Source organism: Flavobacterium sp. HSC-61S13 (assembly GCF_024171535.1).
Classification (GTDB): domain Bacteria; phylum Bacteroidota; class Bacteroidia; order Flavobacteriales; family Flavobacteriaceae; genus Flavobacterium.
In genome coordinates, this window is sequence record NZ_JALJZV010000004.1 from 115,343 (window position 1) to 230,685 (window position 115,343).

Below are 115,343 nucleotides of genomic sequence, written 5' to 3' on the forward strand. Positions count from 1 at the left end.
TTGTTTAAGTAGGTGCAGATCTTCGACGCCAAACACTTCTGTAGAGACCTCACCCAGCCAGCCGGATTCTTGGTTGGTTCCCGTGTATATTTTAATAAAATCAACGCCCGGTAAGTCTACGCGGTTTCCGGATTTATCAACTGCCCAAGAGATGTCAATTGCGGACTCATCGTCTTTATTTGGCGCGTTGTCGGCATAGCCATAAGCGAAACTATATTGTACCCAATACGATCCGTTACCACTTTCGTCTATAGCGTTGTTCGGTAGTAAAGTTCCCTTAAAGGTAATTCGATCAGCGGTTATCCATTCCGGATAATAACTTTGATTGTGAAAGCTGTTTTTGGTTTTATATCCAGAATTACCTTGGTTGTCCTCCCACTTGATGTATTGAGTATCCGTAGCCCAGCTTGCTAGAGGATCTGGTACAGGACTTTTGTTGGTGTCGGGTTTGAAATAAGTGATTTCGTAGTTTTTAATCGTTTTAGGATTCTGATGTTCACTACCCGCTATTTCGTACCATTCGTCTGCATCTGGAACGCCATTTTTGTTAAAATCGTAGGCAACCATAATAACTCCAGGTTCACTGCTTCCGCCGCGTTCTTCCGCATTGCTGTTTGGATTGCTGTTTGCCCAAAAGGCATTGCCTAAAACTCGAAAGTCTCTTAAGCCCGCAACGTTGGCAATGGTGTGATCAAAACCCACTACGATATAACCTCCGAATCCACCAAGGCTTACACCGCTTCCTTTTGCTCCAACGACAGAGGATTGAGCTTTTTGAATCATGCGCTCACGACTATCTCCTGCTTCGTATTTCGGTAACATATTGGTGAATTGACCCACTGCAGGAGCGAAATCAAGAACTCGAGTTACATAAGGGGTGCCTTCGTTTTCCTTTTCTGGATTGGAATCATCACTGGATGAACAACTCGAAAGAAAGGCTAAGGCTATACAAGCTGTGACTGTTTTGTAATTAAAAAATGATTTCATAAGTTGATTGTTTTTGTTTTTCATTATTTTTTATCGCATCGTACTGTTGGCATGGTGCGATTTTATTTGTTTTTTTTATGGACAAAGGCAAAATGTGCCGGAATGTTTCCACCGGTGGTTTTCCATTTTAATATACCCTCAGGAGAATAGCAGTAAACAAAACCCGTTACGAGATAGTCTTGTGCATCGGTAATAAATATTTCTTTGGTTTCTGGATTAACAGCTATGCCATAGGGGATCAGTATGTTTTTCTCAGTGCCGTCTTTAATAATTCTGTCCGATATCACTTTTTTGGTCTTTGTATCCAATATACCGTAGTTGACGGTGTTCTTGCCAGAAGTATGTTTAAAGGACACGCTGTAATAGTATAAACTGTCGCCTTGAATGGTCATTTCACTAACGGGTATGTCGAGTTTTTGTTTGACCAGATCTGTTTTCGAATCGATTACATAGAGATTGGGCTCGGCAATGTAATAATCACCTCTAGAGCTGACATAGATATCGCCTCTTTTGTCGACTTGCAAACGATGCAGATTGATGGCTACTTCGATTTTTTTTAGTAAACTAAACGTATTTAGGTCAACGACAGCCACTGTGGTATCGTAATTGGGTACGCGGTAACCTCCTGAATTAGCGACATACAATTTGTTGTTTTGTACAACCATTTCCTCGGGTTGATAGCCTACCGAAACCTGACGTGTGACTTTAAGCGAGGTGGTGTCGATTTCCGCAACAAATCCAACTTCTGCATTGGGATTGATTTCAACCGGTCCGGAATAAGAGCTGACATAGGCCTTGCCGTTGTGAAAGGTCATATAACGACAATTTGGTATGTTGATTCTCTCTATATGAACACCCGTAGCTACATCAAATACTTCTATATAATTAGAAACATTAATAACGGCATAAGCTTTACTGCCGTAGATTTTGATGTCGTTACCCACATCGCCCAGTTCCTTAACTACATTCGGATTGCGTTCTGAATAAATATCTCGGGTATAAAGACCCGTAGCGTAGTCGAAATAATCAATCGTAGCTCGATTCATACCCATATTTCCCTCATTAAGTAGGTAAAAACCTTCTACGGTTCCGCCTAATCGGGGAGCAGCAACCTGATTGGAATCTGACAGGTAAATGGTCTCATCTTTTCTGCACGAACTCAAAAGTAGTACGCATAAAAGAAGGCTGTATAATATTTGCTTTGTCATGTATTTTTATTTTATAATCAGCCATTTCATGGCCGTATTCTTTTCGATGTTTTCTCTGTCTATTTCAGTGTCCAGTGTTTTAAAGTTCTAAGCTTAAAATAAAACGAAAGTTTCTTCCCGGCATAGGGTAGTTGGTGACTACCTCATACTGTTGGTTTAATATATTATTCGCTTCAGCACTTATTCTAAAGCGATAGGTGTTGATGGTCAGTTCTTTTTGAAGTGATAGATCGTGCGTGTACCACGGTTGTACTTCATTTCGAGCGATATTATTCATAGCACCGTCATATCGTTTTCCTACATATACAAAACTGTAGTTCAATCCCCAGTTTTTATAGTCTAATCCGACAATCGCTGAGCCGGAATGCCAAGGAGCATAGGGGATTTGATCGCCATAGGCAGACAGTTTTATGTCGTTGATAGTGGTGTGGTTTTTGGACTGAGTAAACTCATAATTGATGTTGGTTGTAAGCTGAAGTGTGCCTAGACTGATAGTGGTTCCAAAACCGGTTTCCAAACCGTACCCCTCAGTCTGTCCCAAATTGGTCATCATCCATCTAAACATACTTCCAGTTGGTGCGGCAATGATTTTATCTTTGACATTCATATAATAGGTTTCCAATTTAAGGTTCACCGATTTTAGATGTGGTCCATTAATTGGAATGTGATATTGAGCTCCGAGGTTAACCTGATTGGTAAATTCAGGTTTTAGATTGGCATCGCCTATTTGCGTATAATACAAATCGTTGAAAGTAGGCATTCGAAAGATGTTTTTATAGAAGGTGTGGATGATAAAGTCTCTTTTTTGCCAAGGTTTGTAACTCAAAAACAAGGCTGGCGAAAACACACTTCGATCTGGTGCCTGTAAGTTATTGCGAACCTTTTCTTTGGTGAAAGTGCCCAAAACACTAGCTTGAGCTTTGAAGGATCCCAAATTTAAGGATGTGGCCAAAGCACTGATAAAAGACATGCGTTCGGGGTAAGTAAATAAGGTTCCGATTCCCTCACGAGTAGCGTTGAGCTTGTTGTATTGTAGATCGGTGGCAAGCGATACTTCCCATTCTGGAGTTATTTTATAAAGGTTGACAGCAGATAGATAGAAATCTTGCTGGTAATAACTGTTGTCCACCTGTAGGTTTTTGGTGACTTGGTTTTCGAAAAACTCTATACTGTCTCGCGCCATATAACGCGTATAATCGTAGGCGAATTTTCCTTTGATCTGAAACTGATATCGATCGGTTACGAATTGTGTTAACTCCGCTTGAGCCATGACGTTTTTATCCCAACTGCGTTCTCCTGTTTGCCAATTGTTTTTGACGATGGCTCCAGGTAATCCCCTTTCCGAATCGTAATAATACAGTTGCCCTTTCCAACTTCCGTTAGTCGTTTTACCGTATAGACCAGCCTCTATTCTAAAGGCATCTATATCTCCATTGCGACGCGTTGCCGTAGTGTCGTAAGCAACGGTTTTGTCTAAATTTAGACGTTTATATCTAAACGAGTATTCGCCATTGGAATGCAGGTATTCTGCACTCAGACTAGCCGATATCTGATCGCTAACTCGTTGTTCTAAACGAAAAGAGGGATTGGTTAATTGGATGGAGGCGAATTTGTAACGAGCGGTTAAATTGGTTTTCTTACCTTCCTCAAAATGAGGGGTTTTGGAATTGATGTAAACCGCAGTAGCCGATGCAAATTCTTTAGCCGATTGAAAAATGGTACTGCGTTGTCCGTTGTAAAGTTGTAACATCTCAATGTCGTCCAACGAGAATTTCCCTAAATCGACGATGCCGTTTTGTGCATTTCCGACCGCAACTCCATTGTAGAATACACCAACGTGGTGGGTTCCCATATTTCGAACATCGATGGTTTTTAAACCTCCGATACCGCCATAATCTTTTATTTTTACTCCTGAAAAATACCGTAATGCATCTGCTACGGTGTGAGCATTTAAACGTTTTAACTCTTTGCCGCTTAACTGTTGTACGGGAATCAAATCTTTATATGGGGTGATCTCGATGACTACGGGACTCAATTCTTTTGATAATTCTTTAGTGTCTTGAGCAATTAGCGAAGACACAGAGAATAGGGCTAAGACAAATAGGTAAAAGATTCTATTAAAATGCATTTCTTTTTTTTGTTATTCATCAGTAAATTGCTTGGAGAGTAAAGAGTTATACATAGCAATTGCTTTTCTTGAAAAAAGAAATTCATGGTAACTAAGCCTTATTCCCGAAAGCTTGAAACGAGTTGTGCAATTGGCAGGTATTCTGACTTGTTCCTTTTTAAACGTCCTTCCCATCGGTTAAACAGTGGACCTAAATGTCTAAAAAACAATATGGAACTTACAGCAGCGGGTCTGTTCAGGATTTTCACCTGATTCCCTTTTTAATTACGAACTGATAGCCAGTTCTATAAACCAATATTTTTGCAAAGATAGTTAAATATTATATAACAAATTAAGTCGCTAAAAGTTGAGAATTTATATGAATGCTTGTTTTTCTAAATTTAGAGTATAAATCATGCTTAAAGTAGTTAATATTGATATAAATTTTTAGCTATTGGTGCTTAAATGGTTTATTTTCATATTTTTGCGCCAAAAATAAAATATGAATCAGCCACGTTTAGCCTTGCTTATAGGGATTATTTGTATCTCGATTTTTCCGGTATTGGTTCGGTTAAATCTAGTGCCGAGTCTGAGTTCTGCTTTTTACCGTATGGCTATAGCTAGTGTTGTTCTTGTACCTTATGCCATTTTTAGTGGTCATTTTAAGCGTTATAGTGCAAAGTTAATGGGCATGATGATCTTGGCGGGTGTGATATTCGGTTCAGATGTTGCTGTTTGGAATATAGCCATCGTCGGGTCGTCTGCTACTCAGGCTACGCTATTGACCAATTTGTCACCAGTATGGGTGGGAATAGGTAGTTATTTTATTTTAAAAATTAAACCGACGCCCAATTTTTGGTGGGGCACATTATTGGCTCTTATAGGCATGGTGGTTTTAGTGGGAGTTGAAGTGTTTGTTGAGTTTCGTTTTGATCAAGCATTTGTGTTTGGAGTATTGTCTGGTGTTTTCTATGCCAGTTATATGCTGCTGAGTAAACGCATATTGGAAGAAGTTCCGGTGGTTACTTTTATGACTTTTAGTTTGCTGTCATCGTCCGTGTATTTGGGTATTTGGTGCTTGGTTAGTGGTGAGCCGTTGACGGGTTTCTCTAATTTAGGTTGGGGAATTCTAGTGATTCAAGGTCTTGTTTGTCAATTGTTAGCCTGGCTCCTAATCAGTTTTGCTACCAAACACATGCGCGCTACTCGCGTTTCACTGAGCTTGTTGAGTCAAGCCTTGCTAGCGTCCCTATTGGCATGGGTGTTTTTGAATGAAGAAATTAATTTACAGATGATTTTTGGAGGTTTAATTGTTTTAGTAGGAATAGCGATTACGTTTTTTGATACGACTGGCAGTTCTTTTGAGCGCTTTAAAAAGCGCAAATTGAAGAGTTAAATCGAGTTGTAAATAGCGCATTTTCTAAAACAAGACATTCCAATGCTTGATAACAACATGAATATAGATACCCAAAAATACCACACCCACTACAAATTGGATAAACGTAGAGGTTAAAAATCCGATAAAAGAACCCGTTGCAGCTTTGAAAGCTCTGCGGATGTTTTTCGAATCGAAGAGAAGTTCGCCGAGTAAAGCACCTATAAAAGGGCCAATGATAAAGCCTAAGGGGATAGGAGCGATTAGACCAACGATTAGCCCGATATTGGTTCCCCAAATGCCGTATTTACTACCGCCAAAGCGTTTGGTGCCCTGTGCGGGAATTACATAGTCGAGAATCAATAAAACCAAAGTGACTAATAGGGAAATGCCGAGTACCCAGTAATTGATTTCAATTGAGGGGGTTAAGTATAAGATTAACAAACCAAACCAGCTTAGTGGAGCACCAGGTAATAGTGGAAGTATACTTCCCAACAAACCCGCTATGATTAAAATCAGGCTGAGGCTCAATAGTATATATTCCATCTCTTATTTTTTTGTATTTTTGAAGAATAAAAGTACGACTTTATTATTTATGAAGAAATTTTATCCCTTATACCTTCTTTTCTTATTAATGAGTGCATGTGGGTGGTCGGATAAAAAAGTCCCAGACGGCAAGGCGTTGTTAAAAGAAGAACTCGAAAAGATAGACTGGACTCAAGTCGATGCTTATCCCAGCGTAGAGCTTTGCGATTCCTTGTTGAATGAGTCGCAGCGCAAACAGTGTTTCTTTGATTATATGACGATACACTTACAAGAGAAATTAATGTTGGATTCCTTAACATCTAAACATCCGAAAATCGATACTATAGAAATTCGAATTACGGTGTTTCCAGATGCGCATGTTATATTCGAACCGGTATACGTCAGTGATAGCCTGAAGTTTAGATCACGCGAAATCGATAGTCTGTTACAAGTTAGATTGGTTGATTTTCCAGAAATTAGTCCAGCTATAAAACGTGGGATACCAGTGAAAACACAGTTTGTTTTACCGCTGATAATCAAAGAGGAATAATTATCTTTTTAGACGGAAACGCAATACAAAGTAGCTGCCGATTAAGACCGGAATTACAATATTTAAAAACCAGATTAGAGCGGCAACTAAAGCGACAATCCAAGCATTGACTCCCAGCAAACTGAATATATACAGTGCAATACTTCCCTTGATGGCAAATTCCAGAAATTGGAAGTTCGGTAGAGAGGAGGCTAGTAAATAAATAAAAGAGATACTGCATAGCAGTTCGTAATAAGGCAGGTCAACACCAAATAAGCGGTAAAGTATGATGTACTGATGCATCAAAGCCAAATATCTCAGAAAGGATAAAAACAAATTTTTCCGATGTATCTCCATGGGAATTTTACGAATCTCTGTCATTAACCAGCGCAGTGAATAACCTTTGATCGTGACGTTGCGTAAGGTATAAATTAAAAGCAAAACCATTGCGATCACGCCCATGATCATTCCAATGACTTGATTCGAGGTGATCTGATAGATAAAATGCAGGGAAAGGGCTCCAATGGCTCCAAATGTGATTCCGTAAATGACTTGAGTCCCGTTGCAAATCACGTTTAAAAACAATATTTGTCCGGCATCTTTTCTGGGGAAGTAAAGTACTTTTCCAGCATATTCACCAATTCCATTTGGAGTGAATAAGCCGAGGGTTAATGCGCTTAAAACCTGTTTAGTGGATTCCGCAAGACTGATTTTTTGCACAACAGCCGCTAAATTTTGCCATTTTAGAATTTCGATAAAGCGATTGGCGAAAGTTAATAGCAGTACACTGAGCAGGTACCAAATGTTTTTTGGGTCGTTGATCATGGGGATCAAAACCTTGAAATCGACTGCTTTATCATTGGATAGTTGATGATATATGAAATATAAGGCAAAACCAACCACTAATATTTTGATCAGAAGTACTAGGAATTGCTTAGTTTTGTCAGATACGAATTTCATCACCGCAAAGTAAACATAATTTTTTTGTGAAATAGAATTCTCCATTAAAAACTAATTAAATTGACAACAGAACGCATCATCTTAGGAATTGATCCAGGAACTACTATTATGGGGTTTGGATTGATAAAGATCGTCCAAAAGAAAATGGAGTTTATACAATTGAATGAGCTTCAGTTGTCTAAATACGACGACCATTATACCAAGTTGCGTCATATATTTGATCGAACCATAGAGTTAATCGAAACCCATCATCCGGATGAAATTGCTATCGAAGCACCTTTTTTTGGCAAAAATGTACAGTCGATGCTTAAATTAGGCCGCGCTCAAGGAGTGGCTATGGCGGCAGGACTGTCTAGAGACATTCCAATCACGGAATACGAACCCAAAAAGATTAAAATGGCGATTACTGGTAACGGAAATGCCAGTAAGGAACAGGTAGCTAAAATGTTGCAACAACTCTTAAATTTAAAGGAGTTGCCGAAAAATCTAGATAGTACAGATGGTCTGGCAGCAGCTGTTTGTCATTTCTTTAATTCCAGTAAAGTAACCGTGGGTAAAAATTATACCGGTTGGGACGCCTTTGTCAAACAAAATCAAGATCGAGTAAAAAAATAAATGGCAGGAATTTATATACACATTCCGTTTTGCAAGCAAGCTTGTTATTATTGTGATTTTCATTTTTCAACTTCTCTAAAGAAAAAAGATGAAATGATCGTGGCAATTTTAGATGAATTGTTAATGAGACGTTCTGAAGTGGGTGAAGAGCCAATCGAAACCATTTACTTCGGTGGTGGTACTCCAAGTCTTTTAGAGGCATCAGAACTCAATCGAATACTAGCTTTTATTGCAGATCATTTTGAAGTAATCGAGCATCCTGAAATTACCTTGGAGGCAAATCCAGATGATTTGAATGCCGATGCTTTACAGAAGTTGGCTCAAACTCGAATCAATCGTTTGAGTATTGGTATACAATCGTTTTATGAAGCGGATTTAAAAATGATGAATCGGGCACATAATGCGGATGAGGCATTAAATTGCTTGGTTGAAGCTACTAAATATTTTAAAAACATCTCTATTGATTTGATTTACGGAATTCCTGGTATGACGGAAGCACGTTGGTTACAGAATATAGAAACGGTATTGAGTTTGGGTATTCCGCATATTTCAAGTTACGCTTTAACGGTAGAGCCCAAAACAGCTTTGTATAAAATGATTCAAACGGGTAGTATACCAAAGCCCGATGACGGTGTGGCGCACCAACATTTTTTGTTGCTGATGGATCGTTTAAAAGAGGCGGGTTTTATTCATTATGAATTGTCTAACTTTGGGAAAGAGGGGTATTTTTCGCAAAATAATTCTGCCTATTGGTTGGGTAAGAAATATTTGGGTGTAGGTCCTTCTGCACACAGTTTTGACGGTCAGTCACGCAGTTGGAATATTGCGAACAACGCTTTGTATATCAAAAGTATCCTTGATAAGAAATTGCCTATCGAAAGAGAGGTGTTGTCAGAAGCAGATCGGTATAATGAGTATGTTATGACAGGGCTTCGAACAATCTGGGGCGTGGATCTTGCACGTGTAGAAAACGATTTTGGAGTTCGCTTTAGATCGTATGTTGTAGCCCAGTCCGAGCGTTTTATCGCTGATGGTTTAATGAGCAACGATGTGGGAATTTTAACCATAACAAATAAAGGAAAATTTTTAAGCGATGGAATTGCTGCTGATTTATTTTGGTTAAATTTGAAATAAAAAAATTGAAAGCAAGCATCACCTTTTTAGATAAAAATTACAACGTTGATTTTTCTCAGCCATTAGATATATCGATACCTTTGAGTGCTTCGGAGGATAATCCAATAGCCTGGTATCAAAATATGCCGGAAATCAAGCCTGTGCAAGATGGAGATTGGATTGGAAAGGTCAGTGAAGGGCAATCTTCGACAAATTTTAATAACATTTTTTTTAATCCTCATGCACACGGTACTCATACCGAATGTTTGGGACATATTACATTTGATTTTTACAGTGTCAACCAGCATTTAAAGCAGTTTATGTTTTTGGCGCAATTGATTTCGGTTTCCCCAGTAGTATTTGGTGAAGATCTGGTGATTGGTTTGGCGCAAATAAAAGAACAATGGGTCGATAACCAGCAAACAGCCTTGGTTATTCGAACGCTTCCCAATGAGGAGGTCAAGCTACACCAGAAATACTCCCATGCCAATCCTGCCTATCTAACTGAAGAAGCCGTGGTTTTTTTAAGAGAATCGGGTATTGAACATTTATTGATAGACTTACCCAGTGTGGACAAGGAAAAAGACGGAGGTAAATTAGTTTGCCATAAAGCCTTTTGGAATATTAAAGATGTGGTTAAATTGAATTCAGAAGCGCGATTGGGAGCTACGATTACAGAGATGATTTATGTACCCACTTCAGTGGAAGATGGTAGTTATTTACTCAATCTGCAAATCGCCGCTTTTGAAAATGATGCTTCACCAAGTAAACCGATACTGTATCGCCTCGAGTAGGTTCTCGAGCAGATTTTATCTATAATTTTAATATCAAGGAATCATGGACAGCATTCAATCATTTTACGAATACGCCCTTTCAAAAAAAGGAGCATCTGAACATTTCCCTTTTGATCAAAATACTTTGGTTTTTAAAGTTGGAGGCAAGATATTTGCCTTAACTGCTCTAAGTGATTGGGAAAAAGGCACGGGAATGATCAACCTCAAGTGTGATCCAGAGCGAGCTATGGAGCTTCGGGAAGAGTACGAAGAAATCATACCGGGTTATCACATGAATAAAAAACACTGGAATACCGTAAGTTGTACGGGTAGGTTATCTTTCATGTTGATCCGAGAATTAATCGATCATTCCTATGACTTAGTACTTGCGAGTTTGTCCAAAAAAATTAGAGACGATATCAGTTAATATCTATTTCGTTATAGAACTATCATCAACTTCTTCTTGGATTTTGATGGTAACAGGTATGGTGAATAAACTTCTTACCTTTTTGCCGCCATTTTCCGCTGGTATCCAAGGGATGCTGTTTTTCAGTATGTCAATAATATGTAAATCGGTTTTTTCATCTAAACCTCTTAATATTTTGACCTCGTCAATCTTTCCGTCTTCTTCTACCATAAATTGAAATATAAGTTTAGCTACACCGCCGTCGAAAGTTTCGGGAGTTCTAAATTTACTGATAAAGTATTTGTTGAATTCTGACATACCGCCTGGGTAAGTTGCTATTTTTTCTACTGTTTGAAACTCATTCATCGAGGGCTTTTCAGTTGTTGATGGCGCACTGTGGTTGATGGTTTGCGCTTGTACACTAAAGACGGCAATTGTGGCTAATAATAGCGAGGAAATGCCTTGTGCTAAGTTGTTTTTTCTTTTGTTAATGGTTTTTGTTGTCATCATAAAGCGTTTTTTAGTAGGTTGGTAATAGAAGGAACTGCCCAAGGTTTGAGCGTGTATTTGGGTTTGCTGTTGCATTAAAATTTGAAGATAAGCAACGGTGTTTTGCGTGGTTTTAATGACGCTTTCATCTGCTAAGAATTCGTGGTTTAACGAAATGGCTTTTTTATAGAGATAAAAAATGGGGTTAAACCAAAAGATAATTTTTAATATTTCAATAAAAATAATGTCCGCTGAGTGAAATTGTTTGATGTGAGCGGTTTCATGAAGAATGATTTCGTTGCTGAAATCAACGTTGTCAAATCGTTCTTTTGGTAGGTATATGCGGTTCCAAAAAGCAAAAGTATGTGACGTTTTCGAAGTGAAGACATATTCGATACCGTCTTTTACTTGCGTGATTTGGCCTTTTTGTAAGGTTTGAAATTTAACCAGATTCAAGATGAATTTACAACTCAATAATAAAACACCTAACCCGTAAATCAACCCGACGAATCCAGTAATATGATCTGTTGTAGTGACCAAGGCCGATTGAGATCCAATCAGTATCGGTTGTAAGTTGGTGTTTGTGAAATTGGCGTCCCAAGGCAAGGCCGTTTCAGAGAACTTTAGTAACGGAAAACACAACGAGCAGATCAAAGCGAGCAATAGATAAAAACGTTTAAACTGATGCATCTTTAAGTTTTCAAGAAAGAGTTTGTATACCCCAAAAAGGAGTATTAAACTCAGAGTCGTTTTTAAGAGGTAGATCATCATGGCTTTGATTTTTTGAGTTCTTCATCGATAATGGTTTTGAGCTCTTCAAGTTCACTGGCTGTCATGGGGGTTTCTTTAGCGAAAAAAGAGGCAAATTGTAAAGCCGAATTGCCAAAGAAGTTTTTGATTAAACCTTGTACTTGCTTAGAAAAATATTTTTCCTTGTCAATTAGGGCATAATATTGTCTGGATTTGCCGTATTCGATATAGCCTATAAACCCTTTTTCCGTCATGCGCTTTAACATGGTGGAAATGGTTGTACTGGCAGGTTTTGGTTCGGGAAGTTCATCGATGATCTCTTTCATAAAAGATTTTTTCAACTTCCATATCGATTCCATTAATTGTTCTTCTGCTGGGGATAATTTCATAGTCAAAAATTTTCGAGATATAATTTCTTGTAATCGTGTTTATTGCTGTTTGTTAATTAGGGTTTCTCTAATTAATTCTCCGTTTTTGTAGTTCCTTACCGTTTTAAGTTTTCCTTCTTCATCAAAGTAAAACCAATCTCCAGTATAGTACCAATGTATACGGGTACCTTTGAGGTCTAATTTTGTTTGTCCTATGGATTCCGTTGTGCCATCGGTATAATACGTAGTGACATAACAGATTCCTTCTTTAGAATAAGCTTCTCTTTTATATAGCTTTCCGCCTAATCTGTATTGCCAAATCCCTTTGCCAAATCCTTTTCGATTGTATTTTGCATGAATCGTTTGAATTTGATCTTCATAACGCATTTTAACTTTCCAACGACCAACTCTTTCGTGGTTTTTTGTTTGGTTACTTTTACAGGCTGCATTAATCATTAGTAATACTATTGCGAAAAAAAGTCCTACAACGGTTTTCATAGTCTATGATTGTGTATCACGAACTACAAATGTAGATTAAAAAATTAATAATGCAAATTAATGTGCTTATAATTGCTATATTTGATTTCTATTTGCTGTATTTTGCAGTAATTTATAGTATTACGGTGTTTTTTTTAATTATAAGCTAGGCTTAGTACACAGTAAAAAGTAAGGTATAATTGATAATATTAGAAATATGAAGCTGCTAAGAGTTGTGTTAGGTGTTTTGTTTGTTTTAACAGCAAGTCATACAGTCTACGGACAAGTGCCCTGTATGCTGACTGCACATTTGGATGATTTTATTCAAATGAAAGAGGAGGTTTTCGATGGCGAATCCGATTTAATTGCTAGAATTAAGGAAAGTCACAAAACCAATTGTGCCAGTTCTAGCATTGATCAGAATAAACAGATGCTCGATTATATATTGGTCAATTTTACGGCACGTTTGGATTATGAGAAGTTTAAATTGATATCGGATTCCGTGGTTTTACAACAGACCTATATAAAGACATTGGAAAAAGACAGTCTCTTTACTGCGGTATTAAATGACTTTTCGAGAAAAGTGATTGATAAAACGGAAGTAAAAGATACCGTGAGTATGAATCAGTTAATGAATTTAGCGGTTAAGTTTTTTTCAATAGCACAGATAAACGAGGACGATAATTATGTCGGTAGAGTTTGTGTCGGTTCTAACAGTATTAAAGATACAGAGCCAAATCGACACGCTTTTGCTGAGGCATTTTGTTTTGTGTCTATCTTCGAGAATTACGAGGGAGAACGTTATAATATGTCTAAGGAATTTATAGATGTATTATGGATTCTAAAAGATATGAATTTGGGGATTAATTGCGATGAGCGATTGCTTAGAGCTCAGGGGGCCATGTTTGTATTGATGAAAAAGAATCAAAATTTAAGTGATATGCTGGAGCAAAGTTTTGAAGAAAAGAAAGACTTTTTGCCGTTTATACTTAAGAAAGAAAGCTAATATATCAATCGGTTAGACAGCGGATCGCTGTTGTTCAGATATCAAAAAGTTCCTTTGATCCCTTTTGGGAAAGGAACTTTTTGTTCTTTCATTAGCCGTGGACGGTTTCTTGTTTACCGTAATTTTGAATCAATTGGCCTTCAAAGTCTAGCCATTCTTTCCATCGCTGATCCACATCGACTTTTTCAGTATATTTTTTGGCGAATTTCAGGAAAGTGGTGTAGTGACCTGCTTCACTAATCATCAAATCTCTATAAAAAACAGCTAATTCTTCATCTTTGATATTGTCCGATAAAACTCTAAAGCGTTCACAGCTTCGGGCTTCAATCATCGCAGCAAATAATAAACGATCGATAAATGCGTCGTTTCTGCTGCCGTCTTTTTTCATGAATTTAAACAGTTGATTGACATAATCGTCTTTGCGTTCTCTGCCTAGGGTATAACCGCGTTGTTTGATGATTTCATGAACCATTTTAAAATGCTCCATTTCTTCAATAGCGATATCGGTTAAGGCGGTCACCAGATCTTCGTGTTCGGAGTTGTATGCTATGATGGTAATCGCATTGGTAGCTGCTTTTTGCTCGCACCAAGCGTGATCGGTTAAAATCTCTTCTAAGTTAGATTCGGCAATATTTGCCCATCTGGGGTCGGTCAATAATTTTAATCCTAACATTTGATAATAGTTTAAATGCAAATTTAGCAATTATTATCGGCTTTAAAAATTGATGGTGCTCAGGCAAATATTCCGTTATTTTGTAGCATGGAAAATTTTTGGAGCGGAAAGCAGTTATTGGTTGTTGGATTGGTTTGGCCGGAGCCCGGATCATCAGCTGCGGGTTCACGTATGATTCAGTTAATTCGTTGGTTTCTAAGTCAGGGTATGCAGGTTCGTTTTGCCTGTGCAGCAGGAAAATCAGACTACAGTTTTGATCTGCCGAGTATCGGGGTTCAAGAGGAAGTAATACGATTAAATGACGATAGTTTTGATGTTCAATTGACTGTATGGAATCCAGATGTAGTATTGTTTGATCGGTTTATGATTGAAGAACAATACGGTTGGCGGGTGGCTCAAAGTTGTCCAGATGCGCTACGCATTTTGGATACCGAAGATTTACATTTTTTACGCTATGCGCGACAGGACTGTTATAAAAAAGGAATTGATTTCTCTGAAGAATTCCTATATACCGATCGAGCAAAAAGAGAGATAGCGAGTATTTACCGCTCTGATGCTACTTTAATTATTTCGGAATATGAAATGAACCTATTGACGACACGGTTTAAGGTGGATGCGGCTATGTTGTTTTATCTTCCTTTTCTTGAAGAGGAGATTACGACTTCTGTTCAATTGCAGTGGCCGTCTTTTGAGGAGCGTCGTGACTTTTTGTTTATAGGGAATTTTATTCACGAACCGAATTGGAATACCGTGCAGGTACTAAAAACTAGAATTTGGCCCGAGTTACGCAAAAACTTACCTGGAGTAAAACTACATATATATGGGGCATACGCCTCGGAAAAGGTGATGCAATTGCATCAGCCTAAAGAGGGTTTTCTCGTGCACGGAAGGGCAGAAGAGGTGCGGGATGTATTCCTGCCGAGTCGTATATTATTAGCTCCTATTCAATTTGGTGCAGGGGTTAAAGGTAAGTTTGTCGATGCGATGAAAATGGGTACACCCTGCGTTACTACTTCGGTGGGAGCAGAGGGAATGAAAGGAGACTTACCGTGGAACGGATATATCGCAGATACCGATGCAGATTTTATTGAGAGGGCTACACATTTATATAGTGATAAAGGCGATTGGGAACAGGCAACATGGCATGGAATCCAGATTCTAAATCAACGTTATGCTTCGGAATTGGTAGCAGGTGAATTTTTAGAATGGATTACGGATCGTTTCGTTAATTTACAGGGAAATCGACAGTTGAATTTTACGGGTCAAATGCTTTTACATCATAGTTTGCAGAGTACTAAGTATATGAGTTTGTGGATTCAAGCTAAAAATTCCTAGCTTAAATGTTAAAATTTAAAATTTATTGTTTTTTTGTCAGTGCTGATGTTGTAAGGGTTTTCGTGTAAAAACAGTGTTATTTTAAAGTTTTTGTTTTGTTAAAATTTGCGTCTTAAAATTGTGTTATTGGTTTTATGTTAAAATAATGCTTAAATTTATGAGGAAAATTAAAACAATACAGCTATGGATAATAATTTTATTAGTCAGGTTCGAAATTTTATTTCACCTGAATCGATTTCAGATTTGAGTAGTTCTACAGGTGAGTCTGCTGATAAGCTCGAAAAGGGTTTTAATATGTCAATTGCCTCTGTTCTTTTGGGATTGGCTAACCAAGGTAAAGGGGGTTTGTCTACCATTTTTAATCAAGCGAAAAGTCATTTTGTAGATTCTTTAGATGGAACTGGACAGGCACCGCCGCTTAAAGGCGTGTTTTCCTCGTTGTTTGGTAATTCTAGTACAGAAGTAGTTTCGTCGATTCAAACGCATAGCGGTTTGAGTGCGTCAGCTACAAATTCGGTGCTAGAGCAAGCGACCACTGCGGTTTTTGGCTTTTTGAAAAATCTAAGCCCGAACTTTGATCTCGATGCTATTTCGAATTTTTTAAGTAATAATAAGGCCGCTTTTGCCGCAGCGCTACCTATGGGGTTATCTTGGGCAGGTTTTGGGAAATCAAGTCATGCTGAGCCGGTACGACCTGTTGTTCACGAATACGTAAAACCGGTTGCTCCAGTAAAGAAAGAAAAGGGGAGTTCGATGTGGCTGTATATTATTTTGTTGCTTATCGCAGCAGCTTTAATCTATTTTTTCCTTCGTGGTAAAGATGTGCCAACAACAACTGTGGATACTACTCAAGGGGTTATAGATACCACAAATAATACCAATGCAGCTGTTGATTTAACCAGCAGAGAAATGCTTAAAGTAACTTTGCCAGATGGTGTTGTTATCGACGCTTATAAAGGTGGAATCGAAGATCGATTAGTCGTATTCTTAAAAACAGATTATAAAAAATTAGGGGATCAGAAGTTAAAAGACACTTGGTTTGATTTTGATAATTTGAATTTTCAAACCAACAGCGCCGTTATTACAGAAGAATCAAAACCTCAGCTGGCTAATATTGTAGCTATCTTAAAAGCTTTTCCCGATGCCAAATTAAAAATTGGAGGATATACCGATAAAACGGGAACAGAAGCGGTTAATATTAAGTTGTCTGGTGAACGAGCTAATGCGGTTAAGAAAAGTATTGAAGCAGCAGGTAAAGGCAGTCAAGTTGAAGGCGCCGAAGGTTATGGGTCAAAATTTGCCAAGTATGATGCTAGTGCACCTGAATCGGATCGCGTTTTAGATCGTCATATATCTGTGAGTGTACGTTAATAAGCAGATACGCTGATACGCTGATGCGCTGATACGCTGATGCGCTGATGCGATGATGCGCTGATGCGATGATGCGCCTATACTTGAGTGTGCGTATTCGCGTATGTGCGAATAGGCAAATAGGGCATAAAAAAAAAGCCACCCAAACGGGTGGCTTTCTTTTATTTAGACAATTCTGTAAAGTATTTGTAGAACAATGGAATGGTTTCAATTCCTTTTAAGTAGTTAAATACTCCGAAATGCTCATTAGGGGAGTGAATAGCGTCACTATCTAAACCAAAGCCCATCATGATAGATTTGGAGTTTAATTCTTCCTCAAATAGCGCTACAATCGGAATACTTCCTCCTGATCGAACAGGAATAGGTGTTTTTCCAAAAGTATCTGTATATGCTTTGGATGCGGCTTGGTAACCGATAGAATCTGTTGGAGTCACGTAGCCTTGTCCACCGTGGTGTGGTTTTACAACTACTTTAACCGATTTTGGAGCGATGCTCTCAAAATGTTTTTTAAACAATTCTGTTATTTCTTCCCAATCTTGATTTGGAACTAAACGCATGGAGATCTTAGCATAAGCCTTGCTCGCAATAACGGTCTTAGCGCCTTCGCCAGTATATCCTCCCCATATTCCATTAACGTCTAAGGTTGGTCGAATAGAGTTTCTTTCGTTGGTGTCATAACCAGTTTCTCCAGCTACTTCCTCGATGTCCAATGCTTTTTTATAAGCTTCGATCGAAAAAGGACGTTTAGCCATTTCGGCTCTTTCCTCTTTGGATAGCTCTTCTACTTTATCATAAAATCCTGGAATGGTAATGTGATTGTTTTCATCGTGAAGCGAAGCAATCATCTTTGCTAAAACGTTAATCGGATTGGCAACAGCACCTCCATATAATCCAGAGTGTAAATCGCGATTTGGACCAGTAACTTCAACTTCAACATAACTTAGTCCTCTTAACCCCGTAGTGATTGATGGTTGGTCGTTGGAAATCATTCCCGTGTCAGAAATCAAAATCACATCGTTCTTTAATTTCTCTTGGTTTCTTTTTACAAACCAACTTAAACTGGTAGATCCTACTTCTTCTTCTCCTTCAATCATAAATTTGACGTTACAAGGCAAAGCATCATTTTGAATCATATATTCTAATGCTTTGACATGCATAAACATTTGTCCTTTATCATCACAGGCTCCACGGGCGAATATGGCACCTTCTGGGTGAATTTCCGTTTTTTTAATCACCGGTTCGAATGGAGGAGAGGTCCAAAGTTCGATAGGATCGGCTGGTTGCACGTCATAATGACCATAAACAAGTACGGTCGGTAAATTTTTATCAATTATTTTTTCACCGTAAATAATAGGGTAGCCCGGAGTCTCGCACATCTCTACTAAGTCACAACCGGCTTTTTCTAAGCTGGCTTTTACGGCTTCCGCCGTATTTATAACATCTTGAGTATAGGCGCTATCAGCACTTACAGACGGTATTTTTAATAGTTCAATCAACTCGTTTATGAATCGATCTTTATTTTCTTGTACGTATTGTTTAGAGTCTTTCATTATTAAAACTGATGGGTTAACATTAATTATTACAAAGCTAATAATAAAAAAAAATTATTTTTTTCTTGGATATTAAATTTCAATACGTATATTTGCAACCGCTTAGTGAAACAAAAGCCGCGGGTATGGTGAAATTGGTAGACACGCCAGACTTAGGATCTGGTGCCTCACGGTGTGAAGGTTCGAGTCCTTTTACCCGCACAAAGACCTCTTCGAAAGAAGAGGTCTTTTTTTATATAGCTATTTTAATCCCAATGTTGCTTTGTTATTTAGAAAGAGTTGCTTAATTTTATAAGTATCGTTTAAAAGTCGATTTCTATGGGGGAAATATTATCTCAGTTATTGGAATACGAGATTTATGCCGGTAAGTCAATTACAGTTACTATAGGGACTATACTGTTTGTAGTCTTTACGTTGGTCCTGACTCGTTATGGGCTTAAATTTCTAAAAAAAACGGTACTAAAAATATCCTCGATTGAGGATAGTGGGCGTCTGACAAGTGCGTTCAATTTCGTAAACTACTTCGTTTATGTGATTATGTTCTTTTTTATCCTCAATGCTATTGGAGTCAATATCAATATGTTTCTAACGACTTCCGCAGCCCTTTTTGTGGGCTTGGGTTTAGCGCTTCAGAAAATATTTCAAGATTTGATCGCCGGAATTTACATCATGATGGATAAAACACTTACCGTAGGCGATGTGATTCATATCAATGATGAGGTAGCTCGGGTTAAATTGATTAAACTGAGGTCTACTATAGCTGAAACCCGTAATCGAAAGATTATCGTGATCCCCAATAGAAAGTTTATTGACGATATTATCAATAACTGGACACAAGATGATGAGGTGATTCGAGCACGTATAGATGTTGGTGTGTATATTGGTACTGATGTAGAAAAAGTGCGAGAAATTTTGTTAAACTGTGCTGCTGTGAATCCAGATGTGATGAAAGATCCCTTGCCTTTAGTATTTTTAGACCAATTTGGAGAATCTTCGATTCGATTCATTTTATATTATTTTATAGATAATTCCTTTGATAACGATCGTATCGCAAGCGCTATTCGCTTTGAAATCGATAAACAGTTTAAACTCCATGGAATTAAACTGCCTGTACCGGTTTTGCGTCTGCATCCCTTGGAAGTTCCGGTTGATTCCATCGCATAAAAAACACGCCTATATTTTATTGGCTCTTTAATTTCTTCAAGGTCTCCTCTATGGTGTTAATCCGGTTTTGAATCTTGCTAGCCGCAGCATCTAGGGTGTATCCCTCGTCTATCAATTCTTTGATTAAAAGTATTTTTTTGATGTTCTCGTAGTCATATCTACGGTTTTTTCCTTCTGCCTCTGTTAAACTTTTGATGATTCCTTTTTCCTCCCAATAGCGTATCTGTCTAGTTGGTAGACTCGTTATTTGCGAGACCTCTCCAATTCCTACTATAAGCTTGTCTAGAAATGCGTAATCGAACGATAGGGCTTTATCTTTTTCTTCCATTGTAGTTTATTTACAATTATTGTTGTAAAAGTAAAATATTTTTATTTCATTTGCAATTGTAGATTACTTACAATACATGTTTATTAATTACAAATATTGACAAAATGAAACAAACACTTTTTTTAGTTATGACGGTAATCAGTTGTAATTCGCAAGAATTGGTAGTAGATGAGGGACAGCTAAATGCTCAATTAGAATTTTTTGAAAGTAAGGTCGTGATTCCTGCGGGTTTTGAGCAAACCAAGGTGACCTTAGTTGAGGTAGATCAGAAGAAGGCCTATTTGTTTCGATATGAAAAGCCTGTAAATCGCGGTTTACTTCAAGAGCACTTTTCGTTTATCGTAACAGCGAATGCGCCTTTTCGTATTTTGGGTTTTACGCGAATGGATGTAAAATATCTGGATCGTGATATGTTGAGCGAAGCGCAGACCCGAGAGATTGCAACGAAATTTTTGCTGGGTATCGATGCTGATTTAGCCAATTCTCTTGAAAATTTATGGATTGATAAGCATGGGGAGTTGATGGTCATTGATCAACGAGAAAAGCCTATTTTTGGTATGAAATACAAATGTTATCGCAAGTCAAGTGGTGATTATGCGTGGGTCATCGTTGGATTTGATGGAAGTGTGATCACTTTTGAGCGTGACATTATTTGGGATAATGCTGCAAATAAGCGAATAACTCAAAAATGGTTGCACGATAATTGGATTTTGGAAAACGATAAAAAACGGCAAGATGTTAAGGGGTAAATATGTTGTAGTGACAGGTGGAAGCGATGGAATAGGTTATGCTATTGCAGCGCAATTTGCGCAAAATGGTGCCCACGTTTGTATCGTTGGGCGGAATAAGGATAAGCTGTCTAAAGCGGTAAATAATTTGATTGTACACGGAACTACAGTTGTCGGTTTAGAGGCAGATCTGGCTATTAGTTCAGAAATAAATAATTTAGCTCAGCGTATTTTAGTTGTTTTTCCTCAAATTGATGTTTTGGTAAATAATGCTGGAATGGGGGTTTTTGTTCCGTTTGCAGAAACGGGGGAGGATTTGTTGGACAAACATTGGAATCTCAATGTAAAAGCACCGTATTTGCTATCTCAAAGTTTGTTGGAGTCGTTGATAGAGAATAGCGGGAATATCATTAATATTTCCTCCTATTTTTCACATCGAATGTTGGTCGGACGTGATACTACGGCTTATTCCTTGACAAAGGGAGCTTTGGATTCGTTTACAAAAGCCTTAGCGTTTGAAATCGGGAAATGCGGTGTTCGTGTTAATGGTATCGCGCCGGGTAGTGTACAGACTCCTCAATTTCAGGCTAATCTTGAAAAACTGAGTATAGCGAATCAAGTCGCATTTCAAAATATGGTTCAGGCGATTTATCCCTTAGGTAAAATTGGTACTGTAGAAGATGTTGCAAATATGGCGGTTTTTTTAGCTTCTCCAAGGGCGAATTGGATTACGGGTACGGTGGTTGCAGTAGATGGAGGACTGACGACAAACTGATTAATGTCTGCCAGTTTTCGGATTAATTGAGTCTTGTTTTTTTCTAAAAGTCTGTTTAATAATGTATTTTTGTAGGCTTATAATTCCCGTATGGCTACACCGAGAAAAACCATTAGAAGAAATTCAACTCCCCGAAAACCGGTTAAGAAAAAAAACACTTTTACCATACACCATGTAAAATGGGTGGTTGTGGCTGTGGTTTTTGTTGGTTTGGGAATCTGGTTTGGGATAACCTTCAAAGACGGTATTAAATATTTTTTTAGTGAAGAGCGCAAAAATGCCGCTGAAACTACAGTCTTTGATATCAGAAACGTAGAGGTTTTAAAGCGCCATACCGATAAGGTATTTGGTTTTGATATTTCTCATTATCAAGGAAAGATATTGTGGGAACAGGTGGATATGATTAATAAGGAATTTCCGCTTGAATATGTGTTTATACGTGCGACTATGGGGAAAGATGGTATAGATACCGCTTTTTTGAGAAATTGGCGTAGCGCGCGCGCAAATAACTTTATTCGTGGTGCCTATCACTATTATCGTCCTAATGAGAACTCTGTGGAACAAGCAGAAAACTTTATTCGTAATGTCAAATTAGCGGAAGGTGATTTTCCGCCTGTACTCGACGTTGAAGAACTGCCGAAGAATCAACCGATGGATAGCTTGATCAAAGGTTTAAAACGATGGATTGATGTCGTGGAGCGTCATTATGGAGTAAAACCAATCCTGTATTCGGGAGAGCATTATTACAATAGAAATCTACAGCAAGCTTTTCCCGATCACATTATCTGGATTGCCAATTATAATTTTTTTGTTGAGAACATCAAACCGGAATGGCATTTCTGGCAATTTACAGAAAAGGGAATTGTCCCCGGTATTGAAACTAAGGTTGATGTAAATATCTATAATGGAAATCGGAATGAGCTTCGGAAAATATTAATTCAATAAACCGATCGCAATTTTTTAGTTGTTATTTTTTTACGTCCAAGGCATCTCTTAATGTGTTGCCGATTAACATAAAAGCCATAACCAATAAAAACATAGCAATTCCTGGTATTAAAGCCAGGTAGGGTTTTCCCAACAAGATGTAATTGTAGTTTTCTTTAATCATCGAACCCCAGCTCGGTACAGGAACTTGTGCACCAAGGCCTAAGAAACTCAAACCGCTTTCGACTAAAATGGCCGATGCAAAATTGGCTGCTGATATCACAATTACCGGAGCCATACAGTTGGGTAAAATGTGTTTGAGAATAATCCGAATATCGGAATATCCCAAAGCTCTTGCAGCGGTAATGTATTGTTGTTCTTTGACGCTGATCACTTGCCCTCTGACTACACGAGCGACTTCGACCCACATTGTAAGTCCTACGGCTACGAAAACCTGCCAAAAACCTTTTCCCAAAGCTAAAGTGATTGCAATAACTAGCAATAGTGTAGGTATGGACCAAACCATATTGACTAACCACATGATCAAAGCATCGGTTTTTCCGCCATAATACCCAGCTAGGGCTCCCAGAGAAACTCCGATAATCAATGATAAAGCTACCGCAACAAATCCAATGGATAAGGATACTCTAGATCCGATGATTAAACGACTCAGGAAATCACGCCCTTGACTATCTGTGCCCAAGATGTAATATTTCTGATTGATATAATCGTTGATAATGTTATGCGGCTTTTGCTCGTGAAAGCTGCTCAATGGCAGTGATTGGTTTTGTGCTGTAAGCGGGTTGTTGCTATATGTGGTGTAGTGAATGGAATCTTTGGTGAAATGATAATTGCTAATTGGTATTGCAGACTGTTGGTATTCTCGTCCTATAAACCAAGATTTCCAAGTGTTTACTAGGGGTGTCTCAGTCGGAAGTGTTAAGGTGGTTACGGTGAAACCCGGTTCTTTTGATCGCAGCGAGAGATCGCCAGCATTGGCATTTTGTGTTTTGTCGGGAACGATGACATAGGCCAAGATCGAAACAAAGCTCAGTACGACAACAAACCAGAAAGATAAAACGCCCCAAAAATCCGATTGGAATTTTTGGAGCGCTAATTGATTGTTAGAGATGGTTTTATCCGCCATTAAAATTAATGCTTCTCAGCTAATTTAATCTTTTTATTAGAAAAATCGGTAGCGTGGATCGGCGCTCCTTTGTGTAGATCCTTTAAGATGTATACAGCCTCTTCTACATATACATCACTAGCTAAAGATTCATGCCATCTGTTACGTTTGTTTTCTAATATAGTGTCGTTTTTAAAACGCTCCAATTCGTAAGGTAATGAATTGAATTTTAAATGATTATTGTATTTGGAAATCGCTTTGAATTTCTTAGCTTTTTCTTCTACTTGTTCTTGACGCAATTTATACTTGTCGTAATTTAAACTAAAAACTTTCTCATCTTTGCGTTCATTGATCCATTTTGCATTTTCTGTAATCAATTTAAACTGATCATTGGTAGCAATTCTCTTTTTACTGTTAAGAATAGCAGTGCTAAAATCATTTTTTAACGGCGTATAGTTGGCGCGGTCAATTTTGTCCCACGGCATGGCGTTAGGAATGTCGCGTTCTCCCATATCGATAAAGGAGAAACGGTCTGGTAAAACGACATCACTCAAAACCCCTTCACGTTGTGTTGATCCTCCATTAATTCTATAGAATTTTTGTAAGGTTAGTTTTAGAGCACCTAGGTCGCCAAATGGTTGTTGGGCTTTAAGTAGTTCATTTAAGTTGATCACGTTTTGAACGGTACCTTTACCATAAGTGTGCTTGCTTCCAATAACAACACCTCTTTTGTAGTCTTGTATTGCAGCAGCAAAAATTTCTGAGGCCGATGCTGAAAAGTTATTGACCATCACAACCAAAGGACCTTCCCATTGTATTTTTGAATCACGATCAAACAAGACGTCTTTTTTACCTTTCGAAGATTTTACTTGAACGATTGGGCCTTGTTCTATAAAAAGACCAGCCATATCCACAACAGTTTGTAATGAACCACCACCGTTGTTTCTAAGATCCATAATAATTCCGCTAACGTTTTGTGCTTTTAAACGTTCCACTTCTTTGGTAACATCCTTAAAGGCATCGCGATTGTCTTTGTTCTCAAAATTGATGTAAAATTTTGGCAATTGAATCAAACCGTAAGTTTGATCGCCTATATTGATCAGGCTCGATTTAGCATAGGTTTCCTCTAATTCAACAATCTCACGAATGATCGATATAACCACTACGGTACCATCAACTTTTTTTACGGTTAGGCGAACTTCAGTTCCCTTGTGACCTTTTATTTTTTTGACTACGTCCTCCAGGCGCATTCCCACAACATCTTCAGCCAATTCATCTCCCTGAGCGACTTTTAAGATAAGATCCCCAGCCTCTAATTCTTTTCCTCTCCATGCTGGTCCACCCGGAATCAGTTCCGAAATTTCCGTAACATCATTTTTCTTTTGTAGTTTGGCACCAATACCCTCAATAGTTCCACTCATGCTTGCATCAAATTTCTCTTTGTCCTCTGGAGCTAAATAGGAGCTATGTGGATCAAAACGTTCCACAATACTATTGACATAGATCGTAAACCAATCTTTGCGCTGCAATTCGTCTATAAAACCAAAATACTCATTTAAAGATTTTAACGTAGCTTCTCTAGCTTCTACCTCCAATTCGGCAAAAGTTTTCTTTTCTACGGGTTTTTCATCTTTTTTCTTCGTTTTTGGAGTATAGGTGTCTGAATCCATATCGTCTTCAAATTCATCGGTAGCGACTTCTTCACCATCTTGCAATTTTATTTTATCAGAAATCGTAGACAAAACGGAAAGTTTAAGTTGTTTTTCCCAACGCTTTTTTAAGGCCTCCTCATCGGCTGAAAATGCTTGTTTGTCGTAGTCCGCATCAAATGTTTCATTGGCATAAAGATTAAACGGTTTACTTAAGATATCTTTATAGATAACTTGAGCATCCGACATGCGTTGTACGATTCTATCGTGCGTTAAATTAAAGAACGACAAGTCCTTCAATTTAATCATATCATCGATTAAATACTCGTATTTTGAAAACTCATCTATATCTGCTTGTGTAAAAAAACGTTTCGTCGGGTCCAAGGATTTGATATATTCTTTATAAACATCTTTGGAAAATGTATCGTCGATTTTTACGGGGTCATAATGGCCTTTTTCAAGTAAATACGTAATCATTTCAATCAGTAATTGATCCTTTTCAGGATTCTCCTTCGGCTCCTTTGGCATAAAACTCCACAACAGAGTAGATACGCCTAAAATGAGTAGTATTATCTTATAGTTTCTTTTCATAAATGACCAAATAGTGTTCATCAATTAATTTTCATCTAAAGTAAGTAATTTATTAGAGACTTAATATGAGGCTCCAATAATATTTTGTTAAACCTTAGTGTTAAAATTCAAAGGATAGGTTAAGTTTTTTAGCGGTTGAGCCCAAGTGTAATTGCGTATACTTATATATTTATTACTTTAGCGAAAGTAAATAAAATAATGCAATGAAACAAAAACCCTTAATTTTAGTAACGAATGACGACAGTATAGTAGCACCTGGGATTCGCGCATTGATTCAGGTGATGAAGGAAATTGGTGAAGTGGTGGTAGTTGCTCCAGACAAAGCACAGTCAGCCATGGGACATGCCGTTACGATCAACAGTACCTTGTCTATCGAACGGGTGTCAATCGATCCCGATTTGGACGCGGAATATAGCTGTTCTGGAACACCGGTGGATTGCGTAAAAATCGCGTTGGACCAAATTCTAGATCGCAAACCGGATATCTGTGTTTCCGGTATCAACCACGGTTCCAATTCTTCGATTAATGTAATCTATTCTGGAACCATGAGTGCCGCTCTAGAAGCGGGAATGAGTGGAATTCCAGCTATTGGTTTTTCGCTTCAGGATTTTAGTTGGAACGCTAATTTTGATGAAGTCATGTCTTTTGTGAAACAGCTTACCTTGGAGACCTTGAAAAATGGACTTCCTGAAGGAATAGTACTGAATGTCAATTTTCCCAAATTAAAGAAAGAGGAAATACAAGGAATAAAAATATGTAGACAAGCTAAGGCTACTTGGCAAGAAAAGTTTGATAAACGCGTAAGTCCACACGGTAAAGAATATTATTGGTTAACAGGAGAATTTGTTAATCAAGATAAGGGAGAGGATACTGATGAATGGGCTTTAAAACACGGTTATATTTCTGTTGTTCCAGTTCAATTTGACTTAACGGCTTATCATGCCATACAGCAATTAAATCGTTGGGAATTGTAAGGGGGATTGCAAGGGGCGGTAGTTGTTTTTGCTAATTTTCAAGCTTAAAGGGATCGTTTTAAAGGGTTGATTTTAAGGCGTTGCTCGTTTTTCACACGGTTTGTAGTGCTACAATTGGCTTAAGTTTGTCTGCGTTTTTTAAAAAAATAGATGTTTTTAATACTTGCAGGCATTATCTTAGCGCTTGAAATGTAAGCCCGATGCTGTCCAACGGTCCGCACGGCAAGTTTAATCGCTCGCGATGTCACGAATTGGAAAAACATCGGCGTTGTGGGATTATTTATAAATATTTAGTAAGTAGGTATGAAATATTATATTATAGCCGGAGAGGCCTCGGGAGATTTACACGGTTCTAATCTTATGAAGTCGCTTTTTGAAGAAGATCCACAATCTGAAATTCGCTTTTGGGGTGGAGATTTGATGGAAAGAGTGGGGGGAACCTTAGTGAAACACTATCGCGAACTGGCATTTATGGGGTTTGCAGAGGTCATTCAAAACTTAGGGACTATTCTAAGAAATATTTCCATTTGCAAAAAAGATATCGAAGCATTTGCTCCCGATGCGATAATATTTATCGATTATCCCGGTTTTAATATGCGCATCGCCAAATGGGCTAAAAAGAAAGGCATACCAACTCATTACTATATATCTCCTCAAATTTGGGCATGGAAGGAAAACAGGATTAAAGCGATCAAACGCGATGTGGATCACATGTATGTCATTTTACCGTTTGAAAAGGATTTCTACGAGAAAAAACACGGTTTTCCCGTTCAGTTTGTAGGGCATCCTTTGATTGATGCCGTTGCGCAATATCGGGCAACAGCAGATCCGCAGTTTAGAGAGCGCCATCAACTTGATGATCGTCCCATTATTGCATTGCTGCCGGGGAGTAGAAAACAGGAAATCACGCGTTTGTTATCTGAGATGTTAACCGTGGTCCCGAATTTTGCAAATTTTCAGTTTGTTATCGCCGGAGCTCCAAGTCAGGATTTTGACTTTTATCGGCAGTTTCTCGTAAATAAAAATGTGGTATTTATTTCCAATGAAACTTATGGTCTGCTCAATGTTGCTTATGCGGCTTTGGTCACTTCGGGTACAGCGACTTTAGAAACGGCTTTGTTTAAGGTGCCTCAAGTGGTACTGTATAAAGCAAGTCCGATTTCTTATCAAATAGCAAAGAGAATAATTACACTTAAATTCATCTCTTTAGTCAACTTAATTATGGATCGAGAAGTGGTCAAAGAGCTGGTGCAGAATGATTGTAATAAAAAACGCATACATGAGGAGTTTACTAAGATTATTCAAGATCAAGGTAGAACTAAAATGTTGCAAAATTATGATATACTGATAGATAAGCTCGGCGGCGAAGGGGCAAGTAAATTAACCGCACAATTAATTAATAAAAATTTATGAGTTGTTTTTTAAAATAAAATTCTATATTTGTGAGATAACAACATCGATAATTATGAAAACGTACGCTTCCGCCTTCTTAATTGTACTGCTGTTATTGTCTGGACGAACGCATGCAAGTTCCTTGCAAAAAGTCACTTTAGATAATATCACGCCTGCAAATAATCCTCCCAAGAATAACAATAAAGGGAAAAAGAAACCAACCTCGAATACCAAAGGTAAAGATCTAGCCGCAAACGAAACTAAAGAAGTTAGTGTAGAGGAATTGGCAAAGATTTTAAATGAGATTGATGAAACTAGTCGTAAAGAAGATACGGGTAGTTACTTAACTGAGCAATTGTTGAACAATGCAGAGGATTATAAAGGAGTTCGCTACCGATTTGGAGGCACTTCAAGAGATGGGATGGATTGTTCCGGATTTGTTACCACGGCATTTAATGCTTTGGATATTTCCCTGCCGAGATCTTCAAGAGATATGGCATCCATCGGTGAAAAAATTAATTCTTCTGAAGCGCAGAAAGGGGATTTAATCTTTTTTAAAACCGGTAAAAAATCAAGAATTAGTCACGTTGGAATTATAGTTGAAGTTAAAGGAGAGGATATTAAATTTATACACTCTTCTACATCAAAGGGGGTGATTGTGTCTTCACTTAGTGAAGCTTATTACAACCGTACTTTTGCACAGATCAATAGAGTTTACGAAAAACAACTATTATAGTTAAATAGCAGTCTAACTGCTTGATTGACAAGGAAATTTCAATATCTTCAGTCCATGAAGATATTGAAATTTCCTTTTTTAAGCCTTTCCATATTCTTTGTTTTAGGCATTTTATCTCATCCCTTTTTGACCAAGAGCCGTGTAGTGGTGCTTTTATATCTCACTAGTTGCGTGCTCTTAGCACGAATTGGGAGCAAGACTTTTTTGCATCTTTATTATCGTTGCTTTTACTGGATTTGTTATGCGGCGATCTATTGGAGCCTCGGTTTGTTTATTGCTTCGATGCATTCGATACCCACTCAAAAACACCATTATCAGCAAGTGCTGAATAAGGAAACGAGGCAGTTTTTAAAATTGTTAGTTGTAGAAAAACTGAAACCGAATCAGTTTTCGAATCGCTATATCGCGCAGCTTGTTCAGGTTGATCAAAAGGTGACTTTCGGTAAAGTCTTGGTTATAGAGCCGATTAAATACGATAGTGTCTCACGGTTTATCGGCGAGGAGTTACATGTTTATCAATTGGTACAAGATATTAAAAAACCTCTAAATCCATATCAGTTTGACTACAATAGGTATATGGAACGTCAGGGCGTTGTGGGGCAAGTCTATCTAACCGATCAAAATGTTGTTCATGGCGGTCGTCAGTTTACATTTTTGTCGCGAATTGCCAATTGGCGCGACGGATTAATGGCAGGTTTTGAGATACATCAGTTTAATCCAGAGGTTTTAGCGATTATCAAAGCCTTGATGTTTGGGCAAAGGCAAGAACTTTCGACCGAGTTAAAAAGAGATTTTAGTCGTGTTGGAGTCATTCATGTTTTAGCGATATCAGGACTGCATATCGGGATACTGTATTTTTTTATCGTAAAATTTTTAAAGCTGTTTCGATTGGAAATCCGATTGATATATCTTTTTGCGCTAATGGTTTTGTGGTTGTTTGCGTTGATTTCCGGTTTTGCGCCACCAGTCGTGCGAGCAGTAACGATGTTTACCGTATTCGTAGTAATCAAGTTTTTAAGGCGCTCGCAAAGCAACGCAAACAGTTTGGCAATAAGTTTTTTTGTTATGTTGTGTTTTAATCCCGACTATATTTATGAGGTCGGGTTTCAGCTCAGTTTTTTAGCGGTTTTTTCAATCGTTTATTTTTATCCTATAATTCAGCCTTTCGCGAATTCCAAATGGCTGTTGCTAAAATATTTCAAAGAGATCATCGCGGTTTCCCTAGTCGTGCAAATCGGGATCTTACCGTTGAGTATCTATTATTTTTATGAAGTTCCGTTGTTATTTCTTGTGGGCAATGTGATAGTGATTCCGTTGGTAACACTGATTTTGGGAATGTTGTTGGTGTTATTGTTTTTAAATTATTTATCTGTTGAGGGAGCCCTAGTAGTTGGGAAGTTGGTCAGTAGGCTGATTGGCATTATGAATGAACTTATTCGCGTAGTGGGACAGTTGTCGATTTACAACGCACAGCAGCTGTCGTTAAATGGCTTTTTAGCTGTGTTTACAGTCTTTAGTTTGGTGTTTGTTGGATATGTGGTTAAAAGCCGTAAAATCGAATATTTGAGCCTTTTATTGGTGGTGATACTTGCAGGGCAGTTGTTGTATATGGATTTGATCTTTAAATCGCGATTACAATCAGAAGTTTTGTTGTTGTTTGATCGGGTTCATACCACTATACTGTTTAAACAACAGCACCTATTGGATGTATATTCGTCGAATCACAAGGTCTTGGATGCTCCTATTATAAAAGATTATTGCCGGGAACGGTTTATCAAGGTGGTAAGTAAAAATCCGGTTCAAGGATTGTTGGAAATAAATGGTCAAAGAGTATTATTGATTGATAGCACGGGGATTTATCAAACCGCTCTTAAAGCAGATGTATTAATCTTTGTTGGTAATGCCAAGGTCAACTACCATCGCATCATTGATTTTCATCAACCCGATTTGGTTTTGACAGCGGCTAATTTTTCATTGTGGGAAAGTGGCAGGCTTTCTGAGTTTTGTTTAAAAAAAAATATCCCTTTTCACAGTATATCGGAAAAGGGATATTATAAATTCTAATACAAATTTAGTTGGTTTCTTCCAAAAGTTGATCTGGAGTTTTGTAACCGACTATCGTTTTTCTAATGCTTCCGTCTTTTTCAAGAATGACCATAGAAGGATATCCTGGAATTTTTAAAAAATCGGTAAATTGATGCATCGCATTTCTTCCTGTTCTACTGGCATCATAATTAGGATTCGAGTATTTTTTGTTTAAAAATTCGATGTCCTCGTTACCTTCAGCATTAAATTTAACAGCATTGTATTTTTCGTTGATCATTTTTATTACTGCCGGGGCACTAAAAGTATTTTGATCCAACATTTTACACGGACCACACCAATGGGTGTATACATCCATAAAAATGGGTTTTGAGTTTTTTTTCTGAGCTTTAATCGCTTCTTGAAAACTAACCCATTTGATTTCTTGAGCCTGAGCGGTTACTCCTGCTATAGCGATTACAAAAAGCAATAAGAATTTCTTCATTTTATTTAATTTTTAATCGATTATTATTTAACTCCGTGCATTAATTTCTTCATGAATGGATTTAGTAACATAACTAGTAATCCAGCTACAATCGGCACCACCGTGAAAATAAGGAAAAAGGTAGAAAGTGAATACTGATTGGTAATGTTTTCAATCTGACCTCCAATAACAGCGGCTAATTTATTTCCTACAGCAATAGCTAGGTACCACATACCAAACATAAATGCAATCATACGAGCAGGAACCAATTTAGAAACATAAGAAAGTCCCACTGGTGATAAACAAAGTTCTCCTAAGGTATGGAATAAATAGGCTAATATTAACCAAATCATCGACACTTTAACGCCTTCAGCAACTCCATGAGAACCGTAAGCTAATAATCCAAATCCAATCGCCATAACGATTAATCCCAATCCGTATTTAACAGCGGCCGGTGGATTGTATTTACTATCCCACACTTTAGAAACAACTGAAGCGAAAGTAATGATAAAGAAAGAGTTTAAAATAGAGAACCAAGAAACGGTAATTTCTGATGATTCCGCTGTGTATTCTTTATATAACATCCAAATAGCTACAGCCCATACTCCTAAGAAACAGATCGCTAATACGATATTGGATCCCGGTATTTTAGCCCAAGTTTGTTTTCCTAATAGGAGTAAAACCCAAGAGATAATGATTAAGGGAACTATGGTTAATAAAGTATTGACGATATTGAATGCGGTCAATGCGGATCCTTCTAAAGCGCGATCAACATTGTCTCTTGCGAAAATAACTAAAGATGAGGCTCCTTGTTCAAAAGACATCCAGAAGAAAATCGTGAAGAAGGCAAAAATGATCACGGCAATCATACGATCTCTAATGATCTTGGTGTAGCGAGACAGACGACTTACAATTAAAAAGATAAAAGCTACTAGGGCAACTAATATTGCAATACTTGGTCCATCAAGGCTTCCGTAGCTAAACGGGAACAAATTGATCTGGGCAATTTTTGACAAAGGGTCATTAATAGCGTATAAAAGACCAATAGTAGTGGTAATAGCGATTAAGATATAATCAACAAGAGTAAACGGATTTGGTTTGTCGTCTTCGTTATTCGAAGCTGCATTAGCAGTAGCGACAGCCAATTTTTTCTCTTTTGTAGGAACTTCTCCGATATTTCCGAATAACGGTTTGGCCAACCAGAATTGTAAGGTACCCAACAACATAAACACACCAGCTAAACCAAATCCCCAATGCCATCCGATTTTTTCAGCTAGATATCCACAAAGCATCATTCCGAAGAAAGCACCTGCGTTTACTCCCATATAAAAAATAGTGTAGGCACCATCTTTTTTCTCTGGGAATTTTTTATACATTTCTGAAAGTATAGAAGTCATGTTGGGTTTAAAGAAACCGGTACCAGCCACTAAAAGGCCTAGACCAATATATAACATCATTGGCGTGTCTAAAGCCATAGCAGCATGCCCTAAGGTCATGATGATAGCTCCGACTACTACAGCCCAACGGTATCCGATGTATTTATCGGCAATAATACCTCCAAAAATAGGTGTGATATAAAGCAACATAGCATAAGTACCATAAAGAGCACCAGCATTTTCTGCCGACCAACCCCATCCAGGATTGTCACTCAAGATAGTCATGGTTAAGAATTGAATCAATAGAACTCTCATTCCATAAAAGGAAAAGCGTTCCCACATCTCTGTGAAAAACAAGACGAATAGCCCCGAGGGATGTCCTAGGACGGTAGATTTAAAAAAGTTTTGTTCTGTTGTTGTGTCTTCTGACATAATATAGTGATAAAAGTGAATGTTCTTATTTAACTTCTTGCATGAGTTTTCGAATAAAAGGCGAAATCAGTATTAGGAGAACTCCCGCTACTACGGCATATACGCCCAATTCTTTGTAACCATCTGTATAAGCGATCAAACTGTCTAAATTACTGGTTCCCGCTTTAGACGATGACATATTCGCTCCGATAATTCCCGCTGCATACTGACCATAGGCACTGGCTAAAAACCACATTCCCATCATCATTCCCTGTAAATTGGCTGTCGATAATTTGGTCATGATCGATAATCCAATAGGTGAGAGGCAAAGCTCTCCAAATGTAATGATCAACAAAGCAATGGTAAAGAAATCTAAGGAAGTTATACCAGCAGCATCAGCAAAAAGTCGTGTTGCAAACAAGGCGTAATACCCCAATCCTAGTAATAGGAATCCGAGTCCGAATTTAACTACAGTGTTCGGTTCCGCGCGTTTTTTGGACAACCAAATCCACAATAATCCTAACAAGGGTGCTAAGAGAATAATGAAAAAGGCACCGCCTGAATTATTCACTCCGTTCGGATCAAGTGGTATTCCCAGTACGGTATTGCTTAAGTTCTTAGCGGCAAATATACTTAGGGAACCTCCAGCTTGTTCGTATATTCCCCAAAATAGAATCGAGAATAAGATGAATATTAAGGCTGCAAATAATTTTTTTCTTTCGGCAGCTGTCACCTTGGTCATTTCATAGAATAAATACAAAAGGGTGGCAGGGCCAATAATAGCCATGAAATAGTCGGTATATTGTGTGTTGTCGATCATTTGAATGATCACAGGAACCATAGCCAAAGTAACGGCGTATACGACAATTTCTTTCCAAATCGGTTTGTCTATCTGAGTGCCATCTTTTAAAACGTCTTTAGGTTGAAGTCCAATTGGACCCAGTTGTCTTTTGGTAAAATGAAAGTTGATTAAACTGATAATCATTACAAAAGCAGCCAATCCAAAGGCTACATTCCAACGGTGTTCGTGCTCAATCAGTCCAGAGAATAGTTGCCCTTTTCCTATGGCGATACAAACATATCCCCCGATTAGAGCCCCCAAGTTAATACCGGCATAGAATAATGAAAAACCTGCGTCGGTACGACTATCTCCTTTTTTATACAAATAACCCACCATAGTGGAGATGTTTGGTTTAAAGAAACCCGTTCCAATTACGGTGAATGCTATACCTGTGAAAAAGAAGGTATGAGGCTCATAAGCCAAAATCATACTTCCAACGATCATTAAGGCTCCTCCCCAAAATAAGGATTTTCGAAAACCTAATATCTTATCAGCGAACAAACCTCCTACAAATGTAAAGGCATACACAAAGGCCTGCGTCGCACCGTATTGTAAGTTTGCTTTTCCCTCGTCAAAATTTAATTGGTCAATCATAAAGAAGACCAACATTCCCCGCATACCATAGAAACAAAAACGCTCCCACATTTCCGAGAAAAACAAACTCCAAATTTGCTTTGGATATTTGCCTTTAAAATTCTGGATATCTTCTAATGTTTGTACTTGACTCATTGGAGGGTTATTTTTATTGGATTAACGAATTCCGTGCATTAATTTTTTCAGTATCGGAGATAGAGCAATCAATACCAAACCAGCTGCGGCAGGCAATATGGCAAATATTCCGAAGAAATAAGATATGGAATGTTCGGCACTGATCTTATCGATAAGCGATCCCGACAATCCAGCTAGTCCATTGGCAATAGCCGATGCACAGAACCATAATCCGAAGATTAAACCCAATAAGTTCTTAGGCGAAAGTTTGCTTACATAAGACAAACCTACAGGAGACAAGCACAATTCACCAGTCGTGTGAAAGAAGTATGCCAGTACCAACCACAACATACTCACTGAAGCTGCAGCGGCACCTTGAGGAATATCTTGAGATCCGTAGGCCAATACCGCAAAACCAATACCTACTAAGATTAATCCTAAAGCGAATTTAATAGGTCCTGAAGGATTCCATACTTTTTCCCATACTTTACTGAAAGTAGAAGCTAAGGTTATAATAAAGAAGGAGTTTAATATTTGAAACCAAGAAGCGGTTATTTCCGTTTCTAAAGCGTTAAATTCTCTAGTGATTTTCCAAATTCCCAATGCCCATACCAAAATAAATGAAATCGCAGTGAAAATGATGGTAACCGGATATTTGGTATATATTTTTTTAGCTAATCCAACCAATACCCAAGTGATGATCACCAATGGGAATAAGGTTAAAAGTGCATCGACCCATTTGAAAATAGTTCCTGCAGACCCCTCTAAAACACGTTGGGTATAGTCTTTAGCGAAGATACTCATAGAACCCCCTGCTTGTTCAAAGGATAAGAAAAAGAAAATACTGAAAAACATTAAAACACCCACAACGATCAAACGATCTCTTTTGACGTTCGACGGAATAGCTTCTTCTTCTTTTTCAATACCTTTACTAATAGCTTCTCTCTTTTCTTTTGGCGACTCACCAATAGTTCCGAATAGTTTTGTAGCAAAATAGAATTGCAACATTCCAAAGAACATAAAGATTCCCGCTAAACCAAATCCATAATGCCAGCCTACTTTTTCACCGATATAACCACATAATAACATTCCTAAGAACGCCCCTGCATTAATACCCATATAAAAGATCGTATAACCCGCGTCTTTTTTAGCGCTGCTATCCGGATAAAGCTGACCGACCATAGAGGAGATATTCGGTTTAAATAAACCGTTTCCTAAAATCATAAATAGCAATCCTACATAAAAGAAATTCTGATTGATGCCTTCCAATGCCATGGCGGCATGTCCTAAAGTCATAATCAAAGCTCCTAATACAATGGCCTTCTTAAAACCCGTTAGCTTATCGGCAATAATTCCCCCTAATAAAGGCGTGAAATAAACCAACATCGTATAAAGTCCAAAAAGTTGCATAGCGTCTTCACGGGACCATTCCCAGCCGCCATCCAATACTTTACTAATCAAAAATATGGTTAGTAATGCGCGCATTCCATAGTAGCTAAAACGCTCCCACATTTCGGTAAAGAACAATACAAATAGTCCGGCTGGATGGCCCATTACCATTTGATCTCCAATACCTTGTTTGTTTAAATGTGCGATGAGCTTTTTATTTTCTTCCATGTTGTTGTTCTTAAGTTTGTAAGCTTATAAATTGTTTAGTAAAAAGTTGGTCATTTTCGTGTACAGTTGCAAACGTGTTGCTCCACCATAAATTCCGTGATTCTTGTCTGGATAAATCAGCCAATCAAATTCTTTGTTCTCTTGAACGAGTGCCTCAATCATCACCATCGTATTTTGCACGTGTACATTATCATCTGCGCTACCGTGAATCAAAAGGTATTTACCCTTGAGTTGATCGGCGAAGAAAATCGGAGAGTTCTGGTCATAACCCGCTTCATTTTCTTGTGGTGTTTTTAAATAACGTTCGGTATAGATGGTGTCGTAAAAACGCCAATTTGTAACCGGTGCTACTGCAATGGCAGTTTTAAAAACATCGGCACCTTTTAGAATACAATTTGTTGACATAAAGCCTCCAAAACTCCATCCCCAGATTCCAATTCTTGAGGGGTCAATATAGTTAAAATTTCCTAAATATTTAGCAGCTATTATTTGGTCTTCTACTTCTAGTTTACCAAGCTGATTTTGAGTGGATTTCTTGAATTTTGCCCCTTTGAATCCGGTACCTCTTCCGTCAACGGCAACCACGATATAGTCGTTTTGTGTTAACATAGCATGCCAAAAGTCGTTAGAATCCCACCATTTGTCTGCGACTTGTTGTGAGCCAGGACCGCTATATTGGTACATCAATACCGGGTACTTTTTATCCGATTTAAAGTTTTTAGGCTTTAAAATCCAAGCATTCATCATTTCTCCATTTTCAGTCGGGATTTCGATGAATTCTTTTTTGGGAAGTTGGTATTCTTTTAATTTATTATCTAAAGCTTCGTTGCTTACTATCGTCTTGATAGTTTTTCCTTGCTTTGAATCCTTTAATGTGTAAATCGGTGCTTGTACACTAGATGAAAAAGTATTGATAAAAAGCTCAAAATTAGGACTGAATAAGGCCGAATTGGTGCCGGAGTCCGTTGTCAGTTGCAATTTGTTTTTACCGTTGAGCTGTATCGAAAAAACATCCCTTTTTGTACTGCCTTTCTCGACCGATTGGAAATAAATGGATTTTGATTTTTCATCATATCCGTAGTATTCGGTTACCTCCCAAGCTCCTTTAGTGACTTGCTGTAATAACTGTCCTGTTTTGGAATAGTGATAAATGTGGTTAAAACCATCTTTTTCGCTGGTCCAGATAAAACTGTTGTCCTTTAAGAAGGTCAAATTATCAGTTACATCGATATAAGCAGGATCAATCTCGTTTAAAACCACTTTTTTTGACGCATCGTTCGCGTTGATAAAAAGTAAATCTAAATTGTTTTGATGTCTGTTGATGATTTGAGCACTTAAATAGGACGAGTCATTGGTCCATTTAATTCTAGGGATATAAAAATCTTTATAATTGGAAAGATCTACGCTGGAGGTTGCTTTTGTTTTTACATCGTATAGATGTAAGGAAACCACTGCGTTTTTCTCTCCTGCCTTAGGGTATTTAAAGGCACTTTGAGTCGGATACAGTCCGGTTCCATAAATGTCCATCGAGTATTCCGGTACTGCTGTTTCGTCAAATTTGACATAAGCAATTTTAGTTCCGTCGTTATTCCAAGAGAACATACTAACTACGGCAAATTCCTCTTCATAAACCCAATCAGAAATACCGTTGATGATATGATTCTTTTGACCGTCTGTAGTTATAGTAGTTACCGCTTTAGTAGCGATGGTATAGTGATAAAGGTTGTTGTTGTGAGCAAATGCAATTTGTTTTCCATCATTTGAAAAAGCGGGTTCCTGAATGGGGAAATCTGCAACTCTTTGTATTTTCGAACTAGCGATATCAAATAGGTAATAGTCTGCCGTAAATGACCTTCTAAAGATGGCCGTGGAATTGGTTGCTATTAAAATTTGTTTTTCGTCTGCACTGAAATTATAAGAATCAATGCTCTTGATCTCAGGAAACAGTGCTGTGTCAAACAGCGTACTTACTTTTTTTAAAGTCGCGAAGTCATAAAGATTGATTTGGGAACTGCCAGATTGGGCGTTGCGTTCTACCAAAGAATACTGATTGGTATTCTTCATAGAATTCACCGAGACCATTCTCTGAGCTTGAAAAGATCCATTCCAAATTTCATTTAAGGAAATTTGTTTTTGGCCAAAAGCGACATTTAAGGCGATCAGACAAAATAAAAGCGTAGTATGTATTTTATTCATTATAATTTACTGTCAAAAAAACTTCCAATTTTAGTGAAAAAATATGAGCCCTGCCAACTTTTTTTTTGAATTAACCAAAAATAGTGTAAAACTGCCGCTTCTTCATCGCTTTTCTTCGATTAAAATTATATTAAATGTTTTTTTTGAGAGTATTCTAAGGTATTTAGATGTTCGTTCCAATTTTTAATGCCGAGGTAAACGCTTATATTTGCAGTAACTAATAAGAAGAAGATGGCTTCAAGTATCAAGGGATTTTCAAAATGGACTAAAGAAGAGAAATTGCAATGGCTTGCGAAAACGTATTTCTCTGAATCAGAGGAGGTCATTCAGTTGATTAAAACATATTGGAATTCCGATGAGGATTTGCAGAAATTGCACGATGAATTTATTGAGAATACCCTAACCAATTTTTATTTGCCTTTTGGTGTGGCTCCAAATTTTTTGATAAATGGGCAGTCCTATACACTGCCGATGGTTATCGAAGAAAGTTCGGTAGTGGCAGCAGCGGCAAAAGCCGCAAAATTCTGGTCAGAACGCGGTGGATTTACCGCAGAAGTTCTCAATACAGAGAAAATTGGGCAAGTACACTTTACTTATAAAGGTAATGCTGAAAAATTGGAACGATTTATTGATGCAATTCAAGATCAATTTTATTCCGATACAGAAGCGCTTACTCAGAATATGAGAAAGCGTGGGGGTGGAATTTTAAAAATTGAGTTGAGGAATAAGACGCAACTACTCGAAAATTATTACCAACTGCATGTTACTTTTGATACGAAAGACAGCATGGGGGCCAACTTCATCAACAGTTGTTTGGAGCAAATCGCATCTACACTTAAACTTGCCGTTTTGCAGTATGAGCCTTTTACAGCAGAAGAAAAGGAATTGGAGGTGGTGATGAGTATACTGTCTAATTATGTGCCGAATTGTGTTGTTCGCGCAAGTGTAAGCTGTGCGGTTGCCGATTTGGCTTCAGCTGAGATTACCAATCCGCAGGAGTTTGTAGACAAATTTGTTCAAGCCGTTCGCATTGCTGAAGTCGAACCCTTTAGAGCGGTAACGCATAATAAGGGAATTATGAACGGTGTTGATGCCTTGGTATTGGCGACGGGTAATGATTTTAGAGCTGTGGAAGCCGGGGTGCATGCTTACGCTTCGAAAGAGGGGACTTATTCGAGTTTGTCACATGCTAAAGTAGAGAACGGAATTTTTACTTTTTGGGTTGACTTGCCTTTGGCATTAGGAACAGTAGGTGGATTAACCTCTTTACATCCAATGGTTAAAGTGGCTTTGAAATTATTGGGTAATCCCAATGCAGAAACCCTGATGCAAATTGTAGCAGTGGCCGGATTGGCGCAAAATTTTGGTGCTTTGAAATCATTGACTACAACGGGTATTCAACAGGGACATATGAAAATGCATTTAAAAAACATCCTCAATCAGTTTGAGGCTACCGATGATGAAAGGAAAAATGCGATTTTACATTTTGAAAAAAACATCGTTTCTCATAGTGCAGTAGTAGAATTGCTGGAAAGCCTTAGAAAGTAATTGATGGAAAATCGACGTTTTTATAGCCATGGAAAACTGCTGATTACAGGAGAATATTTGGTGTTAGATGGCGCTCAAGCCTTGGCTTTACCGACTAAGTATGGTCAGGATATGCAGGTGTCTCTTTGTGAAAAACCGGCGATTATTTGGCGGTCCATGGAAGTTGATGGTACGGTGTGGATGGAAGAACGTTTTTCTGTTAATCGGATTGTTGATGGTGGTATCGAAAATAGCGACTCGGATTATTTAAAAACCCTATTGCGTATACTGGGTGCTGCTGCAAAAGCAAATCCCCATTTCTTTAAATCTTCCCAGGGATATTGTATAGAAACACGACTTGAGTTTCCAAGGTTATGGGGCTTAGGAACTTCTTCAACTCTGATTAATAATATTGCCCAGTGGGTGGGTATCGACGCTTTTCAACTGCTTGAAGATTCTTTCGGCGGCAGTGGTTACGATATTGCTTGCGCACAGCATGATACGGCTGTGTTATATACCAAAACGGCCTGCGGTCCTCTAGTGGAGGCTGTGGAATTAAAACCGGTTTTTTCTCAGTATCTGTACTTTGTTTATCTCAATCAAAAACAGAGCAGTAAAGACGGCATTGCTCGGTATCGGAATTTTTCAGGGGATATAACCTCTAAACGGGATGAGATAAATGCGATTACCAAACGCTTACTTCAGGTTACTGAGCTCGATGAATTGGAATTGTTGCTGGAGCAACACGAAACGATCATTGCTTCTGTCATCGGTATGCCCAAGATAAAAGATTTGAAATTCCCCGATTTTCCTGGAGCGATTAAAAGCTTGGGTGCCTGGGGAGGCGACTTTGTTTTGGTGACAGCTAAAAAAAATCCCCAAGCTTATTTTAAAGCTAAGGGATTTGAAACAGTTTTGTCTTACGACTCGATGATTTTATAATACGGGACGCAAGGTGTTGCTAAACGTAATGCGAAACGGTACTTCTTTATCCGCATTGTTTTTCATAACGTAAATAAATTTAAACATTTTGAGGTGGTTGCTCTCTATAGTCAAGCTTTTTCCGGTGTAATTATCATATAAAGTCAGGTCTTGTGAGTTGTCTACACGAACAGACTTCGCGATACCCGTTTTTAAATCCGACATGGTCATTCCGTTAAAGTAGTTTTTTTCATCTCCTTTGATACGGATGTTTTCTCCCTTATATCCCTTGGTCAAAATCAGCACGGAATATTGCGGATCAGTCGCTTTCATTCCTCGTAGATAATTCTCTTTTGTCTTTTCGGAAACGGATCTAAAATCATCGCGTACTTGTGCGTAATCCGGAAGATCAATCACATCTTTTTCTTCGGGTAAACGATCCTCTTCTTTAATTTTTTCTATGGTCTCTTCAATGGTTTCTTCCGTTTTACTAAAGATGGGTTTTACCGTTTTACACATCGAAAAGAAAACGATGATCAAGAGAAAAGTAAATTTTTTCATATGTAGATTTAATTTATGCATGCAGCTCATTTCGTATCGCCTTGATTATTTTGGTGTTTGCTTGTTAACTCTTTTTAAAAGCGATTTCATCAATCGGTTTTTTTAAAGTCAAGTCATTATAGCGTTGCCTTGTCCGTCATAGACGCTTTTTGCCAGCGGTAGCAATTTTTTAATTTTGAATGAATTTGATAAATGCTTAAAGTACTTATCTTTGTCGTAAAGATAAATTTTTTTCGAGAGAATTAAAAGTTATACTTTTTAAAACTCAAAAACAAGCGGTATTGAAGAATTACGATGTATTAATAGTGGGTGGTGGTGCCGCAGGTTTTTTTACAGCTATTAATTTAGCGGAAAAAAATAAAGGAATAAAAATAGCGATTCTAGAAAGGGGAAAAGAAGTTTTGTCGAAAGTTCGTATTTCGGGTGGAGGTCGATGTAATGTGACTCACGCTTGTTTTGATCCCAAAGAATTGACTGAATTTTATCCGCGCGGATCCAAAGAGTTACGCGGTCCATTTAATCAATTTTGTACCGGTGATACCATAGAGTGGTTTGAAAAGAAAGGCGTTACTTTAAAAATCGAAGAAGACGGACGGATGTTTCCAGATACCGATTCTTCGGAAACCATCATCGATTGTTTTTTAAAGGCTACTGCGGAATTGAATATCGATATATTAACGGGATATAGCGTTCAAACTGTTTTTCAAAAAGATAATAGTTGGAAGATAGATACCAATCAAGGGGCTTTTGAAGCTAATTGTTTGGTGTTTACAACGGGTAGTAATCCTAAGATATGGAGTTTATTGGCTGAACAAGGACATCAGATTGTCGAACCGGTCGCTTCGTTGTTTACCTTTAATATTAAAGACAAAAGATTGGTTGACTTAATGGGAATTTCCGCTGCTGCTACGGTTAAGGTGAAGGGATTGAAGTTGGAGGCAACGGGACCTTTGTTGATTACGCATTGGGGGCTTAGTGGGCCGGGAATCTTGAGGTTGTCAGCATGGGGTGCCAGAGAATTGGCAGCCAGAAGTTATCAATTTCACATACAGGTGAATTGGTTGACCGATGACTTTAGCGTTGAAGATGCCGAACAAAAGCTCGCTGAAATCAAACAGGATAATTCGAAAAAGATCGTTGCGAAAAAATCCCCGTTTGATTTTCCGAATCGTCTTTGGGAACGTTTGGTATTGGCGGCAGGGATTGCGGAAGAAGCCAAATGGGCTGATATAAATAAGAAGGAATTGCAGGCTTTGGCTCTTCAATTGACAAGTTCTGAATTTCAAGTCAATGGTAAAAGCACTTTTAAAGAGGAGTTTGTTACGGCAGGTGGAATTGATTTAAAAGAGGTCAATTTTAAAACGATGGAGAGCAAACTTTTAAAAAATGTTTTCTTTGCCGGAGAGATTTTAAATATAGATGCGATTACTGGAGGGTTTAACTTTCAAAATGCTTGGACGACTGGATTTATTGCAGCTACTGCAATTTCAGAGCGTATAAATCAAAAATAGTATAAGGTGTTAAATGAATATATAAAAGCAAAGGTTAAGTATGTACTTAACCTTTGCTTTTTTGGTATTAGGGATTTAATGTCCAAATGCTGTAATTGAGTATTGCTGCAAAACTGAGCCATAATATATAAGGTATCAATAAATAGGAGGCTAAAGGTGTTATTTTGTAAAATTGACGACAGGTCAATATAACGAAAAGCAATAGTAAAAGCAATTCGAAAAAGGCGATTCTTGGGTTTTGCATTCCGAAAAACAATATAGACCATAAAGCGTTTAATGCCAATTGAATTCCAAATAGAATCAAGGCTTTTTTAACCAAGTTTTCCTTAGTCGCAAAATGGTTCCAGACCATCCCTGCTGCGATTCCCATCAGGATGTAGAGTATAGGCCACACAATTGGAAATACGTAATTAGGCGGATTAAAAGACGGTTTCGCAATTAACGGATACCAAGTGCTTAAACTGCTTCGCGTAACGATACTCGACAAATAACCAACACCGGAACAAACCAGTATACCCAAGGTAATCTTTATTATTTTTTTCATCTCAGTAGCTTTATAAGTTCGGAATCTATCTTAAAAAATTATCTTTGTATTTATAAGGTGTAAAAAAGACTGATTAAGAATTTTTACTCGGTATTAGTTGTATAAAAATAAGCAAAAACATGGGGCAAGAAAAATTTATATTTGAGTTTAGTGGAAAGAAAGTAGAAAAGGGGACTTTTCAGTGGAGCGCACCGAGCAATATTGCTTTGGTCAAATACTGGGGAAAAAAAGAACATCAGATTCCAGCGAATCCATCTTTGAGTTTTACTTTGACCAATTGTAAGACGATTACCAAGCTCGATTTTCAATTAAAAGAAGCCTCGGGAATCAGTTTTGATTTGTTTTTTGACGGGCAACCCAAGGAAGAATTTAAGCCGAAAATCCAAAAATTTTTAGAGCGCATTGTGAACTATTGTCCTTATATTAATGATTATCATTTTATAATACATACCGAAAATACCTTTCCGCATAGTTCGGGTATCGCTTCTTCCGCATCGGGTATGGCTGCTTTAGCGGTCAATTTGATGCAATTAGAGCAGACTTTAAATCCACAGATGACTGTCGCGTATTTTGATCAAAAAGCTTCATTCTTGGCTCGTTTGGGCTCTGGAAGTGCTTGTAGAAGTATCTCTGGTGAGGCGGTAGTTTGGGGAACTCATCCCGAAATTGCCGGTAGCTCTGATTATTTCGGTGTGCCTTTTGATGCGCCACTCCATCCGATTTTCCAAGATTATCAAGATGTGATTTTATTGGTAGATAAAGGAGAAAAGAAAGTTTCTAGCACCGTAGGACATGATCTGATGCACAACCACCCATTTGCACAACAGCGCTTTGAGCAGGCTCCTGTGAATTTGTCTAAATTAAAGTTGGCCTTGGAGACCGGTGATTTGGAAACTTTTATCGCCATAGTTGAAAGTGAGGCATTGACCTTGCATGCGATGATGATGACTTCGATGCCTTATTTTATTTTGATGAAACCGAATACTTTGCAAATAATTGAACAGATCTGGAGTTATAGAAGTCAATTTAAAGTGCCCTTGTGTTTTACATTAGACGCTGGTGCCAATGTTCATCTATTATTTCCGAAGAAAGATCGCGAGAAGGTGCTGGAATTTGTTGAAAACACCTTAGCTCCTTTATGTCAAAATGGGCATTATATAGTGGATGAAATGGGCTCTGGGGCCCAAAAAATGATGTAATCTCTATTTTATTGACCGCTAAAGAAGCATTGTTGTTTTTTAAATTAAAAGTGGTATTCTTTTTGTATTACTATATAATAGAAGGTTGGCAATTTTATCATTTTATTTTATTAAATTTGAGAGAGTGCCATAAGGAACCTACGGGTATTTCGCTTTACATAATAAAGCGTTTGCTGGCAGGGTGTTGATTTGAAAGCGACAGTTTTATAATGGTTAATTAGTCGTTGTCTGCTCAAAGATTATGGGCATTTTTTGCAAGTCAATTCCTTTGTGATAAAATGTTAGCCTATAAGGTTAATGAAAATATTATTTAGATATGAAACAGTTATTAAAAATTCTCGTTTTTTCTGTTACCGTCTTAAGTACAGTTTCTTTATTCGCTCAAGTAGCGGATCAAAATCCTAATTTTAGAGAAAGTCAGGATAAATATTTGCGCATCAACGATAGTCTTGCGGAGACCTTGGGTACTACAGTACAACAGACCTATAAAGCGCGAGATTGGTATGATGAAAGAGAAGAGCGCAAAGCGTTAAGACGAACTCGAAATCATGAGGCTCGAATGAATCGTACTTATTATTCGGATTATAATTCACCGTATTATTATAATTCGTGGAACAGTTGGAGAAGGTATGTTCCTAATATTGGCTTTAGATCAGGAGATTTTTGGTTTTCATTTTAAAAATTTAATTTATAAATAAGATTATGCAGTTAAAACGTATCGCAATAGCAGCACTTATGGTTGCTTCAGGTGTATTTATCTCTTCCTGTGGAAGACAAGTTACGCGAGTTAGTACAGAAGAAACCATTGATATTAGTGGGCGCTGGAACAATACTGACTCTAGAGAGGTAGCTGAGGAAATGACGAATAAAATCTTAAATGATCCGTGGATTGGCAACCATACCGAAGAACATCAAGGTAAGAAGCCGGTGGTGATTGTCGGGATGGTATTGAATAAAAGTCATGAACACATCGATGCAGAAACTTTTGTAAAAGATGTGGAGCGTACTTTTATACAATCACAACGCGTGCGTTTGGTGCAGGGAGGAAAGAAAAGAGAAGAATTGCGTGCAGAAAAAGCAGATCAGCAAACCAATGCATCGATTTCAACCATGAAGAAATTCGGATTGGAAAATGGAGCGGATTATATTTTACAGGGTTCTATAAATTCAATAGTAGATTCACATAAAAAGAAAAAAGTAGTGTATTATCAGGTCGATTTAGAATTGACAAATATTCAAACCGGTGAAGTGGTTTGGATTGGAGATAAAAAAATAGCAAAATACGTTAAAAACTAAACCTCATTTCAATGATTATTCATCGAGGCTTAGCTATGATTATGAGAACATCAACACTGTTAGTGTTGATGTTTTTCGTATTTAGTTGTGCCACCTACCACGATCGTATTACGGAATATTATAAGGAAGTCGCTTCTGGAGATATGTCTCAGGCTGATAAAGCATTAGAGAAAAACGCCTTACTGAAAAAACCGCGTAACAAGTTGTTGTATCTGATGGAAAAAGGGCGTGTGGCTCATTTAAACGGCGATTATGTCAATAGTAATCGGTATTTTAATGAAGCGGATCTTCTAATTGAAGTGGGATTAAAAAGCAATACAGATGCTTTGGTAGGAGCTGTGCTTAATCCGATGTCTCAAAATTATAAAGGAGAGGATTTTGAAATCTTTATGTTGCACTATTACAAGGCCTTGAATTATCTGTATTTAGGACAGAGTCAAGAGGCTATAGTCGAAGCTAGACGGATCAGTTTGCAGAATCAGACACAGGGCGATAAGTTTAACGATAAGGATAGCCGATATTCCAAAGATGCCTTTTCATTGATTCTTCAGGGATTGATTTACGAACAAGATAAGGACTATAACAATGCTTTTATCGCATATAGAAATGCGGTAGAAGTTTTTCAAAGTATGCCGGATCAAACGTATTATGGCGTTGTACTGCCTGAAAATCTAAAATATGATGTGATGCGTGCGGCTTCAAAAGTTGGTTTTACCAGCGAACTTCAAAAATTTGAAAAACAGTTTAATTTGACTTTTAAAGATTATGATGCTGGAGCGGCAGGAGAAGTGGTGGTTTTTTGGGAAAATGGAATAGCGCCGGTGAAAATTCAGAAAGATTTGGTTTTTACTTTGGTTAAGGGATCTAACGGCAGTATGTTTTTTACGGATGTCGCTGGGGGATTAATCATTCCGTTTGATTTTAGTATTGGAGGTGGTGGATCTAGTTTGGATGCTGTTCACAGTTTGAGAGTGGCCTATCCGGAATACATCTCTCGAGTACCACTATATCATTCGGCAAAAATCACTTCAGTAGAAGGACAAACCTTTAGTTTTGAAAAAGTAGAGGATATCGATCAATTGGCTATTCAGACGTTGAAAGAACGTTTTGGAAAAGAAATGGGGCAGGTATTGACACGTTTGGCTATAAAAAAAGGAGCAGAATACGCTTTGAGTTCTTCAGCAAAATCCTCTGACGGTAATAATGCTGTTTTGGAAGGATTGGGGATTGGTATGCAATTGTTTAACATGATTTCAGAAAAAGCCGATACCAGAAACTGGCAAACCTTACCTTCCCAAATCAATTATGTTCGCGTTCCATTAAAAGCTGGAACCAATGTCATTGAAATTGACTTAAAAAAGAATACCGGGGAATTGGTTAAGGATCAAATAAAAATTGAAGCTAATGGGCAATTGCAATTCTATAATTATACTACTTTAAAGTAAGAAATTTAGCGTGCAGTCGTCTTGTACACGCAAAAGTAAACGATATAAAAAAGGGGTTATCTGTACAGATAACCCCTTTTTTTATTGACGGTTTTTTTAAGTAGAACCATTTCGTCAGACTTGTTTAGCTAGGAAACGGTATTTCATACGCGTCAGGTCCAAACTTCAAATCGGATTTAAATAAACTTCTGAGTAAGTATTTCTACTTTTCCACTCGATACATCATAGTGAGCACCAACAATTCCGATGCGGTCTTGTTCCAGCAAGGATTTTAATACCTCACTTTGTCTTGGAATCGCTCTTACAGACTGAATTATATGTTCTTTGGTGACTTCAGAGATTAATTCTTTTTCTGAATATTCTTCCCATTCCTCGCGTTGTTTGATCGTTTCGAGTGCAGGACTAATTTTAGCAAGAACATTGGTTAGTTTTCCTAATTTTTTCTCTTGGCAAGCACCTGTGATAGCACCACATTGGCTGTGTCCTAGAACGAGAATTAATTTGGTTCCGACTAATTTACAGGCGTATTCAAGACTTCCAATGACTTCGTCTGTTACGATATTACCAGCGATTCGGATACTAAATATATCTCCAATTCCTTGGTCAAAAATGTGTTCAATAGGTGTACGGCTGTCCATGCAGCTCAATACTATGGCATGGGGGTGTTGTCCGTTTTTGGTTTCTTCGATCTGACTTAAGAAGTTACGATTGAATTTTAAGTTGTTTACAAATCGATTATTACCTTCAATTAATATGTTTAAACTTTCTACTGGTGTTGTATTTGCTAATATTTCTGCTGTTATGGTATTCATAATTATATGGATTTTCTGTGTTGAAGAATAATGGATTGGTTTGCTGTTTCGTTGTTGAATTTCTTGTGGAAGCCACTGATTTGAACTTCGATATTCTTTTCTTTTGCATGGGCATTGATAAAGTCCTCGATCAATTCCACAATATCGATGTGGATGTAAACCGATTGTTTGGCATCAATGTAAGCAACAGAGTTTTTTGGCAAGCTGTGTAAACGGGTTTTAATCGCAGACTTATTAAGAAAAGAAACCTCTTCTGCCAGTTTAATATGGTGAAAAACAGGGGTGTCTAAATCGTGCCTCTTTTCGTATTTGAATGCTTTTTTTAAGTTTCCAAACAAAAGGAAAGCAACGCTGGTTGCGAGTCCTACAGCAACACCGATTAAAAGGTCTGATAATACTACCATAGAAAAAGTGGCAACAAATGGTACAAATTGGGTATATCCCTTTTTCCAAAAGTGTACAAACAATACGGGTTTGGCTAATTTATATCCGACCAATACCAATACGGCTGCTAATGTCGCTAGCGGAATTAAATTCAGCACAAACGGTATGGCTAAGATGGCTAATAGTAAAAAAACTCCGTGTATGATTGTGCTGGTTTTGTAGACTCCTCCTGCATTGATATTGGCAGACGATCGAACGACCACTGATGTCATTGGTATACCGCCAATTAAGGCGCTCAAAACATTCCCAATTCCTTGCGCTTTTAACTCTCTATTGGTGTCGGTATTTCGTTTGAGTGGATCTAAACGATCCGATGCTTCAATACATAATAGGGTTTCTATGGAAGCAACTAGTGCAATGGTACAACCGATAATCCATACAGCTGGATTTAAAAAACCACTCCAATCGGGTAGTACTAGTATATTGGCAAGTTCCGAAGCATTTTGAAATGTCGGAATCGAAACCAGGTTAGAACCGCTAATAGCAAAACTCGAGTTGGTTTGTATCCAGATAAAGTTAATCAAGATAGCTACTGCAACAGCTACTAAGGCTCCAGGCAACATTTTGATTTTCTTTAAAAAGGGGTTTCGCTCCCAAAAGAGTAAGATACCCAAGGAAATCAAAGTAAGGATCACAGCGCCAAAATGAATTTGCTGTAGAATACTACCCTCGTTTCCTTGAAATAGTGTGGATAGGGTTGTTACTCCGAATATTAACGGGATTTGTTTGATAATAATAATGACACCTATTCCGGCCAACATGCCTTCAATGACATTACTTGGAAAGAAATTGGCAATAGTACCCGAACGTAAATAACCTAGTATGACTTGAAGTACTCCGGCTATAATACCTGCGCACAAAAACAATTGGAACGAACCCAAATCGGTAATGGCACTTAGTATAATAGCAGATAAACCTGCGGCGGGTCCGGTAACGCTGATATTGGAATTGCTTAAAAATCCAACAACGATACCGCCTATAATTCCGCTAATAATTCCTGCAATTGGAGGTGCACCCGATGCTAAAGCAATTCCCAAACAAAGGGGTAGGGCCACTAAAAAAACGACAAGCCCGGGTGCAAAACTGGTTTTCAGTTTTGTAAATATATGTGTGTTATTCATTTTTTTTAGATAAAATTTGACAATAGGGGGCGTACAAATGAAATTTGTAGCTGTTATTTTGCAGTCAAAGTTTATGCTAAGTCTGGAGGCGGATCGGGGATTTCGCGGCTATCTACACGTGGTAATCGATCGTTAATGGTGTCGAATGCTGTAGATTTTGCAGAAGCAATACGATCTAGAGTTAGATCGGATAAGTGATCCAATATATTAAAAGGATGATGCTCTTCTTCGCTATTGGTAATTGGTTTTTTATTCTCTTCGGAAATACTGATTGTAGGTATGTTTAGGTCAATATCAAACGCAACCGCAATGGTAGGCAGTGCGAGGAAATTGATAAAGAAACCTAAAACGAGTATACTCAGTATTTTCATAGGGTGTAAAAATAATTTTTTCAGCGCTTTTTCTCTTTTTTTTCTTGTTAAACTTAAATTAAATTTATTAGTACTACTTTTGAGGGACTTTTTGGTGAGCCAGAATCACCATCGGAATGTTGAAAAGTTTTATGCTGAGGTATTAATGCAATATACTTGCAGTTGATTTGAAAATTAAAGACCGTATCCCTTGAAACCACAAATTTGTACCCATTGTAAAGAGCCCATTGTTTGTAGCGCTGAAGACATTCAAAATTGCGACTGCCAGAAATTGGAATTACGCCCCGAAACCATTGCTTTTTTAGGCACAACTTTTCATAAGTGTTTATGCAATAATTGCCTTAAAAAGTTTGATGAAATGATCGCCTTTTCATTGGTAAATGATTTTCCAAAACGCCGTAGTGAGATGGTAGAAGGGATTCACTATTATATTGAAAACGAATATTTTGTATTTACAGAACAATATCATCTGATGAAGGGACAATGTTGTCAAAATGGCTGTAGACACTGTGTATATGGATTCAAAAATCAGTTTTTATAAAAATCAGCTAATAAAGTAATTATCAGTTAAAAAATCCGTATTTTTGTACTCAAATATTACTTTTACTGCTATGAAAGGACCATTATTTTATTCGAAAATATTATTATTTGGAGAGTATGGAATTATAAAAGATTCCAAAGGACTTTCCATTCCTTATAACTTCTATAAGGGAGCTTTAAAAATGGGTGATTCTCCAACAGAGGAAACCCAGAAATCCAATGAAAGTTTACGCAATTTTGCAGCTTATTTAGAAGATATGCAAGAGAGTAAACCAGAGTTAGTGGTTTTCAACCTTCAAGATATGCATAGTGATATTGCTGATGGGCTTTACTTTGACTCTAGTATTCCGCAAGGTTATGGAGTTGGAAGTAGTGGCGCTTTGGTCGCTGCTATCTATGACCGTTATGCACAAGATAAGATTACGGTGTTGGAAAACTTAACCCGTGAGAAATTATTACAACTCAAAACCGTATTTGCAGAAATGGAATCTTTTTTCCATGGAACAAGTTCGGGTTTAGATCCGTTGAATAGTTATTTGAGTTTGCCGATTTTGATCAACTCCAAAGATAACGTAGAACCTACCGGACTTCCTTCTCAAAGTACACAAGGGAAAGGAGCAGTGTTTCTATTGGATTCAGGAATCGTTGGTGAAACTGCGCCGATGATTACTATTTTTATGGAGAGTTTAAAAGATCAAGGTTTTAGAAAAATGTTGAAAAATCAATTTGTAAAATATACAGATGCCTGTGTAGAAAGTTTTTTACACGGCGATATGAAAGCGCTTTTCTCGAATACAAAAAAATTATCTAAAACGGTATTGAATAACTTTAAACCGATGATACCAGAACAATTTCATCAGATTTGGGCACAAGGTATCGAATCAAATGACTATTATTTGAAATTGTGCGGATCTGGCGGCGGAGGTTATATACTCGGTTTTACGGAAGATTTAGAAAAGGCGAAAGCTTCGTTAAAAGATTACGAGTTAGAAGTGGTGTATCAATTTTAATTTTTCTTTATTTATTAACCTTAACCTTCGCTAAAGGCGAATAAAAAATAAACTCATGCTTTCAAGGAAGACAAAATTGATATTGATGAAAATATTCAGTTTCTTTTCTGTGATTCGTGGGTATAATATATTTGTTATCGTCGTAGCGCAATATCTGGCATCGATATTTATTTTGGCTCCAGAGAAACGGGCTTTAGATGTATTGTTGGATCCTCAATTGTTTCTTATTATTTTTTGTTCAACCCTTGCTATAGCTTCGGGCTATATCATCAATAATTTCTACGACAAAGAAAAAGATCTAATCAATAGACCCAAAAAAACCATGTTGGATAGGCTGGTTAGTCAGAAGACCAAGTTACGGGTGTATTTCTTTCTTAATTTTGTATCTGTTTGCCTAGTCACAGTAGTGTCATTGCATGCGGGACTTTTTTTTTCTTTTTATATTTTTCTACTGTGGTTTTATTCTCATAAGCTCAAACGTTATCCGATCATCGGTAATCTAACGGCTTCTTTTTTAGTGATCCTGCCTTTTTTTGGAATTTTAATGTATTTCCAAAACTACTATGAAGCGATATTTTTACATGCGTTATTTCTGTATCTGATTGTATTAATTCGCGAAATTGTCAAGGATATGGAAAACATCAAAGGTGACTTGGCCAATGGATATCAAACTTTTCCGGTGCGCTTTGGTGAGAATACCGCCAAAAGGGTGATTACTTATCTGGTTATTCTAACGGTCATTCCGGTTTATTTTTTAATCGAGGAGCATCATGTGGGTTATATGAGTATTTACTTTTATTTCAGCTTGATCATTTTGTTGTTTTTTACGTTTAAACTGTGGAAATCCCAAACGATATTCCAATATCATCAGTTGCATATCAGCTTAAAACTGTTGATTCTGCTCGGTGTTTTTTCGATTGTTCTGATCAATCCGAGTGTAGTGATTAATGGGAAACAACTCTTTAACGGATTGTAAAGCAGTGCAGTGTAAAAAATTTTATCGCAATTCGCGAAAAAACTAATTAATAGTAGTCTATTTAAATGGTATCTTTGCAAAAATAAGTAATATGAATAACGGTAAGGGAAGCGATAAAAACGCTAAGAAAAGCTCTAGTAAGAATAAGCCAAAGGGGAAAACTTTTAAAAAGGATGTTAAGAAATCAACATTCGTTAGTGCGAAACCGGTGGTTGAAAGAAAACCTAAACAGAAGAAAGTCACTTCTTTAGATGAAGATAGTATCCGATTAAATAAATATATTTCAAACTCAGGAGTTTGCTCAAGAAGAGAAGCAGACATCTACATTGTTTCTGGTAACGTAAAGGTTAACGGAGAAGTAATTGTAGAAATGGGGTTCCAAGTTAAGCCGGGCGATGTCGTTAATTTTGATGGTGCAGTAATCAATCCGGAGAAAAAAGTCTATGTATTGTTGAATAAACCTAAGGGGTTTTCAACGATAACTGAAGAAATCGTTAGTCCAGAGAATGTATTGACTTTGGTAAAAGGAGCTTCAAAAAGCATGTTGAGTCCGATTGGTAGAATGGACAAAACTACTTTAGGATTGCTGTTGTTTACCAACGATACAGAGATGATCCAGAAGTTTACAACAGCCAACCAACGTTCTTCTAAAATGTATCAAGTTTCTTTAGATAAAAATCTAAAATTTGAAGATTTAGAAAAATTGGAAAAAGGATTGACTTTGGATGGTCATAAAGTGTATATCGAAGAGATTAACTATGTAGACGATCAACCTAAAACGGAAATTGGAATCAAATTAAAAGCGACCAATGTAAAAACGGTACGTAATTTATTTGAATCATTAAGTTATAATGTATTGAAAGTAGACCGAGTGGTATTTGCTGGGTTAACTAAGTTCAACCTACCGAGAGGAAAATGGAGAACTTTAACTACTCAAGAAATCATCAACTTGAAAAACGCATAAAACAAAAAACTCGTTAGTATTCACTAACGAGTTTTTTTGTTTGATATAAATCGGCATTCTTGTTAATCATCTAAAGACGATTAAAGTCCTCTTTTTGCCAGTAGGGCTTTGGGATTGGGTTCATGCCCTCTAAAATTGAAATACAATTTTAAAGGATCTTCGGTACCGCCTTTTTCCAAGATGTTTTTTCTAAAACTTTGCGCCGTTTTAGCGTCAAAAAGACCGTTGGATTTAAAAGCTTCAAACGCATCTGAATCCAATACTTCAGACCAGATATAACTGTAATAACCCGACGCATAACCTCCAGCAAACAAATGCATAAAATAGGTGCTGCGGTATCGAGGAATGATGGCGTTGGTCAATTTTAACTGTTGTGTCAGTTTGGACTCAAAAGCATTGACATCTTCGTCTATCTCTTGTGTTTGTGTATGGTATTTCATATCCAATAAAGACGCTGCTAAATACTCTGTAGTAGCAAATCCCTGATTAAAAGTCTGTGCCTTTTGAAGTTTCTCTATCAAGGCAGTAGGAATGCTTTCACCGGTTTTGTAATGCTTGGCAAATTGTTTTAATACGCTGGGTTGTGCTGCCCAGTTCTCTAAAATCTGCGAAGGCAATTCAACAAAATCTCTAGGCACATTAGTGCCGGCAAGACTTCTGTAGTTCACATTGGACAATAAGCCGTGTAAAGCATGTCCAAACTCGTGAAAAACCGTGGTGGTTTCCTCAAACGTCAGTAGTGCAGGGGCGTTGTCGGTTGATTTGGAAAAATTGCAAACGATAGAGATGATTGGAGCAATTCGCTTTCCGTCGCGGGTTTGTTGTTTGCGGAACGACGTCATCCAGGCACCTCCTTTTTTGTTTGATCTCGCGAAGAAATCTAGGTATAAAATACCCACTAGAGTTCCATCTTTTTCAGTGACCTGCCAAGTTGTAACATCTTTATGATATTTCGGAAGTTCGGGCAAGGCTGTAAACTGTAGACCATAAAGTTTGGTTGCCACGTCAAAAACACCCTGCTGTACTTGTGGTAAACTCAAATACGGTTTAAGGGCATTCTCATCGAAGTCAAAACGGGATTTACGGATTTTTTCAGTATAAAAGCGCCAATCATAAGGTTGCACATTGCCAGTGATACCGTCTTGATGCAGTAACTTCTGAATATCTTGTTCCTCTTGATTCGTTTTTACTTGAGCCGCATTCCATAACTTATCCAGTAATTGATAAACCGTTTCTGGATTCTTAGCCATGTTTTCCTCTAAGACATAAGAAGCGTGATTTTTATAACCCAATAATTGTGCGCGTTGCATTCTTAAATTGGCTAATTCGATTACCAGTTTCTTATTGTCGTATTTGTTATCTTGATTGGCTCGGTGTTGGTAAGCCTCCCAGATCGTTTTTCTCAATGTTCTATTTTCGGCATATTGAAGAAAGGGAATCACGCTACCGTGGTTTAAAGTGAATACCCATTTGTTTTCCTTACCGCGGGCTTTGGCTTCTGCGGCAGCGGCTTCCATAAGATCTTGAGGCAGTCCTGCCAAGTCTTTTTTATCGGATACCTCCAGGGCATAGGCATTGCTGTCGGCTAACAAATTGTCTCCAAATTGAAGAGAGGTTAGGGCGAGTTGCTGATTGATCGCGCGAAAATCCTTTTGTTCCTCTGTTTGTAGTAGAGCGCCATTTCGAACAAATTTTTTATAGGTTTTCTCTAATAAAGTGCGTTGCTCCTGATTTAGTTTTAGTGCTTCTTTGGCCTCCCATATCAATTGTATCCTTTTGAATAAATCGGCATTTAGATAGATGTTGTCTTGATGTTCGGACAATATCGGAGCCATTTTTATAGCCGTGGCTTGTAAATCATCGTTGGTGTTAGCGCTTAAAAGATTGTAGAACACCGATGAGATTCGATCTAATAACAGACCGCTGTTTTCGAAGGCGACTATCGTATTCTCAAAAGTGAGCTTGGACTTGGATTTGATGATGTCATCAATTTCTTCTTGTTGGTCTTTGATGCCTTCAGACAAGGCCGTTTCAAAATTTTTATTGTCAATTTCATCAAAAGGAGGGACTTCAAAAGGGGTTTCCCAAGTGGCCATAAGCGGATTGTTTTCTCCACTGCTGTAAGCGGTGTTTTCCCGTTTACACGACAAAGTACTAGCAGCAATGAGGGTTAATATTATAATAGAACGAAAGTTTGTATTCATCATCATTAGTTAGGTTATGTAAACTTATAAAAAAGAAAATGATTAATCTTTGTCCTTGGACTGCTGTTTGCTATTGGTTACTAAAAAAGTTTTCTTGAGCCCATCTGCGAGGCTGATCCACATATAATTAAAAAACGATTTTTCAGGATTTCGCAGTTGCTCTATTTCTGCCTCATTAAAGGTGTTGTCGGTGTCTTTACGCACAAATAAATTGCCAATTGCCGAAAGAAATTTGTTTTTCTTTTGCCCATTCTTTCGTAGAAATTCAATCTTAAAATCGTGGTATTTGATTTTAAAATCCCCTTTGGACTCCTTATTGTTGCCGTAAATATTAAAAAAAACTTGTTCTAGGGTTCCCGTAGTAGTAGCATTGATTTGCGGACGTAAAAAAGTATTGAGATTGGCTGTAGGCAATTGGTGAATACTGCCCGAAAAGGTAAATTGATCCGAGGTATTGTTAACGTCAAAGTCCCAATTTACTTGTAGTGATGCGTTATTCATAAATTTACTGTGTACCTTAATCTTGGTTTTCTTCTTTTTTTCCTTGGCGGCAATGCCGCTCAGTAGGTCGGTAATCTCGGCATTAAAAGCATCAAATGTAATATGGCTGGCTTCGGTATTGAAATCGATCTGCTCAATGTATTCGATGGCGCTATGTTTTATATTCACTGTGTCCAGAGCTAAATAGAAGTTGAGATCCCGTAGCTTTTTTGAAAACAACGGTTTGATTGAGGTGTCGTCAGCGACCGCTTTATTTCTATATACCACGGCATCTAAACTATCCAATAGTAAATTTGAAGCGGAAAATTCTAAGTGTTCCTTGTTCATAGTCCATTTGATCTTGCTCAAATGAAGTTGGGAATTTTTAACCTCAAATAAATCGGTCTCCTTATTTATTTTCTTTTGAAAGTCAGTGCGACTGTACAGCGGTTTTAGGTGGATGTTTTTTACGTCTAAATTATCTTTGTCCAAGGAAGTTTTTAAGGTGCTTATAGTATAAAAAGCATTGATTTTCGCATAGAGACTGTCATAATGGATTTGGTAGTTCTCAAATCGGAACGGTATTTTGTCTTTTAAGGACGTGGAATCAACGGCTAGATTATGCAGGTCAAAATTGAAATTTTGTAAATATACTAAACTGTTGATGCCTATGGAATCGCGTAATTGTATCGTACCTCCAGACAATTTCAAATGATCGATAGCGATCAAGTGTTCAAAAGGTTTTTTGGCAAGGGTATCCGAAGTTTTTGCAGCGCCTTTTTTTAATGTGATATGGGGGTTTTTAATATGAATTGCGTTTGCGGTAAACTTATTGCGGAATAAATCAAATAAGCCAATTCCCGAAATGTCAAGCTCCTCAATTTGAGTTTCAATAATGCTGAAACCGTTATTTAGGGTATCTGACTTTGGTTTAAATATCAGATTTTTAAACGATGCTGTGCGTGAAATTAAATTCATATCATAATCCGTATAACTGATGGAATAGGATAGATTTGGGTTTTCATTGACGGCAAGATTGAGCTTTTTTGCCGTCCAAGGTTTTATAAATAGCCAACCCAAGATAATTGTCAACAGCAAACAACCAACGATAGCTAAACCGATGTAGGCGGCAATTTTGATACTATTTTGCTTTTTCATAGGCTTGAATATTAAATGGAACAGACGCGGATTGTTCGTTTTGCTACCTCAATTTAAGCATTTTAATCTTTTTTACTGGTTTAAATTTGTAAATAAATCGAATAGACATCGAGTTACAGCTGATCTTGCCCCACAACAGCGGCGCTTTTTGTGTTTAGAAATTAGGTCAATACAAATTGTAATTCCGCTTCCAATTTCACCTCTTCACTAACGAGTGCACCACCGGTTTCCAAAGCGGAATTGCTATTTAAACACCAGTCTTTACGGTTGATTATTAGGATTGATTTTTTACTCGTATAAAAGAATTAAAAGTTGTTTGTTATTGACTCATGATAGAAGTTAAAGATGTATGATTGGATGTGTTATAGGTTTTTTAAGTGTTTTAATTGGAAGTTATTGAGTTTTTGATGTTGTTTTTTGTTAAAATATTGATTGAATTACATGTTGTTTTTTAAATTATTTTTGAGATTTTACATTATTTTTTAAAATTCAATAATTTTTGTTAAAAAAGTATTGAATTGTTTTATTTTTTGATTTAAAGTTAAAGTTTTGTGTTTTTTTGTTGGTTTAATACTGATTTTATATGTTTATATAATGTTAATTTTAAAATGTAAATATTATGAAAAAAATAATTGTTACAGTATTGATTTTCCCCTTGTTATTTTCTTGTGCAAATAACGATATGGAAATGGATAGTATTAAGGAGAGTAAGACTTCAAGGCACACAGAGACTGAGGAGGCGGTTAATTGGGATTTTGTTGCGGACAGACGAGCTGGTAGCGTTGTAGGTGCGGATCTTATTGGTGGAGTATTTGGTTTTTTAAAAGGAGGGTTTGTAGGTGCACTTTTGTGGGGAACATTGTCATCTGTAGCCCAATCTACGGTTAATGAGTTATAATCTTTGCCAGCGTATATTGGTAAGATAGAAGACGATTTTATTTTAAATAACCAAAATCCTTACGAATTTGTAGGATTATTTCATTACAAGGTTATTAATGAAGAATTAAGAAAATCGTATGGTTCTTACAAGAATATGGATGAGGTTTTATTTGAAAATCATTTTAATGACTTTGTAGCTTATAAAGATAGTCAAGCGGTTATTTATCCAGAATTAAATAGGGGTAATTATCCTTATGAGGATTATGAACAAGATTTTGATGCTTTTGTTACTTTCCACGACGGTGTTAAAGAGGAGTGGTTGTCGCAAGAAATGAATTCACATAGTTTAGAAGTATTGCAAAATTATTTCACTATTTTAGAAAAAAGTAAAAGTGTAAAAGACTTTGTTTATAAGTCATTAGACGCGGAGGAATTTTTATTGGCAGATACCACTTTAGATTTGACAGAAAAGAAGTTGCTTTTGTCGACCATGTCAACGGCTAGGATTGGTTTGCAATATTGGGGTTGGGTAATTCGAGAGTTAGATAAAGATTAATATTTAATGTTATGAATAAAGCACTGTATACTCTATTACTGAGCATGGGATTTTTTTCAACATTTGCCCAGGGAAAACCAGAATTTGGAATGACTTTATCTACTTATAGTGGGACAGCTGTATTGGAGCAAAAAGGGCAAGTTGATTTAAACGGCTTTGTACGCTATGGAGCCGAAGTGATGACTCGGTTGGTTTGGGCTGAGCAATGGGGTGTTTTTGCGGGTATCGGTACTCATGCCTTTTATGCCAACAAAACGCTTTCAGGTGAAACCATAAGTATAGCTAGCAATTATTTGGTGGTTCCTTTTGGGGTGAGTTATGGAATTCCGCTATTTAAAAGTGAAGAGCAAAAAACAGCACCGTTGTGGTTGCAAATTGATGTGGGAGCTCATGTTGGAAATTTGAGAAAGCATGAAGAAGATTCGGTGGATTACTCTTCTACTCAATCCAATTTGGGTTGGAATTTTGGAATCAACGGTAAACTTGGAATGGTTTATCAGTTCTATAATAAATTCAATTTCGGCTTAGGCTTGGTGGCCAAACGCGATTTGACCGATATAAAAGATCAAAAAATCACACAGTCCAATGCGCTATACGCGAGTTTGGGTTACCGATTTCGATAGGGTCATGGTATAAAAAAGCGTCGTATCTACAATTGGACACGACGCTTATTTTTTTGACTATAAATTATGCCAATACAAATTGTAGTTCGGCTTCTAGTTTTACTTCTTCACTAACAAGTACGCCTCCAGTTTCCAAAGCGGAATTCCAGTTTAGTCCCCAATCCTTACGGTTGATTTTCCCGACTACGTTAATCGCTAATTTAGTGTTTCCCCATGGATCTTTCATTTCTCCACCGAATTCCGTTTCCAAATGAACGATTTTAGATACGCCATGCATATTTAGTTCTCCTGTAATCGTGTAGTCATGTCCGCTTTTTTTACTGACTTTGGTAGAGGTAAAAGTTACTTTTGGAAATTGTTCCGCATCAAAAAAATCGGCACTCATTAAGTGTTTATCGCGATCTGCATTTTTGGTGTTGATTGAAGCAACTTCGGCAGTAAAGCTCAAAGCAGCGCTTTCAAAGTCTCCCTCATTCATAGTGATTTCACCTTTATAATCAGTAAAATTTCCTTTGATATTGGTGATCATCATGTGTTTGATCTTAAACTCAATACTTGAATGTGTGTTGTCGATAGTCCATTTTTGTTTGTTCATGGTATTTTGTGTTTTTTTAATTATTGATAAAAAGATGGTAGTTCTTCTGGAAATTCCATCAAGAGTAGTTGCGTGTTTTCTTGGGCAGTGATTTCGAATTTTTCGGTGTCGGTAAAACCTATAGCATCTCTGCGGTTGAGCTTTTGACCGTTGATTTCCAGTGAACCGGAGATGACAAAAACGAAAACAGCATTATCCGCTTTTTGCAATTGGTATTCCAATTTCTTGCCCGCATCCAAATCACTGAGGTAAAACCAAGCATCTTGGTGGATCCATACGGCATTTTCTGTTGGATTGGGAGTCAATACAGTTAATAACTGATTGTGCATACCGCTTTTGTCCATCGTTTTTTGCTCGTATCGAGGTGTTACATTAAGTGTTTTGGGAAACAGCCATAGCTGTAAAATCTCTACGGGTTTATCATCGTTTGCATTGTATTCACTATGCTCAATACCCGTACCTGCACTCATCACTTGGATATCGCCTTGGCGGATAATGGTGCCGTTGCCCATACTGTCTTTATGGGCCAAATCGCCGGATAGTGGAATGGTGATGATCTCCATGTTTTGATGGGGATGCGTACCGAAACCCATACCAGAATCGATAAAATCATCGTTAAAAACGCGTAATACACCAAAGTGTATACGATCAGAATTGCGATAATTGGCAAAACTAAAGGTATGATGAGATTTCAGCCAACCGTGATCGGCATAACCTCTTGAGGAATCTGAAAATAAAATAAAATTGCTCATATACTTGGTTATTTAAATATAGTGATAATAGTGTTAAAAAACAATGTTTTTTATATGTATCTCTTTATTTATTATTGTATAACAAATATATTAAGAATAATGCTTCTTCTGCTTAATGTAGGTTAAGAAATGGTTTCGTTTCTTTTTCTCGTCATTCGTGATTCGTGATTCGATTTTCGACTCCCGATTTTCGACTCTCGACTAACGATTATTCCCGAGCAATAATTTTCGTTTCATCTTACTAAAGAATTCTGGGGTAACGCCCAAGTAAGAGGCAATGTGAATCTGTGGTACCTTATCTTTTATGGTTGGATATTTTTGGCAAAAGCGTTCGTAGCGTTCTTCAGCTGTTAAGCTGAGGTTATCGATAATTCTTTGTTGGTTGGCAATCAGAGAATTTTCGATTAAGATTCGGAAATACCTATCGATTTTCGGTATTTGATCAAACAACAATTGTTGGTCTTCTTTACGCAAGCATAATACGGTGGTGTTTTCGATGGCTTCAATAAAGAGTTGTCCGGGTTTACCAGATAGAAAGCTATACATATCGGCCATCCACCAGCCCGATGTGGCCAAACTCAAAGTGTGTTTGACACCTTGCTCATCGATATTGTAACTCTGTAATATGCCATCGAGCACAAAAAAGGACTGATGGCATATTTCATTTTCTTTTAATAAAAGTTCCTTTGCTTTAAAGGTTTTTTTAGTGACTTTGGAGCAGAGAAAATCTTTTTCCTCCTCGGTAAGGTCTACGTGTTTTGCAATACTTTCTAAGAGTAAATCCAAGTTGATTGACTTTAATTGATTACGGTAATATGGCTTTTGAGTTCCTTTGCTCGGTCTACTAACTGTTCTACAGCAGCGTCTGGTGATCCGTAAGTCAATACCACACCCATTCTGCGATAGGGTCTAGCGGTAGGTTTGCCGAAAATTCGGAAATCCGACTGAGGTTCCGCCGCAATTTTTTCAAAGCCTGCATAGTTAGGGCTATCCGAGTTCGCCGTTGCGAGTATTACGGCACTTGCTCCAGCGCGTTCTAAGGTTATTTCTTTGATCGGCAATCCGAGTATCGCTCGGAGGTGTAATTCAAATTCATTGTAGTTTTGAGTGCCGGCTAAAGTAACCATGCCCGTATCGTGTGGACGTGGTGAGAGCTCTGAAAAAACAACTCCCTCTTTAGTTAAAAAGAATTCCACTCCAAATAATCCTGCGCCACCTAGGGCTTGGGTTACTTTTTGTGCCATGTCTTGTGCCTCAGTTAGCTGAGCCTTGGTAATATGAGCCGGTTGCCAGCTCTCTTGATAGTCGCCGCGTTCTTGACGATGGCCAATCGGTGAGCAAAACAAAGTAGGTAGCTGGTGTTGCGTTACCGTTAGTAAGGTAATCTCCGATTCGAAAGTAACAAAGGCTTCGACGATCACTTCAACAACATCTCCGCGAGATCCTTCAACCGCATAATTCCATGCTTTTAAAATGTCTTCGGTATTTTTAATAGTTGACTGACCTTTTCCAGAAGATGACATCAATGGTTTTACGACACACGGCATACCAACTTCTGCTACTGCCTTGGTCAATTCTTCAGCAGAGGTGGCGTACTGGTATGCGGCTGTTTTAATGCCTAAGGTTTTAGCCGCTAAATCGCGAATCGCCTTTCGATTCATCGTATAGTTCGCTGCTTTTGCAGATGGAACTACGGTGATTCCCTGAGCTTCATAATCGTAAAAACGCTCCGTTCTGATCGCTTCTATTTCCGGTACTATAAAATCGGGTTGGTGTTTGGCAACAATATGGTCTAAGGCGGCGCCGTCTAACATATTGATGACTTCAAAAGCATCAGCAACTTGCATGGCTGGAGCATTTTCATAGCTATCTACAGCAATGATATATTGACCGAGGCGTTGCGCTGCTATGGCAAATTCTTTGCCCAGTTCACCAGAACCCAATAAAAGGAGTTTTTTAATCATGATTGTGTTGTAATAGTAGTTGGTATAGTCTATGAGGGTTTAGGGCTGATAACAAGCCCTAAAAACCGATTCATAGGAATTTCAAATATACAAAAAAACCTCACTAGAGTGAGGTTTTAAGTATTAGTTACTCAAGGTATCTTTAATGCGCTTTAGCGCTTCTTTTAATTGATCTTCACTGGTGGCATAAGAAAAACGGATGCAATTTGGGTTTCCAAAAGCGTCTCCTGTTACCGTTGCTACGTGAGCTTTGTCTAATAGTAAAAATGAGAAATCATCAGCATTTTTTACTTCAATACCCTGTATGGTTTTACCAAAGTAATGGGATACATCTGGAAATACATAAAAAGCTCCCTCGGGAACATTTATTTTTAAACCCGGTATATCCTGAATTAAACCAACAACCAAATCGCGTCGGTTTCTAAATGCCTGAACCATTTCACGTAATACAGAAGGATCAGCTTCTAAGGCGGTAATAGTAGCTCGTTGTGCTATGGTATTGGCGCCACTAGTTACTTGGCCTTGCATTTTTGTACAGGCCTTCACTATAAATTCAGGTGCTCCAATATATCCAATTCTCCATCCCGTCATCGCAAAAGCCTTAGCGACACCGTTAACGGTGATCGTACGCTCAATCATCGTACCTATAGAAGCAATACTGCAATGTTTACCAGAGAAATTGATGTGTTCATAAATTTCATCAGCAACGACAAAAATATTGGGGTGTTTGTCTAATACCGCTACTAAGGCCGTTAATTCGTCTTTGCTGTATACCGAACCACTCGGGTTGCAAGGAGAGCTAAACCACATCATTTTGGTTTTATCCGTGATGGCAGCTTCAAGCTGTTGTGGGGTCATTTTAAAATCGCTCTCAATCGAAGTGGGAACTTCCACCGGAATTCCTCCAGACATTTTGATAATTTCAGCATAACTCACCCAAAATGGAGCAGGTAAGATGACCTCGTCTCCAGGATTGATCATCACTTGACCAATATTGTAGAGCGATTGTTTGGCTCCTGTAGAAACGATAATCTGGCTCGGAGTATAAGTAAGGTCGTTGTCTCTCTTGAATTTCTTAACGATAGCCTGTTTTAATTCTACATAACCATCCACTGGAGGATAAGAACTGTAGTTGTCATGAATGGCTTGGATAGCAGCTTCCTTGATAAAATCAGGGGTATTAAAGTCCGGTTCTCCTAAACTTAAACTGATGATGTCAATTCCCTGTGCTTTAAGCTCTCTTGCCTTGGCGGCCATCGCTAAAGTTTGGGAAGTGGATAGACTGTTTATTCTATCGGATAATAAATTCGTGCTCATTGGGAATCAAAATTAGTAATGACGCTCAAAGGTAATTATTATCTAGGAGATAATAGAAAGGAATAAAATTTTTTACACGTTAAAATGTGTACTTTTGCTAAAATTTTTTAGCATGGAAGAGATCTTAAAATATTTCCCCGATTTAACCGACGAACAGCTTACTCAGTTTAAACAACTCGAGGAATTATATGTTGATTGGAATTCGAAAATCAACGTAATTTCCAGAAAGGATATCCAAGAATTATACGTCAAACACGTGTTGCATTCTCTGGCTATTGCGAAGGTTATGCAGTTTTTGCCGGAATCGGATATTTTGGATGTCGGTACAGGTGGTGGATTTCCAGGGATTCCATTGGCGATATTGTTTCCGGAGACCAATTTTTATTTGATCGATGTTATTGCTAAAAAAATTAGAGTTGTCAATGAAGTAGCTACTGCTTTGGGATTGAAAAACGTAAAAGCAGAACAAAAACGCGCTGAGTTGGTCGAAGAAAAGTTTGACTTTATCGTCAGTCGTGCCGTTACCAATATGCCTGATTTTGTGAGCTGGATTCGTTATAAAACCAAAAGAGACAATTTACACGATTTAGACAATGGAATCCTCTACCTAAAAGGAGGTGACCTGACAGAAGAGTTAAAAGATTATCCTAGAGCCGTAGAATTTCCTATTGCCGATATCTTTGATAACGAATTTTTCGAAACCAAAAAAGTGGTCTATTTGCCGTTAAAATACAGAGGGTAATAACCGCTTCCACTACTTTATATATACCGATCCCTCCTTTGTAAGGGGGGATTTCGTTGACAACTACTTGAGATTTTCGATGAGGATTATGACGGCAATAACAATCGCTGTCATAACCAAGATGGAAGTCGCGTTTGCAAAATTGATCGTCCAACCCATTACCGGTATTCTCTTGGGGATGAATATTCTTTTGTCCTCGCGATTGTAATAGAAAACGCCCCATATCCAATTGGAAGGGTCGTTGTGCCATTGATGGTGTTTTCCTTTTTTATCTTCGCCCATGATTCCGTTGTTTATATTACAAATATAAGATATACAGTTGATTGTTGCAAGGAATTATATGCGAGAATGGAATGAGATTCTCGAGCTTTAATCCTATTTTTATTTAATAATTGTGTTTATAGGAACTTCGTCGGCAGATTTTATCCAGTTCCATGGATTGCTCAAAGCTTGTATATTTAAGATCATTCTCAAATAAGAATATTTGTGATTAATAGAAGTAACGTGAGAGGATTCGCGCGGTTGCTGAGAATTATTTTAAGCTTTGTATCGAAATAGCCGAAATACACTTTCGATTTTTAGATGTTTAAGTATAGCAGTGCTTCGTGAAGTGATAAAAAAAATGGTTTTGCGCGTAGCAAAACCATTTTTTAAAAGTTGAGATATTATTTTACAAACAACAGACAAGTATTGGTCGGTCTTTGAATGATGTCATTCGCGACACTGCCTAGAAATAAATCTTTAAAACCGGTCCTCCCTTTAACGCCGAGTATCATGATACTCGCATTGAGGCGTTCGCTTTGTTCGAGCAGGGTGGTGGGGATGCTTTTTTCTCCTGCGGCTATAATCTCGATATCGGAATAGGTCGCATATTTTTCATTCCAGTCCTTTTGTCTTTTTGCAATATCTAGATCGGTCGCTTCTTTGATTCCCTTGGCTGTGATTGTCGGTAAAAAAGCCCAATTGAATTTGGATATATAAACGGCTTTATGATTGATTTTTTGGCCTTTAGAGTTGTTTTTAAATCGATCGGCCCAATTCATAATTGTGGTGGTGTATTTGGAAAAGTCAATCGCATCAATAATTGTGGTCAATGGACTGCGGTAGGTTTCGGGTACCATCAAAATAGCCGACGGAAAAACGCGAATCAGCTTTTGTGCGAGTCCACCGTTGCCTACAAAACTTTGTTTATTGCCCAGTACCAGCAAATCAAAGTGTTCACTTTTAAAGAGATTCATAAAGGCTAGTTCGGAATAGTTCTCCATTTTCACCCGTATTTCAAACTCGTATTCCGGTTCGGTGTTTTGAATTTGATCTTGCAATCGCTTATTGATCTGGTTGGTGATGCGATCGGTGTTTTGTGGTGTTAAAAAGTCTTTAGGCAATTCGCCCATCTTGATGTTATGGATAAAAACCACCTTGTCGACGGTCAATATCTTGCATAGTATTTTAACGTATTCGATCAAAAATACATCCATGCTCGATAGATCCAGACCTATTAAAATACTTAGTTTTTTGTTTTGGGTTGCGGTCATTATATGTCGTTATTATTTTGTTCGTCAATCAGTTCAGAGATGATGTCTTTGTAACTGCGTTCTTGTTTGGATTTGAGTTGTTTGTTTTGTCGTTGCAGTTCTTCGTTAAGTCCTTTGTGTAGGCTATAACACATAATTAGTATAATTACAGCAAAGGGGATACCTGTGATAATCACCGCGGTTTGTAAGGCGCTAAGCCCGCCTCCCCACAATAAGATAATGGCGATAAAACCCTGTAGGAAAGACCAAAATATTCGTTGCCAAACTGGAGTGTATTCTGCATTTCCAGAGGTAATTCCGTTGACCACTAAGGAGCCGGAATCCGACGAGGTAATAAAAAATACAAAAATTAGGATCAGTGCAAGAACAGAGAGAAAGCGCGTGAATGGGAAATTTTCTAGAAACACAAAGAGGGCCGTAGACATATCGTCTTTAACCGCGGATATCATGGTCAGGTCGCCTTCAAGTATAAAGTGTAAGGCGGTTCCGCCAAAGATATTCATCCATAAAAGAGTCACTAAGGACGGTATGATTAATACACCGAGAATAAATTCTTTTACGGTACGCCCTTTAGAGATGATCGCGATAAAACTACCGACAAACGGAGACCAAGCAATCCACCAGGCCCAATAAAATATGGTCCAGCGGTTTTGCCATCCGCTATTGCTAAAAGTGTCGTTCCAGGTGCTGATATCTATAAAATTCGCCAGATAGGAACCGGTGTTCTGAATATAGCCTTTGAGAATAAACAAGGTCGGTCCGAGTATGAATATCAATGACATCAGTATCAGTGCTAAAATCATATTACCGGTGCTCAGTAATTTAACACCGCGATTTAATCCCGATACAACCGATATGGTGGCAAAGGATATGACAACCAAAATCATGATGGATTGAATCAGTGGTGAGATTTCCCAACCGAATAAGAAAGTAAAACCCGCACTGATTTGCGTAACGCCCAATCCGAGTGAGGTGGATAGTCCAAAGATCGTAGCTAATGCGGAAAGTATATCAATGCTGTGTCCACGCCATCCGTGTATTTTTTCGCCCCAAAACGGATAGAACAAAGATCGAAACGACATGGGTAGGTTTCTGTTAAACGAGAAAAAAGCCAAGGCTAGTCCGACAATCGCATAGATCGCCCAGGCGTGAAAACCCCAATGGAGGCTAGTGAAGTTCATCGCTTGAATAGCGGTTTGCACGGCATCGCCAGCTGGACGAGGAGCATCACTAAAATGCGATACGGGTTCGGCCACACTATAAAACATGATTCCGATTCCCATTCCTGCGCTAAACAGCATGGTAAACCACGAAGCCGTGGTAAATTCGGGTTCGGCCTGATCTCCGCCCAACCGTATTTTTCCAAATTTGCTAAACGCGAGATAGACGCAGAATATCAAAATGATATTGACGGCAATGACTAGAAACCAACCGAGGTTTTCCGTGATCGAAAGCTGGGTTTCGGCAAACCATTGATCGATGGATTGTGAAAATAATAAACAAAGGGTTAAACTGACTGTGATCAGGATAATTGTCGTGAAAAAAACCGGTGGATTGACAACTAGTTTTTTGTTTTCGATGAGTTTTTTTAACAAGAGTTATATTTTTAAAGATTAAACGATATAACCCAGTACTTTTAATTTCTCGGGTTTATGTGTGGTTTTTTATGTAAATTACTGAAAAAACACCACATTTGTGTTAATTAGAAGGAGAAATAAGTATAATAGTTTTTTACACTACAACTATGAATCATACTGTGGTGATAAAAAAGTACTGAATAATTGGTGAAAGCGCATTAACGGGTCGTTTGTTGGAAACAAACATCAGGAAGTTAAGGCGATATAAAATCGACGCTAAATAATCAATAGGGTCTGAATGATTTATAAAAGATAACAGCTAGTTCGAAGAACTAGCTGTTAAGGAAAAGTTTATCCTAAAAAAGGATATTTATAGTCAGTTGCTGGGATAAAAGTCTCTTTGATTGTTCTAGGAGATACCCAACGGATTAGATTTAAAATAGATCCAGCTTTATCATTGGTTCCCGAAGCTCTTGCTCCACCAAATGGCTGTTGTCCAACTACAGCACCCGTAGGTTTGTCGTTGATGTAGAAGTTTCCTGCTGCATTGCTCAAGGCTTTAGTAGCCTGAACGATCGCGTAACGATCTTGACTGAAGATTGCTCCTGTCAAGGCATAAGCAGAAGTACTATCTACTAATTTAAGGGTTTCTTCCCATTTCGCATCTTCGTAAACGTAGATGGTTAATACCGGTCCGAAAAGCTCTGTTTTTAAAGTTTCGTACTGTGGGTTAGTAGTCAAAATTACGGTTGGCTCAATAAAGTATCCAACAGATTTGTCATACTTACCTCCTAAGATTACTTCGGCATCACTGTCTTTCTTAGCTTGTTCAATGAATGAAGCCAATTTGTCGAAAGAGCTTTCCGAGATTACTGAAGAGACAAAATTAGTAGGGTCTTGTGGTGTTCCCATTTTGATGGTAGCCAAGTCCTGAGTCATTTTTTCTTTTACAGCACCCCAAAGTGAAGCTGGAATATACGCTCTTGAAGCGGCAGAACATTTTTGTCCTTGGTATTCAAAAGAACCTCTTGTTAAAGCGACAGCTACTTCGATTGGATCAGAAGAAGGGTGTGCTACTACGAAGTCTTTACCACCAGTTTCTCCAACGATTCTTGGGTATGTTTTGTAGTTGTTGATGTTTTGTCCAATTTTAGTCCACATACTGTTGAAAACAGAAGTCGAACCGGTAAAGTGGATACCAGCAAAATCAGGGCTAGCTAATAAAGTATCCGTAATCATTGCTGAATCACCGTAAATCACGTTGATTACTCCGTCTGGAAGACCTGCTTTTTTGAAAACTTCAACGATAACATTCGCAGAGAAAATTTGAGTTGCGCTTGGTTTCCAAACAACAACATTCCCCATCATCGCTACAGACGCAGGTAAGTTACCTGAAATAGCAGTAAAGTTAAAAGGAGTAATAGCATATACAAATCCTTCCAATGGACGGTGCTCTAAACGGTTCCAAACTCCATCGGTAGAAGTCGGTTGTTCCGAATAGATCTGAGTCATGAATTCCACGTTAAAACGCAAGAAGTCAATAAACTCACAAGCCGCGTCAATCTCAGCTTGGTGCATCGTTTTAGCTTGAGCAATCATCGTAGCAGCATTGATTTTTGCGCGGTATGGACCAGCAAGTAATTCAGCGGCTTTTAAGAAGATTGAAGCACGGTGCTCCCAAGGCATTTCAGACCAATTTTTACGCGCTTCCAAAGCCGTAGAAATCGCTTTCTCAACATGGCTTTTTTCAGCTAAATGGTATTGACCTAAAAGGTGCTTATGATCGAATGGAGGGTGAAGTGTTTTGGTTTTGCCCGTTTTGATTTGTTCACTTCCAATAAATAGAGGAATATCTACCTGTTGGTTATATTGTTCCGTGAATGATTCTAAAACTGCTTCTCTTTCTTTAGTTCCTGGAGCATATGATTTAACGGGTTCGTTAAATGCTTTTGGAACATTATAAATTCCTTTAGGCATATGATAATAAATTTAATAGTATTAATAATATAGAATGCAAAGGTACGATTTTTAACTCAAAGAGGTTGGTATTCTTCAGTATTTCTCTGAAGAAGCAAGCTGGTGTGTTACTTTAATTAAGTGCAAATGGGGCACTTAAGCGGAAAGTAGGGATGTATACTTTAAAGGAACGGGTGGTGGTAAAATTGATCATACCGTAAAAACCGCGCATCGCTCCAAAGGGAGAGGTTAACAAACAACCCGAAGAATAGCTGTGCGATTCACCGGGTTTTAATACCGGTTTTTTTCCTATAACTCCCTCTCCATCTACTTTTTCCATATCGTTTAACGCATCAAAAATCTCCCAATGACGCGAGTGCAATTGCACCGAATCCTTGCTTTGATTTTCGATGGTGATTTCATAACTGAAGGCAAAATGAATTTTGTGGTTTTTGAAATACGTGCCTTCAAAATCAGTCTTTACGGAAATTTTAATTCCTTTAGTAATTTGAGAAACCATAATTATAGATTTTGAAAAGTAGAACTATCCAAAAGTAGCAAATAATTAATTACGAGACAATTAAAAAATTAATATATTATATTTTCAGAATTTCCTTCTCCTATGCCAATAACACGATCGTATAAATCGTTGTTGCCGCGATAGTAAACCAATACTTGATATTGATTTTCGGTTTCCGCAAAGTTTCCGTCTATAGGATCTTCTAAGTCAATGCGTTGGTTGTTAACCGTAGTGTATTGGAAGTTGGTAAAACCTTGTTTGATCAATAGTGCTTTTTCGTAGGCTTGGGTTTCGGCGTTATAGCTCATTAAATTATCGGATGTAAATTCGTAATTGTTAAACATACCGGTGATGTAGATTTGTTTTTTACCAAAAGCTTCAGGGCTAACCAAGGTAAAATAGATCCAAGTGTAGTCTGCTTCTATGCTGGCATTGTCACGGTTGATGTTGCGCGGATAAAAACTTCCATTGATATCGGGAAAAAAGGTATAGGGTTTGTTGGCTCGTGGTAGGTTTGGATACAAATGGGTATTATATATTTCATCTGCCGTAACCTGTCCGATCATGTTGTTGTTGCCTCGGATGTCTTTATTGTCAAAATTGAGGAATTCATTACCACCCCAGAACTGGGTTTCTTTATTGTATTTGTAAATTAAATCTGTACCGATGGTGTATTGGGGTTTGATTCTGGAAATGGAAGTAGCCCATTGTCCGTTTTGAAAAATATAAACCTTAATGTTTTGTACCGGGTTTTGATAGGTCTGTTCGCCCAGTTTAATGGTGAAGTCGACATTCTGTTTTGTGGTAAACGTTCCCAAATCGCGTGATCTTTTGATCACTACCGGTACGTTGACCAGCTCTTCATACACAATAAATTTTCTGCGGATCATCACTTCCTCTGATCGGTTGGTGATTTCCAGCACGTAATTACCGCTTTTTAGGATGTTGTATTTCGAATTGGGAATAGTCAGATTGTAGTGAGAGTATAATTGTAAGGTGTTGAATGAATTGGCATAAGAGGCAATACGTTGGTCGTCCATACCGTCCAAATAATCGATTTTACTCAATTGTGACGGGCTCCAATCATAGTTATATTGGGTGATGTTGTAATAATAATCAGATTCTCCGGCCAGTAAATCATCAAATTCAAAATTAATCGATGTTCCCAGTCGAAAAAACGGAACCACTGCTTGATTATTTTTCATAAACGCAGCAGACTTGATATAATTGGATGTTTTTTCTTGTATGTTGTTCTGTCCTTGGGCTTGAATGCTAAAAACAATTAGGGCTAATAGGCTTATTTTGATTTTGGAATATAACATAGAACCTTGATTTAAAGCGAATAATAGTCACAAATATAGACTAATTGTTGCGATTCAAAAATAGAAATGCAGCAGAAAATTAGATTTTGATAAAATTATTTTAAGGTTTAAAACAAACCGGGATGATTTCTCCGGGAGCCAGACAATATCTCTCGATTTCATCGTTGCTCAATAAAGCGGTATAGTCCACTTCGTTTACAACAAAACCAATGGATCGCAATTTATTGAAGTAATCGCGTCCATATATCCGAACGTGGTCGTACTGACCAAAAACACGAGCGCGTTCTTGGCGATCTGTTATGCTGTTGTCTTCAAAGGTCACAGCGCGGTTTAAATCTTGCGGAATTTGAAAAATACCCATTCCTCCCGGTTTTAAAACGCGAAACAGCTCTTTCATTGCCTGAGTGTCATCTGGAATGTGTTCCAATACGTGATTGCACAAAATGACATCAAAAGCATCGCTTTCAAAAGGTAGGTTGCAGATATCGGCTTTGACATCTGCCAAAGGAGACTCTAAATCGGTTGTGATATATTCTAAATTGGCCTGTTTTCTAAATCGCTTGTAGAACGCTTGCTCAGGAGCGAAGTGCAGTACTTTTTTGGGTGCGGTAAAAAAGTCGGTTTCCCGATTCAGATACAACCACAAAAGCCGATGACGCTCTAACGATAAGGTGCTAGGGGATAAAACATTTTGACGTTGGGTCGCGTATCCATAGGGTAGAAAAGTTCGGAAACTTTTTCCATCAATTGGATCTGTATAACGATCACCTTTTAAATATAACGCCAAAATGGGTCGAACAACATAACTCAACCGAATGAGTATCGGTCGAGGTATGGTATTCAGTATACTTTTGAAAATGCTTTTCATCGGTCTTTTATAGAACTAAAGGGATGGCTCTAAATTCGTCTTCTTCATTACTTGTGATTCCCAAAGCTTGATAGATATAGGCAAATGTAGAAAGCAATTCCGGTTTGCCATTGACTAAGGCAACATCGTGCTCAAAGTGAGCGCTTGGTTTACCGTCTCTAGTGACAATAGTCCAACCGTCTTTTAATTGCTTGATATTTTTAGTTCCCAGGTTAATCATCGGTTCGATGGCAACGGTCATTCCTTCTTGGAATTTTTTTCCTTTACCTCTTTTTCCGTAGTTAGGCATTTCTGGACCTTCGTGCATTTTGCGCCCCAATCCATGACCAACTAATTCGCGAACTACACCGTAACCTTCGGCTTCTGTATATCGTTGAATAGCACTTCCGACATCTTCAACGCGATTGCCAATACGGAATTCGCGAATACCTACGTAAAGTGATTCTTTTGTGATTTGTAAAAGTTTTTTAACCTCCGGAGCTACTTCACCGATTTCAAAGGTGTAAGCATGATCTCCATAGAAACCATTCATAATGGCACCGCAGTCTACCGATACGATGTCGCCTTCTTGAATAGGACGATTCGTAGGCAAACCGTGAACGATTTGTTCATTGACACTGGTTAATAGGGTCGAAGGGCAGTCATACAATCCTAGGAAACCTGGAATTGCACCGTGATCGCGAATAAACGCTTCCGCCATTTTATCTAACTCTAGAGTCGTTACGCCGGGTTTAAGTTCAGTAGCTAACATTCCAAGTGTCTTGGAAACGATTAAAGCACTTTGACGCATCAACTCAATCTCTTCTGAAGTTTTTATAACAATCATATCGAAAATTTTTCTTAGTGCAAAAGTACAACTTTTAGTGTGAATTGAAAATGTTCTATATCAACTGTTTTTAGATGGAGCTTATCTTTTTAGAAATGTTTATCTTTGGTAGAGAACACAACTAAAATGGGGTGTTTAGTTTGAACGGGATAGGCAGTTGTAAAACGGATTTTCGAATTGGAATTGGAAGGTTGGTTTTGAACGAAATACCGATGTGCTTCATTTTCGATCTATTGGGAATTGATATCAAAAAATAGCTGGCGAGAAACGCAAAATTGCTTTAGGAATCAAAAAAACAAAATATATGAAGTATGTATCAGCTACAGAGGCCGTACAGGTAGTGCGCTCTGGAGATCGAGTTTATGTTCACGCGGCGGCGGCAACACCTGTGATTTTAACTCAAGCCTTGACCGAGCGCGCAGAGGAGTTGCGCGGCGTTGAGATGTGTCATATTCATACGGAGGGACCAGCACCTTATGCCGATCCAAAGTATATCGAGAATTTTCATGTCAATTCTTTTTTTATTGGTAAAAATGTGCGACACACCATCGCAGCGGGAAACGGATCCTATACACCGGTATTTTTAAGTGAGATTCCACAGCTTTTTAGAAAGGGGATTTTACCGTTGGATGTGGTTTTTATTCAGGTTTCACCGCCCGATTTACATGGATATTGTTCGTTAGGAGTTTCTGTAGAAGCTACTGTTGCGGCTATTGAATGTGCGCGTATTGTGATTGCACAGGTCAATTCATTTATGCCGAGAACTTTTGGTGACGGGGTTATTCACAGTTCCAAAATCAATTATGCAGTGGTACATAACAGTCCGATTTACGCAGCGCCCACATTGGCGATCAGTGAGATTGAAAATCGCATCGGTGAGCATGTGGCCGGTTTGGTCGATGATAAAAGTACCTTGCAAATGGGAATTGGATCCATACCCAATGCGGTATTGTCTAAATTAACTAATCACAAGGGATTGGGATTGCATACCGAAATGTTTTCAGATGGCGTTATAGATCTTATCGAAAATGGCGTAATTACCTGTGAAAACAAAGGTGTGATTAAAGGCCGTGTGGTTTCTACTTTTCTAATCGGATCAGAACGACTGTATCGTTTTGTCGACAACAATCCATTTATAGAAATGAAAGAGGTTTCCTATGTCAACGATACTTCTGTGATTCGTAGAAACCCGAAAATGATCGCTATCAATTCAGCTATTGAAGTTGATGTGACCGGACAAGTATGTGCCGATTCCATCGGTTCGAAAATGTATTCTGGCGTTGGTGGTCAGATGGATTTTATTCGCGGTGCTTCCTTGAGCAACGGAGGGAAAGCGATTATTGCACTGCCATCCGTAACGGCTAGAGGGGAAAATAAAATTGTCCCTTTCTTAAAACACGGGGCAGGAGTAGTAACCACGCGTTCGCATATACAATATGTGGTGACCGAATATGGAATTGCCGATCTATACGGAAAAACCCTGTTGCAAAGGGTTAAAGCTATGGCAGAAATAGCTCATCCCGATCATAGAGAGTCCATTCTTAAAACCTATTTTGATCAAGTAAAATAGGTTTTTTTGCCTATACGCCTATACGCCTATACGCCTATACGCCTATACGTCTATACGTCTATACGCTGATAGGCGAATGTGCGAATGGGCATATAGGCTTTTAGTTGCTGATGTACCTATACTTGAGTGTACATATTCGCGTATGTGCAAATGACATATAGGATTGTTCCTTTTTACGTGTCAGGGCGAATACGCGTATGTGCGAATGGGCATATAGGCTTTTAGTTGCTGATGTACCTATACTTGAGTGTGCGTATTCGCGTATGTGCGAATGGACATATAGGCTTTAAGTTGCAGCTACGCAAATGGGCGTATAGGCGTATGTGCCTATACGCTTATCAACGTATTTCTTGTCATGACCGCTGGTTTTTCCAATCCCATCAAATCCAGTATTGTAGGAGCGAGGTCACCCAAAACACCATCGTGAATGTGTTTGATATCGTTATCAACTAAAATAATCGGAACGGGGTTGGTGGTATGAGCGGTGTTTGGACTTCCGTCTGCATTGTACATGGTTTCGCAATTTCCGTGATCGGCTAAGATAATGGTTGTGTATCCGTTTCTTATTGCTGCTTCGACAACGCCTTCTACGCATTTATCAACGGCCTCACAGGCTTTAATTGCCGCTTCCATGATTCCCGTGTGTCCAACCATATCGCCATTGGCGAAATTAAGGCATACAAAATCAACTTCTCCTTTATCCAATTCTGGGATTAAAGCATTTTTAAGATCATATGCACTCATCTCGGGTTGTAGATCATAAGTAGCTACTTTGGGTGAAGGACACAAAATGCGCTGTTCCCCTTCAAAAGGAATTTCTCGTCCACCTGAAAAGAAAAAAGTAACGTGTGGATATTTTTCTGTTTCAGCAATGCGGATTTGTTTTTTGTGATTGCGTTCTAAAACCTCACCTAGGGTTTCCGTCAGGTTGTCTTTGTCGTAGATCACGTGTATGTTTTTAAAACTATCGTCGTAATTGGTTAAGGTGACAAAGTACAAGGGCAATTTGGTCATTCCGAATTCGGTATAATCTTGCTGCGATAAGACACTGGTTAGCTCTCTACCGCGATCAGTTCTAAAATTAAAAAACAAAACCACATCTCCTTCCTGTATGGTAGCAACGGGCTTGTCGAACTCATTCGTCATGATGAGGGGTTCTAAAAACTCATCGGTAACGTTGTTGGCATAACTGTCTTGGATGCTTAAAACGGCATTTTTACACGGCATTCCGATGCCTAAAGTTAAGAGATCATAAGCTTTTTTTACTCTTTCCCACCTTTTGTCTCTATCCATGGCATAATAACGTCCTATAACGGATGCTAATTTTCCAGTGGATTTGTCCATATGACGCAATAATTCGGCTATGTGATGTGCACCTGATTTTGGGTCGACATCTCTTCCATCGGTGAAAGCATGTACAAATACATCTTCTAATCCGGCCTGATGTGCAGCATCCAATAAACCATATAGGTGTTTTTCGTGTGAGTGAACACCTCCATCAGAAACCAATCCCAGTAAGTGTACCTTTTTATGCTGCTCTTTAGCGTATTTAAAAGCCTCTTGTAAGGCGGGTTCTTTTGCGATGGATCCGCTTTCGACAGCCAGATTAATTTTAACCAAATCTTGATAGACTATGCGACCAGCGCCTAAGTTCATATGACCTACTTCTGAATTTCCCATCTGACCTATCGGTAAACCTACGTTTAAACCATCGGTCAAAATAGAGGCATTGGCATATTTAGTATAAAGGCTATCTATAAAGGGTGTATGTGCTTTTTCTATGGCAGAAACCTTTGGGTCTGGAGACTTTCCCCAGCCATCGAGAATCATTAATATAACTTTTTTGTTCATGTTTATGGTCTTCTTGTAGTTAGTGATTACAAAAATACGCATCCTGATGTAATTATACTTCATTAAAAATTAGAATGTTAAAAAAACAAATTTTTCTGTTATTTATAGTGCTTGGTATGAATTTGTTTTTACATTTACGTTTTAAAAATAAAATGTAAAGGAGAGAATGACAATGTATTACAAACTTTTACCGGTGGTTCTGGTGGGTATTTTCGCATTCAAATGGATCGATACCGATGAACTAAAAAACAGTGCAAGCGCTGAAAACATTACAAAAAACCATGTTGAACATATAGAAAATAAAGAAGCAACTTTTGACGAAGTGGCTTTGACTGCCTATGAAACTTTAAATGTCAAAACCTTTTCGGCACCTTCGTTAGTCAGTTTTAAAGAAGCTTTAAGAGGGTTTAAAAAAATGAAAAAAGAAGGCATCATTAAAAAAGATGTATTAACCATAATTGATTTTAGCTTGTCTTCGACACAAAAACGCATGTGGATTATCAATATGGTAACCAATGAGGTGATGTTGCAGACCGTGGTTTCTCATGGAAGAAATAGCGGTTCCGAATTCGCTCAGAAGTTTTCGAATGCAACAAATTCATTTATGAGTAGTATCGGTTTTTACAAAACGGGTGAATCTTATACTGGAAAACATGGGTTTTCATTGCGATTGGACGGACTGGATAAAGGCTTTAATGACAATGCACGCAATAGAGCTGTTGTTATTCATGGCGCGGATTACGCTTCAGAAAATCTCGCTAAACAACAAGGACGATTGGGGAGAAGTTTGGGATGTCCAGCAGTCCCTTTAGAATTGAGAACCGAGATCATCAATATGATTAAAGAAGAATCTTGTTTGTTTATCTATTACCCCAATCAAGAGTATTTGAATAAATCGTCCTTTTTGATATAGTTCATAAGGGGTTTGGCAATTGCTGAATTGCAGGCCTCATTTGTTTAAGAAGCCAGTATATTGTTTGCTGATTTTATAGATAAACCAATGGTGTAAAATTGGTTTTAACACTAAAAAAAAACATCCTTTTGTTTCTAGCAAAAGGATGTTTTTTTTATATTAATTTAGTTTGGCAGCTAAATCGTCGTCGAGTTTGTAAATGTCTTGACGAAACTGTATACCGTCTTTGCTGTTCCATGCTGTCCAATAGAATTGATGGATTTCAATGCTTTTCTTTAATGGAATATGTTGGGTCTTTTCGGTCTTGACAATTTCTTCCAGTTTTGATTTGTTGTAGGGATTATTTTCTGTCTTAAGAATATAATCTGCTAAGTCAAAAGGATTCTGTACACGAATACAACCCGAGCTCAGGTCGCGATCGTCCTTGTTGAAATTGTTGGTATTATTGGTGTCGTGTAAATAGACCATATGGTTGTTTTTAAAATCAAATTTGATTCTACCTAAGGAGTTTGACTTCCCAGGTTTTTGCACATAACGATAGCTGGAAGCACGCTCTGGATTCCAATCCTGTGCACTGACTACATTGCCTTTGTTGTCGTATATAGTAAAACCGCGACTGGCAAAATACCCTCTGTTCTTGGTTGCTGCTGGTGTTAAGTCGTTTTTAAGTATGGTTGGTGGTACAGTCCATGTTGGATTGATCACTAAACCACTAAATTTAGATGATAATATCGGTGTTCTTCTAGCGGGTTTTCCCACTATAACTTTATGTCTTTGTATGGTGTCGCCATTGGATACGACAACCAAGCTATAATCGGGAATATTAACCAATACATATTGGGTTCCGAGGTCGCGAGGATACCATCTCCAGCGCTCTAAGTTGGCTAGTACCTGGCTGATTTTTTGAGCTTTGTTGTGATTTAAAACCATTACAGTCTCCTTGTCCAATAAACCGGTTTCATCAAGACCATTTCTAACCTGAAAATGTTTTAAACCCGCTTCGGTTGCCTTGTTAAATCGGGCACTGTTCTCTTCGGCTGGTAAATCCCCCCAATAGATCAAGCGCTTTTTTAATTCCGCAATTTCAGGTAGGGAATCGTTAATCTTTATTTTACGACCCGTTCCAAATTCATCAAAAGAATCATCGGGTAATTTTCTCAACTCCTTTAAAGCACTTCTCAAACCGTTGTAAATCGCATTTTTGGGGCGCAAGCTATCTAAGGATTGTTCGATGGCGTTGTTCTCCAATGCCAAGTGCATCGTTGCTCCGGTGTTTATTTTCTTTGGATCCAGATCCCAATCATTATATAACTTTTTAGGATTTAAACGACCGTTATATAAATCATTGGAAACCTTAAAGAAACTCTCCGAAAACAAAATATCGGTAAGTACTTTTTCGCTATCTGCAATCTTTGCATAGGCGTCGTTATTTTTCTTTAAACCTGCCAGATCATAAGGCGAGTCATCCAATCCGTCTTCGTGTATTTTTTCAATGGATTCGATCAAAGCACTTCTGTTGGAGTCTAAGGCCCAAACGGTTTTAAATTGATTGTATCGATAAAAGCGTAACAACTCCGGTGATTTATCTTTGAGCAACAGACTGTCAAACGCAACTGCCGAAACAGCGTCGATAGGAGATAGCTCAATAGTGTCGTTAGTGACTACACTTACGGGATGTTTTATTTTTTGACAACTGATAAGACCAAAACAGGCAAAAGTGAGCAGCATAAAATATTTCATATCCAATTTGTATTTTTATCTAAAATAATTAAAAAAAATGAATAATACATCATTTGTTAAGGGATCTTTTGTAGATTTCCTTTTGTTTTCGCGTTTTGACCTTGAAGTGAGCGGGTTAGTTACTGACTGATTTTTACGGTTTTAATCGATAAAAACCGCTTAGAGTTGTTAAATTATATATAGTGTTTGTCAGCTGTTGAGAATCGCTTAGTTTTGCACAACTAAATTTTAGGATCCCATGCGGAAGAATACTATATTAATTTTGAGCTTATGGAGTTTTGGTCTTGGTTATGGTCAAGAGAAACCCGCTTTAATCGAGAGTAAACCCACAGATATATCGGAGATTGTCATTTATGAAACCCGACTTCAGTTACCGGGTTCTTTGAAAAATAGAAACCTGCAAATTTTAGATAAAGAGCAGATCAAACAATTGCCGGTTCGGTCGGTTAATGAGTTGTTGGCTTATGTATCGGGAGTCGATGTTCGCCAACGCGGTCCCTTTGGTACTCAGGCGGATTTGAGTATCGATGGCGGTAGTTTTGAGCAAAACTTGGTTTTGCTAAATGGGCAAAAAATCAGTGATCCCCAAACTGGACATAATAGTTTAAATATACCCGTACCGATGGAGGCCATTGAACGTATTGAGGTAGTTCGCGGACCATCTGCGCGTTTGTATGGCGTTAATAGTTTAACTGGAGTGGTTAATATAGTGACTAAGAATCCGCAGAAGAATGGGGTTTTTGCTCATGTATATGGGGGAAGTAGTTTTGAGAAAGATACGGAAACGGGGCACGATCAGTGGTTTAACGGTCGTGGCTTCCAACTCGGAGGATCTTGGGTCGAAAAAAAACACAATCACCTGATTTTTGGTAGCCAAGAATCGGGTAATGGTTATCGATACAATACGGATTTTCACAACAGCAAGTTGTTTTATCAAGGAAATATTCAACCCAACGACCGAAATACCGTAATGGTTTTAGGGGGATTGGTTCGCAGTTCATTTGGTGCAAATGGTTTTTATGCTTCACCTATCGATAAGGAGGCTAAAGAAATTGTCAATACCTATTTGTTGTCGTTGAGTTCTAAACATTTGGTTTCAGATGCGTTAACCATAGCTCCAAGCATTGCCTATCGCTATAATTACGACGATTATCGCTTTTATCGCTTTGATCTGAGCAAAGCGCGTAGTCAGCATTATTCTAACGCATTGACTTCGGATATCAAGGCTCATTATCAAACCAATTACGGTGTACTTTCGATGGGGGCAGAGATGCGGTACGAGGAAATTAATTCGAGTAATATCGGCGAGCACAGCCGTTCAAATTACGGTTTGTTTGCTGAATTTAAACGCGAATTCTTTAACCGTCTAGACGTGAATGCCGGTGCGTATGTTAACTATAACTCCTTTTATGGTTGGCAGGTTTTTCCGGGAGTCGATGCGAGTTATCGCGTAACAGATCAATGGCAGGCGTTGTTTAGCGTAGGAAGTAGTCAGCGCATTCCGTCTTTTACAGATTTATACTTAAATCAAAAACCCAATTTGGGAAACCCACATTTAAAACCCGAATCTGCCTATCAGATCGAAGGGGGAATTCGTTTTAAGACCGAAAATTTGTCGGCAAATGCATTTTTATTTTACCGAGATATCGACCAATTTATCGATTGGGTACGCGCAGACGAAACCCTGTCTTGGCAAACCGATAATGCCGCTTCTAACAGAACCACAGGATTTAATACCTCAGTGAAATACCGTTGGAACCGACCTACAGCCTTTTGGGATTTTGGTGTCAGCTATACCTATCTTTCTCCAAAAATAGAAGCCCCAAAGGGCTTGTCAAAATACACGGTAGAGAGTTTTAAACATCAAATCGTAAGCACTATTAATTATAGAAATAAACAATGGTCTGCGATGTTGGCAAACCGTTATAATGAACGTCTTTCATACAAAAGTTATTTTTTAACCGATGCTCGAATTGGATATGACTTAAAGAAATACAATGTATACTTGGATGCTCAAAACATCTTTAACGTTACTTACGTAGAGGCAGGAGCGGTGCCGATGCCCGGACGATGGTTTACATTAGGAGTAAAATTCAATACCTTATAGTAATTGGGCGTGACCGTATGAATGGACTTCAACAGCCCATTTATACGGTCGGGCTCTTTGTTACAATCTTTTTTACGCAGGCTCCAAAAAGGATTTTCACTTCGATCCCTCACGCAGCGGTGTGGGATAAAAATGTTATTCTCGAATTCGGATGCCGCGTTTGTTGATTGAAAAGTTTTTATATTCAATTTCTACCTGTGCTTCGCCATCTTCGAAACTACTGGCGTAATCGAATTGCAAAGGAATAATGATTTTTCCTTTGTCGTTGATATATCCAAATTTATCACCGTTAGAAACCAATGCGAGGCCTTCAGAAAAATCACCGACATAATTATAGATTGCCGGGATTATTTTTTCACCAAGCGTATTGAAAAAGCCCCATTTATGAAGTTCCATAAATGGAATCATACCCTCATTGCTCGTGTGAAGTTCATCATAGATATAGGGTATAATCAAAACGCCTTTGTCGTTAATGGCTCCTTGCTGTTCCTTATAACTGACTATCGCAACCCCATCTGTAAACGATTCAATTTGGAAAAAAGAAGGTGTTAGTACCGTTTTACCAGCATCATCACGAATACCGAATAAACCCAAATTTTGATCTTGATACCAGTGGTAGCCATTTGTAAAAGCAAAGGCGGGATCATTCTGAACATCAATCACCTCTTGTTCGTCGAGGAACTCCTCTTCATTGTATTCTAGTATTTGAAAATTAAGTGGAATTTTAAAGATGCTTAAAGGCACCAGCATTTCTGTGATGTTTTTAGCTTGAATACCAACTTCTTGTTCAAAGTTTGACGTGATTTCTAAAGCTGCTCCTGGAATGCGGTCTAAGTACGAATATTGTCCCCATACGATATTCGGTAAGGATTCGTCATACCAAATGTTGATTCCCACGGTTTGGGTGTCGTCAAAAGTGATTGAGGCCCGTTTGCACATACGGCCTGCTACAATTTTGGTTTCCGGTAAAAAAGCAATCTTTAAATAATCGTTATTGGTTTGCGTTTCTTCGAGTGCATGGGTGCTGTTGGATTTGCTCGGATAGCTCGGATAGGCATTTTGTGCCACACTATCGATAATATAAGCCGTGTTTTCGAGGTAATTGGAAACATAAATTCGCTTCAGGAAACTGTTTTCTTCCACGCGTAAATAGTTCTTGTTGGCATAGACCGTCATTAAAACGTGGTTTTCATCGCTGCTTAGCGTCTTGATGAGAAGATCTAAATTGCTATGGTCACCCGGCTCCATGCTGGAAGTAGCTGTTGTATTTCGATAAAAAGTATAGTCTATTTTAAAGACTTTTTCTTTGGGATCTGATGGTGTTGCCACGGCCCAAAGGGGGATACAAACGAGCAATAATATTACACGTAAATTCATTCGAAATAAGCGAGTTGTAAGAGTGAGTTTCAGCTGGCAAATGTAGTTGATAATTAGATACAAATACCAGCTGATCTTAATTTTTTTTAATCATAGTTGCACTGGCTTGAGCTTTTGGAAAAAGGGTGATATCAGCAAGTTGCATATGTTCTGGTTGTGCTATCGCAAAATATATTGCCCGAGCAATATCTTCCGGTGTTAGCGGTATATATCCTTGATAAACTTGAGCAGCACGATCGTGATCTCCTTTAAAGCGTACGGCAGAAAATTCCGTTTCTACAGCACCTGGTGCCACGTTGGTTACCTTAATTCCTCGCTCTTGTAAATCCATTCTCAATCCCTTGCTGATCGCTTCAACGGCTGCTTTAGATGCGCAGTAGACCGTGCCGTTGAGGTAGGTTTCTTTACCGGCTATAGAGGATAGATTGACGATGTGGGCATTCGAACTACTTTCCATCAGGGGAAGCACGGCTTTGGTTACATAGATCAAGCCTTTAACATTGATGTCGATCATTGCATCGAAGTCATCCAAGTCTGCATCTTGAAAACGATCTAGTCCATGCGCATTTCCCGCATTATTAATCAAAACATCGATCGTTGACCAATCTTTGGGTAAGGATCCAATCGCGCTAAAAACAGCCTGTCTGTCGCTAACGTCAAAAGACAAGGTCGTCACTTCAGTGATGTTTTGTAATTCTTGTTGTATGGCTTGTAGTTGTTGGGTTCTGCGGCCACATAAAATGAGACGGTGGTCTTGAGCAAGTATTCTTGCAGTTGCTGCGCCAATTCCTGATGTTGCGCCGGTGATCAATGCGGTTTTCATGTCTTGTTGAATTATTGTTTTTTAAAGTAATTCTCGTTTTGTAATGCTACAATACGGTTTGTCTTAAACCTTGTAGCAAACACAACCAAAGATAATTGAAAAAAGACGATTCTTTCATTCTATCGACGCGTTTAATCTCGGTTTCTAAAGTTTTACCCTTGGTGTCGTTTCGTATAAATAGGTTTCCCACCGCAGATAATAGTTTCCGTTTTTGTTCTCCGTCTTTTCGATAGAGGGTCATCTTCAAGTCTTGGTATTGCATACCGAAAGTACCCACGGCATAATCGTCGTTTCCACTAAAATTAAAAGTAACCAATTCCAGCGTTCCCGAAGCAGAAGCTTTGACATAAGGTTTCAAAAAGGCATTCATCGATACAGCGGGGAAGTTCGTTATTTTACCCTGAATATTAAATCGTTCCCGGGTATTCATAATGTTAAAAGTCCAAACCACATGCAAAGGCGCGGCTTTCATAAATGTAGCATCAACGACAATTTCCGTTGTTGGAGTTTTAGTTCGTCCATATCCGCTATAGACGTTTTTAATATTCGCATTAAAATTGCTGAAAGTTAATTTTCCCGGTGCAATTGCTTTGTCATCAACCTCTTCATATTCTATTTGAGCACCGACTATTTGAACATGGGGAATCTCCAAACCAAATTTTAAATCGCGCAGTTTTTTGCTGTACATTTTACTCGGACTCATATCTGGAGGAGGTGTGGTATTGCGAAAAATATTGGCGTATACCTGATTTAAAACTACCTTTTGAGTTTTTAAATAAAAGGTTTCCTTGGCATCAAATCCCCAGTCAAAGTTTTGAAGTAAGATTTTTTTGGTGTGTATCGTATAAATATCGTCGGCTAGTTTAAACATTTTTACGTGTTGTGCTCTCGAAAATTTCGATTTCATCTCGATATTAGCTATTTCGAGATTTTGGTCTACGACCTTGATCCCATTGGAAAACACATCGTAGAAGCGTCCTGTATTGTAATGGATTTTACCCGTTGATAATCGAGGTGATTGATAGGTAAATGGGACCTTGTTTTTTACGGTTTTATCGTCAATGCGAATTTGACTTAAAGACATATTGAAGTCGGCCACTTCCAAGGTGTTTTTTTTACCTTGTAGGTCTTTCATCGCATACTGTGCATTTTCGATCTTAAACGATTCAATTTCTATAACGTCATCCAAAATCCCCAATCGATTTTCCTGTGAGGGTTGGTTACTACCTTTCTTGGGAAAATGAGTAAAAATAGGATTCTTTAAAAGAACTTCTTCGATGTGTAGATGTTGAAATTCGCGATTAGATATTTTTGAAATACGAATATTGACATTTTGTACATCTAGAATCTTAAGAGAGTTAAACGACGATTTTTCGATCTGGATTTGATCGATATCCACTCGAAAGGGAATCAACGGTTGTATCACTTGCTCAGCCTGTTTTTTAGCAGCCTGAAAAACCGTTTGCTTTTTTTGATCTAAGATTTTAAAATTGATGGAATCGATGTTGATGCTGCCGATTTTTAAAAAGAAATTATTGTCTATATAACCCCAGTCTGTGCCGGTTAATCGCAATTTTGGTACCACTACGTCCATACGGGTGTTTGATGAAGTAGTTTGGTTTTTAAACGTTGTTCGATCAATATCGGGTATGATTCGAAATTGATCGAGATCTAGATGAGTTGGATCAACCGTGATTGCTTCGGTTTTGATGTGTTGAAATTCATTGAGTTTGCTAAATACCGAATCACAGCGGATTTTAAAGTTGGTATAAGTAAAGGGTATGTCTTTATCTTGAGTGTATTTGCCGAGATGTACGCCATCAACTTCAAGATTGATGTTATAGAGTTCTTGAAGCCGCTCTTTGCCGTCGGTCGTCATCATTTTTAGGTGAGCGTTTTTTAAGCTGATTCTACTGATGTCGATCACGCTTCCTAACTTTGATTTGGTTTTGGTGGTATCGCGTTGTTCGGGTTTGAATACGGTGATGTCCGGTCCAATGATAGCGATTGTCGATGCTTTGAGATTGCGGTTTTTAAAGAGCTCCTTAAAATTTACGCCAATCAAACTGATTTTGTCGACAGTGCCCAAGAAATCAATGTCTTTTTTGATGCTTACTCCAGGCTTGGGAGTGACTTCAATATCCTCGATGCTAAGGCTGTTGTTGAAAATCGAAAAACTGAGGCTGCCGTATTTAAAGTCATAAGCCGTATCATTTCGTGACTCTATAATTCGGGGTAATTGTGTTTTTATAAATACATTGACACCAAAGTGGATCAGTAAAATAAACCCGAATATACCACCAACTATATACACTGTTTTTTTGAACCTGTTTGACATCTTCATAAGGTGCGACGATTAGGGAGAGGGTAATTAATGTTTCATTAAATGTACTTAAATATCGGGATAATTTTTAATATATAAGGTGTTTTATTGCCGATTTGATCGGCGTCGAATTAACGAATAACCAGTTTGTATTTTTGCAACAGTCCTTGAAGACCGTTTTGTGAGAATATCGCCTTCTCTAGTTTTGTTTTCTCGGGATCGATGGTATAGTTATAGCTGCTAAAAAAATCGGCTTTATTGGCGATGGACTCGGTAAAAACGGCTAGGTGTAGGTCACAATGGTCAAACAATACTTCGGTCAGATCTGTTTTCATAAAATCAGCACTGATTAAGCTGCAATTGATAAACGTCATGCGTTTCATTTTAAGACCGTAGAATTGCGTAAAATCCATATTGCAGTCGGTAAAACGGTAGTCGTATAAAACTTGGTCTGTCATAGCGAAGTTAACACTGGTCAATTGGCAACCGATAAATTCGCAATTTCTAAGTGCAACATAATTGATTTTAGCCTCTGTAAAATCACAGCGAATAAAAGTACAATCACTAAATACAACTCCGAGATATTCACAACGGCTGAGGTTGCAGTTTTCAAAAGTACAATTCTCAAATTCTTTGAATTGTATTTCGTTTTCGGTAAAAATATGATTTTTATAATTTTGATCGTAAATGAAATCCGCTACCATTTTTTTTGACAAAGATAAGTTTATAAAAATAAAAAACCGCCTCTATAGGTAGAGGCGGTTTTGCAATAAACATAAACTAGACTTGTGTTAAGTATTGTGATGAGGAATAGCCTTCAACGCCTTGTTCGTTTCGGATCAGAAACCAGTCGTTGTTGTATTTACTCAACAGGGTTACTATAGAATTGTGAGCAGATTTGCCTAATAGTGGCTGGTCTTTGCCCGGTCCTTTTCGGATATTGAGATTGGAATTTACCGTAGTTACCTTTAATTTTGTCGCATTCGGATCAACTCCAACATTGATGTTTAAAATAAGATCTCCAGAACGAAAATCAGGATCGATTTCATTATAGATGTTCCATAATTTATCTTTAGTCGCACCAGTGCTCGCTTCTCCATCGATGTATAACACCGCATCTTGTTCGCGCACTTGCAAGTTGCGAACGGATTCTGATTGAGCAGTCTGGATTAATTTGGCATATTTTTCTTGTAGACTCATGAGTTTTGGATTGAAGATGAATAGTACTATTTGATTTGTAATTGATTTTCAACCTTTTTCGGATGAGTGGCATTAACCGCTTGCATCAATTGAGGTAAAACATTTCGTTCAACCGAACCGGTCAAAGTGACTACACCGTCTTTTACGGACGATTGTACATTTGGAAAAGCACTTAATACGGTTTTTAAATCGTTGTTTAACTGGTCGTCAGCGTGTATGGTAACAGCCTCTGGTGATGGAATAGCCGGAGCTTGTGAGATTTCAGATTGATCCACAACCGATTTGATTCCCGAAGTAGCCTTGATGTCTTTTAGAGCTTTCTCGCGACTTGCTTCATCTATAAATACCCCAGTTACCGTAGCAACACCATCTTTTACCTGGACACTGATTCCCGGATCTAAAGTTTTTTCAATAGATAGTTTTGCCGCAGCATCTTTCTCTGTTGACGATTTACATGAGGTGGCTATGGCAGCAACCAATAATAGTCCGATACTTAATTTTCTTGCATTCATAGGGTTTTCTTTTTGGTTAATTTTTATCTAATTTAATAAAAAAAAGAATTTATGATAATCGAAGTCTTAAAAATTAACAATTATTTAATGAATCAAACCGATAGATTGGGCGCAGGTCTTACGCGATAGGTGCATTGCGAGGGAGTAGAAGAGAAGGCAGTCCGGTTGACCAAGCAAAACCATAATCCGTATTGTCAGGGTAGTTCCGCATAAACGGATAAAAAAAAACGATCAAATACTAATTTGATCGTTTTACTTATAGGTTATTCTAGAATATGGGGAATAAAGCGACTTTTATCAGTCGTAATCATGCGATCGCTTTCTCGGAAAGTAATTCCACAAGGTTCCTGACCGATAATCCAACTGCCGATTATCGAATATCCCGAGTGCTCTTTGTGAAGTGATGCTAATTCTTGACAGATATAACCTTCTTCGCCATAATCTCCCGGTGTAGCTTCAATGATTTTTCCGTTAATATACAGTGTGACATTGGCGCCTTCTCTGGATAACAGGGGCTTTTTAACGTAATTGACAAGGGTTTTAGGCTCGTCGAGATAAGTTTCTAATAAGAGCGGGTGATTTGGGAATAGTTCCCACAGCACGGCTAATATGGCTTTGTTGGATAAAATCATTTTCCACGACGGTTCAATCCAATTGGCTTGATCGACGTCGTTTGGAATATGCAGTGAAAAAGCTTCTTGTACCATCCATTCCCAAGGGTATAATTTAAAGATGTCCGTGATGGTTTCTTCTTCTAAATCGACAAAATTTAGACCGTTCCAACCCAGATCATCAATAAAAATAAGTTTGGTTTTGATACCGGCTTGCATCGCACAGTCCCGTAAATATTCAACATTGGTCAAATCTTCTAGCGTTTCGCGTAAGCATGCGAAATGCAAAACAGACCCTTTCAGATAAGGTTTTAATTCTTTCCAAGTAGCAATCAGTCTATCGTGAACCGAATTGAATTGGTCGGCTTTTTTTCCAAAGTGGTGTTGCATCCACTGCCATTGAATTACGCCAGTTTCAAATAAGGAAGTCGGCGTATCGGCATTAAATTCTAAAACCTTGAGTTGTTTTTTGATATCGTCGTACGCAAAATCAAAACGACCGTAGATACTCGGTGCATCATTCTCCCAACTTTGTTCGATGTGCTCGTGCATAAAGATAGGAATGTGAAAGGCGTTGTATTTGCGGTTGGTGATGACGTGATCAACGGCTTTTAAGCACATATTCCACAGCGTAGAAGTTGCCTCAGCAATTTCATCGGCGAGCCCTGGACTGATCGAGTAATAATAGTTTTCTACCCAATAGGTTTGATCCCCATCGGTATGATAACCAAAGCCCGTTTTTTCTAAGCGCTCTTGCCATTGGTTATCGGCATTAATATGTTTTATTCTCATGTAGGTGTTCTCGTTTTCAATCACCATAGTAGGTTTGCCAAACACATACGTGTTAGCGAAACGCAATGCCTGTGGTAATTTATTTGAAGGCTAATGTTGGTTTATACTTATTAGACATTGAAAAATGCACATAAGGGGGGAACAAGGCCTTTTTTATAAAGTAGGGTAGCGAATTAGGTTATGAAGAAGCCGAAGGTTTAGCCGAAGATCCAAATCCACCTCGGGCGGTTTGTGCTTTCATGGCGTTGTTTTTAGCTTGATTCGTACCTACGTTCGACTTGGTAGCTATACCGTTGCTCATATAACCATTTCCACCCATCATCGGGCGAAATGCCATATACCACAATAAAGCACTACCCATACCCATACCGTTATTTCTGGAGTATTCCTGGGTTACTTCGGTGTATGGAGCTGAACTATCCGCTCTCATATATACTTTTTGTTTCTCTTCTTGCTGCGGTTTGGAGCAAGAGGCTAAGGCTGATGAAATCAGGATTAGCGAAACCATTTTACTGCTTTTTCTCGTACTCATTATTCGACAGTTACGTAGATTGGGGTTTTGGTCATATCGATACCGCTATCCTTGGTATCAGTGCTCCAGCTCATTACTTTGGTGGCCGTTTTAATCGTGTCTACCTTGGTAGCGATGATTTCATTATTAGCCCAGATTTTTTGACTGCTGATGTGCAAAGTAGTGTCACCTGCAACTACGGTTTTTAAAACGACTTCACGAGCCGAGGTTTTGTCTAAAGACTCCAATTTGTTATCTGCTGTATTGCTACAGGCTGTTAGTATTAATCCAAATAGGAAAAAGGCGCTTATATTCTTCATTGTGTGGTAAGTAAAAAGTGTTTTTATAAAAACTGGAACAAAGTTTGAATTTTTTTTTGTGGATTCCAACAAAAAATGCGTGGAAGCGCGCCTTTTTTACGCCCAAATAATTCTTAAAATTTTCAACCTCATTGAAATAAGCGTATTTTTGAAGCAAAGCTGCTGTTATGGATCGGATTGCGATTTTGAAAATTGACGAATTAAATGAAAATAGCTTTGGCAATGATTTTTATGCCAATACCATCCCCAATCATTTAATCAGTAATCACAAGCGAATTGAGAAACCACATAAACACAATTTTTATGCAACCATCCTTTTTACCAAAGGATCGGGAGTACATGAAATTGACTTTAATTCTTATGACGTTAGACCTGGAAGTGTTTTTTTACTAGCTCCCGGACAAACTCATAGCTGGGAACTGTCTGAGGATATCGATGGTTTTATTTTCTTTCACACTCAGGAATTTTTTGATATGGTTTTTGTTCGTGAACGCATTCGAGAATATCCCATTTATACCTCCATTTATCATTCTAGTGCTATTTATATCGGTGGCGAATTTTTAGAACACATGTCTCATTTATTTGAACAAATTCTACTGGAGTATAAAAGTAGCTTGTGGAAAAAGCATCAATTGATCTTAAATATAGCCTCACAATTGTATATCGAGCTCAATCGATATGCGATAGCTGAAGACGATTTTCCAACCGCTCATTTCAGTCAATATAATTTTCGATTTCTCGAATTTGAAGATTTGGTTGAAGAACACTTTCTGACCATAAAATCGCCAGCACAATATGCCGATTGGTTGCATATTACTCCGAAACACCTCAATCGAATCACACGCAGTCTCGTCAATAAAACAACTACCGATATTATATTGGAACGCGTTGTATTAGAAGCCAAACGCATGCTGATTTACACGGGGAAGAGTTTTAATGAAATAGCCAGTTTGTTGGGATATGAAGACTATTCGTACTTTTCTAAGCTGTTTAAAAAACGCTCTGGTGAAACCCCGCGGGAGTTTCTTAAGCGTTACGAGTGATTAGTGATCGGTAATCAGTAATCAGTGATCGGTCGATTGTCGAATCACGATTTACGATTTACGAAAAAAAGCTATCTCGATGAGATAGCTTTTTTTGAATGCACGGGTGGAGGGATTCGAACCCCCATCAACGGTTTTGGAGACCGCTATTCTACCCTTGAACTACACCCGTAGTTTGTTGTTCAGTGGCGCAAATATAATATATTTAATATGACATTTCCTACTCTTCTTTGTAAAAGACATTGAGCCACATGATGCGCGACATCTTGTAATTAAAGGCAGAGAGCAAGAATGCTACTACAGCAATGGTAATGAAAATCTGAATAAAAGTCAGTTTAAATATTAGTCCTAAGACAATTACGGAAACCATTTCTGCAACGGTTAAAGCGTAGCTCATATACATGGCGCCCACATAAAAGCCGGTTTCTCTATGAAAAGAATATCCACAATTTTCACATTTAGGTTTCATTTTGGGCATTTTGAATAGGAATGGATTTCCTTTTTCATCAAACAATTTTGTTTTACCGCAATTAGGACAAGTCCCGCTGATTACTTTAGTTAAATATGACATAGTGTATTTTTTATGCAAATTTCGATAATTATTATGGATATAGCTAGTATTTAATGTTGCACACTTTGGTCTTATTCGGACATTTTAAAAAGAATACCTGTTTTGAAATAAAGGCAAAAGAAATCGGATGTACTTGATACTGGGATATTAAAGCGTTTTTTTTGCTTCTAAGCGCAGAACTATGGCGCGGTTACTTTTTTTGTTTATGGCTTTTTATGACATTTAGACCGGAATTAAACTTCAATAAATTTAACAAGAGGGTTGTTTTTTTACCAATTAATATAGAATGGTAAATCTAAACTACGACTCTGTAGTTTAAGCAAGAGTTCTTTATGCCGCTAAAGTAGGTGAAAAGGGCTTTAAATACCAAATGGGACATCGAATTATTATGGTATTTAAAGTGCTTGACTTTGGTTTTATTCGGACATCTTGTTGTTCTTTTTGATGTTTTTAAATATTGTTTTTAGTTATGTAAAGTAGTGTTTTTTAGCTTATTGTGGTTGTTTTTCATGTTTTCGAATGCACTATTAAATGTGTTTTTGTGCAAATCGCCAATTTTTTTCGGTACCTTAGCTAGAGAATGAATAGGTCAAAAGGTAGACCGTGCGAACATCGATTTTACGGACCATTATTTGCCGACTTTACTATGAAAAATTACGAAAATTTACAGGAAACCTTGTCTTTTTATGGGGTCCATTGCCATCAACCGTATTATATATCGTCTGGTAATCCTATCTTTAAATTCCCCAAGGCGCCTTTCCGCATTGATTTTTACGCAATTTGTCTATGTATACAAGGTGAAATAGAGGTGGAAATAGATATGAAACAATACCAAATTACCCAAAATGGTTTTTTGATATCTGCGCCTTCAACGATTATAAAATTTCTAAGTACTACGGCTGATTTTCGAATGCAATTGCTGTTTTTTGATAAAACATTTTTGCTGAAAAACATATCAAATCCCTTTTTTATCGAAAAGTTGTCTTTGTTTCAGAATGGTTCTTTTAGCGTGGTCAATTCAACGGAGATCAATTCTCGGAAATTGTCGGGTTTGCTGAAGTATTTGTTGGAAACCACCCAGCGTCAAGGGCAATTTATCGATGATATTATCCGCTCAATTATCTTTAATGTATTGTTGGAAATAGCGCAAATCATCGGTGCAAATCAGGACGAAAACCGAGTTTGTAGCAATGATAATATGCTGTTTGTAAAATTTAAGGACCTGGTGCAGCAACAAATAGCGGGAAGAAAGGAGGTGCAGTTTTTTGCAGATCAAATGGCTATTACCAACAAATATTTGATTAAAGTAGTCAGAAACGCATCGGGTAAAACACCCCATGAGGTCATCGATGAGCAACTACTCAAAGAAGCTTGTGTTTTGCTGAGTAATCCGCAACTGAATTTAACGGAGATTGCCTATCAACTCAATTTCAGTAGTGTTTCTGCCTTCGGGCGTTTTTTTAAAAAACACGCCATTTCTTCGTTGTCTGCATACAGAAAAAATCAAAATTTATAAATAAGTGAAAATCAGTAGCATTTTGGCGAGTTTGAGAGTGTAATGGAATTAGAGGATGTAACTAACTTTATTACATTAATCAAAAATCACTGTTATGAAAAAAATCACTTCAAAATTCGAGAAGATCTTGAATGCGTCTACAGAGTACGGAAAGGTTAACCACCAACCCGATTCGAGTAAAGAACAACAACGGAACACACCCGATAAAGCGATGCCCTTTTCAGATCAGATTGGAAATTATCAACGCAATAAGGGAATTCCTCCAAAATCGTTTGACAACAGTAAATTTTATATTGTCGGTAGTGGTATCGCAGGAATGTCTGCGGCTTACTACCTGATTCGCGATGGACATGTTCCCGGCAAAAACATTATTTTTTTAGAGCAATTAAACATTGACGGTGGTTCGCTAGACGGATCTGGAAATGCCAAAGACGGCTACATCATACGAGGTGGACGTGAAATGGATATGACCTACGAAAATTTATGGGATATTTTTCAGGATATTCCCGCTTTGGAAATGCCTGCTCCCTATAGTGTTTTAGATGAGTATAGACTTATTAACGACAACGATTCTAATTATTCCAAAGCGAGATTGATTCATAACTGTGGAGAAATTAAAGATTTTAGCAAGTTTGGACTGGGTAAAAAAGATCAATTAGCCGTGGTAAAACTCTTGCTAAAAAACAAAGAAGAGTTAGATGATATTGCTATTGAAGACTATTTTCAAGAATCTTTTTTGAGTAGTAATTTTTGGACGTTTTGGCGTACAATGTTTGCCTTTGAAAATTGGCATAGTTTATTGGAGTTCAAATTGTATATGCACCGTTTTTTACACGCGATTGATGGTCTGAACGACTTATCGGCTTTGGTGTTTCCAAAATACAATCAATACGACACCTTTGTGACACCTTTACGCCGTTTTTTACAAGAAAAAGGAGTGAAAATTGAGTTGGATGTCTTGGTAGAAGATCTCGATATGCAAATAAATATAGACGGAAAAACGGTTAAGGGACTGATAACCGAGCAAAACGGTAAAAAAGTTGTTATACCGGTAAGCTCCGATGATTTTGTTGTGGTGACTACGGGATCCATGACAGAGGATACTTTTTATGGAACCAATAAAAAAGCACCGTTGATTGCCATTGATAATGCAACAAGTGGAAAAAGTCCGGGTTGGATGTTATGGAAAAATTTGGCGGCCAAATCAGAAGTTTTTGGGAAACCCGAAAAATTCTGTACCAACATCGAAAAGTCCTCTTGGGAATCGGCAACGTTAACTTGTAAACCTTCGGCTTTAATCGATCGATTAAAAGATTATGCTGTAAACGATCCGTATTCCGGCAAAACGGTTACGGGTGGTATTATCACAATAACGGATTCGGATTGGCTAATGAGTTTTACTTGTAATAGACAACCCCACTTTCCAGAGCAACCCGATGATATTTTGGTGTTGTGGGTATATTCCTTATTTATGGACAAAGAGGGGAACTACATTAAAAAAACCATGCCTGCTTGTACAGGAGATGAAATACTCGCTGAACTATGTTATCATTTAGGGATTCTCGATCAACTCGATGATGTGGTGGAAAACACTATCGTACACATCACATTTATGCCTTATATAACTTCGATGTTTATGCCAAGAGCACAAGGGGATCGCCCAAAAATAGTACCAAAAGGCTGTACCAATCTCGGATTGATCGGTCAGTTTGTTGAAACCAACAACGATGTGGTTTTTACTATGGAGAGCGCTATTAGAACGGGTAGAATAGCGGTATATGAATTGTTGAATCTCAACAAACAAGTGCCGGATATTAATCCGTTGCAATATGATGTGCGTCACCTATTAAAAGCAGCAAGAACCTTAAACGACGATAAATCCTTTGTTGGAGAAGGGCTATTGCGCCGAGTATTAACCGGCACTTATTACGAACATATCTTACCGGTATTGAACGAAGATAATGAAGAACAGGATTCTTTTATAATGGATCAAATGAACCGATTTAAAGATTGGTTAAAAGGTGTAAAAGGATAACAATATAGATTGTAAGCCTATATTATTAAATAGGGTTTGACTATAAAGTCAAACCCTATTTTTTTGACATCTATTTTAAAATTGTATCGAGGTCAGTTTGAAAAATCACAGTTATTATAACTAGTCGTGAGGATCTAATTTATTCATTGGTCGGTTAGTGATGCAATTCCTAATTTAATATCGCAACCGAGGTTTTCGCACTAAAGAGGTTCTAAATAGCACAGCGATTTTATTTGGAAAAAGAATACCTTTGTCGGCATAAATAGAGACAGTCGGATAAGTGTCTTATCGCGACATTTCACAAGTTGTAAAACGACAAAATTTTAGGTTTTTATAGCGCGAAGGTTTTTATGTTCTAATGGTTTTAAACTTTTATCCGAGTACGAGCTAAATAAAAATAGGTTATCATTTCAATTCTTTATGACTAGAGCGCTGTTTCAATTCAATCAAAAAATAAACGTCAAAAACGAATTATTAGCGGGATTAACCGTAGCGATGACGATGATTCCAGAGTCGTTGTCGTTTGCAATTCTGGCTGGATTGTCTCCACTCACGGGTTTATATGCTGCTTTTTTAATGGGGATTGTCACTGCTGTTTTGGGTGGACGTCCCGGTATGGTTTCAGGAGGAGCGGGAGCAACGGTCGTGGTATTGATTGCATTGGCTTCATCTCATGGTGTGGAATACTTATTTGCTAGTTTATTATTAGCTGGGCTTTTTCAATTTTTGGTTGGAGCTCTTAAGTGGGGTAAATTTGTGCGATTAATTCCGCAACCGGTTATGTACGGTTTTTTAAACGGTTTGGCCATTATTATTTTTGTTGCTCAGCTGGAGCAATTTAAGGTTTATAACGGCAGCGATTATACCTGGTTACAGGGTTCAGCACTTTACATTATGTTGGCTTTGCTGTTGCTGACAATCGGAATTGTTACCTTATTACCGAAGTTAACCAAAGTGGTTCCCGCTTCCTTAGTCGCTATCTTAGTCGTTTTACTAGTGGTCTATTTTGGAGATATAGAAACCAAGCGGGTGATGGATATCGCTTCAATAAGCGGAACCCTACCGCAATTTCATATTCCGATGGTTCCCTTTACTCTTGAAACCTTACAGATCATTGCGCCCTATGCTTTAGTTATGGCAGGTGTCGGATTGGTTGAATCGCTTTTGACTTTAAATTTAGTCGACGAAATAACCAATACCAAAGGAAATTCCAACAGAGAAGCGATGGCTCAGGGAACTGCGAATGTGGTGAATGGTTTTTTTGGAGGTATGGGTGGTTGTGCCATGATTGCACAAACCTTCGTCAATCTCAATGCCGGAGGACGCACGCGTATATCTGCTGTGGTGGGAGCGCTGACGATCTTAATAATCATTTTAGTAGGTGCTCCAGTAATCGGACAAATACCGATGGTTGCATTAGTGGGCGTAATGATGATTGTAGCGATCAGCACCTTTCAATGGGCTTCTTTTCGAATCATCAATAAAATGCCCAAAAGCGATATATTTATAGGCATAGTCGTAGCTGCAATAACCGTTGTATTTCACAATTTAGCAGTAGCTGTTTTGGCGGGGGTGATTATTTCTGCCTTGGTATTTGCTTGGGACAATGCTAAGCGAATACGTGCTCGCAAATCCATAGACGAAAATGGGCGTAAGATTTATGAAATCTACGGTCCGTTGTTTTTTGGCTCTACTGCGCATTTTACAGAAAAATTTGATGTATTAAACGATCCTAATGAAGTTATTGTCGATTTTAAAGAATCGAGAGTAGCGGATATGTCGGCTATAGATGCTTTAAATAAATTGACCGAAAAATACGCCAATCACAATAAGAAATTGACCTTAAGACACCTGAGTAAAGATTGTATGCAGTTATTGACAAATGCGCATGCGGTGGTAGAAATCAATATGGAAGAGGATCCGACTTATCACGTTATGCCTGAAGAATAGTAAATATGTGATTCGTTGTCCAAGACAGTCTTAATCTATTTTTTAAGCAAAGGGGAGTCGGATTTGGAGTTTGTGGATCGCTGAAAAGCAGTGATCTAGCGGCTTTAGTCGATTCTCAACTCTATTGATACGATGCTTAGTTGGGGTTTGATTTTTGCAAAGCCCTTAAACTTTTGTACATTTACGCATCGAATACGGAAGTATTTCTGAGCTTTAACCAAAGGCAACAACAATAAATTATAAAAAACGAAAAATTTTAAATGAAATTAGCAACGATACAAAACCAAACTCGTGACGGACAGTTGGTCGTAGTCAATAAAGAATTAACTAAAGCAGTAGCGGTTCCGCAAATAGCCCATACAATGCAAATAGCCATCGACAATTGGAAAACGACGGAATCTCTTTTGCAAAGCGTTTATCGCGATTTGAACGATAATAAATTAAGTGACGCCTTTGATTTTGATACTACTGTAGTAATGGCTCCGATTCCAAGAGCGTATCATTGGGCGGATGGAAGTGCTTATGTCACTCACGTGGAATTGGTAAGAAAAGCGAGAAATGCTGAATTGCCGGAATCTTTTTGGACAGATCCTTTAATGTATATGGGGGCTTCTGATGCTTTTATCGGAGCTCAAGATGATATATTAATTGCCGATGAAGCTTGGGGAATTGATTTTGAATCGGAGGTAGCGGTTATTACAGATGATGTTCCTGCAGGAGTAAATGCAGAAGAGGCGCTGACGCACATCAAGTTAATCACGATCATCAACGACGTTTCTTTACGTAATTTAATTCCCAACGAATTGTCTAAGCAGTTCGGGTTTTACCAATCTAAACCTTGGACTTCTTTTGCTCCAGTAGTAGTAACTCCAGATGAATTAGAAGGACAGTGGAAAGAAGGGAAGTTGCATTTACCACTGCATTCTACTTTAAACGATCAATTAATTGGCTCGCCAAATGCGGGAGTTGATATGACTTTTAACTTTGGTCAGTTAATTGCGCATGCGGCAAAAACAAGGTCTTTAATGGCGGGTACGGTAATCGGATCGGGAACTGTAGCCAATCAAGGCAGTGTAGACGGATCTAGTTGTTTGGCTGAGGTAAGATGTTTGGAGATCATCAGAGACGGAAAACCATCAACACCTTTTATGAGTTTTGGTGACACGATTGAAATAGAGATGAAAGATCCAGCGGGGCAAACTATTTTTGGAAAGATTCGTCAAAAAGTAACTCAATATATAAAATAACGATCTAAGATCGATTTTTGGAACTCCATAAATCGAAGTGATCCATAAATTAAAGGCTAGTTTCTATGTAGAAACTAGCCTTTTTTATTGGGTATGGCATGGTTTTAAAAACTATTTCCCTTCGGTATCTGCGGTTGGACCGTAGATAGAAGGTAAAGGCACATTTAGCATACGTAAATACACAGACAGCTGTCCACGGTGGTGGTACCAATGATTTAAGCACCAGCTACGAGCGACTACCGATTTGGGCATGACGCCGAAAATTTGCTCACCACTGCGCATGGTCCAGTCCTTTCCAAATTCAGCTTCATCCACTTCATTTAGAATCTTGGTGGTATCCATAACATTTTGATCAAAATAGGCTAATAATGCCGCATTATCCTTAAAATCTTTAGGTGTAAAATCGCTTTTAGAAAAGTCTAATTCATCTTGAATCAAACATTGATCCCACCAACCCGAAATATCAGCAACATGACTATACAATTGTTTTAGTGTCATTGACTTTTCATGGGGTTTAAAATCGTTTTGTTCAAACGGAATCACCGCTAATAACGATCTAGTAGTAGCTGCTTCCTGCGTGTATTCAGCTAATAGTGCATGACTTAACTTCATCTCAAAATATTTATATTATTGAGCAATGAATATACGTAAAAGTTCGATATAAACTCAGGAAACCGCGTTAAAAGTCGTGGGGGTATGCTGTAACTCCGGGTTTTTAAGGGGATCTTTTTTATCTATTTTTTTGTGTTTCATTTGTTTTACAATCATTTTAAGGGTTCATAATCTCAATAGTTTTTATAGGGTATTTCTGGTTTTTTATATCGTCTTATTTTTTACTTCAGTTAGTAAGAGTTCTACAATGTCAATTCGTAAGAGTTCCAAAAATGGTGGTTAGTCTGAGTTCCCAAAATGCGGTTTTATTTTTGAGAATCAGACGTTGAGAACGTTACAGCTATTCTTTTTCTTTCGAATTTGAAATCCAATCATGAGTCCTGGAATTAGGCAACTACACAGTATTCCGACCGCGGATAATAGATATTGGAGGGATAATTCCATCGCTGGGATTATGGCCGATAGTATTATAGTGAGCAGTCCTCCGATCATCAATGGGGTAAATTTGACGGTACCTCCAGTGATAAAGGACGCTAATCCGAATAATAATACAGTAAGGGCCAAATATAAATCCGCTTGATAGATTACATTGTTGGCTAGCCAACTAATGACTCCAAGTATGGCACCACCCCAACTATACATAAAAAGCCTTTGATTGGTTGTGGTGGGTTGATCTGTTTTGTCGGTTTTTCGACTAAATAGAATCGACAATACAGCTCCTATCGGGAATAGTAAAACTAAATAATATTGTACGTCTTCCAGTATGGGGAATTGTTTAGCGAGATAAAGAAATCCGTAAAACACAAATAGGATAATTCCCCATAATATTAAAAATAGATGTGTGTTGGCCGTTTGTTCTTTGAGTTGTTCTAACGGTTGATTCATTGGATTTGAATTCCCTTCGGAATTGATCTGCTCCTTGTTCATAATATAGCTTTTTTACAGTTAATTACTAAAATCGGCGAGTTATTTACAAGAGGTTGACCAAACAGCGAAATGGCTATAGTGTAGAAGTTGCCATAGTAGGATTTGAATTATAAAAGGCTCATATCCAGACCTAAAAAAAGCTATTTGGACTTAAATGTTTTTTCTTGAAATAAAAATAAACTACTTTTTTTTAAAATACAAATGTTTTTTTTGAAGTTTTTTAAATTTAACATTTATAAGGAATTGGGGGTTATTTATGTTGTCGTTTTAAAGGTGTCAACTGTTTTTTTTGGAGCGGCTTAGTGTCATAAAAATTGTTTACATTGGTTGAGGTAAAACAAGACGGAAAAGATTCTAACTCATAAGTTAACAGAAAGTCGGAGTTTCTTTTTGACTTAAGTTGGTTTCGATTGTCGCGGAATTGCTTTGGTGATCAAAAGATTGGTAGATAATATTTTATTGATAAGAAAATAATAAATACAAAAGTGAACTACATTTAGTATGAAATCAAAAGGCACCATTCTAGTACTTATGCTGATTTTAATTTCTGGTTGCGATTTCGCGTTTACTAGAAATTGGACAGATAATAAATTGCGGAATATACTTGTTGGTGATTGGGAACTTATTATTGAGGAGGAGAATGCCTCAACTGATATTCCTCCACCTTTATATTCTCGTGTACCTGACGGAATGAGTATTACCTTGGATAGTATCGATTTGTATCTAGGTTTTTTTGGAGAACATTTGGATACAGTTGGTCAACGGTTTAGAAGGAAATATCTGGGCAGTAAATTGCCTTATAAAACAATTCAGGATAGTATTTTTGTGCGAAATCCAATTGATGGAAATAGGATTTTTAAGTGGAAATTTGTTGATTTAAAGCACGATACTTTACACTTGGCAATCGGGGGTGATGAAGTTCTGAGTTATAAGAGAAGAAAAGTAATTGCTGATAGTAGTATAGCATTTGATCAAGTGATTTATTCGAGCTCGGGCTGTTATGGATCATGTCCCATACTAGATATCTCTATTGATAATAAGGGTAATGTACTTTTTCAAGGTGAAGGCTATGTAGAAAATTTGGGATTCTTTAGTTCAAAGCTGGACGTAGAAACCAAAAATTATATTTTTAATAAGTTTAAGCAGGCAACAGTTCTGGACCTTCAAGACGAGTATTTCGCTAATCACACAGATGCGGAAACCATAACGACTACATTTGTCAAAAGTGGGAAAATTGTAAAGACGGTGAATGATTATGGGAAGGAGGGGCCTAAAGAATTGATTTGGGCCTATACTACAATAGCGCACATTTATAGTCAGATTGCATTGAGTAGTATTCCAGCAGATGAACCATTTTATCCGAAATTACATTATTTCGTATTTAAAAAATCCGATTATTCTTTACCCTTAGAAAAATCTGAAAGTTTTTATTTATGGACAGAGCTTAAAAAATCAAGAGAAACGACGCAACAATTTGTACCGTTATACGATTTATCTTTTAATCCAAATAACACGTATTGGGGGGCTGATCCCAATGAGAATCGCGTACATAAATACACTATAAAATCAATTACAACAGATGGTAAATTGTATAAATTTGATTTTGAGGAAGGGAAAACAATTACTTATGATTTGGGGTATAATTTTATAGATAGAAATTTTAAAGGAGTCAATTTTAGCCATTTGAATTCATTCTAGTAGTTTAGTGTTCTTGTAAAACCAAAATTCCGTAATGGAATTGTATACTGTTTAACTATATCTTAGACAGCGTATTTAAGAGATTTATAAATATAAATTAGATACAACTCTAAAGTTTAAAGTATTGGAAATAAAAGAAAAAAACGGACATTGGATTCGATTAGGGGTTTTTCTGATCACCGCAGTCATATTGTCAAACATCTTTAGGTTTGATTGGTTAGGAATCAAAGTGCTTTTGGAAAAACTGCCGGTTTGGATTTACTTACCGCTTTGGGTGTTTCTAGAGGGTAGCGGTGTGTTTATAGGCGCTTTAATCGGACTGTATCTATTGCGCAAAGAGCGAAAAACGGAGTTTTCTTTTTTTGGAACCTCCCGATCAAAAGCGTTGTTGATGTCGGTGATTCCCGTTGTTTTATTGGGAGTGATTGGAGTGAAAAACGAATACGGGATTCAGGAAAATGCCTATGGATTGCTGGCTGTTGTGGCCAGTTTAATATACTGTGTCATGGAGGAATATGGTTGGCGCGGTTATTTGCAGGAAGAATTAAAAGAACTACAACCGCTAAAACGCTATTTATTAATCGGTTTCCTTTGGTATGTTTGGCATTTGTCGTTTCTCACAACAGCAACCGTATATGAAAATCTGTTTTTTTTGCTGATGTTGCTGATCGGAAGTTGGGGGATAGGGCAGGTAGCGGTCTCTACCAAATCCATATTAGCTAGTGCCTGTTTTCACTTAGTGGTGCAAATCATGATGTTTAATTCGCTAATCAAAAATGGACTTGATGGCACTCAAAAATTAATCGTTTTGGGGGTTTCCGTCTTTTTGTGGATCATCATACTGGGCAAATGGAAGAAAGATTATTCACAAAGAGAAAATTTGTAGTAGTAGGTTTGGGGCGTAAATGATACGATTTAATAGATTCCTAGAAAGGAATAGACCGAAATTATTTATATTTACCCTATATGTACATCTAATCAACCTTAATTTCATTTCTTTGAGATGGTAATTTCGGTTTTTCTTATGAAACCTGAGCCGATACAATTCCAAATTATGCAATCATTCTTGTCGATTTTCTGTGATAAATATGGCGTTTCTCCTGATTTGGTCAGCCTACTGCTGTCGAGGATGGAGAAGAGAACCTTTGGTCGTCACGAAATGGTTGTGGGAGTTCAAGAGCGGCAACAGAATTATTATATCATTGTTGAAGGAGTTTGGCGGGGCTATAGTATTTTGGATGGAGAGGAAAGAACCTTATGGTTTGAGCGTTATGGAGATATCCTTTATTCGGAGGTGTCCAAAGACTATATCATTGAATCCATTTCGGATAGTTCGGCTTACGTAATTTCCAAAGTAGAGTTGGATGCCTTTTGTGTGGAATCTCACGAAATATCCAATGTAATTCGCCGGGTTTTAGAGCAATACTATTTTGAAATCACGCGCTGGTTAATCATGTTGTGTCAACCTACAGCCAGACAAAGATATTTAACGGTATTGCAAAGTGATCCTGAAGTCTTTCAAATGGTTCCTCAAAAATATATTGCATCCTGCCTTGGAATGACTCCACAATCTTTAAGTCGTATTCGCCGACAAATCGTCAAGTAATTATCGAAGTTACCAATTGTTCATCAATTTATTTTTTTGAGCGTTTATTTTTGCAAGATAAATGTATTAAGGACTAAAAATGATGGAAACAAGTATGGGAATGAACAACTGGAAATCAAAATTTGCAGTTATTTGGACAGGGCAGCTATTTTCTATTTTGAGCAGCTATATAGCTCAATTTTCGGTGGTTTTATGGATTGGTATGGAAACCGGTTCTGCTACAGCATTAGCATACGCAGCCATAGCCGGTTTATTACCTCAAATACTATTAGGTCCTTTTGCAGGGGTATTCATCGATCGATGGAGTCGTAAATGGACCATGATTGGAGCCGACTTATTTGTAGCATTTTGCTCTGCCGTGATCGCATTTTGTTTTTATTTGAATGTGGTAGAAATGTGGTCGCTGTATATACTCTTGATGTTTAGATCTGTGGGGAGCGCTTTTCATGCGCCCGCCATGAAATCGGCTATCCCTCTATTAGCGCCCCAATCTGCCTTGGTACGTGTGGCTGGAATCAATGAAATTATACAGTCGATATCGATGATTTGCGGACCCATATTGGGCGCTGTTTTTCTTTTGAACTTTGGCATGAGTACAGTGATGTTATTGGACGTTTTAGGTGCTCTTATAGCCAGTACGTCCTTATTGTTTGTAAGTATACCCAGTGTCGTCAAAGCAAGTAAATCCACCAAGAGTGTGTTGTATGATATGAAAGAAGGTGCCTTGGTGATTTGGAGAAATAGGGGCATGAGGTGGTTGATGCTTTCTGAAGTGGTGGTCAATTTTTTCGTTATGCCTATAGTAGCCGTAATGCCACTGATGACTTTGCAGTACTTTAAGGGGTCGGCCTATCAGGTCAGTTTGGTCGAAGGAGTTTACGGAATAGGATTGCTTATCGGTGGTGTTTTACTAAGTATCTGGAATCCGAAAATAAGAAAAAGTACTCTAATTATCTGCGGATTGTTTGGATTGGGTATTGTATTGGCTGTCTGTGGTGTATTGCCGTCAACCTATTTTACGGTTTTTGTGGTCTTAACGATTTTTCAAGGCTTGGCGGTACCCCTTTTTACGGGTCCATTTACCGTGCTTATTCAAACACAATTTAAAAGTGAATACCTAGGACGGGTTTTTGCGCTGTTTGGTAGTGTAAGCCAATTGCCTGCTATGATTGGATTGCTTTTTGCTGGTTTTATAGCCGATGATATAGGTGTGGAAAAATTGTTTCTTTTTGGAGGGCTGGTTCTTGCAATAATCGGAATAGGGCTGATTTTTATTCCGTCCGTGCAACAATTGGAACAAAAGGCATCGTAACTAGTGATTTATTTGGGTAGTAAAACTATAGTTCGATAAATCTTAAAAAGGTAAAAAGCTAAGCTTCGAATTGGTTCGGGGCTTAGCTTTTAATTTATTATAGTAGGTGTTTGTCGCAAAAAACTATTTGTTCTCCAATAATTTTTCCAGTCGCGCCATCATCGTTTCTTTTTCCGCTAACATCCGCTCGTATAACGCGATTTTCTGATCGTGTAATTCGATGATCTTTTCAACGGGATTGATGTTTTGTATATTAAAACCGTTGTTGTTCACGGCATTGTCAGAAAAATTACAAGAGATGTTGTAAATAGCCTGTTCCTCATCAAAGTTTTGAAACGCTTCTACCGGAATTTTTAAAACGGCTGATATTTGTTGTAACAACGGCACCTCGATATGCTCTTTTTGTTCGAGTAGCGAAATTTTCTTTTGGTTCCAATCGTCACCCAAATCAAAGGCCAATACTTCTTGTTTGATGCCGAGCATTTCTCTAAATCGCTTAACGTTTCTTCCTTGATGTATTTTGTGTTCCATAACAGTGAATTGGTTTAGAAAGGCTCAAAGATAAAGCCATTGGTTGACAAGTATACGGATAAAGTTAAAAAAATATCTGATAAATTATCCGATTTTAAGCATAAATTATCCCTTTCTCTTCGAGAGGAGCTTGGTATAAGAGATTTTATCAAAAATCGAGTTGATTGTTGTTTTTTATGAGAAAATTTTTACTTTTATGGGTAGTTGATTGAGGTGGTGTTTTTTTTATCAGAAGTTTTTTTCCTTTTAATGAGTTGAAAATCAATATTCAATTTGGTGATTTATACGATTCGGCATAAACTATCCAATCAGGACTTTTTATTTTTAGAAAACTAAAATTTTATGATATGGATGATGATAGAAAAAATAAGCCAAATCGCCGTTTAATTCAAACTGTCGAACAACTCAAAGCCATCTTCAATTGGGTCTTTGAAGATATAAATTACTTACACCACGGCATTTTTCAGTTGTTGGATATTATGAATGATCCGGTGATATCGGATTTGTTTGATCAGTATCCGCAACTGTTGGAAAAATACGAATTAGACGAATTGCTATCCGGCAAGGTTCCCATCGAATACACCGATATTGAAGAAGTGCAACGCGCAGCTTTGTTGGGAGCCTTACAATCGTTAATTCTCTGTGGTCAACAGCTCTATAGTTCAGGGCAGCTCCAATGTGCTGTTATAGACAACGATCACATTGATGTCAGAATGCTGCGGTTTGTGGTGCGATCTGTGCCGTTGGCCGATTTGCTAAAGAGCTTGGAGCAACTGCTGTGTTTTGTTGTCGGTGCGGGCTATTATAAGACTTTTGTCGATCAATTGTCGGATGGAAACAACAGCGCTTTAGCTTCAGTGACCCATCCAAAAGAGTATTATCAAGTGATGATGTGGTTTGGTATGGTTCGTTCGTTTTTGGATGGAGTTGGCTTTTGGCTTGCTACGGATCAGCGGTCTTCTTAGTGAGTAAATGGAACTTAGTTATGGGTGTACGGTATTTTCCTGTTTAATTCGTCTAAGAATATGAAGATGATACGTTTTAAAAAAACAGTTATGCTGGATGATTGATAAATACTACAAAAGGCTGCCCCGATTAGGGGACAGCCTTTTGTATGATGGTTTTATAGTGAGAATTTTTAAAGTTCTAATTGATTTTTTCCAAGCGAATTTCAACGCCTTTTTTCTTGTCTTTAAATTCTTCGGCAATTAGGATATACCCTTTTTTTGCTGGTATGATAGAGAGGTCACTACCATCCTTAGATTTTAAATTCAGTTTTTGTTCTTTTAACTTGCCATCAGCATTGGATATAATGCCTAATACCCATTTTTTCTTGCCTCCACCTTCTGGTCTTTGCTTGTTGAAATAAAAGAATAAGTAATTGTCTTCTCCTAAATCTTGGTATCCCGAATAGTCAAAGGCTCCGAAATAACTAGCTGTAGCTCCTTGCATTTTAACACCATTTCTAATGTTTTTAGCTTCTTTAGCAATTCGTTTATATTCGACTAACTTCATGTCTTTATCCACTTCAAAAAGAATCATGTCGTTTATTTTTACTCCTTCCATACCTTCGATAAAAGCATTGCCTTTTAGTGTTTTATATTGCTCTGTAATAAATATAAGATTACCATTCGATTTTAAGATCGCATCATGGAAATATAAAAAACTGTCGGGTTCACCCTTTTCACTGATATAGCCGTTTTTGTCAATGGATAAGTGCTTGGAAAGTTTGTCCCAGGTAAAGAAGTTTCTACTGAGTTCTTTTCCCGTAGCGATTTCATATTCTGATTTTGAGAAACCCGTAATCTTCTTTTCATCTAATATAAAGTCCTTGTTTTTATCGCTCATAATACGATTTAAAAAGGTTATTTTCTCATTGGAATTGAGGTAAATATTGATGTTTGAAACATCTTTAGCTTGTGTTCCGTTTGCCGTTTTAAGTCCGAAAGGCGTGAATTCCTTGATCAACTGTCCGCTGTCTTTGTTGAAAAACATAAAGGTGTTGAATAGTTGTCCTTTATCACGTAATTTTTCGTTTTTAGATCCAGCGAAAAATCTTCTACCTACGATAAAATCAGAATGATTTTTGTTGTTTAAGAAGTTAACAACATCATATTGTTTTTTCGAAGCCTTGTCGTTGTATTCGTAATCCCAAACTTCATCTAATTGCTCGTTGAAATAATGGATGCCATTGGTTTTGTAAGTAACTGCGTTTGATCGGTTGTTGTCTGTAGTAATCTTGAAATTATCGGCATTGCTTTGAAGTGGTGTGGTCAAATCGTATCCAAATGAATTGGGTTCAAAAGAAAACACCGTACTTTTTCTCAACGATTTGGATTCGGCATTGTATTCTTTTTCTAAGTCTGCTGTTAAGACAAATGAGTCTGATATCGAATTGGATTTGATATCTAATACTCGATATCGGCTTCGTATCACTATGGAGTAATCGTTGTATATCTCGTCGATCTTAAACGATATAAATCCCTCGCGATAATAGCAAGTCAGGTCAATTTTTCGACCTAGGTTTCCCAGTTTTTCAATGAAGTCACCAGAAAGTACTTGGTTTAGATTTTTGTCTAAAAGCACGTATTCATACAAAAATTCTTTTTTGTCGAGTTTGTCCTTTTTAAAAACGAAAAAGTATCCATAGATATCGTCTTGGGCACGGTTGTATAAGTGCTGACTGTGTATGAGTTCTCCGTTTGACAATTTCTGCAATTCAACGACCTGGCTATACAGGGAAGTTGTGAGTAGTAACAGTAAAAATAAAAGTGTTTTTTTCATTATCGTGTTGTTTTGTAAGGTGGTTGTTGATTAAAATGATTTATTGATGGTCTCGAGATCTGCGAGGTCGAGATTGAATATGAAAGTGCTAAATAGGTTGTAGCTGTCGGTGTATTTGGACACATTTACCTGACTGACATATCGGTTGAGTTCGTAAGCTTTTTTGGCTTCATATAACTTTTTAAAATTTAAACCGATCCATTTTTTCAGTAGTTCATCGGGTTTTCTGTTGTAGAGTTTTAGGGCTGCATACAAACTATTGCCGTAGTGTTTCAAGAAATATTCATTTTGAATGTTTTGATAAATGGCGCTGTATTGCCACTGTGAAAAAGCTGTTGATGGCGCGGATGTAAGTGGCGATTTTGAAGTTTTAATTTCTGGATCTATAGCGGTTAAGTGTTCAATTCTAACGTCGCAATTGGGATGTGTTCGTAGCGAATCGGTATTGAATTTATTGCTTTTCTGATAATGATATAGGTCGAAAAGTTCCATTTTAAACCACTTTTCTTTGGTGGTAAGACCAAAGGATTCAAATATTTTGGCGTAGTCTTTCACGGTTAAAGAGTCGGGTTCTTTATCGGAATCCCTTAATTTCTCTAAAGCTCTAGCCACTTGTTGTGGATCGCGATTTAGTCGAGAATAAAAAATATACCCCAGCGAATCCGCTTCAATTTCTTTTTTTCGATTTTCAGCCGAGTTTTGATAGGCTATTTGCTTTAATAGATTTTCGGCAGTGGTTTTTTGTTTGTATTTCTGTTTTTTTAACGCCTTGGTTTTGGACTTTAAGTCTTCAGAATTATTCGCTTTAACGTAACTTTTTACCGACTCAAGCACGTGATCTAAAGTTTGATGAGCCATTTCATGACACAGTATATAGACCAATTGATCTTCGTGGTCTAAGGCGTTCAGCAGGTAGTTGTTCACTACAATGGTTCCTTCACCACGATTGGATGCATTGGCTTTGTACTCGCGAGAAACGAGTATAGATAGATTTTTGGGAATTTCAACATTGGCCTTTTGGATTGTTGTGGTGAGTTCTTCCAAATAAACGTTAAGAGGAGAATCATAAACAATCACATTTTGATCGATCTTATCGTGGATTTCTTTAAAATTCTCGTCAAAGATGGTTTTGATTTCTTTGGCTTCTTTTTCGGTATGATTTCGGTCAATTTGATTGAAGAAAATCGTTTTGCGCTTGTTGTATTTTGCCTGTAATACTCTTTTTTGGTGAGGTTTTAAGGTGTCCAATAAAATAGGTTGTTGGGCAAATATCAGCGTTGATAAAAAAAGGGATATGATGAGGTAAAAGGATTTCATAAAAATATTTTGAGCTTTTACTGTGAAATACTAATTGCGGTAAAAGTGTTTTTTTTCAGGAATTGCGAAAGTACACAGAAACATATTCTTTTTCTAATTTTAAGTTTAAATTTTGATAATTTTTTTAATTAAAATAGATTGTACTTCTATTATGATTGGTGTCTGCTTTGTTTTTTTTAAATTTTTAATGCTAAAATAGCAGTATGTTTCCTTTTTTATAAAGCGATAGGGTGTGAGAGTCATCTTTAGGTGGTTTTTGATTTAAGTGGGGTATAGCAATCTTTGAAGTTTGTTTATGCAAGGATGTTTTGATTGTTTTTTATTTATATTTGAGATAAACTAAAAATAAATATGGAATCAAATAGTCAAACGCTCCGTGGGCAAATTATTGAAGATAGTGTCAGGTTGGAAAGGGTGGTTACCTTGCTGTTAAGTGATGTTTTTGAAATTGCTGATATAGAAAACAGCAACTCGTTTCAAACCACAGGAAATGTTTTGAATTTTCATGCGAAGACGTCTTTGTTATCCGATTTAAAATATTTGCCATCAGGCCTAAAAGACAAAATTTCGATGTTGTACCAACTGAGGAATAAATTTGTTCACAACATCGATGTGGATTCGTTTAAGGCGTTTTTTGAAGTCAGTGGAAACGGTAAGAAAAAAGCTTTTTTGGGTTTTTATTCCGACAAATTGGACGAGAAAGAATTTGAAAATGAAGAGCGGTATTTCGCTGCTATTTATGACTTATTGATGGCGGAAGTTTTGCATGATTTAGAAGTGATTAGCAATTTAATGGCGCGAAATCTAAAAAATGAAGTGCATAAAGACAGTTTGATGGAGCGTATCAAAAGCGTTTTGGTCAACAATGAAGATGCTAACGTACTTGCAGAGATTTTAAATCTAAAGCAAGAAATTCTAGAGACCTATCCTTCGTTGAGTTTTCAAAACGAGAAAGAGAGAAACGGGGAGGTTTAGGTCCATTGTTCTTTATGGGATAAAGATCTATAGAATAACGTATATCATGTAGTTTCCGCGAATTTTTATTGGGAAGGGTATTGTGGTAAGTTCCAAGGACTATTAAAAAAAAGCTCCACATTGCTGTGAAGTTTTAAACTTATTTAGTACCTATTCGACTAAGTGAGTCCTGTTTCGTTTACTGTAAAATACAAAGTAGCTCAATAAAGTGTTTTTTTTGTATTTAGAAATAATGTTTTAAACAGCTTTAAGATAGAATTGGTTTTCTTTGAATTTCACTTGCGTATTAGGATATTGAATTTGATCTACGAAAGTATTGACTCTGTCTAATTTCATTTCGTGTGGTGGCGGAGATTTTAGTAGTTGTCGATTATTGAATACAATTGGAAGATAAGAATCAGTATAGGCGTGGCATAATCGATTAAATAACTAAACGACTTAGTGAGCATATCCATGTTTTTGTTGCGTTCGTTGTTGATACGAACTAGGAGCCATAAGCTTATTTTTTTTCCAACATGAAAAACAAATAACACAAGACTGAATGTTGTTAGTATAAAGAAAAGATGGTTGGGAATTGCGAGTCCTAAAGGATTTGCAAAATGAAGTGCTGTAAATAAACACAGCAAAGTAACTAGCAGTACGCATATGTTGCGACGGTACTGAACTGTTTTTGTAAGATAATTGAAAATTAAAAAATCTAGGATTATAAAAAATCCAATATATAATATCTCCATTTCTATCGCAAATTTTTTTGTTTACTAACTAGCAATCGCTTTACAAATAAGTAAAAAAAAAGCTCCACATTGCTGTGAAGCTTTCAAACCTTATGTGGTCCCACCTGGGCTCGAACCAGGGACCACCTGATTATGAGTCAGGTGCTCTAACCAGCTGAGCTATAGGACCGGTTTCGAGATTGCAATATTACGGCATTTTCTAAATAAATCAAAGGTTTTGGAAAATATTTTTGATTATTTTTTTATTTCCTGACACAGCTCGATCAGTACCCCGTTGGTGCTTTTCGGATGTAAGAAGCTAACGAGCTTGTTGTCAGCGCCTTTTTTCGGAATCTCATTCAAGACGATGAATCCCTCACTTTTTAAACGCGCTATTTCAGAAACGATATCTTCGACCTCAAAAGCGATATGATGGATGCCTTCTCCCTTTTTTTCGAGGAATTTGGCGATAGGACTGTCGGGTGACGTGGCCTCTAGCAGTTCAATCTTGTTGGGACCGTTCATAAAAAACGAGGTGTTGACTCCTTCACTTTCTACGGATTCCTCTTTATAAGCTGGAGCTCCGAAAAGTTTTTCGAAGATTAAATTGGATTGTTGAAGGTCTTTTACGGCGATGCCGATGTGTTCAATTTTTTTCATTTTGTGTTTGCAGTTGTTCGTAATAGCAAATATAAAAAGATTTCAATCCAAAAAATTGTATTTTTGCAACATGGAAACGAATAGACAGAAAAAAATGGGCGCTTTGTTGCAAAAAGATCTAGTAGATATTTTGCAGGGAGAAGTGCGTAGCAACGGAATCAGCAACCTGATTATCTCCGTATCTAAAGTAAATGTAACAACCGATTTATCGATTGCAAAAGTGTATTTAAGCATTTTTCCAATTGAAAGAGGACAGGAGTTGTTGGAGGGAATTCGTTCGAATGCACCGCTAATCAAACATAACTTGGCACAAAGAGTAAAACAACAGTTGCGTAAAGTTCCGAATTTGGTATTTTATATAGACGACAGTTTGGAGTATATCGATCAAATTGACAAAGCTTTGCAAGGAGAGGAAAACCCAATTGCAGACCGTGAATTACTAATCAAAAGAAAGAAAAAATAAGATTTGAACTTTCCGTTTTATATCGCCAAAAGATACGCCTTTAGCAGAAGCAAAAGCAAAGCCATCAATGTGATTACAGCCATAGCCGCTGTGGGAATTGTGGTTAGTGCGATGGCTATGCTGGTGGTGATGTCGGTATTTAGCGGATTGAGAGATTTTAGTACTTCCTTTACCAACGAACTCGACCCCGAGTTAAAAGCTTTTAGCATTAAGGGAAAAACCTTTGCGGTTAGTCCAGAGCAGGAAGCGAAATTAAAAGCGAGTACTTCCTTGGCGGGTTATTCCAAAGTAGTGGAAGACCGCGTTTTGTTTTTGTTTAAGGAAAAACAAGTCGTCGCCAATATGAAAGGCGTAGATGCCGAGTTTATCCAGGTGACTAATATGGAAAACAATGTCCTATACGGACATTGGTTGGAAGACGATTCGGATGAAGTTGTCGTAGGACTCGGTATTTCTTATAAGCTCTCGATGGGGTTATTCGACACCGAAAACAGCTTTATGGTTTATGCCATGAAACCAGGCACTGGAGCGATTGACAACGTCGAAAGCGCTTTCAATGAAAAGCATTTGGTTCCGGTTGGCGTATACAGCCTTAAAAATGATGATCTCGACGAGAAATACGTATTTACTTCGATAGGTGTCGCTCGTGAAATGTTGGAATTGAAACCCAACGAAGTGACCAATTTAGAATTTAAATTGGCACCAAATATCAATCCCAACAAAGCAACTGCCGAAATTCAAAATATTTTGGGTGATCAAGTGGAAATTAAAAACCGCATGCAACTCAACGATAGTTTGTATAAGATGCTGAATACCGAAAACATAGTGGTGTACTTGATTTTTACCTTAGTGGTCATCATCACCTTGTTTAATTTAGTTGGAGCATTGATCATGATTATACTTGAAAAGCAAAACAACATGAAAACCCTTCACAATTTGGGGGTACGCGAAAGTCTGTTGCGAAAGGTTTTCTTGCTTCAAGGTTTGATCCTTACTTTTTTAGGAGGATTTATAGGCGTGGTTTTGGGTATCATTATCGTGTTGATACAACAGCGTTATGAATTATTAAAAATCACCCCAGATTTGGGTTATCCCGTTAAAATCACCTTTAATAATATCTTATTGGTTTGTGTGACCATATTGGTTTTGGGTTTTATCGCTTCGTATATAGCGGCATCCAGAGTCAATAAAAGGTACTTAACTTCAAACTAATTTTTGTGCAACTTTTGAGTTGCGCTGGGTCTCTTTCACTGCCTTCCTAAATGCGTATCTGCGCATCGATTTATTTTGCATTTTCGACTTTAAATGCTCAAACTTTAATTTCTTTTTAAGAGCCTTTATGTAAAGAATTGATATTTTTGTTAAACAGCATATTATAGTGCGGACTGTTTGTCAATATAAAATCCCCTTTCCAACTGTCGAAAGAAAAAATATCAATTATGGAGCAATCTTTTAAAGCGTTTTATCAAGAATTACTGAATACAACTAGAACAAATAAAAACAGTCTAACAGCGCAGGCATCTCAATTTATCCAACAGCATAATTACAGCGAGGTTACCGATTGGTACTCAGCACATGCACTGTGTCAGGTGGCGCTGGAAGAGCGTGAGTTTGATGATACCATCAAAACTTTATACAAGCAAATTTACAGCGATTCTTGGAACTACCACTGTGCGATGACGTTAAACGACGAGGATTATGCAGTATGGTTTGCGTGTTGTAAGGAGTTAAACGATCAGGTTATAGCGGCTGGTTATGTCCGCGGTTACTGTGAACAATATGATTTGATTGATAATGCCCGAGCGGAATTTAAGGACGTAGCGGTTGCTACTGATTATTTAATGAAGGGAGTTGCTTTAAACGATTCGGCTTGTTTGGCTACTGCGGGTTACAATCTTTATTACGGTATCAAGGGATTTGAAAATGCAGATCCTGAGGGAGCATGGGAAATGATCGCCCGTTCAAAAGCCTTGGGATACGAGAATGTAAGATTGGTTTCATTAAACTTGCAATATTACAATGCGGATTCGGAAGAAGAGGGTCTGCAAGCCATTAAAGATCATTTGGATGTGATTGAAAAAGATCATAAGGGATCGTATATCTACGCTGATTTCTATTTGCGAAAAGGGGAAGATGAGAAGGCGATTGCATATTTGGAAAAAGGTATACTTGAAGGTAGTGCTTATTGTAAATATTTGTTGGGAAATAACATCGTAATTCAACGTTTTCACGAAATGGATACCGTCCGTGGTATTCAACTTTTAAAAGAGGCGTTTGATTACGGATTACTGATTGCGGGTCACGCTTTGGGTTTCCATTATTCGTACAGTCGTGGAGTAGATCAAGATATAGATAAGGCGATTTATTATTTTGAACGTACGATGCAATATGGATTGCCAGATTCAATATTTGAATTGGCATTGATCTATATCTATCATCCAGATAAAAAGGATTTCGAGCGAGGGATGGAGCTTTTGAACCAATTGGTAGCAAAAGATTATCCGAGAGCTTTGGCTGAAAAAGCCTATATATTATTGGAAAATACGGCTGTTGAGAAAGACATACCTGCAGCTCGAACATTATTGGATAAGGCGATGGATTTGGGCAGTGATTATGCACCGTATCGCATAGGTATCGGCTATCAAAACGGAGAGTTTTCAGAAGAGCAGGATTATAAAACGGCTTTGGAATATTTTGAAATTGGTGCGGAACGCAACAACCTTGCAGCTGTTGAAATGGTGGGGAGATATTACCGTTACGGTTATACAGCTGAACCCGATGCGGAGAAAGCATTGAGTTACTATCGAAAAGCGGTCGAACAATTTAATTCAGACTATGCGCGTATTGAATTGGCGATGTGTTATGAACAGGGATTTGGTGTACAGCAGAATTTTGAAACGGCGAAAAGCTATTATGAAGAAGCCTTAAATAATAATTATATATATGCAGCGATTAGGC

The 115,343-nt window shown here is 37.9% G+C and carries 105 protein-coding genes, 3 tRNA genes, 1 pseudogene and 1 riboswitch (2 of these 110 running past the window's edge); of the genes and pseudogenes, 51 read left to right on the forward strand and 58 right to left on the reverse strand.

All coding sequences use genetic code 11. The annotated features are described in order from the left end of the window. The 3 genes from L1275_RS05455 to L1275_RS05465 form a co-directional block, all read right to left on the reverse strand. Positions 1–987, reverse strand: the 5' portion of a protein-coding gene (locus L1275_RS05455; RefSeq protein WP_253470614.1) for a PKD domain-containing protein. 21 nt of this gene lie to the left of the window's left edge; 987 of the gene's 1,008 nt are visible here — the first part of the coding sequence; its start codon is at positions 985–987; its stop codon lies beyond the left edge, outside the window. A 62-nt stretch (positions 988–1,049) separates the two neighbouring features. Further along, on the reverse strand, positions 1,050–2,195 hold the full coding sequence (locus tag L1275_RS05460) for a DUF5074 domain-containing protein (RefSeq protein WP_253470616.1): 1,146 nt from the start codon (positions 2,193–2,195) through the stop codon (positions 1,050–1,052). Positions 2,196–2,274: 79 nt separating this feature from the next. Further along, positions 2,275–4,323, reverse strand: a complete 2,049-nt coding sequence (locus L1275_RS05465; protein WP_253470618.1) for a TonB-dependent receptor — start codon at positions 4,321–4,323, stop codon at positions 2,275–2,277. A 114-nt stretch (positions 4,324–4,437) separates the two neighbouring features. Next, positions 4,438–4,634: riboswitch (cobalamin riboswitch) on the reverse strand. A 170-nt stretch (positions 4,635–4,804) separates the two neighbouring features. Between L1275_RS05465 and L1275_RS05470 the strand changes: the two genes are divergently transcribed. Further along, on the forward strand, positions 4,805–5,698 hold the full coding sequence (locus tag L1275_RS05470) for a DMT family transporter (protein ID WP_253470620.1): 894 nt from the start codon (positions 4,805–4,807) through the stop codon (positions 5,696–5,698). Positions 5,699–5,722: 24 nt separating this feature from the next. Here the strand turns inward: L1275_RS05470 and L1275_RS05475 are convergent, their stop codons facing one another. Next, positions 5,723–6,223, reverse strand: coding sequence for a DUF456 domain-containing protein (locus tag L1275_RS05475; protein WP_253470622.1), 501 nt, complete (start codon positions 6,221–6,223; stop codon positions 5,723–5,725). Between the two features lie 49 nt (positions 6,224–6,272). Between L1275_RS05475 and L1275_RS05480 the strand changes: the two genes are divergently transcribed. After that, positions 6,273–6,752 (forward strand): hypothetical protein, encoded by a 480-nt coding sequence (locus L1275_RS05480; protein WP_253470624.1) that lies wholly within the window; start codon positions 6,273–6,275, stop codon positions 6,750–6,752. On the opposite strand, the gene L1275_RS05485 is transcribed toward L1275_RS05480, so the two are convergent. Beyond that, positions 6,753–7,736 (reverse strand): hypothetical protein, encoded by a 984-nt coding sequence (locus L1275_RS05485; RefSeq protein WP_253470626.1) that lies wholly within the window; start codon positions 7,734–7,736, stop codon positions 6,753–6,755. A gap of 15 nt (positions 7,737–7,751) precedes the next feature. On the opposite strand from L1275_RS05485, the gene ruvC reads away from it, so the two are divergent. The 4 genes from ruvC to L1275_RS05505 are packed head-to-tail and all read left to right on the forward strand — an operon-like array spanning position 7,752 to position 10,619. Next, positions 7,752–8,306: a crossover junction endodeoxyribonuclease RuvC gene (gene ruvC / locus L1275_RS05490; RefSeq protein WP_253470628.1), complete on the forward strand. Its 555-nt coding sequence runs from the start codon at positions 7,752–7,754 to the stop codon at positions 8,304–8,306. After that, positions 8,307–9,440, forward strand: a complete 1,134-nt coding sequence (gene hemW, locus L1275_RS05495; RefSeq protein WP_253470630.1) for a radical SAM family heme chaperone HemW — start codon at positions 8,307–8,309, stop codon at positions 9,438–9,440. Between the two features lie 5 nt (positions 9,441–9,445). Beyond that, positions 9,446–10,213 carry a cyclase family protein gene (locus tag L1275_RS05500; protein WP_253470632.1) on the forward strand — a complete coding sequence of 256 codons (768 nt, stop codon included), beginning with the start codon at positions 9,446–9,448 and terminating at the stop codon, positions 10,211–10,213. 43 nt (positions 10,214–10,256) lie between these two features. After that, positions 10,257–10,619 carry an MmcQ/YjbR family DNA-binding protein gene (locus tag L1275_RS05505; protein ID WP_253470634.1) on the forward strand — a complete coding sequence of 121 codons (363 nt, stop codon included), beginning with the start codon at positions 10,257–10,259 and terminating at the stop codon, positions 10,617–10,619. A gap of 3 nt (positions 10,620–10,622) precedes the next feature. On the opposite strand, the gene L1275_RS05510 is transcribed toward L1275_RS05505, so the two are convergent. From L1275_RS05510 to L1275_RS05520, 3 genes are read right to left on the reverse strand one after another with little or no spacing between them, the layout of a single operon-like run. Continuing rightward, a complete protein-coding gene (locus L1275_RS05510) occupies positions 10,623–11,858 on the reverse strand; it encodes a M56 family metallopeptidase (RefSeq protein WP_253470636.1) in 1,236 nt (411 codons plus the stop codon). Then, positions 11,855–12,226 (reverse strand): BlaI/MecI/CopY family transcriptional regulator, encoded by a 372-nt coding sequence (locus L1275_RS05515; RefSeq protein ID WP_253470638.1) that lies wholly within the window; start codon positions 12,224–12,226, stop codon positions 11,855–11,857. Before L1275_RS05515 ends, L1275_RS05510 begins: the two co-directional genes overlap by 4 nt. A 39-nt stretch (positions 12,227–12,265) precedes the next feature. Next, positions 12,266–12,703 carry a hypothetical protein gene (locus L1275_RS05520; protein WP_253470640.1) on the reverse strand — a complete coding sequence of 146 codons (438 nt, stop codon included), beginning with the start codon at positions 12,701–12,703 and terminating at the stop codon, positions 12,266–12,268. 196 nt (positions 12,704–12,899) lie between these two features. On the opposite strand from L1275_RS05520, the gene L1275_RS05525 reads away from it, so the two are divergent. After that, on the forward strand, positions 12,900–13,688 hold the full coding sequence (locus L1275_RS05525) for a hypothetical protein (RefSeq protein ID WP_253470642.1): 789 nt from the start codon (positions 12,900–12,902) through the stop codon (positions 13,686–13,688). A 91-nt stretch (positions 13,689–13,779) separates the two neighbouring features. Here L1275_RS05525 and L1275_RS05530 read toward each other — a convergent pair whose 3' ends face one another. Further along, positions 13,780–14,361 (reverse strand): tRNA-(ms[2]io[6]A)-hydroxylase, encoded by a 582-nt coding sequence (locus L1275_RS05530; RefSeq protein WP_253470644.1) that lies wholly within the window; start codon positions 14,359–14,361, stop codon positions 13,780–13,782. Between the two features lie 87 nt (positions 14,362–14,448). Between L1275_RS05530 and L1275_RS05535 the strand changes: the two genes are divergently transcribed. Together L1275_RS05535 and L1275_RS05540 are read left to right on the forward strand one after the other, a co-directional pair. Next, on the forward strand, positions 14,449–15,696 hold the full coding sequence (locus tag L1275_RS05535) for a glycosyltransferase (RefSeq protein ID WP_253470646.1): 1,248 nt from the start codon (positions 14,449–14,451) through the stop codon (positions 15,694–15,696). Between the two features lie 183 nt (positions 15,697–15,879). Next, positions 15,880–17,067 carry an OmpA family protein gene (locus L1275_RS05540; protein WP_253470648.1) on the forward strand — a complete coding sequence of 396 codons (1,188 nt, stop codon included), beginning with the start codon at positions 15,880–15,882 and terminating at the stop codon, positions 17,065–17,067. A gap of 161 nt (positions 17,068–17,228) precedes the next feature. Here L1275_RS05540 and L1275_RS05545 read toward each other — a convergent pair whose 3' ends face one another. Then, positions 17,229–18,617 (reverse strand): dipeptidase, encoded by a 1,389-nt coding sequence (locus tag L1275_RS05545; protein WP_253470650.1) that lies wholly within the window; start codon positions 18,615–18,617, stop codon positions 17,229–17,231. 119 nt (positions 18,618–18,736) lie between these two features. Between L1275_RS05545 and L1275_RS05550 the strand changes: the two genes are divergently transcribed. Both L1275_RS05550 and L1275_RS05555 read left to right on the forward strand, forming a co-directional pair. Next, a tRNA-Leu gene (locus L1275_RS05550) sits at positions 18,737–18,818 on the forward strand. A gap of 117 nt (positions 18,819–18,935) precedes the next feature. Beyond that, complete coding sequence (locus tag L1275_RS05555) at positions 18,936–19,781, forward strand: mechanosensitive ion channel family protein (protein ID WP_253470652.1); 846 nt, start codon at positions 18,936–18,938, stop codon at positions 19,779–19,781. A 16-nt stretch (positions 19,782–19,797) separates the two neighbouring features. Here the strand turns inward: L1275_RS05555 and L1275_RS05560 are convergent, their stop codons facing one another. After that, on the reverse strand, positions 19,798–20,109 hold the full coding sequence (locus tag L1275_RS05560) for a MerR family transcriptional regulator (RefSeq protein WP_253470654.1): 312 nt from the start codon (positions 20,107–20,109) through the stop codon (positions 19,798–19,800). 104 nt (positions 20,110–20,213) lie between these two features. On the opposite strand from L1275_RS05560, the gene L1275_RS05565 reads away from it, so the two are divergent. From L1275_RS05565 to L1275_RS05575, 3 genes are all read left to right on the forward strand, one after another. Further along, positions 20,214–20,858 (forward strand): hypothetical protein, encoded by a 645-nt coding sequence (locus L1275_RS05565; RefSeq protein ID WP_253470656.1) that lies wholly within the window; start codon positions 20,214–20,216, stop codon positions 20,856–20,858. Then, on the forward strand, positions 20,845–21,612 hold the full coding sequence (locus L1275_RS05570; RefSeq protein ID WP_253470658.1) for an SDR family NAD(P)-dependent oxidoreductase: 768 nt from the start codon (positions 20,845–20,847) through the stop codon (positions 21,610–21,612). Before L1275_RS05565 ends, L1275_RS05570 begins: the two co-directional genes overlap by 14 nt. 90 nt (positions 21,613–21,702) lie before the next feature. Then, positions 21,703–22,557, forward strand: a complete 855-nt coding sequence (locus L1275_RS05575) for a glycoside hydrolase family 25 protein (protein ID WP_253470660.1) — start codon at positions 21,703–21,705, stop codon at positions 22,555–22,557. Between the two features lie 22 nt (positions 22,558–22,579). Here the strand turns inward: L1275_RS05575 and L1275_RS05580 are convergent, their stop codons facing one another. Further along, complete coding sequence (locus L1275_RS05580; protein WP_253470663.1) at positions 22,580–23,683, reverse strand: ABC transporter permease; 1,104 nt, start codon at positions 23,681–23,683, stop codon at positions 22,580–22,582. Positions 23,684–23,688: 5 nt separating this feature from the next. Then, positions 23,689–25,923, reverse strand: coding sequence for a carboxy terminal-processing peptidase (locus tag L1275_RS05585; protein WP_253470665.1), 2,235 nt, complete (start codon positions 25,921–25,923; stop codon positions 23,689–23,691). A gap of 182 nt (positions 25,924–26,105) precedes the next feature. On the opposite strand from L1275_RS05585, the gene surE reads away from it, so the two are divergent. The 4 genes from surE to L1275_RS05605 all read left to right on the forward strand — a co-directional run bounded on the left by surE (position 26,106) and on the right by L1275_RS05605 (position 31,068). Then, the gene (gene surE, locus L1275_RS05590) at positions 26,106–26,876 is read left to right on the forward strand and encodes a 5'/3'-nucleotidase SurE (protein WP_253470668.1); all 771 of its coding nucleotides are present in this window, start codon (positions 26,106–26,108) and stop codon (positions 26,874–26,876) included. Between the two features lie 303 nt (positions 26,877–27,179). After that, positions 27,180–28,289: a lipid-A-disaccharide synthase gene (gene lpxB, locus L1275_RS05595; RefSeq protein WP_253470670.1), complete on the forward strand. Its 1,110-nt coding sequence runs from the start codon at positions 27,180–27,182 to the stop codon at positions 28,287–28,289. A 52-nt stretch (positions 28,290–28,341) separates the two neighbouring features. Next, positions 28,342–29,004 carry a C40 family peptidase gene (locus L1275_RS05600; protein WP_253470672.1) on the forward strand — a complete coding sequence of 221 codons (663 nt, stop codon included), beginning with the start codon at positions 28,342–28,344 and terminating at the stop codon, positions 29,002–29,004. Positions 29,005–29,058: 54 nt separating this feature from the next. Beyond that, positions 29,059–31,068: a ComEC/Rec2 family competence protein gene (locus L1275_RS05605; protein ID WP_253470673.1), complete on the forward strand. Its 2,010-nt coding sequence runs from the start codon at positions 29,059–29,061 to the stop codon at positions 31,066–31,068. 7 nt (positions 31,069–31,075) lie between these two features. Here L1275_RS05605 and L1275_RS05610 read toward each other — a convergent pair whose 3' ends face one another. The 5 genes from L1275_RS05610 to L1275_RS05630 are packed head-to-tail and all read right to left on the reverse strand — an operon-like array spanning position 31,076 to position 38,659. Next, the gene (locus L1275_RS05610; protein ID WP_253470675.1) at positions 31,076–31,531 is read right to left on the reverse strand and encodes a thioredoxin fold domain-containing protein; all 456 of its coding nucleotides are present in this window, start codon (positions 31,529–31,531) and stop codon (positions 31,076–31,078) included. A 23-nt stretch (positions 31,532–31,554) separates the two neighbouring features. Then, positions 31,555–33,318: a peptide MFS transporter gene (locus tag L1275_RS05615; RefSeq protein WP_253470677.1), complete on the reverse strand. Its 1,764-nt coding sequence runs from the start codon at positions 33,316–33,318 to the stop codon at positions 31,555–31,557. A 25-nt stretch (positions 33,319–33,343) separates the two neighbouring features. Continuing rightward, on the reverse strand, positions 33,344–34,867 hold the full coding sequence (locus L1275_RS05620) for a peptide MFS transporter (RefSeq protein ID WP_253470679.1): 1,524 nt from the start codon (positions 34,865–34,867) through the stop codon (positions 33,344–33,346). 21 nt (positions 34,868–34,888) lie between these two features. Beyond that, entirely contained in the window at positions 34,889–36,463 is a 1,575-nt protein-coding gene (locus L1275_RS05625) for a peptide MFS transporter (protein WP_253470681.1), read from the reverse strand. Positions 36,464–36,487: 24 nt separating this feature from the next. Beyond that, positions 36,488–38,659: a S9 family peptidase gene (locus L1275_RS05630; RefSeq protein ID WP_253470683.1), complete on the reverse strand. Its 2,172-nt coding sequence runs from the start codon at positions 38,657–38,659 to the stop codon at positions 36,488–36,490. Between the two features lie 231 nt (positions 38,660–38,890). On the opposite strand from L1275_RS05630, the gene L1275_RS05635 reads away from it, so the two are divergent. Together L1275_RS05635 and L1275_RS05640 are read left to right on the forward strand one after the other, a co-directional pair. Then, a complete protein-coding gene (locus L1275_RS05635) occupies positions 38,891–40,207 on the forward strand; it encodes a hydroxymethylglutaryl-CoA reductase, degradative (protein ID WP_253470686.1) in 1,317 nt (438 codons plus the stop codon). 3 nt (positions 40,208–40,210) lie between these two features. Beyond that, positions 40,211–41,128, forward strand: a complete 918-nt coding sequence (locus L1275_RS05640) for a GYDIA family GHMP kinase (RefSeq protein ID WP_253470687.1) — start codon at positions 40,211–40,213, stop codon at positions 41,126–41,128. Here the strand turns inward: L1275_RS05640 and L1275_RS05645 are convergent. Further along, positions 41,123–41,668, reverse strand: a complete 546-nt coding sequence (locus tag L1275_RS05645; protein ID WP_253470689.1) for a hypothetical protein — start codon at positions 41,666–41,668, stop codon at positions 41,123–41,125. The genes L1275_RS05640 and L1275_RS05645 overlap by 6 nt on opposite strands. A 281-nt stretch (positions 41,669–41,949) precedes the next feature. On the opposite strand from L1275_RS05645, the gene L1275_RS05650 reads away from it, so the two are divergent. After that, entirely contained in the window at positions 41,950–43,179 is a 1,230-nt protein-coding gene (locus L1275_RS05650) for an NAD(P)/FAD-dependent oxidoreductase (RefSeq protein ID WP_253470691.1), read from the forward strand. A 67-nt stretch (positions 43,180–43,246) separates the two neighbouring features. Here the strand turns inward: L1275_RS05650 and L1275_RS05655 are convergent, their stop codons facing one another. Beyond that, positions 43,247–43,723: a TspO/MBR family protein gene (locus L1275_RS05655; RefSeq protein ID WP_253470693.1), complete on the reverse strand. Its 477-nt coding sequence runs from the start codon at positions 43,721–43,723 to the stop codon at positions 43,247–43,249. A gap of 119 nt (positions 43,724–43,842) precedes the next feature. Here L1275_RS05655 and L1275_RS05660 point away from each other — a divergent pair, with 119 nt between their 5' ends. The 4 genes from L1275_RS05660 to L1275_RS05675 all read left to right on the forward strand — a co-directional run bounded on the left by L1275_RS05660 (position 43,843) and on the right by L1275_RS05675 (position 47,663). After that, positions 43,843–44,922, forward strand: a complete 1,080-nt coding sequence (locus L1275_RS05660; RefSeq protein WP_253470695.1) for a diphosphomevalonate/mevalonate 3,5-bisphosphate decarboxylase family protein — start codon at positions 43,843–43,845, stop codon at positions 44,920–44,922. Positions 44,923–45,238: 316 nt separating this feature from the next. Continuing rightward, positions 45,239–45,601, forward strand: a complete 363-nt coding sequence (locus L1275_RS05665; protein ID WP_253470697.1) for a hypothetical protein — start codon at positions 45,239–45,241, stop codon at positions 45,599–45,601. A gap of 23 nt (positions 45,602–45,624) precedes the next feature. Then, a complete protein-coding gene (locus L1275_RS05670; protein WP_219292536.1) occupies positions 45,625–46,218 on the forward strand; it encodes a penicillin-binding protein activator LpoB in 594 nt (197 codons plus the stop codon). A gap of 11 nt (positions 46,219–46,229) precedes the next feature. Beyond that, the gene (locus L1275_RS05675) at positions 46,230–47,663 is read left to right on the forward strand and encodes a COG3014 family protein (protein ID WP_253470699.1); all 1,434 of its coding nucleotides are present in this window, start codon (positions 46,230–46,232) and stop codon (positions 47,661–47,663) included. Between the two features lie 176 nt (positions 47,664–47,839). Here the strand turns inward: L1275_RS05675 and L1275_RS05680 are convergent, their stop codons facing one another. From L1275_RS05680 to L1275_RS05690, 3 genes are all read right to left on the reverse strand, one after another. After that, positions 47,840–48,475, reverse strand: coding sequence for a carbonic anhydrase (locus L1275_RS05680; protein WP_253470701.1), 636 nt, complete (start codon positions 48,473–48,475; stop codon positions 47,840–47,842). Positions 48,476–48,477: 2 nt separating this feature from the next. Then, on the reverse strand, positions 48,478–50,040 hold the full coding sequence (locus tag L1275_RS05685; protein ID WP_253470703.1) for a SulP family inorganic anion transporter: 1,563 nt from the start codon (positions 50,038–50,040) through the stop codon (positions 48,478–48,480). Positions 50,041–50,111: 71 nt separating this feature from the next. Continuing rightward, positions 50,112–50,411 (reverse strand): hypothetical protein, encoded by a 300-nt coding sequence (locus tag L1275_RS05690; RefSeq protein ID WP_253470705.1) that lies wholly within the window; start codon positions 50,409–50,411, stop codon positions 50,112–50,114. 190 nt (positions 50,412–50,601) lie between these two features. Here L1275_RS05690 and L1275_RS05695 point away from each other — a divergent pair. The 5 genes and pseudogenes from L1275_RS05695 to L1275_RS05715 all read left to right on the forward strand — a co-directional run. Then, positions 50,602–50,745: pseudogene (locus tag L1275_RS05695) on the forward strand (cysteine-rich CWC family protein); the annotation flags it as partial. Positions 50,746–50,769: 24 nt separating this feature from the next. Then, positions 50,770–50,952 carry a DUF5522 domain-containing protein gene (locus tag L1275_RS05700; protein ID WP_253470879.1) on the forward strand — a complete coding sequence of 61 codons (183 nt, stop codon included), beginning with the start codon at positions 50,770–50,772 and terminating at the stop codon, positions 50,950–50,952. Positions 50,953–51,022: 70 nt separating this feature from the next. Next, positions 51,023–51,961, forward strand: coding sequence for a mevalonate kinase (locus L1275_RS05705; RefSeq protein WP_253470707.1), 939 nt, complete (start codon positions 51,023–51,025; stop codon positions 51,959–51,961). A gap of 55 nt (positions 51,962–52,016) precedes the next feature. Then, positions 52,017–52,937 (forward strand): geranylgeranylglycerol-phosphate geranylgeranyltransferase, encoded by a 921-nt coding sequence (locus tag L1275_RS05710; protein ID WP_253470709.1) that lies wholly within the window; start codon positions 52,017–52,019, stop codon positions 52,935–52,937. 91 nt (positions 52,938–53,028) lie between these two features. Continuing rightward, positions 53,029–53,901, forward strand: a complete 873-nt coding sequence (locus L1275_RS05715) for a pseudouridine synthase (RefSeq protein WP_253470711.1) — start codon at positions 53,029–53,031, stop codon at positions 53,899–53,901. An 80-nt stretch (positions 53,902–53,981) separates the two neighbouring features. Here the strand turns inward: L1275_RS05715 and L1275_RS05720 are convergent, their stop codons facing one another. Continuing rightward, on the reverse strand, positions 53,982–56,105 hold the full coding sequence (locus L1275_RS05720) for a M3 family metallopeptidase (RefSeq protein WP_253470713.1): 2,124 nt from the start codon (positions 56,103–56,105) through the stop codon (positions 53,982–53,984). Between the two features lie 42 nt (positions 56,106–56,147). Then, entirely contained in the window at positions 56,148–57,743 is a 1,596-nt protein-coding gene (locus tag L1275_RS05725) for a hypothetical protein (RefSeq protein ID WP_253470715.1), read from the reverse strand. Positions 57,744–58,362: 619 nt separating this feature from the next. Between L1275_RS05725 and L1275_RS05735 the strand changes: the two genes are divergently transcribed. Genes L1275_RS05735 through L1275_RS05745 form a run of 3 tightly spaced genes read left to right on the forward strand, consistent with a single transcriptional unit; the run spans position 58,363 to position 59,801 of the window. Next, positions 58,363–58,641, forward strand: coding sequence for a hypothetical protein (locus L1275_RS05735; protein WP_253470718.1), 279 nt, complete (start codon positions 58,363–58,365; stop codon positions 58,639–58,641). A 3-nt stretch (positions 58,642–58,644) separates the two neighbouring features. After that, positions 58,645–59,178, forward strand: a complete 534-nt coding sequence (locus L1275_RS05740) for a hypothetical protein (protein WP_253470721.1) — start codon at positions 58,645–58,647, stop codon at positions 59,176–59,178. Positions 59,179–59,189: 11 nt separating this feature from the next. Continuing rightward, a complete protein-coding gene (locus tag L1275_RS05745) occupies positions 59,190–59,801 on the forward strand; it encodes a hypothetical protein (protein ID WP_253470723.1) in 612 nt (203 codons plus the stop codon). A gap of 64 nt (positions 59,802–59,865) precedes the next feature. Here L1275_RS05745 and L1275_RS05750 read toward each other — a convergent pair whose 3' ends face one another. The 5 genes from L1275_RS05750 to L1275_RS05770 form a co-directional block, all read right to left on the reverse strand. Beyond that, the gene (locus tag L1275_RS05750) at positions 59,866–60,396 is read right to left on the reverse strand and encodes a YceI family protein (protein WP_253470725.1); all 531 of its coding nucleotides are present in this window, start codon (positions 60,394–60,396) and stop codon (positions 59,866–59,868) included. A 20-nt stretch (positions 60,397–60,416) separates the two neighbouring features. Further along, positions 60,417–61,148 carry a pirin family protein gene (locus L1275_RS05755; RefSeq protein ID WP_253470727.1) on the reverse strand — a complete coding sequence of 244 codons (732 nt, stop codon included), beginning with the start codon at positions 61,146–61,148 and terminating at the stop codon, positions 60,417–60,419. A 201-nt stretch (positions 61,149–61,349) separates the two neighbouring features. Next, positions 61,350–61,934, reverse strand: coding sequence for a Crp/Fnr family transcriptional regulator (locus L1275_RS05760; RefSeq protein WP_253470729.1), 585 nt, complete (start codon positions 61,932–61,934; stop codon positions 61,350–61,352). A gap of 11 nt (positions 61,935–61,945) precedes the next feature. Continuing rightward, positions 61,946–63,112: a formate-dependent phosphoribosylglycinamide formyltransferase gene (purT, locus tag L1275_RS05765; RefSeq protein ID WP_253470732.1), complete on the reverse strand. Its 1,167-nt coding sequence runs from the start codon at positions 63,110–63,112 to the stop codon at positions 61,946–61,948. A gap of 123 nt (positions 63,113–63,235) precedes the next feature. After that, a complete protein-coding gene (locus L1275_RS05770; protein WP_253470734.1) occupies positions 63,236–64,429 on the reverse strand; it encodes a pyridoxal phosphate-dependent aminotransferase in 1,194 nt (397 codons plus the stop codon). A 112-nt stretch (positions 64,430–64,541) separates the two neighbouring features. Here L1275_RS05770 and rsmG point away from each other — a divergent pair, with 112 nt between their 5' ends. Then, positions 64,542–65,171 carry a 16S rRNA (guanine(527)-N(7))-methyltransferase RsmG gene (gene rsmG / locus L1275_RS05775; RefSeq protein ID WP_253470736.1) on the forward strand — a complete coding sequence of 210 codons (630 nt, stop codon included), beginning with the start codon at positions 64,542–64,544 and terminating at the stop codon, positions 65,169–65,171. 63 nt (positions 65,172–65,234) lie between these two features. Here the strand turns inward: rsmG and L1275_RS05780 are convergent, their stop codons facing one another. From L1275_RS05780 to map, 8 genes are all read right to left on the reverse strand, one after another. Then, on the reverse strand, positions 65,235–65,453 hold the full coding sequence (locus L1275_RS05780; protein ID WP_253470738.1) for a DUF5808 domain-containing protein: 219 nt from the start codon (positions 65,451–65,453) through the stop codon (positions 65,235–65,237). A gap of 383 nt (positions 65,454–65,836) precedes the next feature. After that, the gene (locus tag L1275_RS05785; protein WP_253470740.1) at positions 65,837–66,706 is read right to left on the reverse strand and encodes a universal stress protein; all 870 of its coding nucleotides are present in this window, start codon (positions 66,704–66,706) and stop codon (positions 65,837–65,839) included. After that, the gene (locus tag L1275_RS05790; RefSeq protein WP_253470742.1) at positions 66,706–68,301 is read right to left on the reverse strand and encodes a BCCT family transporter; all 1,596 of its coding nucleotides are present in this window, start codon (positions 68,299–68,301) and stop codon (positions 66,706–66,708) included. The genes L1275_RS05785 and L1275_RS05790 overlap by 1 nt, the downstream gene beginning before the upstream one ends. A gap of 333 nt (positions 68,302–68,634) precedes the next feature. Continuing rightward, entirely contained in the window at positions 68,635–70,260 is a 1,626-nt protein-coding gene (pruA, locus tag L1275_RS05795) for an L-glutamate gamma-semialdehyde dehydrogenase (protein ID WP_253470744.1), read from the reverse strand. A 112-nt stretch (positions 70,261–70,372) separates the two neighbouring features. Next, positions 70,373–70,759: a Co2+/Mg2+ efflux protein ApaG gene (apaG, locus tag L1275_RS05800; RefSeq protein WP_253470746.1), complete on the reverse strand. Its 387-nt coding sequence runs from the start codon at positions 70,757–70,759 to the stop codon at positions 70,373–70,375. A gap of 68 nt (positions 70,760–70,827) precedes the next feature. Further along, positions 70,828–72,081, reverse strand: a complete 1,254-nt coding sequence (locus tag L1275_RS05805; RefSeq protein ID WP_253470748.1) for a DUF5103 domain-containing protein — start codon at positions 72,079–72,081, stop codon at positions 70,828–70,830. 100 nt (positions 72,082–72,181) lie between these two features. Then, entirely contained in the window at positions 72,182–72,949 is a 768-nt protein-coding gene (locus tag L1275_RS05810) for a class I SAM-dependent methyltransferase (RefSeq protein ID WP_253470750.1), read from the reverse strand. Between the two features lie 7 nt (positions 72,950–72,956). Beyond that, positions 72,957–73,775 carry a type I methionyl aminopeptidase gene (gene map / locus L1275_RS05815; protein ID WP_253470753.1) on the reverse strand — a complete coding sequence of 273 codons (819 nt, stop codon included), beginning with the start codon at positions 73,773–73,775 and terminating at the stop codon, positions 72,957–72,959. Between the two features lie 304 nt (positions 73,776–74,079). On the opposite strand from map, the gene L1275_RS05820 reads away from it, so the two are divergent. Continuing rightward, entirely contained in the window at positions 74,080–75,345 is a 1,266-nt protein-coding gene (locus tag L1275_RS05820; protein ID WP_253470757.1) for an acetyl-CoA hydrolase/transferase family protein, read from the forward strand. 327 nt (positions 75,346–75,672) lie between these two features. On the opposite strand, the gene gpmI is transcribed toward L1275_RS05820, so the two are convergent. Further along, on the reverse strand, positions 75,673–77,196 hold the full coding sequence (gene gpmI, locus L1275_RS05825) for a 2,3-bisphosphoglycerate-independent phosphoglycerate mutase (protein ID WP_253470759.1): 1,524 nt from the start codon (positions 77,194–77,196) through the stop codon (positions 75,673–75,675). A 166-nt stretch (positions 77,197–77,362) separates the two neighbouring features. Between gpmI and L1275_RS05830 the strand changes: the two genes are divergently transcribed. Beyond that, the gene (locus L1275_RS05830; protein WP_253470762.1) at positions 77,363–78,109 is read left to right on the forward strand and encodes a murein L,D-transpeptidase catalytic domain family protein; all 747 of its coding nucleotides are present in this window, start codon (positions 77,363–77,365) and stop codon (positions 78,107–78,109) included. 159 nt (positions 78,110–78,268) lie between these two features. On the opposite strand, the gene L1275_RS05835 is transcribed toward L1275_RS05830, so the two are convergent. Continuing rightward, positions 78,269–79,849, reverse strand: a complete 1,581-nt coding sequence (locus L1275_RS05835) for a murein L,D-transpeptidase (RefSeq protein ID WP_253470764.1) — start codon at positions 79,847–79,849, stop codon at positions 78,269–78,271. A 238-nt stretch (positions 79,850–80,087) separates the two neighbouring features. Here L1275_RS05835 and L1275_RS05840 point away from each other — a divergent pair, with 238 nt between their 5' ends. Continuing rightward, positions 80,088–81,956, forward strand: a complete 1,869-nt coding sequence (locus L1275_RS05840) for a TonB-dependent siderophore receptor (RefSeq protein ID WP_253470766.1) — start codon at positions 80,088–80,090, stop codon at positions 81,954–81,956. 135 nt (positions 81,957–82,091) lie between these two features. On the opposite strand, the gene L1275_RS05845 is transcribed toward L1275_RS05840, so the two are convergent. The 9 genes from L1275_RS05845 to L1275_RS05885 form a co-directional block, all read right to left on the reverse strand. Continuing rightward, positions 82,092–83,333, reverse strand: a complete 1,242-nt coding sequence (locus L1275_RS05845; RefSeq protein ID WP_253470768.1) for a WG repeat-containing protein — start codon at positions 83,331–83,333, stop codon at positions 82,092–82,094. Positions 83,334–83,409: 76 nt separating this feature from the next. Continuing rightward, positions 83,410–84,156, reverse strand: coding sequence for an SDR family NAD(P)-dependent oxidoreductase (locus L1275_RS05850; protein ID WP_253470770.1), 747 nt, complete (start codon positions 84,154–84,156; stop codon positions 83,410–83,412). A 46-nt stretch (positions 84,157–84,202) separates the two neighbouring features. After that, entirely contained in the window at positions 84,203–86,500 is a 2,298-nt protein-coding gene (locus L1275_RS05855; protein WP_253470772.1) for a hypothetical protein, read from the reverse strand. A 110-nt stretch (positions 86,501–86,610) separates the two neighbouring features. Next, positions 86,611–87,183: a pentapeptide repeat-containing protein gene (locus L1275_RS05860; RefSeq protein ID WP_253470881.1), complete on the reverse strand. Its 573-nt coding sequence runs from the start codon at positions 87,181–87,183 to the stop codon at positions 86,611–86,613. A 76-nt stretch (positions 87,184–87,259) separates the two neighbouring features. Beyond that, the gene (locus L1275_RS05865) at positions 87,260–87,679 is read right to left on the reverse strand and encodes an SH3 domain-containing protein (RefSeq protein WP_253470774.1); all 420 of its coding nucleotides are present in this window, start codon (positions 87,677–87,679) and stop codon (positions 87,260–87,262) included. A gap of 26 nt (positions 87,680–87,705) precedes the next feature. Further along, positions 87,706–88,191 (reverse strand): BON domain-containing protein, encoded by a 486-nt coding sequence (locus L1275_RS05870; RefSeq protein ID WP_253470776.1) that lies wholly within the window; start codon positions 88,189–88,191, stop codon positions 87,706–87,708. A 263-nt stretch (positions 88,192–88,454) separates the two neighbouring features. After that, positions 88,455–89,594 (reverse strand): glutathionylspermidine synthase family protein, encoded by a 1,140-nt coding sequence (locus tag L1275_RS05875; RefSeq protein WP_253470778.1) that lies wholly within the window; start codon positions 89,592–89,594, stop codon positions 88,455–88,457. Positions 89,595–89,772: 178 nt separating this feature from the next. After that, positions 89,773–90,126 carry a hypothetical protein gene (locus L1275_RS05880; RefSeq protein ID WP_253470780.1) on the reverse strand — a complete coding sequence of 118 codons (354 nt, stop codon included), beginning with the start codon at positions 90,124–90,126 and terminating at the stop codon, positions 89,773–89,775. Next, on the reverse strand, positions 90,126–90,425 hold the full coding sequence (locus tag L1275_RS05885; RefSeq protein WP_253470782.1) for a hypothetical protein: 300 nt from the start codon (positions 90,423–90,425) through the stop codon (positions 90,126–90,128). Before L1275_RS05885 ends, L1275_RS05880 begins: the two co-directional genes overlap by 1 nt. 167 nt (positions 90,426–90,592) lie before the next feature. On the opposite strand from L1275_RS05885, the gene L1275_RS05890 reads away from it, so the two are divergent. Further along, positions 90,593–91,468: an AraC family transcriptional regulator gene (locus L1275_RS05890; protein WP_253470784.1), complete on the forward strand. Its 876-nt coding sequence runs from the start codon at positions 90,593–90,595 to the stop codon at positions 91,466–91,468. A gap of 101 nt (positions 91,469–91,569) precedes the next feature. Here the strand turns inward: L1275_RS05890 and L1275_RS05895 are convergent. After that, a tRNA-Trp gene (locus L1275_RS05895) sits at positions 91,570–91,640 on the reverse strand. Between the two features lie 48 nt (positions 91,641–91,688). Next, complete coding sequence (locus L1275_RS05900; protein ID WP_253470786.1) at positions 91,689–92,039, reverse strand: DUF983 domain-containing protein; 351 nt, start codon at positions 92,037–92,039, stop codon at positions 91,689–91,691. Between the two features lie 646 nt (positions 92,040–92,685). Between L1275_RS05900 and L1275_RS05905 the strand changes: the two genes are divergently transcribed. The 4 genes from L1275_RS05905 (at position 92,686) to L1275_RS05920 (ending at position 98,787) form a co-directional block, all read left to right on the forward strand. Further along, the gene (locus tag L1275_RS05905; RefSeq protein ID WP_253470788.1) at positions 92,686–93,555 is read left to right on the forward strand and encodes an AraC family transcriptional regulator; all 870 of its coding nucleotides are present in this window, start codon (positions 92,686–92,688) and stop codon (positions 93,553–93,555) included. A gap of 94 nt (positions 93,556–93,649) precedes the next feature. Next, on the forward strand, positions 93,650–95,590 hold the full coding sequence (locus L1275_RS05910; protein WP_253470790.1) for an oleate hydratase: 1,941 nt from the start codon (positions 93,650–93,652) through the stop codon (positions 95,588–95,590). 420 nt (positions 95,591–96,010) lie between these two features. Next, the gene (locus L1275_RS05915; protein WP_253470792.1) at positions 96,011–97,540 is read left to right on the forward strand and encodes a SulP family inorganic anion transporter; all 1,530 of its coding nucleotides are present in this window, start codon (positions 96,011–96,013) and stop codon (positions 97,538–97,540) included. Between the two features lie 260 nt (positions 97,541–97,800). Beyond that, positions 97,801–98,787 carry a fumarylacetoacetate hydrolase family protein gene (locus L1275_RS05920; RefSeq protein ID WP_253470794.1) on the forward strand — a complete coding sequence of 329 codons (987 nt, stop codon included), beginning with the start codon at positions 97,801–97,803 and terminating at the stop codon, positions 98,785–98,787. A 111-nt stretch (positions 98,788–98,898) separates the two neighbouring features. On the opposite strand, the gene L1275_RS05925 is transcribed toward L1275_RS05920, so the two are convergent. Beyond that, complete coding sequence (locus L1275_RS05925; protein ID WP_253470796.1) at positions 98,899–99,399, reverse strand: DinB family protein; 501 nt, start codon at positions 99,397–99,399, stop codon at positions 98,899–98,901. Positions 99,400–99,717: 318 nt separating this feature from the next. Continuing rightward, entirely contained in the window at positions 99,718–100,326 is a 609-nt protein-coding gene (locus L1275_RS05930; protein WP_253470798.1) for a hypothetical protein, read from the reverse strand. A 501-nt stretch (positions 100,327–100,827) separates the two neighbouring features. Between L1275_RS05930 and L1275_RS05935 the strand changes: the two genes are divergently transcribed. The 4 genes from L1275_RS05935 (at position 100,828) to L1275_RS05950 (ending at position 104,942) form a co-directional block, all read left to right on the forward strand. Continuing rightward, positions 100,828–102,024 (forward strand): DUF6438 domain-containing protein, encoded by a 1,197-nt coding sequence (locus L1275_RS05935; protein WP_253470800.1) that lies wholly within the window; start codon positions 100,828–100,830, stop codon positions 102,022–102,024. A gap of 124 nt (positions 102,025–102,148) precedes the next feature. Continuing rightward, on the forward strand, positions 102,149–102,910 hold the full coding sequence (locus L1275_RS05940; RefSeq protein ID WP_253470802.1) for a CPBP family intramembrane glutamic endopeptidase: 762 nt from the start codon (positions 102,149–102,151) through the stop codon (positions 102,908–102,910). Between the two features lie 168 nt (positions 102,911–103,078). After that, the gene (locus tag L1275_RS05945) at positions 103,079–103,630 is read left to right on the forward strand and encodes a Crp/Fnr family transcriptional regulator (protein WP_253470804.1); all 552 of its coding nucleotides are present in this window, start codon (positions 103,079–103,081) and stop codon (positions 103,628–103,630) included. Between the two features lie 79 nt (positions 103,631–103,709). Continuing rightward, on the forward strand, positions 103,710–104,942 hold the full coding sequence (locus tag L1275_RS05950) for an MFS transporter (RefSeq protein ID WP_253470806.1): 1,233 nt from the start codon (positions 103,710–103,712) through the stop codon (positions 104,940–104,942). Positions 104,943–105,065: 123 nt separating this feature from the next. Here L1275_RS05950 and L1275_RS05955 read toward each other — a convergent pair whose 3' ends face one another. Continuing rightward, entirely contained in the window at positions 105,066–105,473 is a 408-nt protein-coding gene (locus L1275_RS05955) for an XRE family transcriptional regulator (protein ID WP_253470808.1), read from the reverse strand. Between the two features lie 347 nt (positions 105,474–105,820). Between L1275_RS05955 and L1275_RS05960 the strand changes: the two genes are divergently transcribed. Continuing rightward, a complete protein-coding gene (locus L1275_RS05960; RefSeq protein WP_253470810.1) occupies positions 105,821–106,438 on the forward strand; it encodes a hypothetical protein in 618 nt (205 codons plus the stop codon). Positions 106,439–106,619: 181 nt separating this feature from the next. Here L1275_RS05960 and L1275_RS05965 read toward each other — a convergent pair whose 3' ends face one another. Together L1275_RS05965 and L1275_RS05970 are read right to left on the reverse strand one after the other, a co-directional pair. Beyond that, on the reverse strand, positions 106,620–108,257 hold the full coding sequence (locus L1275_RS05965; RefSeq protein ID WP_253470812.1) for a DUF6770 family protein: 1,638 nt from the start codon (positions 108,255–108,257) through the stop codon (positions 106,620–106,622). Positions 108,258–108,287: 30 nt separating this feature from the next. Continuing rightward, complete coding sequence (locus L1275_RS05970; RefSeq protein ID WP_253470814.1) at positions 108,288–109,574, reverse strand: M48 family metalloprotease; 1,287 nt, start codon at positions 109,572–109,574, stop codon at positions 108,288–108,290. A gap of 351 nt (positions 109,575–109,925) precedes the next feature. Between L1275_RS05970 and L1275_RS05975 the strand changes: the two genes are divergently transcribed. Continuing rightward, positions 109,926–110,549: a hypothetical protein gene (locus tag L1275_RS05975; RefSeq protein WP_253470816.1), complete on the forward strand. Its 624-nt coding sequence runs from the start codon at positions 109,926–109,928 to the stop codon at positions 110,547–110,549. A gap of 829 nt (positions 110,550–111,378) precedes the next feature. Here L1275_RS05975 and L1275_RS05980 read toward each other — a convergent pair. Together L1275_RS05980 and mce are read right to left on the reverse strand one after the other, a co-directional pair. Next, a tRNA-Ile gene (locus L1275_RS05980) sits at positions 111,379–111,452 on the reverse strand. A 65-nt stretch (positions 111,453–111,517) separates the two neighbouring features. Then, entirely contained in the window at positions 111,518–111,922 is a 405-nt protein-coding gene (gene mce / locus L1275_RS05985; RefSeq protein ID WP_253470818.1) for a methylmalonyl-CoA epimerase, read from the reverse strand. A 70-nt stretch (positions 111,923–111,992) separates the two neighbouring features. Between mce and rbfA the strand changes: the two genes are divergently transcribed. The 3 genes from rbfA to L1275_RS06000 all read left to right on the forward strand — a co-directional run. Beyond that, the gene (gene rbfA, locus L1275_RS05990) at positions 111,993–112,385 is read left to right on the forward strand and encodes a 30S ribosome-binding factor RbfA (RefSeq protein ID WP_253470821.1); all 393 of its coding nucleotides are present in this window, start codon (positions 111,993–111,995) and stop codon (positions 112,383–112,385) included. A gap of 3 nt (positions 112,386–112,388) precedes the next feature. Then, complete coding sequence (locus L1275_RS05995; RefSeq protein ID WP_253470823.1) at positions 112,389–113,597, forward strand: FtsX-like permease family protein; 1,209 nt, start codon at positions 112,389–112,391, stop codon at positions 113,595–113,597. A 227-nt stretch (positions 113,598–113,824) separates the two neighbouring features. Then, positions 113,825–115,343, forward strand: partial view of a tetratricopeptide repeat protein gene (locus tag L1275_RS06000; RefSeq protein ID WP_253470825.1) — the 5' portion only. Its footprint extends 998 nt past the window's final position; 1,519 of the gene's 2,517 nt are visible here — the first part of the coding sequence; it begins with the start codon at positions 113,825–113,827; its stop codon lies off the right edge, out of view.

Excerpts from the sequence above, each read along its gene's own strand:
- L1275_RS05460 (WP_253470616.1), bottom strand. The coding sequence starts at position 2,195 with ATGACAAAGCAAATATTATACAGCCTTCTTTTATGCGTACTACTTTTG.
- L1275_RS05465 (WP_253470618.1), bottom strand. The coding sequence starts at position 4,323 with ATGCATTTTAATAGAATCTTTTACCTATTTGTCTTAGCCCTATTCTCT.
- L1275_RS05470 (WP_253470620.1), top strand. The coding sequence starts at position 4,805 with ATGAATCAGCCACGTTTAGCCTTGCTTATAGGGATTATTTGTATCTCG.
- L1275_RS05475 (WP_253470622.1), bottom strand. The coding sequence starts at position 6,223 with ATGGAATATATACTATTGAGCCTCAGCCTGATTTTAATCATAGCGGGT.
- L1275_RS05480 (WP_253470624.1), top strand. The coding sequence starts at position 6,273 with ATGAAGAAATTTTATCCCTTATACCTTCTTTTCTTATTAATGAGTGCA.
- L1275_RS05485 (WP_253470626.1), bottom strand. The coding sequence starts at position 7,736 with ATGGAGAATTCTATTTCACAAAAAAATTATGTTTACTTTGCGGTGATG.
- hemW (WP_253470630.1), top strand. The coding sequence starts at position 8,307 with ATGGCAGGAATTTATATACACATTCCGTTTTGCAAGCAAGCTTGTTAT.
- L1275_RS05505 (WP_253470634.1), top strand. The coding sequence starts at position 10,257 with ATGGACAGCATTCAATCATTTTACGAATACGCCCTTTCAAAAAAAGGA.
- L1275_RS05510 (WP_253470636.1), bottom strand. The coding sequence starts at position 11,858 with ATGATGATCTACCTCTTAAAAACGACTCTGAGTTTAATACTCCTTTTT.
- L1275_RS05515 (WP_253470638.1), bottom strand. The coding sequence starts at position 12,226 with ATGAAATTATCCCCAGCAGAAGAACAATTAATGGAATCGATATGGAAG.
- L1275_RS05520 (WP_253470640.1), bottom strand. The coding sequence starts at position 12,703 with ATGAAAACCGTTGTAGGACTTTTTTTCGCAATAGTATTACTAATGATT.
- L1275_RS05525 (WP_253470642.1), top strand. The coding sequence starts at position 12,900 with ATGAAGCTGCTAAGAGTTGTGTTAGGTGTTTTGTTTGTTTTAACAGCA.
- L1275_RS05530 (WP_253470644.1), bottom strand. The coding sequence starts at position 14,361 with ATGTTAGGATTAAAATTATTGACCGACCCCAGATGGGCAAATATTGCC.
- L1275_RS05535 (WP_253470646.1), top strand. The coding sequence starts at position 14,449 with ATGGAAAATTTTTGGAGCGGAAAGCAGTTATTGGTTGTTGGATTGGTT.
- L1275_RS05540 (WP_253470648.1), top strand. The coding sequence starts at position 15,880 with ATGGATAATAATTTTATTAGTCAGGTTCGAAATTTTATTTCACCTGAA.
- L1275_RS05545 (WP_253470650.1), bottom strand. The coding sequence starts at position 18,617 with ATGAAAGACTCTAAACAATACGTACAAGAAAATAAAGATCGATTCATA.
- L1275_RS05555 (WP_253470652.1), top strand. The coding sequence starts at position 18,936 with ATGGGGGAAATATTATCTCAGTTATTGGAATACGAGATTTATGCCGGT.
- L1275_RS05560 (WP_253470654.1), bottom strand. The coding sequence starts at position 20,109 with ATGGAAGAAAAAGATAAAGCCCTATCGTTCGATTACGCATTTCTAGAC.
- L1275_RS05565 (WP_253470656.1), top strand. The coding sequence starts at position 20,214 with ATGAAACAAACACTTTTTTTAGTTATGACGGTAATCAGTTGTAATTCG.
- L1275_RS05570 (WP_253470658.1), top strand. The coding sequence starts at position 20,845 with ATGTTAAGGGGTAAATATGTTGTAGTGACAGGTGGAAGCGATGGAATA.
- L1275_RS05575 (WP_253470660.1), top strand. The coding sequence starts at position 21,703 with ATGGCTACACCGAGAAAAACCATTAGAAGAAATTCAACTCCCCGAAAA.
- L1275_RS05580 (WP_253470663.1), bottom strand. The coding sequence starts at position 23,683 with ATGGCGGATAAAACCATCTCTAACAATCAATTAGCGCTCCAAAAATTC.
- L1275_RS05585 (WP_253470665.1), bottom strand. The coding sequence starts at position 25,923 with ATGAACACTATTTGGTCATTTATGAAAAGAAACTATAAGATAATACTA.
- surE (WP_253470668.1), top strand. The coding sequence starts at position 26,106 with ATGAAACAAAAACCCTTAATTTTAGTAACGAATGACGACAGTATAGTA.
- lpxB (WP_253470670.1), top strand. The coding sequence starts at position 27,180 with ATGAAATATTATATTATAGCCGGAGAGGCCTCGGGAGATTTACACGGT.
- L1275_RS05600 (WP_253470672.1), top strand. The coding sequence starts at position 28,342 with ATGAAAACGTACGCTTCCGCCTTCTTAATTGTACTGCTGTTATTGTCT.
- L1275_RS05605 (WP_253470673.1), top strand. The coding sequence starts at position 29,059 with ATGAAGATATTGAAATTTCCTTTTTTAAGCCTTTCCATATTCTTTGTT.
- L1275_RS05610 (WP_253470675.1), bottom strand. The coding sequence starts at position 31,531 with ATGAAGAAATTCTTATTGCTTTTTGTAATCGCTATAGCAGGAGTAACC.
- L1275_RS05615 (WP_253470677.1), bottom strand. The coding sequence starts at position 33,318 with ATGTCAGAAGACACAACAACAGAACAAAACTTTTTTAAATCTACCGTC.
- L1275_RS05620 (WP_253470679.1), bottom strand. The coding sequence starts at position 34,867 with ATGAGTCAAGTACAAACATTAGAAGATATCCAGAATTTTAAAGGCAAA.
- L1275_RS05625 (WP_253470681.1), bottom strand. The coding sequence starts at position 36,463 with ATGGAAGAAAATAAAAAGCTCATCGCACATTTAAACAAACAAGGTATT.
- L1275_RS05630 (WP_253470683.1), bottom strand. The coding sequence starts at position 38,659 with ATGAATAAAATACATACTACGCTTTTATTTTGTCTGATCGCCTTAAAT.
- L1275_RS05635 (WP_253470686.1), top strand. The coding sequence starts at position 38,891 with ATGGCTTCAAGTATCAAGGGATTTTCAAAATGGACTAAAGAAGAGAAA.
- L1275_RS05640 (WP_253470687.1), top strand. The coding sequence starts at position 40,211 with ATGGAAAATCGACGTTTTTATAGCCATGGAAAACTGCTGATTACAGGA.
- L1275_RS05645 (WP_253470689.1), bottom strand. The coding sequence starts at position 41,668 with ATGAAAAAATTTACTTTTCTCTTGATCATCGTTTTCTTTTCGATGTGT.
- L1275_RS05655 (WP_253470693.1), bottom strand. The coding sequence starts at position 43,723 with ATGAAAAAAATAATAAAGATTACCTTGGGTATACTGGTTTGTTCCGGT.
- L1275_RS05660 (WP_253470695.1), top strand. The coding sequence starts at position 43,843 with ATGGGGCAAGAAAAATTTATATTTGAGTTTAGTGGAAAGAAAGTAGAA.
- L1275_RS05665 (WP_253470697.1), top strand. The coding sequence starts at position 45,239 with ATGAAACAGTTATTAAAAATTCTCGTTTTTTCTGTTACCGTCTTAAGT.
- L1275_RS05670 (WP_219292536.1), top strand. The coding sequence starts at position 45,625 with ATGCAGTTAAAACGTATCGCAATAGCAGCACTTATGGTTGCTTCAGGT.
- L1275_RS05675 (WP_253470699.1), top strand. The coding sequence starts at position 46,230 with ATGATTATTCATCGAGGCTTAGCTATGATTATGAGAACATCAACACTG.
- L1275_RS05680 (WP_253470701.1), bottom strand. The coding sequence starts at position 48,475 with ATGAATACCATAACAGCAGAAATATTAGCAAATACAACACCAGTAGAA.
- L1275_RS05685 (WP_253470703.1), bottom strand. The coding sequence starts at position 50,040 with ATGAATAACACACATATATTTACAAAACTGAAAACCAGTTTTGCACCC.
- L1275_RS05690 (WP_253470705.1), bottom strand. The coding sequence starts at position 50,411 with ATGAAAATACTGAGTATACTCGTTTTAGGTTTCTTTATCAATTTCCTC.
- L1275_RS05700 (WP_253470879.1), top strand. The coding sequence starts at position 50,770 with ATGATCGCCTTTTCATTGGTAAATGATTTTCCAAAACGCCGTAGTGAG.
- L1275_RS05705 (WP_253470707.1), top strand. The coding sequence starts at position 51,023 with ATGAAAGGACCATTATTTTATTCGAAAATATTATTATTTGGAGAGTAT.
- L1275_RS05710 (WP_253470709.1), top strand. The coding sequence starts at position 52,017 with ATGCTTTCAAGGAAGACAAAATTGATATTGATGAAAATATTCAGTTTC.
- L1275_RS05715 (WP_253470711.1), top strand. The coding sequence starts at position 53,029 with ATGAATAACGGTAAGGGAAGCGATAAAAACGCTAAGAAAAGCTCTAGT.
- L1275_RS05720 (WP_253470713.1), bottom strand. The coding sequence starts at position 56,105 with ATGAATACAAACTTTCGTTCTATTATAATATTAACCCTCATTGCTGCT.
- L1275_RS05725 (WP_253470715.1), bottom strand. The coding sequence starts at position 57,743 with ATGAAAAAGCAAAATAGTATCAAAATTGCCGCCTACATCGGTTTAGCT.
- L1275_RS05735 (WP_253470718.1), top strand. The coding sequence starts at position 58,363 with ATGAAAAAAATAATTGTTACAGTATTGATTTTCCCCTTGTTATTTTCT.
- L1275_RS05745 (WP_253470723.1), top strand. The coding sequence starts at position 59,190 with ATGAATAAAGCACTGTATACTCTATTACTGAGCATGGGATTTTTTTCA.
- L1275_RS05750 (WP_253470725.1), bottom strand. The coding sequence starts at position 60,396 with ATGAACAAACAAAAATGGACTATCGACAACACACATTCAAGTATTGAG.
- L1275_RS05755 (WP_253470727.1), bottom strand. The coding sequence starts at position 61,148 with ATGAGCAATTTTATTTTATTTTCAGATTCCTCAAGAGGTTATGCCGAT.
- purT (WP_253470732.1), bottom strand. The coding sequence starts at position 63,112 with ATGATTAAAAAACTCCTTTTATTGGGTTCTGGTGAACTGGGCAAAGAA.
- L1275_RS05770 (WP_253470734.1), bottom strand. The coding sequence starts at position 64,429 with ATGAGCACGAATTTATTATCCGATAGAATAAACAGTCTATCCACTTCC.
- rsmG (WP_253470736.1), top strand. The coding sequence starts at position 64,542 with ATGGAAGAGATCTTAAAATATTTCCCCGATTTAACCGACGAACAGCTT.
- L1275_RS05780 (WP_253470738.1), bottom strand. The coding sequence starts at position 65,453 with ATGGGCGAAGATAAAAAAGGAAAACACCATCAATGGCACAACGACCCT.
- L1275_RS05785 (WP_253470740.1), bottom strand. The coding sequence starts at position 66,706 with ATGACCGCAACCCAAAACAAAAAACTAAGTATTTTAATAGGTCTGGAT.
- pruA (WP_253470744.1), bottom strand. The coding sequence starts at position 70,260 with ATGCCTAAAGGAATTTATAATGTTCCAAAAGCATTTAACGAACCCGTT.
- apaG (WP_253470746.1), bottom strand. The coding sequence starts at position 70,759 with ATGGTTTCTCAAATTACTAAAGGAATTAAAATTTCCGTAAAGACTGAT.
- L1275_RS05805 (WP_253470748.1), bottom strand. The coding sequence starts at position 72,081 with ATGTTATATTCCAAAATCAAAATAAGCCTATTAGCCCTAATTGTTTTT.
- L1275_RS05810 (WP_253470750.1), bottom strand. The coding sequence starts at position 72,949 with ATGAAAAGCATTTTCAAAAGTATACTGAATACCATACCTCGACCGATA.
- map (WP_253470753.1), bottom strand. The coding sequence starts at position 73,775 with ATGATTGTTATAAAAACTTCAGAAGAGATTGAGTTGATGCGTCAAAGT.
- L1275_RS05820 (WP_253470757.1), top strand. The coding sequence starts at position 74,080 with ATGAAGTATGTATCAGCTACAGAGGCCGTACAGGTAGTGCGCTCTGGA.
- gpmI (WP_253470759.1), bottom strand. The coding sequence starts at position 77,196 with ATGAACAAAAAAGTTATATTAATGATTCTCGATGGCTGGGGAAAGTCT.
- L1275_RS05830 (WP_253470762.1), top strand. The coding sequence starts at position 77,363 with ATGACAATGTATTACAAACTTTTACCGGTGGTTCTGGTGGGTATTTTC.
- L1275_RS05835 (WP_253470764.1), bottom strand. The coding sequence starts at position 79,849 with ATGAAATATTTTATGCTGCTCACTTTTGCCTGTTTTGGTCTTATCAGT.
- L1275_RS05840 (WP_253470766.1), top strand. The coding sequence starts at position 80,088 with ATGCGGAAGAATACTATATTAATTTTGAGCTTATGGAGTTTTGGTCTT.
- L1275_RS05845 (WP_253470768.1), bottom strand. The coding sequence starts at position 83,333 with ATGAATTTACGTGTAATATTATTGCTCGTTTGTATCCCCCTTTGGGCC.
- L1275_RS05850 (WP_253470770.1), bottom strand. The coding sequence starts at position 84,156 with ATGAAAACCGCATTGATCACCGGCGCAACATCAGGAATTGGCGCAGCA.
- L1275_RS05855 (WP_253470772.1), bottom strand. The coding sequence starts at position 86,500 with ATGAAGATGTCAAACAGGTTCAAAAAAACAGTGTATATAGTTGGTGGT.
- L1275_RS05860 (WP_253470881.1), bottom strand. The coding sequence starts at position 87,183 with ATGGTAGCGGATTTCATTTACGATCAAAATTATAAAAATCATATTTTT.
- L1275_RS05865 (WP_253470774.1), bottom strand. The coding sequence starts at position 87,679 with ATGAGTCTACAAGAAAAATATGCCAAATTAATCCAGACTGCTCAATCA.
- L1275_RS05870 (WP_253470776.1), bottom strand. The coding sequence starts at position 88,191 with ATGAATGCAAGAAAATTAAGTATCGGACTATTATTGGTTGCTGCCATA.
- L1275_RS05875 (WP_253470778.1), bottom strand. The coding sequence starts at position 89,594 with ATGAGAATAAAACATATTAATGCCGATAACCAATGGCAAGAGCGCTTA.
- L1275_RS05880 (WP_253470780.1), bottom strand. The coding sequence starts at position 90,126 with ATGAGTACGAGAAAAAGCAGTAAAATGGTTTCGCTAATCCTGATTTCA.
- L1275_RS05885 (WP_253470782.1), bottom strand. The coding sequence starts at position 90,425 with ATGAAGAATATAAGCGCCTTTTTCCTATTTGGATTAATACTAACAGCC.
- L1275_RS05890 (WP_253470784.1), top strand. The coding sequence starts at position 90,593 with ATGGATCGGATTGCGATTTTGAAAATTGACGAATTAAATGAAAATAGC.
- L1275_RS05900 (WP_253470786.1), bottom strand. The coding sequence starts at position 92,039 with ATGTCATATTTAACTAAAGTAATCAGCGGGACTTGTCCTAATTGCGGT.
- L1275_RS05905 (WP_253470788.1), top strand. The coding sequence starts at position 92,686 with ATGAAAAATTACGAAAATTTACAGGAAACCTTGTCTTTTTATGGGGTC.
- L1275_RS05910 (WP_253470790.1), top strand. The coding sequence starts at position 93,650 with ATGAAAAAAATCACTTCAAAATTCGAGAAGATCTTGAATGCGTCTACA.
- L1275_RS05915 (WP_253470792.1), top strand. The coding sequence starts at position 96,011 with ATGACTAGAGCGCTGTTTCAATTCAATCAAAAAATAAACGTCAAAAAC.
- L1275_RS05920 (WP_253470794.1), top strand. The coding sequence starts at position 97,801 with ATGAAATTAGCAACGATACAAAACCAAACTCGTGACGGACAGTTGGTC.
- L1275_RS05925 (WP_253470796.1), bottom strand. The coding sequence starts at position 99,399 with ATGAAGTTAAGTCATGCACTATTAGCTGAATACACGCAGGAAGCAGCT.
- L1275_RS05930 (WP_253470798.1), bottom strand. The coding sequence starts at position 100,326 with ATGAACAAGGAGCAGATCAATTCCGAAGGGAATTCAAATCCAATGAAT.
- L1275_RS05935 (WP_253470800.1), top strand. The coding sequence starts at position 100,828 with ATGAAATCAAAAGGCACCATTCTAGTACTTATGCTGATTTTAATTTCT.
- L1275_RS05945 (WP_253470804.1), top strand. The coding sequence starts at position 103,079 with ATGCAATCATTCTTGTCGATTTTCTGTGATAAATATGGCGTTTCTCCT.
- L1275_RS05950 (WP_253470806.1), top strand. The coding sequence starts at position 103,710 with ATGATGGAAACAAGTATGGGAATGAACAACTGGAAATCAAAATTTGCA.
- L1275_RS05955 (WP_253470808.1), bottom strand. The coding sequence starts at position 105,473 with ATGGAACACAAAATACATCAAGGAAGAAACGTTAAGCGATTTAGAGAA.
- L1275_RS05960 (WP_253470810.1), top strand. The coding sequence starts at position 105,821 with ATGGATGATGATAGAAAAAATAAGCCAAATCGCCGTTTAATTCAAACT.
- L1275_RS05965 (WP_253470812.1), bottom strand. The coding sequence starts at position 108,257 with ATGAAAAAAACACTTTTATTTTTACTGTTACTACTCACAACTTCCCTG.
- L1275_RS05970 (WP_253470814.1), bottom strand. The coding sequence starts at position 109,574 with ATGAAATCCTTTTACCTCATCATATCCCTTTTTTTATCAACGCTGATA.
- L1275_RS05975 (WP_253470816.1), top strand. The coding sequence starts at position 109,926 with ATGGAATCAAATAGTCAAACGCTCCGTGGGCAAATTATTGAAGATAGT.
- mce (WP_253470818.1), bottom strand. The coding sequence starts at position 111,922 with ATGAAAAAAATTGAACACATCGGCATCGCCGTAAAAGACCTTCAACAA.
- rbfA (WP_253470821.1), top strand. The coding sequence starts at position 111,993 with ATGGAAACGAATAGACAGAAAAAAATGGGCGCTTTGTTGCAAAAAGAT.